The 115,343-nt window shown below is 38.1% G+C and carries 79 protein-coding genes (2 of these 79 cut by a window edge); 25 read left to right on the forward strand and 54 right to left on the reverse strand.

The features are described 5' to 3' along the window. Both NDQ75_RS08690 and NDQ75_RS08695 read right to left on the reverse strand, forming a co-directional pair. Positions 1–888, reverse strand: partial view of a sugar-binding protein gene (locus NDQ75_RS08690; RefSeq protein ID WP_202027084.1) — the beginning only. The gene continues 3,438 nt to the left of window position 1, outside the view; the window shows 888 of its 4,326 coding nt (coding positions 1–888); it begins with the start codon at positions 886–888; its stop codon lies beyond the left edge, outside the window. Positions 889–1,284: 396 nt separating this feature from the next. After that, positions 1,285–3,495 carry a metallophosphoesterase family protein gene (locus tag NDQ75_RS08695; protein ID WP_202027085.1) on the reverse strand — a complete coding sequence of 737 codons (2,211 nt, stop codon included), beginning with the start codon at positions 3,493–3,495 and terminating at the stop codon, positions 1,285–1,287. 508 nt (positions 3,496–4,003) lie between these two features. Between NDQ75_RS08695 and NDQ75_RS08700 the strand changes: the two genes are divergently transcribed. The 6 genes from NDQ75_RS08700 to NDQ75_RS08725 all read left to right on the forward strand — a co-directional run bounded on the left by NDQ75_RS08700 (position 4,004) and on the right by NDQ75_RS08725 (position 13,510). Then, entirely contained in the window at positions 4,004–4,504 is a 501-nt protein-coding gene (locus tag NDQ75_RS08700) for a hypothetical protein (RefSeq protein ID WP_202027086.1), read from the forward strand. A 728-nt stretch (positions 4,505–5,232) separates the two neighbouring features. Further along, positions 5,233–6,180: a FecR family protein gene (locus NDQ75_RS08705; RefSeq protein ID WP_202027087.1), complete on the forward strand. Its 948-nt coding sequence runs from the start codon at positions 5,233–5,235 to the stop codon at positions 6,178–6,180. Positions 6,181–6,311: 131 nt separating this feature from the next. Next, positions 6,312–9,794: a SusC/RagA family TonB-linked outer membrane protein gene (locus tag NDQ75_RS08710; protein WP_202027088.1), complete on the forward strand. Its 3,483-nt coding sequence runs from the start codon at positions 6,312–6,314 to the stop codon at positions 9,792–9,794. Between the two features lie 5 nt (positions 9,795–9,799). Further along, positions 9,800–11,233 carry a SusD/RagB family nutrient-binding outer membrane lipoprotein gene (locus NDQ75_RS08715; protein ID WP_202027089.1) on the forward strand — a complete coding sequence of 478 codons (1,434 nt, stop codon included), beginning with the start codon at positions 9,800–9,802 and terminating at the stop codon, positions 11,231–11,233. Between the two features lie 18 nt (positions 11,234–11,251). Then, entirely contained in the window at positions 11,252–12,829 is a 1,578-nt protein-coding gene (locus NDQ75_RS08720; RefSeq protein ID WP_202027090.1) for a calcineurin-like phosphoesterase C-terminal domain-containing protein, read from the forward strand. Positions 12,830–12,937: 108 nt separating this feature from the next. Beyond that, positions 12,938–13,510 carry an RNA polymerase sigma-70 factor gene (locus tag NDQ75_RS08725; RefSeq protein ID WP_202027091.1) on the forward strand — a complete coding sequence of 191 codons (573 nt, stop codon included), beginning with the start codon at positions 12,938–12,940 and terminating at the stop codon, positions 13,508–13,510. A 64-nt stretch (positions 13,511–13,574) separates the two neighbouring features. Here NDQ75_RS08725 and NDQ75_RS08730 read toward each other — a convergent pair whose 3' ends face one another. From NDQ75_RS08730 to NDQ75_RS08760, 7 genes are all read right to left on the reverse strand, one after another. Continuing rightward, complete coding sequence (locus NDQ75_RS08730; RefSeq protein WP_242513607.1) at positions 13,575–14,063, reverse strand: Kazal-type serine protease inhibitor family protein; 489 nt, start codon at positions 14,061–14,063, stop codon at positions 13,575–13,577. Positions 14,064–14,073: 10 nt separating this feature from the next. Next, positions 14,074–14,460, reverse strand: a complete 387-nt coding sequence (locus NDQ75_RS08735; protein ID WP_202027092.1) for a VOC family protein — start codon at positions 14,458–14,460, stop codon at positions 14,074–14,076. 140 nt (positions 14,461–14,600) lie between these two features. Continuing rightward, positions 14,601–15,014, reverse strand: a complete 414-nt coding sequence (locus NDQ75_RS08740) for an SRPBCC family protein (protein WP_202027093.1) — start codon at positions 15,012–15,014, stop codon at positions 14,601–14,603. 2 nt (positions 15,015–15,016) lie between these two features. Continuing rightward, a complete protein-coding gene (locus tag NDQ75_RS08745) occupies positions 15,017–15,442 on the reverse strand; it encodes a VOC family protein (RefSeq protein WP_202027094.1) in 426 nt (141 codons plus the stop codon). A gap of 130 nt (positions 15,443–15,572) precedes the next feature. Then, positions 15,573–15,947 carry a DoxX family protein gene (locus tag NDQ75_RS08750; protein WP_202027095.1) on the reverse strand — a complete coding sequence of 125 codons (375 nt, stop codon included), beginning with the start codon at positions 15,945–15,947 and terminating at the stop codon, positions 15,573–15,575. Positions 15,948–15,949: 2 nt separating this feature from the next. Further along, positions 15,950–16,456: an SRPBCC family protein gene (locus NDQ75_RS08755; protein WP_202027096.1), complete on the reverse strand. Its 507-nt coding sequence runs from the start codon at positions 16,454–16,456 to the stop codon at positions 15,950–15,952. 85 nt (positions 16,457–16,541) lie between these two features. After that, positions 16,542–16,868 (reverse strand): ArsR/SmtB family transcription factor, encoded by a 327-nt coding sequence (locus NDQ75_RS08760; RefSeq protein WP_202027097.1) that lies wholly within the window; start codon positions 16,866–16,868, stop codon positions 16,542–16,544. 341 nt (positions 16,869–17,209) lie between these two features. Between NDQ75_RS08760 and NDQ75_RS08765 the strand changes: the two genes are divergently transcribed. After that, on the forward strand, positions 17,210–18,832 hold the full coding sequence (locus NDQ75_RS08765; RefSeq protein WP_242513608.1) for a sulfatase: 1,623 nt from the start codon (positions 17,210–17,212) through the stop codon (positions 18,830–18,832). Positions 18,833–18,847: 15 nt separating this feature from the next. On the opposite strand, the gene NDQ75_RS08770 is transcribed toward NDQ75_RS08765, so the two are convergent. Beyond that, positions 18,848–19,750 carry a hypothetical protein gene (locus NDQ75_RS08770; RefSeq protein WP_202027098.1) on the reverse strand — a complete coding sequence of 301 codons (903 nt, stop codon included), beginning with the start codon at positions 19,748–19,750 and terminating at the stop codon, positions 18,848–18,850. 372 nt (positions 19,751–20,122) lie between these two features. Between NDQ75_RS08770 and NDQ75_RS08775 the strand changes: the two genes are divergently transcribed. The 5 genes from NDQ75_RS08775 to NDQ75_RS08795 all read left to right on the forward strand — a co-directional run bounded on the left by NDQ75_RS08775 (position 20,123) and on the right by NDQ75_RS08795 (position 24,954). Then, positions 20,123–21,514 carry a glycoside hydrolase family 140 protein gene (locus tag NDQ75_RS08775; RefSeq protein WP_202027099.1) on the forward strand — a complete coding sequence of 464 codons (1,392 nt, stop codon included), beginning with the start codon at positions 20,123–20,125 and terminating at the stop codon, positions 21,512–21,514. Then, positions 21,511–22,374 carry an AraC family transcriptional regulator gene (locus NDQ75_RS08780; protein WP_202027100.1) on the forward strand — a complete coding sequence of 288 codons (864 nt, stop codon included), beginning with the start codon at positions 21,511–21,513 and terminating at the stop codon, positions 22,372–22,374. The genes NDQ75_RS08775 and NDQ75_RS08780 overlap by 4 nt, the downstream gene beginning before the upstream one ends. 92 nt (positions 22,375–22,466) lie before the next feature. Continuing rightward, positions 22,467–23,363 (forward strand): phytanoyl-CoA dioxygenase family protein, encoded by an 897-nt coding sequence (locus NDQ75_RS08785; RefSeq protein ID WP_202027101.1) that lies wholly within the window; start codon positions 22,467–22,469, stop codon positions 23,361–23,363. A gap of 35 nt (positions 23,364–23,398) precedes the next feature. Then, entirely contained in the window at positions 23,399–24,211 is an 813-nt protein-coding gene (locus tag NDQ75_RS08790) for a sugar phosphate isomerase/epimerase family protein (RefSeq protein ID WP_202027102.1), read from the forward strand. A gap of 2 nt (positions 24,212–24,213) precedes the next feature. Continuing rightward, a complete protein-coding gene (locus NDQ75_RS08795) occupies positions 24,214–24,954 on the forward strand; it encodes a phytanoyl-CoA dioxygenase family protein (RefSeq protein WP_202027103.1) in 741 nt (246 codons plus the stop codon). 93 nt (positions 24,955–25,047) lie between these two features. Here NDQ75_RS08795 and NDQ75_RS08800 read toward each other — a convergent pair whose 3' ends face one another. The 8 genes from NDQ75_RS08800 to NDQ75_RS08835 form a co-directional block, all read right to left on the reverse strand. Continuing rightward, on the reverse strand, positions 25,048–28,377 hold the full coding sequence (locus tag NDQ75_RS08800; RefSeq protein ID WP_202027104.1) for a VCBS repeat-containing protein: 3,330 nt from the start codon (positions 28,375–28,377) through the stop codon (positions 25,048–25,050). 184 nt (positions 28,378–28,561) lie between these two features. After that, positions 28,562–29,506, reverse strand: a complete 945-nt coding sequence (locus NDQ75_RS08805) for an alpha/beta hydrolase (RefSeq protein WP_202027105.1) — start codon at positions 29,504–29,506, stop codon at positions 28,562–28,564. Between the two features lie 23 nt (positions 29,507–29,529). After that, entirely contained in the window at positions 29,530–31,887 is a 2,358-nt protein-coding gene (locus tag NDQ75_RS08810; protein WP_202027106.1) for a family 78 glycoside hydrolase catalytic domain, read from the reverse strand. Positions 31,888–31,933: 46 nt separating this feature from the next. Further along, positions 31,934–33,574 carry a sulfatase family protein gene (locus NDQ75_RS08815; RefSeq protein WP_202027107.1) on the reverse strand — a complete coding sequence of 547 codons (1,641 nt, stop codon included), beginning with the start codon at positions 33,572–33,574 and terminating at the stop codon, positions 31,934–31,936. Beyond that, positions 33,564–35,153 carry a sulfatase family protein gene (locus NDQ75_RS08820; protein WP_202027108.1) on the reverse strand — a complete coding sequence of 530 codons (1,590 nt, stop codon included), beginning with the start codon at positions 35,151–35,153 and terminating at the stop codon, positions 33,564–33,566. The genes NDQ75_RS08815 and NDQ75_RS08820 overlap by 11 nt, the downstream gene beginning before the upstream one ends. Before the next feature lie 348 nt (positions 35,154–35,501). After that, on the reverse strand, positions 35,502–36,362 hold the full coding sequence (locus NDQ75_RS08825; protein WP_202027109.1) for a sugar phosphate isomerase/epimerase family protein: 861 nt from the start codon (positions 36,360–36,362) through the stop codon (positions 35,502–35,504). A gap of 40 nt (positions 36,363–36,402) precedes the next feature. Then, on the reverse strand, positions 36,403–37,311 hold the full coding sequence (locus tag NDQ75_RS08830; RefSeq protein WP_202027110.1) for a TIM barrel protein: 909 nt from the start codon (positions 37,309–37,311) through the stop codon (positions 36,403–36,405). Positions 37,312–37,325: 14 nt separating this feature from the next. After that, on the reverse strand, positions 37,326–38,372 hold the full coding sequence (locus NDQ75_RS08835) for a galactitol-1-phosphate 5-dehydrogenase (RefSeq protein WP_202027111.1): 1,047 nt from the start codon (positions 38,370–38,372) through the stop codon (positions 37,326–37,328). A 174-nt stretch (positions 38,373–38,546) separates the two neighbouring features. Here NDQ75_RS08835 and rpe point away from each other — a divergent pair, with 174 nt between their 5' ends. The 5 genes from rpe to NDQ75_RS08860 all read left to right on the forward strand — a co-directional run bounded on the left by rpe (position 38,547) and on the right by NDQ75_RS08860 (position 64,486). Continuing rightward, positions 38,547–39,224 carry a ribulose-phosphate 3-epimerase gene (gene rpe, locus NDQ75_RS08840; RefSeq protein ID WP_202027112.1) on the forward strand — a complete coding sequence of 226 codons (678 nt, stop codon included), beginning with the start codon at positions 38,547–38,549 and terminating at the stop codon, positions 39,222–39,224. A gap of 1 nt (position 39,225) precedes the next feature. Next, positions 39,226–40,329, forward strand: a complete 1,104-nt coding sequence (locus NDQ75_RS08845) for an alcohol dehydrogenase catalytic domain-containing protein (RefSeq protein WP_202027113.1) — start codon at positions 39,226–39,228, stop codon at positions 40,327–40,329. A 268-nt stretch (positions 40,330–40,597) separates the two neighbouring features. Beyond that, positions 40,598–61,582 (forward strand): DUF7507 domain-containing protein, encoded by a 20,985-nt coding sequence (locus NDQ75_RS08850; protein ID WP_202027114.1) that lies wholly within the window; start codon positions 40,598–40,600, stop codon positions 61,580–61,582. A gap of 11 nt (positions 61,583–61,593) precedes the next feature. Then, positions 61,594–62,526, forward strand: a complete 933-nt coding sequence (locus NDQ75_RS08855; RefSeq protein ID WP_202027115.1) for a PorP/SprF family type IX secretion system membrane protein — start codon at positions 61,594–61,596, stop codon at positions 62,524–62,526. A gap of 13 nt (positions 62,527–62,539) precedes the next feature. Then, entirely contained in the window at positions 62,540–64,486 is a 1,947-nt protein-coding gene (locus NDQ75_RS08860; protein WP_202027116.1) for an OmpA family protein, read from the forward strand. Between the two features lie 102 nt (positions 64,487–64,588). On the opposite strand, the gene NDQ75_RS08865 is transcribed toward NDQ75_RS08860, so the two are convergent. After that, on the reverse strand, positions 64,589–67,000 hold the full coding sequence (locus tag NDQ75_RS08865; RefSeq protein ID WP_202027117.1) for an alpha-ketoacid dehydrogenase subunit alpha/beta: 2,412 nt from the start codon (positions 66,998–67,000) through the stop codon (positions 64,589–64,591). 475 nt (positions 67,001–67,475) lie between these two features. Here NDQ75_RS08865 and recG point away from each other — a divergent pair, with 475 nt between their 5' ends. Then, complete coding sequence (recG, locus tag NDQ75_RS08870) at positions 67,476–69,578, forward strand: ATP-dependent DNA helicase RecG (RefSeq protein ID WP_202027118.1); 2,103 nt, start codon at positions 67,476–67,478, stop codon at positions 69,576–69,578. Positions 69,579–69,812: 234 nt separating this feature from the next. After that, a complete protein-coding gene (gene pheT, locus NDQ75_RS08875; protein ID WP_202027119.1) occupies positions 69,813–72,239 on the forward strand; it encodes a phenylalanine--tRNA ligase subunit beta in 2,427 nt (808 codons plus the stop codon). A 46-nt stretch (positions 72,240–72,285) separates the two neighbouring features. Here the strand turns inward: pheT and NDQ75_RS08880 are convergent, their stop codons facing one another. Genes NDQ75_RS08880 through NDQ75_RS08890 form a run of 3 tightly spaced genes read right to left on the reverse strand, consistent with a single transcriptional unit; the run spans position 72,286 to position 74,793 of the window. Beyond that, a complete protein-coding gene (locus NDQ75_RS08880) occupies positions 72,286–72,744 on the reverse strand; it encodes a nuclear transport factor 2 family protein (protein WP_202027120.1) in 459 nt (152 codons plus the stop codon). A gap of 16 nt (positions 72,745–72,760) precedes the next feature. Further along, the gene (locus NDQ75_RS08885; RefSeq protein WP_202027121.1) at positions 72,761–73,534 is read right to left on the reverse strand and encodes a TIGR03915 family putative DNA repair protein; all 774 of its coding nucleotides are present in this window, start codon (positions 73,532–73,534) and stop codon (positions 72,761–72,763) included. Continuing rightward, on the reverse strand, positions 73,534–74,793 hold the full coding sequence (locus NDQ75_RS08890; protein ID WP_202027122.1) for a putative DNA modification/repair radical SAM protein: 1,260 nt from the start codon (positions 74,791–74,793) through the stop codon (positions 73,534–73,536). The genes NDQ75_RS08885 and NDQ75_RS08890 overlap by 1 nt, the downstream gene beginning before the upstream one ends. Positions 74,794–74,997: 204 nt before the next feature. Here NDQ75_RS08890 and NDQ75_RS08895 point away from each other — a divergent pair, with 204 nt between their 5' ends. Then, positions 74,998–75,804, forward strand: coding sequence for a DUF1853 family protein (locus NDQ75_RS08895; protein ID WP_207190413.1), 807 nt, complete (start codon positions 74,998–75,000; stop codon positions 75,802–75,804). A 100-nt stretch (positions 75,805–75,904) separates the two neighbouring features. After that, a complete protein-coding gene (locus NDQ75_RS08900) occupies positions 75,905–76,909 on the forward strand; it encodes an NADP-dependent oxidoreductase (protein WP_202027123.1) in 1,005 nt (334 codons plus the stop codon). A gap of 63 nt (positions 76,910–76,972) precedes the next feature. Here the strand turns inward: NDQ75_RS08900 and NDQ75_RS08905 are convergent, their stop codons facing one another. From NDQ75_RS08905 to NDQ75_RS08980, 16 genes are all read right to left on the reverse strand, one after another. Next, the gene (locus NDQ75_RS08905; protein ID WP_202027124.1) at positions 76,973–77,800 is read right to left on the reverse strand and encodes a sugar phosphate isomerase/epimerase family protein; all 828 of its coding nucleotides are present in this window, start codon (positions 77,798–77,800) and stop codon (positions 76,973–76,975) included. A 119-nt stretch (positions 77,801–77,919) separates the two neighbouring features. After that, a complete protein-coding gene (locus NDQ75_RS08910) occupies positions 77,920–79,215 on the reverse strand; it encodes a TRAP transporter large permease (RefSeq protein ID WP_202027125.1) in 1,296 nt (431 codons plus the stop codon). 2 nt (positions 79,216–79,217) lie between these two features. Beyond that, positions 79,218–79,682 carry a TRAP transporter small permease gene (locus tag NDQ75_RS08915; protein ID WP_202027126.1) on the reverse strand — a complete coding sequence of 155 codons (465 nt, stop codon included), beginning with the start codon at positions 79,680–79,682 and terminating at the stop codon, positions 79,218–79,220. Between the two features lies 1 nt (position 79,683). Next, positions 79,684–80,664 carry a TRAP transporter substrate-binding protein gene (locus NDQ75_RS08920; RefSeq protein WP_202027127.1) on the reverse strand — a complete coding sequence of 327 codons (981 nt, stop codon included), beginning with the start codon at positions 80,662–80,664 and terminating at the stop codon, positions 79,684–79,686. Further along, on the reverse strand, positions 80,661–81,329 hold the full coding sequence (locus NDQ75_RS08925) for a bifunctional 4-hydroxy-2-oxoglutarate aldolase/2-dehydro-3-deoxy-phosphogluconate aldolase (protein WP_202027128.1): 669 nt from the start codon (positions 81,327–81,329) through the stop codon (positions 80,661–80,663). The genes NDQ75_RS08920 and NDQ75_RS08925 overlap by 4 nt, the downstream gene beginning before the upstream one ends. 27 nt (positions 81,330–81,356) lie before the next feature. Continuing rightward, complete coding sequence (locus tag NDQ75_RS08930) at positions 81,357–82,370, reverse strand: sugar kinase (protein ID WP_202027129.1); 1,014 nt, start codon at positions 82,368–82,370, stop codon at positions 81,357–81,359. A 190-nt stretch (positions 82,371–82,560) separates the two neighbouring features. Beyond that, positions 82,561–83,964: a glucuronate isomerase gene (uxaC, locus tag NDQ75_RS08935; protein ID WP_202027130.1), complete on the reverse strand. Its 1,404-nt coding sequence runs from the start codon at positions 83,962–83,964 to the stop codon at positions 82,561–82,563. Positions 83,965–83,969: 5 nt separating this feature from the next. Further along, a complete protein-coding gene (uxuA, locus tag NDQ75_RS08940) occupies positions 83,970–85,163 on the reverse strand; it encodes a mannonate dehydratase (protein ID WP_202027131.1) in 1,194 nt (397 codons plus the stop codon). 59 nt (positions 85,164–85,222) lie between these two features. Further along, the gene (locus NDQ75_RS08945) at positions 85,223–86,566 is read right to left on the reverse strand and encodes a Gfo/Idh/MocA family protein (protein WP_202027132.1); all 1,344 of its coding nucleotides are present in this window, start codon (positions 86,564–86,566) and stop codon (positions 85,223–85,225) included. A 13-nt stretch (positions 86,567–86,579) separates the two neighbouring features. Beyond that, positions 86,580–87,962: a 3-keto-disaccharide hydrolase gene (locus NDQ75_RS08950; RefSeq protein ID WP_202027133.1), complete on the reverse strand. Its 1,383-nt coding sequence runs from the start codon at positions 87,960–87,962 to the stop codon at positions 86,580–86,582. A gap of 319 nt (positions 87,963–88,281) precedes the next feature. Beyond that, a complete protein-coding gene (locus NDQ75_RS08955; protein ID WP_202027134.1) occupies positions 88,282–89,355 on the reverse strand; it encodes a LacI family DNA-binding transcriptional regulator in 1,074 nt (357 codons plus the stop codon). A gap of 80 nt (positions 89,356–89,435) precedes the next feature. Continuing rightward, the gene (locus NDQ75_RS08960) at positions 89,436–90,617 is read right to left on the reverse strand and encodes a THUMP-like domain-containing protein (protein ID WP_202027135.1); all 1,182 of its coding nucleotides are present in this window, start codon (positions 90,615–90,617) and stop codon (positions 89,436–89,438) included. A gap of 7 nt (positions 90,618–90,624) precedes the next feature. Continuing rightward, positions 90,625–91,725, reverse strand: coding sequence for an AI-2E family transporter (locus NDQ75_RS08965; protein WP_202027136.1), 1,101 nt, complete (start codon positions 91,723–91,725; stop codon positions 90,625–90,627). 49 nt (positions 91,726–91,774) lie between these two features. Further along, positions 91,775–92,272: a TrmH family RNA methyltransferase gene (locus NDQ75_RS08970; protein WP_202027137.1), complete on the reverse strand. Its 498-nt coding sequence runs from the start codon at positions 92,270–92,272 to the stop codon at positions 91,775–91,777. Between the two features lie 5 nt (positions 92,273–92,277). Next, positions 92,278–92,922 (reverse strand): DUF4159 domain-containing protein, encoded by a 645-nt coding sequence (locus tag NDQ75_RS08975; protein WP_202027138.1) that lies wholly within the window; start codon positions 92,920–92,922, stop codon positions 92,278–92,280. Between the two features lie 28 nt (positions 92,923–92,950). Continuing rightward, positions 92,951–93,655: an NUDIX hydrolase gene (locus tag NDQ75_RS08980; protein ID WP_202027139.1), complete on the reverse strand. Its 705-nt coding sequence runs from the start codon at positions 93,653–93,655 to the stop codon at positions 92,951–92,953. Positions 93,656–93,737: 82 nt separating this feature from the next. Between NDQ75_RS08980 and galK the strand changes: the two genes are divergently transcribed. Together galK and NDQ75_RS08990 are read left to right on the forward strand one after the other, a co-directional pair. Then, positions 93,738–94,910, forward strand: a complete 1,173-nt coding sequence (galK, locus tag NDQ75_RS08985; RefSeq protein ID WP_202027140.1) for a galactokinase — start codon at positions 93,738–93,740, stop codon at positions 94,908–94,910. After that, positions 94,907–95,947, forward strand: coding sequence for a UDP-glucose--hexose-1-phosphate uridylyltransferase (locus NDQ75_RS08990; protein ID WP_202027141.1), 1,041 nt, complete (start codon positions 94,907–94,909; stop codon positions 95,945–95,947). The genes galK and NDQ75_RS08990 overlap by 4 nt, the downstream gene beginning before the upstream one ends. Before the next feature lie 229 nt (positions 95,948–96,176). Here NDQ75_RS08990 and NDQ75_RS08995 read toward each other — a convergent pair whose 3' ends face one another. Next, positions 96,177–96,620, reverse strand: a complete 444-nt coding sequence (locus tag NDQ75_RS08995; protein WP_202027142.1) for a hypothetical protein — start codon at positions 96,618–96,620, stop codon at positions 96,177–96,179. A gap of 334 nt (positions 96,621–96,954) precedes the next feature. On the opposite strand from NDQ75_RS08995, the gene trxB reads away from it, so the two are divergent. Beyond that, a complete protein-coding gene (gene trxB / locus NDQ75_RS09000; RefSeq protein WP_202027143.1) occupies positions 96,955–97,923 on the forward strand; it encodes a thioredoxin-disulfide reductase in 969 nt (322 codons plus the stop codon). 84 nt (positions 97,924–98,007) lie between these two features. Here trxB and NDQ75_RS09005 read toward each other — a convergent pair whose 3' ends face one another. The 9 genes from NDQ75_RS09005 to aroB all read right to left on the reverse strand — a co-directional run bounded on the left by NDQ75_RS09005 (position 98,008) and on the right by aroB (position 106,835). Beyond that, positions 98,008–98,736: a head GIN domain-containing protein gene (locus NDQ75_RS09005; RefSeq protein WP_202027144.1), complete on the reverse strand. Its 729-nt coding sequence runs from the start codon at positions 98,734–98,736 to the stop codon at positions 98,008–98,010. Between the two features lie 330 nt (positions 98,737–99,066). Continuing rightward, entirely contained in the window at positions 99,067–100,137 is a 1,071-nt protein-coding gene (locus NDQ75_RS09010; RefSeq protein WP_202027145.1) for a DUF4097 family beta strand repeat-containing protein, read from the reverse strand. Beyond that, the gene (locus tag NDQ75_RS09015) at positions 100,118–100,684 is read right to left on the reverse strand and encodes a hypothetical protein (protein ID WP_202027146.1); all 567 of its coding nucleotides are present in this window, start codon (positions 100,682–100,684) and stop codon (positions 100,118–100,120) included. The genes NDQ75_RS09010 and NDQ75_RS09015 overlap by 20 nt, the downstream gene beginning before the upstream one ends. A 68-nt stretch (positions 100,685–100,752) precedes the next feature. Further along, positions 100,753–101,316 carry an RNA polymerase sigma factor gene (locus NDQ75_RS09020; protein ID WP_202027147.1) on the reverse strand — a complete coding sequence of 188 codons (564 nt, stop codon included), beginning with the start codon at positions 101,314–101,316 and terminating at the stop codon, positions 100,753–100,755. A 511-nt stretch (positions 101,317–101,827) separates the two neighbouring features. Next, positions 101,828–102,130 (reverse strand): hypothetical protein, encoded by a 303-nt coding sequence (locus NDQ75_RS09025; protein WP_202027148.1) that lies wholly within the window; start codon positions 102,128–102,130, stop codon positions 101,828–101,830. Between the two features lie 98 nt (positions 102,131–102,228). Beyond that, entirely contained in the window at positions 102,229–103,206 is a 978-nt protein-coding gene (locus NDQ75_RS09030) for a deoxyhypusine synthase family protein (protein ID WP_202027149.1), read from the reverse strand. Next, positions 103,193–104,080: an agmatinase gene (speB, locus tag NDQ75_RS09035; RefSeq protein ID WP_202027150.1), complete on the reverse strand. Its 888-nt coding sequence runs from the start codon at positions 104,078–104,080 to the stop codon at positions 103,193–103,195. Before speB ends, NDQ75_RS09030 begins: the two co-directional genes overlap by 14 nt. Beyond that, positions 104,073–105,467, reverse strand: a complete 1,395-nt coding sequence (locus tag NDQ75_RS09040) for an arginine decarboxylase (RefSeq protein ID WP_202027151.1) — start codon at positions 105,465–105,467, stop codon at positions 104,073–104,075. The genes speB and NDQ75_RS09040 overlap by 8 nt, the downstream gene beginning before the upstream one ends. Positions 105,468–105,764: 297 nt before the next feature. Next, entirely contained in the window at positions 105,765–106,835 is a 1,071-nt protein-coding gene (gene aroB / locus NDQ75_RS09045) for a 3-dehydroquinate synthase (RefSeq protein ID WP_202027152.1), read from the reverse strand. A gap of 370 nt (positions 106,836–107,205) precedes the next feature. Between aroB and NDQ75_RS09050 the strand changes: the two genes are divergently transcribed. Beyond that, entirely contained in the window at positions 107,206–108,372 is a 1,167-nt protein-coding gene (locus NDQ75_RS09050; protein ID WP_202027153.1) for a proline dehydrogenase family protein, read from the forward strand. Positions 108,373–108,487: 115 nt separating this feature from the next. Here NDQ75_RS09050 and NDQ75_RS09055 read toward each other — a convergent pair whose 3' ends face one another. From NDQ75_RS09055 to NDQ75_RS09080, 6 genes are all read right to left on the reverse strand, one after another. Further along, entirely contained in the window at positions 108,488–110,692 is a 2,205-nt protein-coding gene (locus tag NDQ75_RS09055) for a RelA/SpoT family protein (protein ID WP_202027154.1), read from the reverse strand. Between the two features lie 126 nt (positions 110,693–110,818). Continuing rightward, on the reverse strand, positions 110,819–112,054 hold the full coding sequence (locus tag NDQ75_RS09060; RefSeq protein WP_202027155.1) for a M48 family metallopeptidase: 1,236 nt from the start codon (positions 112,052–112,054) through the stop codon (positions 110,819–110,821). 91 nt (positions 112,055–112,145) lie between these two features. After that, positions 112,146–113,621, reverse strand: a complete 1,476-nt coding sequence (locus tag NDQ75_RS09065; RefSeq protein ID WP_202027156.1) for a nicotinate phosphoribosyltransferase — start codon at positions 113,619–113,621, stop codon at positions 112,146–112,148. Between the two features lie 6 nt (positions 113,622–113,627). Continuing rightward, positions 113,628–114,470 (reverse strand): ribose-phosphate diphosphokinase, encoded by an 843-nt coding sequence (gene prs / locus NDQ75_RS09070; protein ID WP_202027157.1) that lies wholly within the window; start codon positions 114,468–114,470, stop codon positions 113,628–113,630. A 64-nt stretch (positions 114,471–114,534) separates the two neighbouring features. Further along, the gene (locus NDQ75_RS09075) at positions 114,535–115,224 is read right to left on the reverse strand and encodes an NUDIX hydrolase (RefSeq protein ID WP_202027158.1); all 690 of its coding nucleotides are present in this window, start codon (positions 115,222–115,224) and stop codon (positions 114,535–114,537) included. Between the two features lie 75 nt (positions 115,225–115,299). Continuing rightward, on the reverse strand, positions 115,300–115,343 hold the 3' portion of the coding sequence (locus tag NDQ75_RS09080) for a TrmH family RNA methyltransferase (protein ID WP_202027159.1). It continues 754 nt past the right edge of the window; only the last 44 of its 798 coding nucleotides appear in the window; its start codon lies beyond the right edge, outside the window; its stop codon occupies positions 115,300–115,302.

Genomic DNA, 115,343 nt, shown 5'->3' on the forward strand with positions numbered 1-115,343 from the left:
GCTTTTGTCGCCCATGAGCCATCGGATTTCCTTGATTTGCTGATTCGCTCCAGTAGCAGTTTCGTCTAACCAAAACCTCACGTAGGTGTAACCCTGTGCCACCGCAGGCTCGCTTGTGGTAACAGAGATTGCTGTTTTTGGAGAGGCATTGTATTCAGCATCGTAGGCAATCACTTCTATATCATAGCTTGTTGAGGGCTCCAATAGTGTCTTGGTAAATGATGTGGAAGAAGTAAAGCCAGCATTTACGCCATCAAAGAAAACTTGATAACCACTTATTTGTCCAGAATTATCGTTCACCGCAGGCCATGAAACCTCAATGCTATTATGAGTAATCTCAGAAGCGGTTGGATTTGGTGATGAAGGTGGGGTGTTATCAACCGTTACAGGTGCAAATCCAAAATCAAATGCAGTTTCAAAATCTGCTGAAGTTAAATTGGGTTGGGAATTAAACAAGGTGGTCCAACCTGTTGCGGGATTATTGGTTCCTTCCACGCTAAACTCATACAGTTCGCTCCAACTGGGCTTTTTAATTCGAATTCCGGTTGGATAAATAACGTGATCTTTAAAATTAAGGGCAATAGTGTCTAAGCCAGCTGTTGATCCACCCAAGTATTGAGTTTCATCAACTTTTTTGTCAAAAAATTCAGGATGTTTATGGCCGCCTTCAAAGGTCGCTTCTATGGAACCCGAGGATGAATTAATTGGCAGTTTTGGGTAGATAATATCTCCATTTAACCATTCAATTTCATGAATATGGACTCCGGCAGTGTTTTGTTTGATTATCAATCTTACATATTGATATCCTTGTGTTTGGGCATTCGCCATCATGAGAAAACCCATAGCGAACAACCAAAACAGATTTTTCTTATTAAAAATAGTTTTCATTGTTAGTAGTTTTAATGAAGTCATTCAAACTTTTTTCATTCGTTAAAAAATTATTCTTTAACGCCTATTTTTTGTCTTTTTTTCGGTCCGTAGCGCTGCTATGAAACTCAAAAAAGCCTTCAAATAGTCATAAAACATCTAATTTTCACTAGAAAGCGAAAAGTTTAAATCACTTCAATGTGTTGGTTTTATCGTAGCAACTAAAAATGTGCTTTAACTAATGGTTGTCCATTAGTTGGGTCATATGTAAGCTGGGGTGTTTTGTAAGCTTCACTTCATAGGCAAAATGTGTTTAATTAATATTTATTTAAGTATGACTTTAGCGGTTTCTGTCATGGTGCTTAAATCCTTAAAAGCTCTTTTTTCAAAATTGTAATCTCTTTAGGCGGATAAGAACTACTTTCCATTTAACCCTGGAGGGTATATCATTTCCTGTTCTATATAATGGTGTTCTCCCGCGATATGACCCATTTTAGGGTACCAAATGCCACCTTCAGGTTTTCGGGGAGTGGTAGGGGTAGATTTCGCGGTTTTGGTTAAGGAAACCTCATCAATATACATTCCTACCTGTTGGTCTATTCCTTCGTTCACCGTCCAAACACCCAACCATACCAAAATACTGTCTACTTTCAATTCAGAAAAAGACTCCTTTTTTTCATTAATCGATTGGTAATCTTTTGCAAAGGGTAGGGTAAGGTCATGCAGCTTACCAGGTTCAGCAGGGAGGTCAAAATGATGCGTTTTTACATTTTCGTACATACCAAAGCCTTTGGTAACACCGTAAAATATTTTGCCCGTACTGTATACTAGATTAACGCAATTATAATCTTCGGAATAACATTCTAAAATGAGGAAAAAGCCGTTGTAGGAGTTCACATCAAACTTGCCCGATTCAGGTCTGTAGCGTATGTTGAGCGCTGGATTTGGCGAATTCCCCAAAGAAACCCTTTGGGCTACCCTGTTGATATGCTGTGGAAGCCTATCTTGCCCTGGTACATCGTACCCTCTTTTTCTGCTGAGAAGATAGAGTTGTTTTTTCCCTTCGGAAGTTTCCCTGATTTCGCAAATATTGGATGGATCTTTATCTTCATGATAGACGAATCTTTGATGCCAATGTTGAAGCCCATTAGAAAAATCGTGATTTCTTATCTTTTCTTCACTTGGTAGTTCCCAAGGTTGGTTAAACCAAAGTGCATGCTTTTTATCATCAAACGCTGGAAAAGAATCGGGGTACGTAAACCATTCTTTAGTAACATGTTGGTAATGAACCTTAATGTCTTCTTGATCTATATCCACCACGCAGACACCTTGTTCTGGTCCACCAAAAAAGTCGGGTTCTCCAAACGCTCTAGGGCGGTATCCGGCAGCAGGTAAATTAATCATTTTAATACCTTTATAAGTAACAGCCGTTTTAAGCGATGCTTTTAGCGGGATATGCACATGACCACTAAAAACGTATTTCACATTACCGAATTTGGTTAATAGCTCCAACAACTGTTTTCGAACGCTCACGGATTCCACATAACTGGTAAGCGGATCGATACCTATAGGATGAATGGGGACATGCTGAAAGAAAACAACAGGTTTTTCTTTATGCTTTTCTAAATCGTTTTCCAGCCAATCGAAATAATGAGGATAGTTCATCCAGAAATTCTTCCGAAGTGGGTCTGGCCACACTACGAAATGCCATTTTCCGACGTCAAAACTGTACAATAACTTGTTACTACCGTTTATTCTTTTCTGACTATCAAAGTAGTTTTTCAGGTAGTCCTTTTTTTCCGAAGGAGAGAAATCGGCGTTGTATGGGGTTTCGTGGTTTCCAATTTCTAAAAACAAAGGCATTTTTAAAGGAGAAACCAACCTTTCCATATAGACGAAATTTTCTTCCTGTCCGATACTATCCACAAAATCACCTAAAATGATGGAAAAAGAAGGCTCGGGGGAAAGATTGTTGGTTAGAGCGACGGTGTCTTCTATAAAAGCATTGTGGATTTTCATTCGGGTTCGCTCATTTTTCGGGATTGATGGGTCGCCCCCTTGTAAATCGGCCAGAATGGAAAAACGGAATTTGTCTTGGTCTGCTATCCCAAACGCTGTACTGTCTAGTTTCCCAGTTTCTTGATAGCTCAAAATATTTGCGGTAAGCGCTTTTTCTTTGCCGAATGTAAGTTCGCTGTTGTTTAGAAGGTCGCCAACCGTAAAGGTGAACTTATCCCTGTTATAGGAAATGGTACAAGAAGTATTACTGTTTGGAGATTTCACCCAAAATACCACAATATCATAGTCCGAAGGATGCAACGAAATATTGGTTTGCTGTGATTGACTAACGTTACCATCAGAAGGCTCCAAGAAATAACCTTTTTGTCGGGTAATTGTTCCCGTGCCCTCTACTTGTATTGAAATTTTTGTTGAGCGTTTTCTGTTTTCATGGTTGGTACAGACCAATCTAATGGCAATTTCATCTGCTTCATTGGAAATTCGACTAAGGATACTTTTATGATAAACCGCTTCTGATATAGAAGGAAAACCATTTGGAAAGGCAAAAGTAGGAAGTAAGCCAGAGCCTACGCCGATACCCATGTTTTTAAAAAATTTTCTTCGTTTCATTATATTCTATAGGAGTATTTTATGCGTTTACTGGTATTGATGTTAAACTACCAAGTCCATGATTTTGGGAAAGAAATTATACGTAAAGCAATATTTTCTTTGTCAACTTTGGTAGTGTATTTTATTAAGTTGTTAATATAGAGGTATTTATTTATTAATATTGCCAATAAATAATCATTTTCTTATCAAATTATAAAATTTAATCAATTATTGATTTTTTGTTGTTTCAGAAGCAGGATTTAAACCCTGTAAACCATTGGAGCATTACAGCATTACGAAAAAAATATGTTTTTCAGTTTAAGAGTGATTAGAGAAACAGCAGTCTCACAGAATGTCATAAAACCTATCGTTTAGTTTGGCTTCCAATTTTTAAAGTACATCACGTATAGAGTAATTTGTATTTAAAATTGAATATTTAATCATTTTAATTATGTTTTAATGAATTAAATAACTATTTATTGAGAATATATTTTATAAATTGGAGTTTTAACCTTAAAAACATAAAACAATGGCTTTAGACAATCTCATTAGTTTGGAATTTACACAAGAAGAACTCGAAGCATTACAGCAACATTTAAATGGAATTAAATCTATTTTAAAAGGTAAAACAGTTAACCTAACCGCCGAAGAGCGTGGTCAATATGGGAGTATTGCCAATCAAAACAAACTTTTGGTAGACAAAGCCAGGGAATATATGCATAAGCACCCCAATTGGATACCACGTTTTTTAGATTTAGTGGAATTTGACCGTGATTATAAAACGCGTAAGGAAGTAGAGGGATTAGTGAAAGATGTACAGAATCTGGCGCAACAATTGGTGGATACCAAAACCTTGCTAGACCACGATAATTATTCCAATGCGCTAACTTTCTACCGTATGGTTCGTTACTTGGCTGGAGAGAATGAGCCGGGTGCTGGTACGGTTTATAACGATATGAAGGTGCTTTTTAAAAAAAGTAAAGCACAGCCAGAAGAAGGTGAGGACACCACCACTGATATTCCAATGTAAAAGAAGGGCTTTTAGGGTCTTTATAGTGGCGCCAAGGGGTTTAGAGAGCATTAAAAGCGATTCCAATACCTTGGTAAGCGATAAGAACACACTTCTAATTCATAATTTATCATAAAAGAAGGTCAGGATGAGGCTTCTTACTCATACAAAAGGGGGTAGGAAGCCTTATTTTATCAACTAAAAAGGTCATTTCTTCACATAAAAGCGATAATGAATCACTTTTAAAGGATAAAATCATTGAACGAAGCATGTTTTTATCACTTCGGAAGATGTTTTAGGTACTTAAAAGGGGACTTTAATGGCTTTTTACCCTCAAAAGCACGATGCAAAGCGATATATTTTCAGAAAAAAGGGTTGTTTTATGGCTTAAAAGTGAAAAAAATATCATCTATAAGTGATAATAACAAGCTAAGAACGATGTCTATATCACTTCAGAAGGTGATAAAAACATTTGAAAGCGTCTATCAATGGTTTTTAATTATTCCGAAAAGAGATATAAAGCGTTGTTTTTCGGAAAAAGGGGGGGGGAAAGAGCGATAATATCATTTTTAAGAGGCGTAATCCGCTATTTTAAAATCAAAAAAAACAGCTATCAGCTTTACGTTAACTTAACAAATAGAAGGGTTGTTTTAAACAAATCGTTAAATGCCTTTATTTCCGTATTTCTTTACTACGTGTACTTCCACTTTATGGGTATTTGTAATTGAACACCCAATAATTTGGACGGTATGGATGAAAAAACATTCAAAGAAATTTTAGAAAGATATCAAAAGGGAACGGCAACTAAAAAGGAGCTAAAACTGCTTGAAGATTTTGAAAGCCATTTTTCGGATAGAATGGAAAAGGAGCAGCCATTTACTTCTCAATTACATAAAAGGCAAGTGCGCAATGAGGTCTTCAGAAAAATAAAGAAAGAAATTCAACCTACTTCCCCAACAATTAGTTGGTACAAAATAGTGGCCGGTTTGGCTTTGTTAATTGGTTTGGGTGCTTCCTATTATTTCATCACTAAAAACACTTACAAAGTTAATTATATAGCGGTTTCCACTTCAGCAAACCAAACCAAAATACTAACCTTAAGTGATAGCAGTGTGGTTACCCTAAACGAGAATAGTGCATTGGAATTTCCTAATGTTTTTTCCGAAGAAGAAAGGAAGGTTAAGCTTACCGGGGAAGCTTACTTTAAAATAAAGAAGGATAAAAATAGCCCCTTTATTGTAGAAGCCAATGGAATAAAAACTACGGTACTGGGTACGCAATTCAACATCGATGCAAGTACCCATAAAGTAAATGTTGCTTTGGTAGAGGGTTCTGTAAAAGTAGAGGGGCTGGATGTAGATAAGAAATTGTTGCCAAACCAAAAAATAGAATTCGATTTAAAAAAGAAAAAAGTGCACTTACAAAACTTCAGTCCGAAAGAAGAACTATGGTGGCTTACCGGTGAATTTGTGTTTTCCAATACGCCACTGGAGGAGGTCGTGCAGATTTTAGGGAAAAAATTCAATAAAACAATAATACTAGACTCCAATAATACGGGGAAACTCTCCATTTCTGGAACCTTTAAGAGTAAAAACCTATCTGCAATTTTAAAAGCGGTTGCAGAAACACTGGAACTCGATTTTAAAAGAGTAGACAACGAAATACTAATCTATAAACCTAAACCAAACAGCCAATGATAGAATACTAATAAAAATAAAAAAAGGAAGTGCGCCAACACCTCCTTATAAGGAAATAATCTAAGCAAATTTTAAAAAGGATCCGTTAATCACAAATCAAAAAAAGCAATTGATTAAACCGACATAAATATATGAAAAAAAATACAGCAAACTGTTATAAACTGCTCATGCGCTTATCCACTTTTTACATTGTTATTACGCTGGGGTTGCATAGTCTTTTTGCCACAGAAATGAAAGGCCAAGCCTTGAGGGAAACCGAAATTGTTCTGGATAAAACAAGCTACGAATTAGAAGAACTATTTCGGGTAATTGAGAAGGAAACAGCCTATAGGTTTATAGTTTCTAAGGATAAGCTCAACTTAGGAGCATCCGTAACCGTTTTGGATACCAAAACAAACCTCCTCAACCTACTGGAACAACTTTCTAAAGAAGAAAAGTTGCGCTTTTACAGAGTAAATGACCTTATTAGCGTTTCTAGAATAAAGAAATATCCTATAAAAAAGCAAATACAGGTCTTCGAACAAATAACCATAAAGGGACAAGTAGTAGATAGCGAAGGAGTGCCATTGCCAGGAGCTACCGTACAGGTAAACGATGGCGCTGGTGTAGTAACCGATTTCAACGGTGATTTTAGTGTGCAAGGTAAAAAAGGAGATTTGCTAACCATTACTTACATAGGATTTTTGCAACAAACCGTTACTGTTGATGATAGAAATTTCTACGAAATAACCTTGACACAAGATGTATCTGAGTTGGATGAAGTAGTGGTAACCGCCCTTGGTATAAAACGGGAAGAAAAGAAATTAGGGTTCTCCCAAGAAACCGTAAAATCCGAACAGCTATCGCAAGCCATTCCCGTTAATTGGTCTTCCGGATTAAAGGGAAAAGTGGCAGGTTTGAACATTGTTTCATCTGGCTCAGGGCCTATCAATTCGCAGCAAATCATTCTTCGTGGAAATAGTTCTTTTGATTTGAATGGAAATTATGCTCTGGTTGTTGTGGATGGTGTACCGGTAAATACCGAAATGACAACATCCGGTTCCAGTTCTTCCTATTTAGGAGAAGGCTCCCCGATTGATTATGGAAATGCTATATCTGACCTTAATTTAGATGATATAGAAAGTGTATCCGTTTTAAAAGGACCTGGTGCAGCGGCACTTTATGGAAGCAGGGCGGCCAACGGGGTGTTAATGATTACCACCAAGTCTGGTAAAAACAGCACCGGTTTGGGTATTACCCTAAACACCAGTACTGCTTTTGATGTAATACAGCGCTGGCCTGATTGGCAGCATAAATACGGACAGGGAACTGGGAAATATTTTGATGACGAAGGAAATCCTTATTATTCCTACGGGAGATCGGAGGATGGCGGGAATACAGGATCTACCAGTAGCGCTTGGGGACCAGAATTTAACGGCCAGAATTATTACCAATATGATCCAACCCTTGAAGGTCAAGGAACTGAACGTACTTTATGGAGACCATATGAGGATAACCGAAAAGATTTTTGGAGAACTGGTATTACTACAATAAATGATATTTCCATACAAGGTGGAGGTGAAAAAGGTTCCATGAGAGCTTCTATTGGGCATACCAAAAACGAATGGGTAATGCCGAATACAGGGTTTGAACGACTGGCAGCATCTGTTAATTCCAACTATAAAATCTCAGATAAAATTGATTTGGGAGCGGTAATTAACTATACCAATAGAACGAGTGATAATTTACCCAGTACGGGGTACAACAATGGGTCAATCGCTTATTTTATGATTTTCCAAAACCCGAATGTAGATTTGGATTGGCTGCGTCCCATCTGGCAACAAGGGCAAGAAGATATTGCACAAATTCAACCCTTTAGTTCGTACATCGATAATCCGTACTTAATCGCTTACGAGTCGTTAAACACTTTGGAAAGCAACCAAATAGTGGGGAATATAAATACCAACATTCATTTTAGTAAGTCCCTTAATTTATTACTGCGTACTTCTTTAAATACCTATCATCAAGATCGAGAGCAAAAACGACCTTACAGTGTAAATAGATATGGAGAGGGGTATTACGGTACACAGGACATTTTTAAGCAAGAAATAAATAATGATTTCCTTTTAACGTATACCAAGAAATTTTCGAAGAATTTTGATGTAAAAGCATCTGTAGGTGGAAACAATCGGGTTGTAAAACGCCGCAGTACAAATGCTTCAGTAACAGGTTTGGTAGTGCCTGGAGTATACAAATTGGCAAACGGTAAAAACACCCCATCCATATCTACTTCCGATAGTAATAAGGAAGTGAACAGTTTGTATGGCTTGGCTACGTTTTCCTTTAAAGATCAAATTTTTGTGGATGTTACGGGTCGTAACGACTGGTCTAGCACCTTGCCAAAAGACAATTGGTCTTTTTTCTACCCTTCAGTAAATACCAGTATCATACTTTCTGACATGTTTAACTGGGAAAGTAAAACGTTGAATTTTTTAAAGTACCGTTTTTCTTATGCTGAAGTGGGGAACGATACAGATCCTTACCAAACAAGTAAATATTACAATAACAGCGATTTTTCGGCTTCGGCCACAGTGCCTTCAACCTTATACAATGCCAATTTAAAGCCAGAGATTTCAAAAAGTTTTGAAACAGGTATAGAAGCCCGTATGTTTGACGGAAGGGTAAACCTAGATGCTACTGTATATGAAATTACAACAGATAACCAGGTAATTCAGCTTGCCCTCGACAGAAACACAGGGTACAGTTCTGTATTTGTGAACTCTGGCGCTGTAAGAAACAGGGGTATAGAATTAACGTTGGATACCAAGATTTTCAATTCTAAAAAGTTTCAGTGGAATTCAACACTTACTTGGTCTAAAAACGAAGGACGGGTTTTCGATCTTCCCGATGAAGTAGATAACGAATTCAGAATAGATGAAGGAGGGAATGCATATATGATTGCAAAAGTAGGTGGTTCGCCAACAGCTATTTATGGATACGGTTTTGTACGTTCTCCCGATGGAGAAATTGTGTATGATGATGCCGGTTTGCCTGCTTATCCAGAATCTGGGGATTTTCAATACATTGGTGATGCTTTACCCGACTGGAGAGCTGGTTGGTACAACCAGTTTAAGTTTGGGAATTTTACAGCAGGTTTCACCTTCGATGGTCAATACGGAGGGATAATTTACTCCCAAACACACCATAAATTAACTCAACAAGGAAAATTAACATCCACTTACTACGGAAGGGATACCGGATTTATAGTGGGTGACGGGGTTGTGGATAATGGCGACGGAACTTATTCGCCAAATACCACCGAGGTAGTTACTCCCGATTGGTACAACCGCTATTACAGACGTGCCAATGTAGAATCTAATTCCTTTGATGCTTCTTACATAAAATTAAGAGAAGTAAGGCTCCAGTATTCATTGCCGAGAGTATGGCTTCAGGATATGTTCCTGCAAGGGGTAGACCTTTCTATCTACGGAAGTAACCTTTTAACCATATCCGATTTTCCTATTTATGATCCAGAAACAGCAGCCTTAAATGGCAACAGAATTATGCCGGGTGTAGAAATGGGTCAAATGCCATCACCGGCTACTTATGGATTTAATGTAAAACTTAAATTGTAACAACTATGAAAAAGATAATTTCATTATTTGGTATGGCAGCAATTATATTGATTACTGGCTGTACCAATAATTTCGATGAAGTAAATGAAGATCCAAACAGGATTGCAGAAATTAGTCCAGCTACCCTTTTAAATCCTATTATTTATGGGTTGGCTTCACACAATGCAGGGCGTAGCGATGCCATTACCTTTAATTTAATGCAGGTGTCCCTTCCGTTTCCAAGTATTTCCGGCGGGCTACATCGGTATGATGTAAGTCTCGGTATTGGGAATTCTTCATGGGACAATTATTACCGATGGTTGCAAAATGTAAAGGAAATGCGTTTGGCAGCAGAAGCAAGGGAAGATAAAAATTATACAGCCATTGCGCTAACACTAAATGCTTGGGTCTATTCAAATTTAACAGATTTATACGGCCCAATACCTATGGAAGAGGCCGTTAGTGCTGAAGAGGGTATATTAAATCCAAAATTTGACAGCCAAGAAATGGTTTACCAAACCATTTTGGAAGATCTTAAAAAGGCAAATGAGCTGTACAATTTGGATGAAGCCATGGTGTATGAGCCGGATATTCTATTTGGAAATGATGTAGCTAGATGGCAAAAGTTCACCAATTCCTTACGCATGCGTTTGCTTTTGAGAATATCCAACAGAGCAGAAACGGACGCCTATAACCGATTAAAAAATATTGTTGATAATCCATCACTAAACCCTGTGTTTGAAAGTACAGAAGAAAGTGCCATTTTACAAGTTACCGGTGAAACCCCTAACGTCTCCCCATGGAGTAGACCACAAGACTTTAGGTTAAGTACAAAATTGGCCTCATTTTTTATAGACAATTTGAATGCTTGGGAAGATCCTAGAAGACCTTACATTGCTACAGAGGCAGATATTGAAGGAGAAGATATTGGTTACAAAGGTATTCCCAGCGCTTACGCAGGCAACGATTCCCAATTTGAATACAATGCTTCGACCTTCAATATAGAACAGGTAGAAAACCCAATGAAAATCTACTTGCTAACCTATTCTGAAGTAGCTTTCATTAAGGCAGAGCTCGCTCAAAAGGGATATTTACAAAATGCAGAGATGCACTATCAAAATGGTATTAAGGCTGCTATGGACCAATGGGAAATAGAACTGCCGGCTACTTATTTTGATAATCCTTTGGTAGCTTACAACGGTTCTTTGGAGCAAATTATGTTACAAAAGTATTATGCACTGTATTTTGTAGATTACCAACAGTGGTTTGAGTATAGGCGAACTGGATTACCAGAATTACCTACTACGGAAGCGATGTTTAACAATGCAAAAATGCCTTCCAGATTATACTATCCAAGTGATTTGGCCATAGGAAATCCTTCAGGGTATGAACAAGGAGTAGAAATGCTCGGCGGACAAGATGATATTAATACCAAAGTTTGGTGGGATACAGTAGATTGATATTGAAAAAATTAGAAAATGAATAAAGTTATTACAGCTGTAGCATTGATAGTATCTATCAATGCTATGGCTCAAAATGAAGTGAAAGGAATCGTTTTTAACGATCTTAATAACAACGGTAAAAAGGACCGAAAAGAAAATGGAATAGCGGGCGTATCCGTTACCAATGGAGTGGAAGTAGTGCTTACTGATAAAGAGGGCAAGTATGAACTCCCGCTTGATTCGGATGCCATTATTTCTGTGATAAAACCATCTGGCTACAAGATTATCACCAACGATGATAATTTAGCGCAGTTCTTTTACATTCATAAACCCAAAGGCTCTCCTGCATCTGAGTTCAAAGGGGTGAGCCCAACTGGAAAGTTACCAAAATCATTGAACTTTGGTTTGATTAAAACAGCCGAAACAGATGATTTTACAGCACTTGTGTTCGGAGATCCGCAACCTTACACCATAGAAGAAGTAGACTTTTTCGCTAAAGGAATTGTAGATGAACTAATAGGCGTTAAAGATATTGCTTTCGGATTGAGTATGGGGGATCTCGTTGGTAACGACTTATCACTTTTTAATCCGTATATAAAGGCGGTGCAAAAAATTGGTGTTCCGTGGTATAATCTATTGGGAAACCACGATTTAAATTTCGACGCCACCTCTGATAAGTTAGCCGATGAAACCTATGAAGCTCATTTCGGACCGTCCAATTATGCTTTTAACCATGGAAAAGTACATTTTATAGTTTTAGATGATGTTCTTTATCCCGATCCAAGGGATAGCAAAGGGTATTGGGGAGGCTTTACGGAAGATCAGCTAACATTTGTAAAAAACGATTTGAAGTTTGTGCCCAAAGACCATTTAATAGTATTGGCATTTCATATTCCAATAAGTGAACCAGATGGCGATTCTTTTGAAGATGAAAGCAGAAACAAGCTTTTCAATCTGTTAAGGGAATATCCAAATACGCTTTCCTTATCAGCCCATACACATATCCAAAGGCAAGATTTCTTATCAAAGGAAGATGGTTGGCAGCAAGAAAAGCCACATCACCATTATAATGTGGGAACTACTTCCGGCGATTGGTATTCTGGAAAATTGGATGATAAAGGAATACCAACTTCCACCATGCGCGATGGTACTCCCAAAGGGTATGCATTTATTCATTTTAAAGGAAATACCTACAATGTAAAATATAAAGTGGCGGGGAAAAGTGAAGATTACCAAATGGAAGTATTTGCACCAAAAGTGGTAGAAAAAGACAAGCGTACCAAGGCAGGAATTTATGTTAATTTCTTCATAGGTAGCGAGAAGGATACTTTGGAATACCGCATTGATGGCGGGGAATGGAAAAAAATGCATTATGTGGAAGATTACGACCCCTCTTATGCATCCATGGTATACCAATGGGACTTATCGGAAGAACTTATTTCTGGAAGACGTTCTTCCAACCCAATAGATTGCAAACATTTGTGGCGAGGAAGAGTAGATACAAGTTTGGGAATTGGCACCCATGAGGTGGAAATTAAAGCAACAGATATGTATGATAATGTATATACTGAAAAGACAAGTTACACCATCGCGGTTCCTTCAGTAAAAAAATAATTGATTTTTGTTTTCAAAATAGTTTGATTGATGCAGTGGCCCGGTAATTTGTATCGGGACATTGCTTTTTTAATAAAATTATGTTAGCATTGATTTTACTTTTATTTAATGCGCATGGATTACTTTGGTGGTATGGGGCAAGAAGAAAAAAGTATAGTTTTTTCATTAACGAAACGTATCAAAGAAAACGACGAGAAAGCGTTTCAAGATTTATTTAATTTATTCTGGGAACCCATGTTTAAAATAGCCATGGGTATCCTGCAAGATGAAGATATAGCAAAAGATACACTTCAAGAAGTTTGGGTAGATTTTTGGCAACGAAGGATGAAGATTTCCAATTCTAATATAAAAGCGTATTTGAAGCAAGCGATAAGATATAAGGCTTTCAATGAGTTAAGAAACCGCCCCCTCAATGATGTTCAGGCAGCGTTTATAGAGAATTTGGAAAACAATTACCAAACCGATGATTTGTTGATTTTGGAGGAAACTCAAAATAATATTTCCGCTGCAATGGAAAACCTACCTAAACGCTCACGTGAGATTTTTTTAATGAGCAGGGAAGAAAATTTAAGCAACACCGAAATTGCCAATCAACTGCACATTTCCAAAAGAACGGTTGAAACCCATATTTCTATAGCCCTTAAAAGCTTTCGAATGAAGCTTTCCTCTTTTTTGTGGTGAAAAGTATTTACAAAAAAAGTTTTCATTCACATTAAAAGTTTATCAATAAAGAAAAAGTCTTAAATCAATTACCATTACAAGCGCCTTTGCTCCATGAAACAACTCCACTACGCCTGGCTTGGCAAGGGTTGCTGTAGTTTGTACCGTTGCAACCGCAAACAGGATTGTATTCCATGGTACAAGGACCCTCACTCACTTTGGCGGGATCCACACAACCATTTAGTTTACCGGCAGAGCAGGAAAGAAATGCCAATAGCAATATTGGCATTCCTAAAAAGCAACAGGCCTTTAGCCATATTTTTCTATGAGATATTTTGGTGTTTCGGCTAGGTGTAGCATCTGGTAGTACTTCTATGGTAAGGTTATGTTGTTTGAGTATCTCTATTACTTGGGCAGGATCAAAAACCTTGTTGGGACTTTCCACTCGTAAAATTCGGTCGCAATCTTCTAAATCAAAATCAATAATGCACCCAGGAAACGCTTTTTTTAGTTGTTGCTCTATAAAAAGGGCATCTTTCTCTAAGTTGATGTTGGTTTTAAATACTTCAATCATAACCAGGTAGTTAGCTGTTTTCTAAGACTGAAAGTATATTGCCTGCCGGGTCTTTAAACCAAGCAATGTTGGGGCCGGCATTAAACGAAATCCCTCTGTAGATACCTTTACTATCGGTTTTAGGTTCTTTGTAATGTTCAAAAACAACTCCTTTTTCCAAAAGATCGTTCACGGTATTGTCTATGTTTATCACAGGAAAATTTAGTACCGTAAAAGTAGCGGGTTGGTGGTTGGACTTTGGATATATGGTTACAGTATTGCCTCCCTGTAAATGAAGAGTTAAAGTTCCCATTTCCCCGTTATCTACTGGCAACCCTAAAATATCCTTATAGAACTTTTTAGCCTTTGGTATGTCATCTGTAGAAAAACTACTGAATGCATTTGATTTGTGTAACATAATGACGTTTTAAGTGGTTTGTTTATTTAGTATTTAGTTGTGAGTAATGAGTAGTGAGTAAAAATACTTCCCGTACTTTTTCTCATTTCCTCTTTCACTTCTTACCTTCTTCCTTAGAAAGTTCGTACAAAAAAGGAGGCTTACCCTTCTGTATAAAGCTTAAAGTTATTGATAATCGCCTGCCAACCGTCCCGTTGCATTTCGATAGGGTTTTGACTATCGGCCTCAAAAGTTGTTGTAATCTTGGTTTTATCATCTATTTCTTCAAAAATGGTAATTACTTGACGCCCATCAAGGAGGGTGTAGGAAATCTTTTCGTAAGGGGTGATTTCATTGTAGATTCCTTCAAAATCAAAACCAAAGCTACCATCTTTTGCTTCCATTCTCGATGTAAGTTTGCCGCCAACTTTCAAATCGTTTTCTGCTTTAGGGCAGTGCCAATCTGGGGAAGCAAAATTCCATTGCATAATGTGTTCTGGGGTGTTCCAATGATCCCATACCTTTACAGGGGAAGCATTTACGGTAGTAGTGATAGAAATATTTTTTGTTTCCATAGTTACTTAAAGTTTTCATTATAATTAACCATCCAACCGATACCGAATTTGTCGATAAAACTTCCAAAATAATCACCCCAAAATTGATCTTCCATAGGCATTTCAACAGAACCTCCTTTGGAAAGACCCTTAAATAATCTATCGGCTTCTTCACGACTTTCGGGATGAAGTGAGATATAATTGGTATTGCCCTTTACCAATGTATGCCCCATGGAGGGGATAATATCGGAAGCCATTAAAACAGTGTCTTTGCCTATGTTGAGGGATATGTGCATGGTTCTATTTCGCTCTTCCTCTGGAATATCGTTGCTCCCAGGCATGTCGTTCATTTTCATATTGGCGGTAAATTCTCCACCAAAAACCGATTGGTAAAAGCGGAATGCTTCTTCGGCATCGCCATCAAAATTTAAATACGGATTTACTTTCATCTGTTTAATTTTATTGGTTAAATAATTCTTTAATAAGGGTGTTTTTTTTTCTTTTTCGCCTGTAAATGAGTTTGTAGATTATTTGTAGGAAACTCTCAATAGGCTCAATTTATTGTATAACAAACTGTTTTTATGCATGTTGGCTTATTTTCAGGTTGTAGATGTAGGAAATGGCAAGGATGATACCCACTACAACGGGCATAACCATATACCCAACATTTTGGTCTACCGCCGCATGGCTAATAAAAGCAAAAAGCAAGTTGAAAGTTAATCCTGCATAGGCCCATTCTTTAATTTTAGGATGCAGCTTGGGAATCATAATCGCCGTTGCTCCCAGTATTTTGCAAAGTATTAATGTGTACGCAAAATAATCTGGGTATCCTAAAGGTTTTGTGCCGGCGGTAGCATACTCTGGCGCAAACAGTAAAGTACCTAAGGGCATTATGCCTTCAAATATTAATATAACAGTGGTTGCAATCCAAAAAATGATTCTGTGTTTTTTCATGATTAGTTGTTTTGTAATAAGGATAAAAGTTCTTCTAGCTTTTCCAAAGTAGATTCCAAACCTTCTTTCATCCCCATATTTATTACTACCTCCAAATCTTCCAAAGATTTATAGGTTACCAGTGTTTCTACCATAGAGTTTTCATTAAGGTCAAAAAAATCAACCTCCCAAGTAGCACTTGGCAGTTCGGTGTTAAGTACTCCATTATCGTCGCAGAATCCATCGAGAGCCGTATAATGATCAATAGGATTTATTTTTATATAATCCATTCTGCCCCAATATTCAGGCCCTTCAGGATCTATCATGGCATACACCCAATGACCTCCCTCTTTAAAATCCATAGATTTGGTTTTGGTGGCAAAGGGTTTAGGCGCAAACCATTGGTCCAGTAATTCACTTTTGGTGTAGCAGTCCCACACCAATTGGCGGGTTGCATTAAACTCACGTTTTACAGTAATGGTGTTTTTCTCTTTGTCGACAATAAAGTCAAATTTCACATTGGGTTTCATATGTTATTATTTATTTTGGTTTTATTGGTAATACACAATGGCCTATTTACCGTATCTTCGAATTTGAAAAAGGTTACTAAGCATTTTATGGGTTGTTTTTATTAAATTTTGACAACAAATCATCCAATTGGTTAAAACGACTTTCCCACATTTCCCTAAATTGATTCAGCCATTTATCTATTTCTTTCATCTTTTCAACCTTAATCTCATAATGAACTTCCCTTCCTTGTTGGTTGGAGGTTATTAGCTCACATTCGCTCAACACTTGTAGATGTTTGGAAATGGTGGGTCTTGCCGTATCAAAATTCTTAGCTATTGCACCAGCCGTCATAGATTGGGAGGCAAGCAGTACCAAAATAGCCCTTCTTGTTGGGTCTGCAATTGCTTGAAATGGATCTCTTCTTAGTTTCATAAATCTAAAATTTGTAAAATGAAGTCATTTGACTACAAATATATATGTAGTTAAATAACTACACAAATATTTTTTTACTTTTTTTTAAGCAATTGTTTGATAGTGAATCTATTCAGGTAACTTTAGAATCCATTTTATTCTTTGTTTCGATACCCTTGCATAAAAAAGGTTTGTACGGAATAACTAAGAAAAGCAGTTTGAAAACGATGAATTAGGGCGTGGAACAACAAAATGAAATGTTTTCCCAGTTTTGTAATTTATCGCAAGATGTGATGAATTCAATTAAATGTTTATTTTACTTTTAATTTATTTTTATGATATTGCATGCAAATATGAGAGCGATGACAAAATCTAAAAACAGCCTATTTTATTTACTAAAAAAAGTAAATTTCTTTTGCATAGTAAGCATGCTTATAATTGGATGCAAAAGTGAAGTTTCAAAAGAAATAAAAGAGGAAAAGGTAAAACCAAATATCGTTTTTATTCTAGCAGATGATTTGGGAGCCCATGATTTGAGCATTTCCGGAAGCAATTATTACGAAACACCCAATATCGATAAAATAGCGAAGGAAGGAACTATTTTCACGCAGGGTTATGCAGGGAGTAGAGTTTGTAGTCCATCCAGGGCTACCATTATGTTGGGGAAATCGCCTGCGCGACACGGAATTACAGATTGGATTGGAGCGGCTTCCGGCGAGAATTGGAGAAAACATAAACGCAATGATAAACTGCTACCGCCCGAATATGTTCACGCCCTTCCGGCAGCGGATACCACTTTGGCGGAAGCTTTAAAGGCTGGAGGTTATTCAACTTTTTTTGCTGGAAAATGGCATTTAGGCGAAGAACCTAGTAATCCAGAAAACAGCGGCTTCGATATAAACAAAGGCGGATGGGATGTAGGTAGTCCCAAAGGAGGTTATTTTTCACCTTGGAAGAACCCCAAACTACCCAATGAAGAACCCGGCGAGAACTTGTCCATGCGTTTGGCGAAAGAAACAAATAAGTTTATAGAGAGTAACAAAAGCAAACCATTCTTTGCCATGCTTTCTTTTTATGCAGTGCACAGTCCTATTCAAACATCGGAAGAAAAGTGGAAAAAATATAGAGAAAAAGCAGTAGCACAGGGAATTAAGGAATCTGGATTTGAAATGGAGCGTGTATTGCCCATTAGAACACAGCAGGACAATCCTGTGTATGCCGGACTTGTAGAACAAATGGATGATGCCGTAGGCGCTGTTCTAGATAAGTTGAAAGAATTGGGAATAGAAGACAACACTATTATTGTGTTTACATCTGATAATGGGGGAGTGGCTTCGGGAGATGCCTTTTCTACGTCCAACCTTCCACTTCGTGGTGGTAAAGGTTACCAGTGGGAAGGCGGTATCCGTGAACCGTATTTTATAAAAGTACCATTCATAGAAAATGCCCCGAAGGAAATTGGCACCCCAGTAACCGCAGCAGATTTTTTCCCAACCCTAATCGATTTTGCAGGATTGAATCCTATGCCGAACCAAACAAAAGACGGAGTGAGCTTAAAACCGCTTTTTGAAAATGGCAAAATCTCAGAGAGACCTTTGTTTTGGCACTATCCCCACTATGGTAACCAGGGAGGGGAACCTTCCTCAATCATTCGAAAAGGGAATTTTAAGTTGATTCATTATTACGAAGATGGTAGGAATGAACTCTACGATCTCTCGGAAGATCCTAACGAACAGAATGATATTTCAGCAGAAGAAAAAGAGCGTGTTTCCTTACTGGAAAATGAATTAATGATGTATTTGAAGAGCACAAATGCCAAAATACCGACTAAAGACCCAAAATACGATCCGGAATTGGCAAAAGAAATCCATAAGAATAGGGTAGAGGTTCTTATGCCAAGGTTAGAAAAAGAGCGAAAAGAGATGTTGTCCAAAGACTATCAACCCAATGAAACATGGTGGGATAGCAAAATAACGAAGGATTAAATCTCAATAAACGGTCTAAATCCCCTTCTGTGTTGCACTTTCAATGAGGTGCTCCAACAAGTACTGTAATGGTTTTTGCCAGTTTGCATCCATATTGCCAGAAGTATCAAGGTTATGAGGAGACATGGCACTAAACTCTATTCCATGGTTTTCGCTGTCCTTTCTTTCAACATCGTAAAGTTGAATGAATATCTCCGTTTCCTTGGCATTGGAAGTTTTGTTAGGTGCTTTTTCTTCCGTACCGTAAAAATGATCTACTGAAGATTTTTGTTCTTTGTTAGATGCTACATTTTCATTCAATTCAGCAAATAGAATGTATTGTGTGCCGACTACTTTTTGTAAATCTTCAAAACTGGTTTCCTTTATTTGATAATGTTTTATATCTGCTGCAATAAGCGCATCAATAGTTCTAGGCAAAGGCAACACTTTAATCCCTAATTGAGATTGTTTATTGGTGATAAAATCGGTTGCATAAGCGGTAGATTTTGTTGATAGACTTTTAGAATATTCACCGGCTTGTTCGTAATAAAACGGAATAATAGCCACCGCATTTTGAATATAGTCCTTCTTTGGTGCAGCTTTGGGTTTTACGTTGGGCTTGGCTTTGACCGTCTCCCCAACAGCTTCTTCAGGGGAAAGTCCTATTTCTTCTCTTGGGTAGGGAGACTGTGTAGCAGTTTTGCTGGCATTTTTAAACTGTTGCGTTCTTCCACTGGCAAATACAATTTTTTCCAACTTATTTGTTTCCATATCGTATAAAGCAGTTTCGCCAGGATAGCTGTACGTAATTTTAGTGTCGGATACTTTAGTAACTTTTACCTGTAAAAGTTCTCCAGCAGTGGTAACCAAGACATCATTTTTCTGACTGAAGGCGGAAAGGCCCACAAACAAAAGGATAGTAATTAATAAATTTTTCATGATAGCAATTTTTAAAAATTAAGAATATGATATTGATTTTAATAGCCTTTTCGACTTATAAAACGGTTGAAAATATACTAGAATGTGGAGTGGGTTAGCTTCTATTAAAATTAAGAAAAAATTATATCATTTCATAGGTGTAAATAACTGATTATTAAATTTTTAACATTTTAAAATTTAAGTATGAAAGTTTTCGGAAACCTGACACTCTAAATTGTGTTTAAAGAGCATGCTTAAAAGTGGAGAAACACCTATTCATATAGTCAATATGACTTTTTATTGAATAGATTCTTTTGTTCACACTAAATGGAATAGTATATTTAACCAATGAATAACTCGAAAATGCGTCTAACTCAACCTAAAATATTACATATGAGGCTTAATACTTTACTATTACTTCTTCTATTTTCAATTTCCTTGAACTCACAAGAAAAACAATTACCCTTATTGCAGGTAAGCGAGAACAAGATGTATTTGGAAACCACGAATGGTGATCCATTTTTTTGGCTGGGTGACACGGCATGGGAACTTTTTCACAGACTGTCTAAGGAAGAAGCTATTCATTACTTAAACGATCGGCAGCAGAAAGGGTTTACTGTGGTTCAAGCTGTAATTTTAGCTGAACTTAATGGCCTCACCGAGCCCAATGCCAATGGCGACAAGCCATTAATCGGGCTTGATCCCACGAAAATCAATGAGCCTTATTTTGCTTATGTGGATGAAATTATAAAAGAAGCTGAAAAACGTGGTATCTACATCGCCTTACTACCAACCTGGGGAGATAAATTTAATTTAGCATGGGGAGAAGGACCTGAAATATTTACACCTGAAAATGCCGAAGTTTTTGGTGAGATCTTGGCAAAGCGCTACAAAGATCAAAACAATTTAATTTGGGTTTTAGGAGGCGATAGATGGCCTGAAGATGATGAGGATAGGGAAATTATTCAAGGTATGGCGGAAGGATTACTTCGTTTTGATAAAAACCATTTGATTACTTATCATCCAAATGGTGGTAAAAAAGCTCGAGATCTTTTCGAGAAGGATTGGATGGATTTTGACTTTTTTCAATCGGGACACGACCGAACCGCAAAGGATTATAAATTCGTAACAGAAAGCCTTCAGTTAGAACCCAAGAAGCCAGTAATCAATGGAGAACCTCGTTATGAGAACCATCCCGATAGATTTAAACCTGAAGTTTATGGTTGGATGGACGACTCTGATGTACGTACATCTGCCTATTGGACATTCTTGGCGGGGGGTGCTGGCTATACGTATGGTACACATGATATTTGGCAGATGTTTGCTCCCAACCGAGCGCCTATCAACAAGGTGAGATCGTATTGGAAGACAGCTTTACAACTTCCTGGTGCTACTCACTTAGGATATGTGAAAAAAGTCTTCAATTTCTTTCCGTGGCACGCATTGGAGCCTGATCAATCAATTATTTTGGATGAGAATCCAGAAGATGAAACGCATATACGCGCAGCAAAAAGTCTTAGTGAAAAGTTTGCATTGGTTTTTACTCCATTTGGAAAGGAGATCGCCATTGATGTTGAAAAGATAAATCCCATCTTTAAAGCCGAAAAGGTTGAAACCGCTTGGTTTAATACAAGGGATGGAAAGCTTTACGCTGCCAAAGAGTTTAAAGCTACTGAGGGAAAAATGACTTTTTCACCTTGGTCGGTGGGCCGTGGAAGTGATTTCCTGCTAATTATAACCACAAAATCCAAAATGGATGCGTTTAAGAAGTATTTAGAAAAATGAAACCCATACTGGAAAAAGTAAGGAATACTCCGGTAACTTCTTTTACCGTTTTTGAGTTTAAAGATTCTGTATTTGATGCTCCATGGCATTTTCATCCAGAATTTGAACTTACTTATATTGTTTCCAGTAACGGGATGCGTTTTGTGGGGGATAATGTTTCAGAGTATGCTCCGAAGGATTTGGTGCTTATCGGAAGGAATGTGCCGCACTGTTGGAAAAACAGCAAGGATACCGATCAAATCGCGCATTCTATTGTAATTCAATGGAACGCCGATTTTTTTGGGGATGATTGGCTGGAGAAGAAGGAATTTTCAGCTATAAAAAAGATGTTATCCAAAGCCGAAAGAGGGTTTTCTTTTTCAGAAAAAGGCAAAGAAAAAACGATTCCTTTGATTACGGAAATGTTAACGCAAAACGATTTTGATCGGTTGCTAACGTTTTTAAAAGTCCTTCAGTATTTATCAAAAGATAGCCATGCGAAGGTATTAACCGGTGTCAATTATGTGCCAACCTTCAACGAAATGCAAAATGAAAGAATACAAACTATTCAAAATTTTATAGAGAAAAATTACAGGAGAACCATCAATTTACAGGAAGTTTCAGATAGTATTCATATGTCTAAGGAATCATTTTGTAGGTTTTTTAAAAATACTTTTCAAAAAACATTCATTTCTTATTTGAATGAATTTAGAATAAAAAAGGCTTGTAAGTTACTTATTGAAAGTGATGACCAAATTAAAGAGGTTGCCTATAAAACGGGTTTTGAAAGTCTATCATTTTTTTACCGAGAGTTTAAAAAGCACACGCAAACATCACCAGTTTCTTACAAAAAAAGATTTTTTAACAGTTATAAATTGTAATTGACAAAATTGTAGACTCTTGTGTTAATATAAAAGAATACAAAGGAAAGATTCTTACTTACTTTTGAAGGACTAGTCAAAATTTTTATAAAATGAATACTTCAAAAGACTTATCGAAAGTACACCATTTGCTCAGTAATTTATTTGAATGGCCGAACTTAGCCGAGGAGTGGGAACAATATAAATTGACGGATGATCAGGTGAATTTTTTCCATGAAAATGGATATTTATCTAACGTTAAATTACTGGATGAAGAGCAAATAAAGGTGTTGAATAAGGAATTGGAGGAATTAATGGATCCCAAACACCCATTACATCATTTGTTTTATGAATTTTCTTCCAATGAATCAACAGATCCCAAAAAGGTCATTTTCCACTCGTTGGGACATTGGCGAATTTCGGAAGGTTTTCATGATGTAAACTGGAATCCTGCTTTCGTGATGGCGGCTAGTCAATTACTAGGTGATAGATCGGTACGTTTTTGGCATGACCAGTTATTTTGTAAACCTGCGAAACATGGTGGGGTGGTAGCTTGGCATCAAGATTATTCTTATTGGACGCGAACCGTTAAAATGCAGCATTTAACCTGTTGGGTAGGTTTAGATGATGCCACGGTGGAGAACGGCTGTTTGCATTATATCCCGAAAAGTCATCAATGGGGTTTGCTGGATAAACCTGTTTTAACGGGAGAAATGGAAGGGCTGTTTTCAGTTCTGAATAAAGAACAGGTAAAAGCTTTCGAAAATGCGGTGCCTATAGAAATGAAAAAAGGGCATGCAACTTTTCACCACCCATTGATGGTACATGGTTCTTACGAAAATAAGTCGGATCAGCCTCGAAGGGCATTTGTACTAAATGTTTTTGCGGATGGTACAAAATCCGCAACCAATGAACCTTTGCTTAATGGGGTACCGGCCTTTAAAGAAGGTGAGAAACTGGACGGACAGTTTTTTCCATTGTTGTTGAATCGAAAGGAATTGAATATATAATTGTTCGTTCCAATAAATAAATAGAAATTTTTAAAATGAAAATATCATATTATTATCCTATTTGGTCAATGCCAGCTATGTCGCTGGAGGAAGCGCTTGTGAAAATTAAGGAAAAGGGATACGATGGAGCCGAATATGCCATGGGATTATCTTCGGATTTAACCGAAATAAAACCTTTATTTGAAAAAATAAGACTGAAACTATTGGCGCAGCATCCTTTGGCGCAAGGAGATACCTTTGAAGCCTATCGCAAAGATTATTTGGAACAGCTGGAGCAAATTGTGGCTTTAAATCCTACTCATATAAATTGCCATACTGGAAAAGATTATTTTTCTTTTGAAGAGAATCTGTCATTACTAAAAGATGCCGAAAAGTTGGTTTCTGGGACTGATATCTTGCTAACCCATGAAATTCATCGTGGACGATTCTCTTACAGTCCGATGGCCCTTACTCCTTATCTTGAAAGTTTTGATGAAACAAAACTAACGGCAGATTTTTCCCATTGGTGTGTGGTAAGTGAGTCTCTTTTGGAAAATCATGCTCAGTATTTATCAAGGGCAATAAAAAATACGTATCATATTCACGCACGCGTTGGGAATCAGGAATCCCCGCAAGTAAATCATCCATTTGCTCCAGAACACAAAGAAGCTTTAGATGTCCATTTACAATGGTGGCAGAAAATTGTAGATTCTTGCAAGAGCAGGGGAGTGGAGGAATTACCAATTACTTGTGAATTTGGACCCGTTCCTTACTTGCAAGCCTTACCCTTTACCAATCAACCAGTGGCATCTATCTGGGATATTAATTTTGAAATGATGAAGTTCTTACAAAATAATTTAAAAGTTTAGTTATGGATATAATTTCAACAGAAGAACAGGAATTTTATAGGAAAAACGGGTATCTATTGCCGGAAAAGCAGCTATTTAGCCCACAGAAGTTTAATGATTTAAGGAATATTTTTGAGGAAACACTTCGAGAGAAAGGAAATAAAAATGCAGCTGACTTAGATGTACCTCATTTTTCAGATGAACTCCTATTTTCCTTTTTAATGGCAGATGAAGTATTAGACGTGGTCGAAAAAATTATCGGTCCGAATATTGGCTTGTGGAGCAGCCATTTTATTTCCAAAGAACCCTTAACGGGCAAACGAACGCCTTGGCATGAAGACAGCGCTTATTGGGAGGGGCGTTTTGACAGTTTTGATAAAGTGGTTACAGTTTGGCTTGCCATCGACGAATCTAGCGTAGAGAACGGATGTATGGGTGTTGTTCCTGGAACGCACAAAAATGGCTTTTCCAATTATAAGGAAGTGGGCACGGAAACCTCAACGTTCGATAGTGAAATAAGTACAGAGGTAGATGACAAAGATGTAGTTTGGTTTGAACTCCAGCCTGGCCAATATTCACTGCATGATTCAAGGATTATTCATGGTGCAAAAGCAAATACCAGTACCAAGCGTCGTACCGGATATACCATGCGCTATTTCAGTACCGATTTAATTCTGAACAAAGAGCACCCTGGTAATAAAGGTCATAAAATCTATCATTGTCGCGGACTTAATCGCGGAGAGAATCCTTTAATTTATTTGTAGTATTCAACTAATGAAGATAACCTCTTTTTAAACGAGCTATTTTTTTAAAGCCCTAGAATACTCTAGATGTAGCGGATTCTAGGGCTTTTTAAATTATTCTTTTATAGTTTCAAAGTTTTGTTTTTGGAAGACCTGTAAACTATCATTTTGTAATCCTATAAAAATCTTTTCATCTTTACCTTTCTTTAAGGATACAATACTTCTGGCCTCGGCGGGAACATCAAAGCCACTTTCTGAAATTGGTGTGGTTATAAAGTTATCAGAAGAAAATAACAAGCAATCGCCATTACCTGCATCAATACTTCCGGTAATAACCTCGTTTCCATAAAAATTCCCTACGGATAAAATGTCCATTTTTCCATCGGCATTAACGTCTGTTATATGCATGTCCATTATAGGAGCCCACTGCGCTTTATTGGGAAGTTCTTTTACTGAAAAAGAATTGTTTCCTAAATTTTCAATATAAACCGATGCCAATTGATAGGCCCTAAAAACGGAAGCTCCTTCAAGGAGATTATTATTGAAAACCTCATGTACTTGCATTTCCCCGTATTCCCTATAAGTATTTAAATAGCGTTTTAATCCTGGAAGTTGCCCTGTTAACGTTCCTCTTGGGTGCGCAATGTATTCTTTACCATCTATAAAATAGGTGAAAATAGGGTCTAAGGAGCCGTTATTGTCGTAATCTTTGGCATAGATGGAAATAGGTTCTTCTACGGAAGCTTCAAAAGGATTATTCAATCCCCAGTTTCCTACTACAAAATCTATATCGCCATCATTATCAAAATCAGCTGATTTTAGGGATGTCCACCATCCTTCTGTTTTTTCAAGTCCTTTAACGGATTTTTCCAGTGCTACTTTTCCCTTATTAAAGCTAAATACCTGAATTGGCATCCACTCGCCAACAAGAATTAGCTCTTTTTTTCCATCGTTATTAATATCTTCAGCACTTGCACCGGTAACCATGCCCGGCGTAAGAAGTTGTGGAGCTACTTCTTTAGTTACATCCGTAAAATTTCCACCATCATTTTTTAGTAAATAAGAACGGGGGGATTTTGGATATTCATTGGCAAGAACTCTCCCGCCTACAAACAAATCTAAATCATCATCTTGGTCATAATCCCAAGGAACAACAATCTTACCAGCGCTTTCAATGGTCGGTAGAACATTTTTAGTAAGCGTGAAATTACCATTTCCATCGTTCTTATAAATTCGGTCTTGATAAAGCTTGGTATCATAATAATTCTCAGAACTACCACTTACGCAATACAAGTCCAAATCGCCATCGTTATCAAAATCAATAAAAAGCGCGCCGGTATCTTCTGCTTGAACATAGGTGCTGTCGGTTATGAATCGTTCTTGAAATTCTTGCTGACTATTTTGAAGGTAAAATCGACCCTGAACTCCTTTTGTGCCGCCCACAAATAGATCTTCGTTTCCATCGTTATTTACATCACCAACAGCAAGAACAGGTCCATTTTTACTATAGGATCTGTAATGTAGTGGCCAATTTTTAAAATCGTCAAATCCGTTTTCTTTATGCTTATACGTAAGGTCTTTTTCTTTGCTTGCAGTGAAATAGGTTTTCGTGGCTTTTTTATCAGAAATACTATTCGCTGGAACTATCCCTTTGCCTTTTTTCGGTTCCAATGGCAATCGTTGGTTAACCTTAAGGTTGGTTAAAAGCTCTTGCTCATTATTTGGCCAAACGATTTTTAGGGAATCAATAATCTCTATATCTCCCAAACCAAAATGTAAGGTGGGTTCCATGGAGGACATATAACCTCTTTGTGGATTGAATTCGGCGTACTGATTTCCTTCCGAAGTAAATATCCACACTTTGGCACCGAGAGAAAAAACATTGGGCGGTAATTCTACTCTAAAATAATTGCCTTTTTCGCTGGCGTGATTTTCAAACAATAAAACAGGATCATCGATATTATTGGTTACCAAATCGAGGTCACCATCGTTGTCGAGATCTACATACACACCGCCATTGGAAAATGAGGGATAATTCAAGCCCGCTTCAGCTGTTTCAACAGTAAATTGACCGTTTTTGGCGTTTTTAAAAAAGAAATTACTTTTCTTAACGCCTTTCATTTGTTTAACTTGATCGAGCATTCTTTTTCGGCGTGCTTCCGGTGTTCCAAATGTGCTTCCTTGGTTTGTGAAATCCACAAAATCGAGATCGGTAATATCTTTTTTATATCCGTTCGTAATGTATATATCACGGAGGCCATCATTATCAAAATCAGCAATCAAGGGCGACCAGCTCCAATCGGTTTCTGCCACTCCAGAGAAATAACCTACTTCACTATATTGCTGGTTTTTATTGCTCAATTGCAGTACATTACGCACGTATTGCGGACTGTAACCCATTTCTAACGATCTGTTAAACCTACTGAAAGGAACACTTTCAAACATGGTTTTTTTCCGTAAGTTATCTTCTGGTAGCATATCCACTACTAAAAAGTCTGGAGCGGCATCGTTATTCAAGTCGGAAACATCAATTCCCATACTGTTATGACTCACATGCTTGAAATAGTCTTTTATTTTATTGGTAAATGTTCCATCTTGATTATTTACATACAGGACGTCGCTAGAGATGAAATCATTGGCCACATAAAGGTCCGGATAGGAATCGTCGTTAATATCAGTAACTACAACTCCCAAACTCCATCCTTCCGTTAAAATTCCAGCTTCTTGGGAAACATCCTTAAACTTGGGCAATCCATTCTCTTGAATGCCCAGATTTTGATAAAGTTTATCGGTACTTTTACCCTTTCCATCTGTTTTTTGACCAAGTGGATTATTTTTAGGGTATTCCTCCATAGAATTATTTATAATGAACAGATCTAAATCCTGATCTTTATCGTAATCCAGCCAAATGGATTGTATACTATACGATGTATCTGCAAGACCTACTTCAGAAGATATTTCTTCAAAAGTTACTTTTCCGTTCTCTTTGGTGGTATTTACGTAAAGACGGTTTGGAGAGTCGTTAAACTCCTGATCGTGAACAGTGGAAACATAGATATCCGGCAGACCATCATTGTTGATATCTACAATAGAAACACCCGTGCACCAAAATTTAGAACTCACGCCAGCGGATTCCGTTTCATCTTTAAATTTTAAATCCCCTTGATTAATGTACAGTTTATTATCAACCATATTTCCGGCAAAAAAGAGATCTTGCAATCCGTCCCCGTTGAAATCACCAACGCCAACACCAGCTCCGTTGTACATGTATTCATAATCTAAGATGTTCAGGGAATCGGTTTCGGTAATGGTATTTTCAAAAGTAAGTCTAGAATGACTTGTTTCAATTTTTGTAAAAAGGGTATTTTCCTTTTTATTGGAGTCACAAGAATTTAATAAAGCGCAAGATGATATAGATAATAGGAGGAATTTTTTAAAAGACATTTGTTTAAACAATTAGTTATATGGTTAGTTTGTTAGTGTTGTTTTACAGAATTATCTTCCGTTTTTAAATATATATAATTCTAGCCTCTTTTTAGTAAAACATTTTATCATTTACTTAGCTTTAATTTAATAATCTGCATATTATTAGTTCTTTTAAAATGAATATTTGAAGAGATATCAAAATTTAATCTTCTTGCATCCAATTGATAAATAGGGAAGTCCAAGTGCTAACGTTTTTATTTTGCAGGCCTAAACCAAAACCATGACTGCCTTCTGGATAAATATGCATTTCGGTAGGAACGTTATTCTTTTTTAAGGCATTAAAGTAAGTGAGGCTATTTTCTACTGGAACTCCTTTATCATCTGCAGCGTGTACCAGAAAAGTTCTTGGTGTATTCCCATCTACTTGAAGTTGATTGGAATAATGGTTAACCAGTTTTTCATCAGGAGACTCTCCTAACAAAGCATTTTTACTACCCTGATGTACAAAATCGTCTTTGAAAGATATAACCGGATAAATTAATGCTGAAAAACTGGGTTTAGCACTCAAAGAATCTGCTTCGTCTGTAGGTGTATACACCGATTCGTTGTAATGTGTAGAAAGTGTAGAGGCCAAATGACCGCCGGCAGAAAAACCTATTATGCCAATTTTATCTTTATTAATATTCCATTTTTCTGCGTTGTGTTTTACCAGTCGCATTGCACGTTGCGCGTCCTGCAATGGAGCTTTGTGTGGAGTAATAATAGATTTGGAAACGGGCAGTCGATATTTAACGATAATCCCAGCAATGCCTTTTGAATTTAGCCATTTAGCGATATCTTGACCTTCCCAATCATATGCCAATACATGATAGCCTCCGCCAGGGAATATTAAAACCGCTTCTCCCGTAGCATGCCTTGGTGAAGGTAAATACACATCTATTTGTGGCTTTTGAACATTTTTCAATAAAACGATATCTATATTTTCAGTAATTTCTTTTTCTTCTGAAGCGCGTTGATTGGGAACTTTCTTCCAGAGCGGTAATACTTCATTTTGAGCAAAGCAATTCTGTAAAAAAAAGAGGGTTATTAAAATGAAAATCGGTTTTAGTATTTTGTATTGCGAAAAAGGTTTTATAAAAGTCTTCATACATTTTTGTTTTATAATTTGGTTTACGGTTGGTGTTTTATTTTCAGGTTATTTTTTCCAGGTTTTAAATTGTATTCTTCGTCATTAAAAGTAAATGTCCCTTCTAATCCCATAGGAAGTGTGATGGAGGCATGCAACCATTTTCCTTTGACATTATAACTGGTTTCAATCTTTCCTTTTGGATGTGGCATAGCTGCCGAAACTGTTTTTAGATTACCTAAATGCGGTTCAATGGAAACCGATTTAAATCCGATAGAAGCTGGTTTAATCCCTGCCACTAAACTTAAAAGATAATAGCTAGGGTGTGCGCTCCAGGCATGGCAATCGCTGCGGTCGTGGGATGCAAAACCTGTTTCCCCACAGGTAGTGAAGCCTCGGTCTATATACTCTTTCCAAAAGTCTAAATGGTCTAAAAATAAATGTTGCAAACCAGTTTTCTCCAAACTTTTAAAAAGAAAGAACGAAAAATACGAACTGGCATATTCAGTCAAATTTTTATGATTCAACACTCTTTGTAGTAAAGCTTTTTGCTCTTCTTCGGGGATTACATCGCAAAGAATAGCTAAAATGTTGGTATGCTGTGAATATATTTCCTTACCGAGTTCGTCCCTAAAAAGTTGCTTTTCCTCGTTCCATGCTGTTTTGTAAACGTTTTTCTTAATGGTGTTGGCTTGCTTTTGGTACTCTTTGGCTTTTTCATTTAAAGAAAGTTCTTTAAATAAATGTGCGGTACACTCCAAAGTATGCACATAATATAAGGTGAGCATTACCGAGTTGTTTATTTCGCCTGCTTCATTTTTACGTGGGATACTACCTTTACCAATGCTCCAGTCGATAAAATTCTGACTAACTACAGAGCCCAGAATGCCTGTTTCTTCATTTAAATGTCTTTCATAATACCCTAAAACACCTTCAATATCGGCAGTAAACTGTTTTACGAAATCCTTATCGCCTCTCATTTTGTAATAATCATCGAGCGTTTGTATCCATGCCAGCGACCAAGATCCCATATCGAAATCGAAACGGGAAGGATACGCACTTTTAAACAAGCGGGTTTCTTTGTTTTTACTTTGAGGGTAAAGTCTTAAAACCTCTCGAAGTAACCGGTCATCTGTAGTGTTGTAAGTTGAAATTGCTGAAATAGGCCTGTTGTCACCGCCATAGCTGAGCTGTTCGTAGAATGGAGTGTCGTAATACGTTTCGGCAGAGCACATTTGTAGCGTGCGGTTGCTCATCTCAAAAATTTCGTTCAACGTTTGGTCGTTGCTTTCAAAAGTTGCCATCTCTTTGTAAGGGTACCCAGAATACTCATTTATGAACGAATCAATTTCCAGCGGTTGTTCTTTGGTTTCTATTTCCAACTGAACATATCTAAAAGTTCGTTTCCATAAAGGTCTAAAAGTTCTTTTCGCAGCCCCGTCCGCTTTATAAATGTCCCATACGCCAAACATGGTTTTGCCGTTTACGGAATCCCGATGTGCCTTCAGATTTACCTCTTCATACAGAGCCTCTGCATACTTAATTTTCACAGTAGCATTTTCCCCTTTACTGAATGTAATTTCAGGATATCCCATAGTAAGCCTTTCAAAATCGAATAAAATAGTGGCTTTGGTTTGAGCCGGGATTTTCAGAGGTTGTTTTTCAGAAATAAAACTTTGCGATAATGGAATGCCAGTCGTTTTTCTAATTTTCTTCGGAAGCTGATTTTCACCCTTCATAAAAGGAATATTCCTAGGAACCAAATTCCATGGAGAGTTTCCGTAGAAAGCTAAAACTTGTGCATTATGCCAATTTTGGTCGTTAAAGTTGTTCTTTTCCCAATCCCAGGGGTATTTGCTGGCTGTCACATTATCTCCAGGACCGCAGGCATAAAATCCATAAAACCATTTGTCTTTATGAATCATCTCGTAGTAGGAAATGGGCTCATAGGCTTCATTTTTGAAAGTCTTCCAACTATTATCGGTTATGATATTTTGAAAATTTTGATCTTCAGTATAAACATAAAAGGCAGTTTGCGATGATAAAAATGCCAGGGGTTTGTCAGCACCGCCGTTGTAAACCAAAGCAGCTAATAAATTTTCCCCGTTTTTAAGGTAGGGAGCAATGTCAACAACATCATATTTATAAGTTTTTAAATCCCCTTTTGCGGGTCCGTAGGCAACTCTTTCCCCATTTACAAAGAGATTATAACGGTTGTCTGCCGACACTTGAATTTCCAATTTACTAGGGACTTTCTCAATGTTGAAATTTTTTCTGAAATGATAAACTCCGTAGGTGTTAACATTAGCGGTTGGATATGAAATCCATTTTCCTTTCTCTTGAGAATAAACGGTTGTAAAAGCAAGAACTATTAACAGTTTTACAAGTATTCTAATTTTCATGGCGGTGATTGGTTTTTTATCTTTTTATTTGGTTGTATTTTTAAATCTACTTTATGGAAATGGGTTCTTTTTTATTCTGAAAAACACGAAGGGGCTCCCCACCGTATTCTGCTCCTACATCACGCGGTTCACAAAACCAAACCAGTTTGCCGACAGTGGTTAAGGTTTCTGGAACTTCTTTGGCATAAGGATGGGTTTTTATAAAGTGTTGCAACATTTTTTGCTGCATGTTCGCCACTAAAGGAGCATTCTCCTTTTTGTGTGCTAAATTGGAGGTCTCTGTTGGGTCATTTTGTAAATCGTAAAGTTTATGATAAATACCAAAAGCGCCATTCCCAGTTTGGTAGCCCTGACCTAAATCCCTCTTGCCTGTTGAAAAAATGTACTTCCACTTCTTGGTAGCTACCATAGCTTTGTTGTCCTCTAAAAATTCAGCGAAAACATAATCATCCTCACCCTGTATCTCATCAGAAGTATTCCCTTCCAAATTCTGAAGAAAGCTTGTCCCTTGTGCTGTTTCTAGTTCAGGCAAACCTGTGGCTTCAGCAATTAAAGGAGCAATGTCCACAAATTCGACTAACTCATCTCTTGACGACCCTTTTTTTGACATTTTTTTTCCTGCAATAATTAAAGGGGCTTTTATCGCTTCTTCCCACATGGTGTGTTTTTCAAACCGTTTGTGGTCATTCAATAAATACCCTTGGTCACCGAGATAAATGATTAAAGTCTTATCGTAAATTCCTTCTGCTTTCAATGCATTTATCACCATTCCTACATTCTTGTCCATATATTCAGTGGAAGTATAATAAGATGCTATGATCCCTCTTTTTTCTTCATCCGTAAGGTCTTTGTAACGGGCAGGGATCCACGCATCGTCTTCGTTGCTGCCTTTTGGCAAGGGCATGTCGATTGGGTTGTATTTGTTACTATATTCAATAGGAAAAGCAAAAGGCGCATGAGGTTCGTGAAAAGCTACCCACAGAAACATTCTACCATTCTTATTCTTTTTAATGAAATCGGTTGCGGAATTGGCCAGGAAAGTACCTTCCGCGTACTTATCAAAATAAGGTTGTGAAAGGGTTTTCGGGTTTAATTGGGCTTTGTGTTTTGGCAGTTCTTTGTCATCTTTTCCGTAGAGGGGAATGGAGTCTGGGATTTTAGGCATATTTACCGAGGAAAGCCATCGCTTGTATTCCCGGTGATCTACAAGTGTATCGAAACCAAACTTAGGCATACCATTTTTATAGAGTTCGCCCCATATCCAAGTATTAAAGTGTTGCTTTCCGAACATAGCCGTTTTAAAACCGCCTTGTTTGAGATGTTCGGCAATGGTGGTGTTGGTACGATCGTTGAAAGGAGTAAAAAGAAGATTTACACCCGTTGCATGCGGATATTTTCCAGTTAACAGGGATTGGCGGGAAGCGCTGCAAAGAGGCGAATTGGCGTATGCGTTTTTAAATAGGAGACCATCATCCGCCAAAGCATCAATATTTGGTGTTCTGATAATTTCATTTCCGTACGCTCCAACCACTCCCTGGGCGTGGTCATCACCAACGATCACCACCACGTGTTCATAGAAATGTTGTGTAGTTTTTTCTTTTTTATCAGTGCAGGAGGAAAGGATAAAAGCAAACAGTAGAATTTTTAAATAACAACTCCCACGATTATAAAAAGGACTAGTTTTCATTTTGGAACACTTTTTTTAGGTTTTCTCCTTCGTCATTAACATAGAATTCCTCGAAGTCGCTGTCGTTTACCCAGCCGGCTTTAGGTTTTTTACCTTTGATGTAGTCGATATAAAAGTTTCTTCCGGAAAAAAGAGGGTAACGCTCGTAAATGTAACCGTAGTTTTTCATTCTTAAATCGTTTTGTTCCACAAGCTTTTCCTCCATAAAAGATCGAAGATTGATTTTGGTACTTTGGAATGTCTTCTCATTTGCCAAGTTAACCATACAAAAAGGATCCTTTTTAATATTGTATAGTTCTTCCTCAGGGCGTTTGCCAAAGTTAATTTGCCAAAACTCACTATTTTCAGAAGTGCGTCTCAATTGTAGGATTTCTGTTTTGGTCGGGCTTCCGTCTGTGTTTAGATAACCGGTTTCAGGATTGCCAGAGGGCCAGCGGTTTATTTCATAGTTTTTAAGGTACAGCATGCTATCTTTTACAATCCCTCGGATGGGATATCCTACGTCGTTCGGCCTTCCCGTATCATGACGTTCCTTTCCGATCAATACCCAATCCTTTTTTGATTCTAAGGAGCTATCAGACGATTTTAGGAGAGGCAACATGCTTTTTCCTGTTATGGGCTGCATCCCTGATTCTTTTTCATTTATCTGCGCCATCTCCAAAAAGGTAGGTGCCAAATCGATAAAACTAATCATGGAATTCACCTTTCTATTTTTGTCTGTGATACCCGCCTCCCAAGAGATTGCCAAAGGAACATGGATGGCTTTTTCATAAAGGTTACCCTTCACTCTCGGAAATGGCATTCCGTGATCTGAGGTTACCACAATTACGGTGTTTTCGTATTCACCATTCTTCTTCAAGAGTTCAATTATTTCTGCCAATTGCTTATCTGCATATTCAATTTCAAAAGCGTAATCCAAGAGGTCGTTTTGTGTAACTTCATTTTTACGCCAGTACGGAGGGAAATCAGTAATCATCTCAACAGATTTACTGCCCAGTTTTTTTCCGCTTTCATATTCGTAATAGCGGTGTGGCTCGTACATGCCTACCCAAAAACTCCATGGTTTTTCAGCATCAACATCGTTTAAAAGCAAAGAGAAATTTCCGGCGTAATCAATTTTTGAAATTGCAGGAGTAGGAGGGGTTGTTTTTTTATCATTATAAGGTTTTCCAGTGAGCTCCCTTTGGTTGCCTTCGGCGTCCAGTGCTATGCCGGGAGCATAGCCTTTTCCTGTATATCCCGTGGAATATCCATTTTCTTGAAGAATATCCTGATAGGTTTTAAATTTTGATGGAAAATAGATGTTGTGGTTGGCAGCTGCATCCAATTGCCAAGGATTTCTCCCTGTTAAAATACACGCACGGGATGGGGCGCATTTAGCGTTTGGGGTGTATGCATTTGTAAAGAGAATACCATTTTTTGCAACCCTATCAAAAGCGGGCGTGTTTACGTAAGTACTATTATACGCACCCATGTCCAATCCGGCATCATCCAAAATTACAAATAGGAAATTGGGTTTTTCTTGGCTGAATACGAATTGTAAAAAGAGTATATAAAAAAATAATACAATCTTTTTCATGGAGTGCTTAAATAAATGGATTAAATAATTTTTTTGTTATAAAAGAACTCATCTTGACTTTTTCTATTTCCTAAAAAATGATTGAAATTCGCCTATATTTTGTTACTTTTCTTATCCGTAGCGATGCTATGCTTTTCAAAAAGTGCCTCATCTAGACTAATTTCACTTCATTTTCGGTCAAACACAAAAAGTCAAGATGAGTTCAAATTGAAAAAGTAAAATCTTTGAAAAATACGACAATTACCGTAATATGTACAAAGCGTATATAATCAATTAATGATTAAATTTAATCAGAGGTAATTGGAAAAACGGTAAATAGGGGTGCTTTTAAGTGTTTATAGAATAGCTTTACCAACGTAATCCGAATAAATAATCTGCACTATCTGTTAAACATTGCATTCCATTTACGGCACGATCGCGTTCGACTAAATAGTGAACGTTTTTGTACTTAGATAATTCATTAAAGATACTTTTGAAATCTATAATCCCGTCGCCCGGACAGGTAATATTTCTCTCGGCAGAGTTGTCCATATCTTTAACATGTATCAATGAAAATCGGTCGCCATAGTTTTGGACGTATTTCAAAGGGTCTTGTCCGCCTTTTTTAATCCAATACAAATCCAGTTCCATGGCTACTAAATCTTTATCGGTATTTTTCAATAAAATATCGTAGGGTACGGTGTCATTTATTTTATAAAATTCTTTGTCATGCGCATGAAAAGCCAACTTCAATCCTTCTTTTTTACATTTTCTACCGAGCGTATTAAAGGTGTCGGCTAGTTTTTTAAAATCATCCAAAGTTTTGTTCGAGCCATCATCCATCCAAGGCCAATAGCAAACTAGATATTCTTTTTCAAAAAAAACGGCATCATTTATTTTATCATCAAAATTATCTTGTAAATCATACATGCTACCTCCTCCAGCAACAGATTGAAAACCATGGGTTTGAATTAATTTCTTGAATTCTGCTTTGGAATATCCATAGTATTCTGAAAATTCTAATTTGGTATACCCAAGTTTACTAATTTGAGATAGGGTGCTTTCAGCATCATTAAGCATTTCTTTTTTTACAATGTCTAAAATCAACCCGAGGCTACTTATAGATTTCCCTGCCATGTCGATTTCGAGGGGAGCAGCCCAATGTGGTAGTGTGGAAAGTGCAGCGGTGGTGAGTGCTACGTTTCCTAAAAACTTTCTTCTAGATTTCATGTTTTGGTTTGTTTGAATATAAAAGTACCTTATTAAATATTTAAACAAAAACTTTTTTAATGGCTTGAAGTGAAACGCTTAATGCATCTTCGAGCAAATTATCAGAATAATCCCTTCCTGTTTTGGGTCCCCCAATTTCTAAATAACCTATCATATCATCAACTGGAATTGATTCTGAATATGATTCCAAAATGGACTTTATTTCAGTTAAATCGATAATACCCGATTTTATTTCTTCCGAAGAAAAACCAAAAGTAGAATTGAAATAGGAATCGGTATTTTTAAAATGAAACTCAGCCATTTTAGGTAATCCATGTTTGAACAATTCTATATTGGAGTGCACCAATTCTTTCTTGCTATTACAAAGTCCGTGGCTAATATCGCCACACAGATAGGTTGGAACGGTTGTGTTTGGGTTTTGGGAGTGGTGGGTTTGAAGTTCATTTATAAAAAAGTCCATCTCGTTTGGAGTGGTGGGCGGTTCTGCCAAAGACGACATAGGTTCCATGGTTAGGGCTTTCAATCCTTTTTGTTTGGCGTAACTGCTCAACTCCTTCATGTGGGAAAGGTAACATTGAATTCCCTTATCCTTCTCTTCAAATTTATCTCGGTAAACCGCACCTGGATTAGAGCCGCAATAATCGGCACCCAAAAGGGAAGCTACGTGTATGAGCCGCTCAAAATTACTGCGGGCCACCTTTTCTAAATGTTGATTGTTGGTAAAAAATCCACCAAGTTCCCGATGTGCTGTAAAAACACTTTTTATTATAATTCCTTTCTGATTGGCCAAGGATTTTAGTTCAAGAAAGTAATCATCGTTTACTGAATAGAGCTCAAAAAAGCTTCCTAGCTGAAGGTATTTAATACCATTTTTATTCATTAAATTAAAAAGCCATTCAAAACTGTAACGATATTGAATAGGGTCTGATTTTATACCGATTTCAATCATTGATTTTAAAAAAATTAAAGAGTAGGATTAATGATTACTTTGTTATAATAAATATTTTTGGCCACCATGTCGTTGAACATTTTTGGAGCTTCTTCTATGCTAATTATGTGGGAAATTAGTGGAGCTACTTGTAACTCTTTATCCATGTATTTTAAAACTGTGCTCCAATCATCTTCTCCTGTTGGAATGGTTTTCGAGTTCCAGGTACCGTAAATGGTAAGTTCTTTTCTTAAAATATTGGAAAAGTCCTTTTCCTCCATCGTAAAAGTACCATGAATATTTCCCATAAATACCACTTCACCAGACCGAGAAGCGATTTCCAGCGCTTGAAGGAAAGTCTTTGGTAATCCACAAGCTTCAACTACTTTTTTAACTCCTTCTCCCTGCGTTTTTTCTGATATGACTTCAGCAACATTTTCTTTGGCAGCATTAATGGTATGAAAACCCATTTCTGAGGCTAAATTTAATTTTTTTTCATCCACATCTATAACAAAAACTTGATTACAACCATGGATGCGAAGCCATTGGGCGGTCATATTCCCAATGGGGCCGCCACCAATTACCGCGGCATTATCACCGACATTTATATGCATTTTCCTAACTCCGTGTAATGCCACCGCAGCAGGTTCGGTCATGCTGGCATGAATACTATCGACATGCTCTGGAACAGGAAATAAGTTTTCTACAGGTGCGTAAACATATTCTGAAAAAGCACCATCTGACCGACTTCCAAGATAATTGTATTCTTTCAATTGGGCATAATCGCCAGTTTGGTAAGCTTTTTCGTTTTTATTTATGGGGATTAGGGGAAACACCGCTACGCGGTCTCCTTTTTTATAGTTGCTATCGGGCTTGTCTTCAGCTACGATACCACTGAACTCATGTCCCATAATAAGTGGATAGAAGTAGGCACCATTATGAAATCCCCGAACTAAATCAGATCCACAAATTCCACAGGCAACTACTTTTATTAAAATGTAGTCGCTGTTTAATTTAGTAGGATTTGGGTATTCTTTTTGAACCTTTAATTGTCCGTTTGATTCCAAGACAAGTGCTTTCATAGTATAAAAATTGAAAGTATGTTAAAATACAAAAGTATTCAAAATAATCACTTTTTTAAAATTTAAATCAAATTTAATCATTTTTTGATTAAATTTGATTTCTGAAAAACATTACTTGTGATAAAAAGTCATTGCGATATTAAGACGTTAATTGACTTTACTAAAGCAAAACTTATGAAACCTGTACAATTTTCACCATCCTTAATGTGTGTAGATTTTTTAAATCTATCCGAAGAGTTGGATTTAATGAAAAAGCATTCTATAGATTACCTGCATATGGATATTATGGATGGCAGTTATGTGCCCAATTTTACTTTAGGAACTGATTTTGCCTACGCAATGCATCAATATTCTAATATAACGTTGGATTTTCATTTAATGGTGGACAATGTAGATCGCTCTTTTGGTTTATTTGCGAAACACAAAGGAAGTATTATAACGATTCATCCTGAAACCTCCAAGCATCCAGTTAGAACGATCAACGGAATTAGAGAAATGGGTTGCAAACCTGGGATAGCGATAGATCCTGGCATGTCCTTAAGTACGGTAGAACATTTATTACCGTTGGTAGATCTCGTATGTATTATGACGGTTAATCCCGGTTTTGCTGGACAAAAATTACTTCCGTTTTGTTTAGAGAAAATTAAGGACTTGGTAAAAATAAGAGATTCGAAAGGCTATTCGTTTAAGATAGAAGTGGATGGAAATGTAAGTTGGGAAAACATTCCAACCATGATCAATTACGGGGCTGATGTTTTGGTGCTGGGAACTTCTTCAGTATTTAATAAAGAAATCTCTCGAGAAGAGGGTTACACCCAATTAAAAGAACTAATTAAAAATAAAGATAAATAGGATGAAGGCCACTACCTACTTTTTGGACCAACCGGGAGGTGAATTTTCAGCAAAGGAAAATGAAATACCTACTTTAAACGCAGGTGAAATATTAGTAAAAACAAAGCGTACATCCATTTGTAAATCAGATGTTATCATTTATAAAAAGGGATTGCAGCGAATTAAGCAGTGGCCCGCTGTGATACTTCATGAAGTATGTTGTGAAGTGGTGGCCGTTGACGAAAATGTTTCAAAATTTCAACCAGGTGATTTATTAGGAATAGGTTGTGATTTACCGTGTGGGGATAAAGACTGCATTTATTGTGGCGAAAATGGAACGGGAGATTGGACCAGTTGCCCTAATACCCATGCTACTGGACATGAATTTCCAGGGTTTGCAAGGACTCATGCCGTGTTACCTGATTGGTTTGTGCAATTAGGACCTATAAAAAAATTTCCAGAAAGGATACCCAAAAACTACATTTCTCAATTGGAGCCTTTAGCTTGTTGTTTAGAGGGAATGACTCGTGTAAATAATTGTATAACCGATAGGGTAGTAGTGCTAATTGGCGCCGGCTCCCAAAGTACTTATGCGCTTCAAGTGGCACAGGCAATGAAGGCCAGAAAAATAATTCTGGTTAATAGGGGAGAAGAACGGTTACAAAGAGTACTCGATGATTTTGGGGACGAAACTACGGTAGGACTTTTGTGGGATAATGATATTGAAGAAAAAATTTTTAAAGAGTGTAGACCTTTCAATGAACCCCACTTTATAATGATGAACGTGCCGCATGAAGCGGGTTACGAGCTCGCAACCAAGTTAATGGGGTACAATACCGTGTTGGATGCACACGCTGGGGTTAAAGGTCCGGAAGGAAAACCTGCTATTATGAGGAACGTGGATTTAAACAACGATATCCATTATAAATTACAATGTTACCAAGCCACACACGGCTCTTCCATGCATGGTATCAACTTAGCATATGAAATGTTGCTGAATGATCAGTTGCCCAATCTGCATAAAATGACACGTCCGGACGAAATTTTTAAACAGAATCAAATAAAGGAAGCTATTTTAAGGGGAGATGATAAGGACAGCTTAAAAGTGATTATAGATTGGGATTAAAAATCCATAAATGAATGCGTTAAATTTAATTTACGATGTGGATTACTTTTAGTTTATAGATTTACTGCAACGAATTTTTTTTCATATAAAATTCTTATTGAGAACAGGTTGGGACAGGAAAATATAAAAATATTTACTATATTTAGAATAATATTTCTTGATTTAACTTATTGATAGCACTAAACTTATAGATATTTCTTCAGAATTTTGAAAAGCTGTGGGAATGATTTTTAAGAGGCTCAGGGTGTACCCTTAGAAAAAAAATTGTATGAGAGGAGTTTTACTTTTAAGTATCCTCCCAAGCCTTCTCGTATGCTTTTTCTTCCCCCAAAAAAGTGATGCAAAAACTATTGAAAGTGATTTGTCTACTTCGGTCAATATTTATATTGATTCTGCTGTAGAGGATGCTCACGTCTTTGATGTTCCCGTAAAATATGATTCAGTATTTCAATTTTTCTCCCACGGAAAACCTGGGTATCTATATATAAACGGTAATTGGTTAAATAAATATGAAATTGCGGAATTCCTAAGAAATAATATACTCTTAGAGCCTGAAGAAATTAAGCACATTAACTTCTACGGATGTGAATTTGCCGAAGGAACGATAGGAAAGGAAGCCGTGGAGTATTTGGAAAATCAACTAAATGTTTCCATAGCTGCTTCTAATGATATTACTGGGAAAAGAGGAGATTGGGATTTAGAAGTTGGAGAAAGTAGAGGTTTTTTGAGCTTTCCAGATTATCCGTTTTCTTTACAAACCGGCCCCAATGACGATTTCGATGGCGATGGTATTGCTAATATAAATGATATAGATGACGATAATGATGGAGTGCCAGATTTAGATGAGCAGTCTTGCGCGCAGCCTTTGTTTGACTTTACAGTACAAAATAATCTTAATGGGGTTACAACTCCTTTATTAACGGAATCGGGAGCCACAGTAACAACCTCGGCATCTGGTAATGTCTTTCCTTTAAATGGTGCGCAAATGGGACCGCAAACCCAATATGGACTTTCCTCTAACGGGGATGTAGTTACACTTAGGTCAAATACGCAAGCTAGTGCTGCGGCTCCCGCAATTGCTACAATGAACTTTTCTCAACCAGTCAGCAATTTTGAATTTACCATTTGGAATATTACCAGAGCTGGAATTATCCCTACGGATGAAAATGTAAGAGTTACCGCATTTTATCAAGGTGTGCAAGTGCCTTTAACATCGCAAACCACTGGAAGTCAAGTTTCATACAATGCAACCACACGGTTTTTCTCCAGTAGTTCAGCAAATACAAATTTGGCCAATTCAACTGCAAGTCTATTTTATCGTTCGCAAATCGATCAATTAGTTTTCGAGTATCATGCTCAAGGAAGAAATACAATAACAGATGCCAATGGAATTAATATTTTCTTTGGTGATGAATCTGGATGTACAGACTTGGACACCGACAACGATGGTAATCCCAACCGCTTAGACCTCGACAGCGACAACGATGGCTGTAGCGATGCTTTTGAAGCAGGAGCTACAACGGACTTAACTACGGATTTTCAGTTTCCCACAACGGGAGTTGGCGTAAACGGACTTCCAAATGTGGTTGAAACTGCACCGGATTCAGGTACAATTAACTATGTATCAACTTACCAAAGTTATGCAGTAAATCCATTTTTTGAAATTTGCAATGACTTTGATAACGATGGTATTGCAGATTTTATAGATATAGATGATGACAACGATGGTGTGCCAGACGTGAAAGAGTGTACCGAATATATTACGGTAGATGCAGATCTACTTAATTTAATGAACAATATTAATTTCACGCCAGGAGAGTCTACTTTATTTACTAATGTTGGGGGCGTAAATGGCTTTGATGTCTTGGTAGAGCCGGAGGGAAATTTCTTTTTCCCACCAGAATTTCAAACGGATGGACAATTCACAAATTTCTTAACCACTTTCAATGGAGCAACCAATTCGTACACTATTTCCTTCGTAGGTTCTGTACTGCCAGGTACTATTTCTATTGTTTCTGAAAGTAATTTATTCAGCAGAAATACTGCAGGTAATAGTATAAACGAGCAGATGGTTATCGAAGTTACAGGGGATGGTCCTATTTTTAGTGAGGCTTTACCTTTTGCAAATGTATGCGGTATAGGGAGCTTTAGGCAACCAAATGTAAATGTGAATGCAACACAAGATGTTCATACTTATATTATGCCAAGACCAGGTTCTGGCGGGTTCAATTCATGCGGATTTCGAAGTGAGTTTGAAGTAGCTTCGGGAGCAACAAGCATTAAAATCACCTATACTTTGCCTTTCGGCCAAGGGGGGGATGCCAATACCGTTAACCCATTTAGAATTGCCTTGGCCATGTGTTATAGCGATACGGATGGGGATGGAATTCAGGATAAATTCGACCTCGATAGCGATGGTGATGGCTGTAGTGATGCTTTAGAGTCTGGAGCAACTACAAATACAACCACCGATTATCAATTTCCAAATATCGATAGTAACGGAGATGGCCTTGTGGATGCCGTTGATACAAATAGTGACGGGCAAGTAGATTATCCTTCAACTTATTTTCAATATGCCTTAGACAATAAAACAGGATACTGCATTGATTCTGATAGTGATGGGATACTTGATATAACGGATTTAGATGATGATAATGACGGTGTTTTGGATGTTCAGGAAAGCTGTTCGGATGGACTTTCTTTAGGCACGCCTTTTACCGATATTTCCCAAGCAAGTGGAATAACTTCCCCAGGAATTTATTTTTTCCGTCTTAATGGAAATGAATTTTCCACATTTGTCGATGAAAATGGATATGTTAAAATAGCAGTTGACTACGGATATGGTGTAGGTACTCTTCCACAAGGAAATTCTATAAATAATCTTGAAAGGGGAATTTTAAACCCTCAAATTTTAGCATCCCTAACAGGGATAGAAGAAGTACGAATTAACGATAGTGGAGGTTTTTTGGATGCTATTACTACTGAAGCAGCCATAATTGATAGATTGGTGAACAACCAAACATTACATATCGGACAGGCCACCAATGGAATTAATAATAATTGGACAGGTTCGAATGCTCAAGTAATTACGGTAAATGCATCCAGTAATACCCCTGTTAATCAAAGAGAATTACACCAAACCATTATTCATACTTCAGGCAATGCTAATGGAATGTTGTGGAAACCAATTACAAATAGTCAAGCCGTTGAAAACTCAAATACGGAGATAGCCTATAATGATTATATGAGCTTATGGGTGAAAGGAGGAAGCCCCGTCTTTGGTGTAGGAAACGGAAATTGTGATATTGATAACGATGGTTTATTAAATCATTTGGATCCCGATGCAGATGGAGACGGCTGCAGTGATGCTATTGAAGCTGGTGCTACCACGAATCTCACACCAGAATTTATTTTTGATATCGCTGGTGGAGCCAGTACTGATGTTAATGGGAATGGTCTTGCTGATGAAGTGGAAGAGGGAACAAGTGGCAATCTAAACTATATTAGTACGTTTACCCAGTTTGGACTTGACGCAAATATTGGCATTTGCTTGGATTTTGATGGGGATGGAATACTGGACTTTATAGATATTGATGATGACAATGACGGAGTTTTAGATAAAGAAGAAGCTTGCCCAGATGGATTAACAAAAGACACCCCTTTTATTAACATAAGCCAGGCGAGGAGTGTTACTGCAGAAGGGATTTATTATTTTGAAATCAATGGAAATGCTTTTTCAACGTTTGTAGATTCTAATGGTTTTATTCAGATAGCTAGAGATTTCGGTAATGGTGTAGGGTCTTTGCCACAAGGTACTTCTTTAAATAGAATTGATAGAGGTATTTTAAATCCGATAACCTTAGCTAGTTTAGAGAATATAGAAGAAGTAAGAATCTCTGATAATGTCGGATTTCTAGACGCTACAACCAATAATCAAGTAATTATAGATCGAGTAAATTCCAATACCACATTTCAAGTAGGAAATAACAATGCAGCAAATGATGATTGGGTTGGAGATAATGCTCAGTGGTTAACTGCAAATGGAACATCCGCTCAGAACCCAACAAATCTAGACGCCCGTGTTTTTCATACCGTTGGTAACGTTAATGGGTTCCATTGGATTCCATCAACAAACTTTCAAAGATATACCTTTAATTCTGGAGAAATACCAGACGATCGCTCATTAATTATATGGGTTAGAGGCCTTGAGTTGAGTACTGCAACCATTGCATGCGATTTGGATGGAGATGGGGTTTTAAACCAGTTCGACCTTGATAGTGATGGTGATGGCTGTTCTGATGCTTTTGAATCTGGGGCAACTACGAACGACAGTCCAGATTTCCAGTTTCCAAGTACAGCTGTTGGCACTAACGGACTTGCGAATACTTTGGAAACAGTAAGTGATTCCGGAGAAATTAATTACACCTCTACCTATTTAGAGTATGGTGTAAATACTTCGATCGATGCTTGTTTAGATACAGATGCCGATGGAATAAGGGATGTGGCCGATTTAGATGATGATAATGACGGTATTTTGGATACCGAAGAATGTACTCCCGTAACTATATCTAGAGCCATAGAAAACATTACCTCTAGTGATAGTCCCAATCAAATAATAGTCACCAATGTTAGAGGTTATGGGTTTGATATCGTGGCGACCTCAACGGGAACATCTGGTTTTCTTAATAATGCTGATGATAATCAGTTTGGTATAGGTGATGCTTCTAACATTAATAGTCCAAGTATTATTTCATCGTCCCTACCAAATGCCCTGCGAAGATCTAATGTTACTTTCGAGTTCTTTGAAACAGGAACGAATAACCCGGTGGTCGTGGATTTTTTCGAACTAACCTTATACGATCTGGACGTTACGGAAACTACGGGTAACTTTTCCGTAGCACCTAACGAAATAATAGAACCACCTGTTGAAAGTAATTATACCATTTCCACAGACCCAATCAATGGAATTTACATAACAACTGGTAATGGAAACGATTTTGACACCAATGGTCCAAATTCATTCTCTAGATTTGGGTTGGTATTCGAGAATATTTCATCCATTTCCTTCACTGCTGAAAGATACATATCAGGTGGTAATTTAGGGGTAGGAATTCAAGATCTTACTGTACTTTCTAGACCTTTAATGTGCGATGAAGACCAAGATGGAATTTTTAATCAAGTAGATTTAGATAGCGATGGGGATGGTTGTAGCGATGCTTTTGAAGGTGATGGAGGTTTTGTAGGAAATGATTTAACCACATCAAACATCGACGGAGGTAATTCTGGGGACGAGTTTAATGGCTACGGAGCACCGGTAGAATTAAATTTGGGAAATGATGTGGATACAAATCCAACGAGTCCAAGTTATGGAGTTCCAATCATTGCTGGTGCTGGTCAAAATATAGGTAATGCCCAAACGTTGGATCCAGACGCTGATAGCGACGGAATAGGGGATACTTGCGATTGTTTTGATAATACGTTAACAGATACCGATGGGGATGGTGTTCCAGATGAAGATGATGTAGATAGCGATAATGATGGTATTTTTGATGCCGTTGAAGGCGATGAAACCGTAGATACCGATAGCGATGGAATTCCTGATTATTTAGATCTAGATAGCGACAATGATGGAATTCCTGATACGATTGAAGCGCTAGGGGATAATTCAATTATTGATTGTAGTTATAGCGATGGTGATGTAATCGATCCCACTACTTTATGTGAAACAGGAGAATCAAGCGCTGGCGAAATAACACCTATTGATACTGATGGCGATACAATACCAGATTATTTAGATTTAGATAGTGATGGCGATACCTGTCCGGATGGTTTAGAGGCCGAATATGCGGAAGTGAATGTAAATACCGTGGATTTTTCTACGGTAACCACCGCAGATGTGGATCCAGATGGACTAGTTACTGCAATTGGTTGTAATCCACCAAGTACCAATGAATGGATTGATAATAGTATTTCGGATGCTTGTTGCGAAATCGATGAAACTACTTTGATAGCAACGCCGTTCGCCCCATCAACTTGTTCACCCGCTAATGATGGATTTATAACTGTTAACGGTGGAAATTTATTACCAAGTACTAATTATTTGGTTTCCTATTTACAAAATGGTGCCGCAGTTACCAATGTTAGTATTCCCACTCAGATTGATGGAAGTTTAACTATAAATGGGTTAATCCCCGCGCAATATGCAGATATCACTATCACTTCGGTTCAGTATCCTACAATTTGTAGCGGAACCGTACCTGTCGTTCTAACAGTAGTTCCCGAATACATTTCCGATTTAAATGCAGTGGTGACATCCACTACGGACGTTACTTGTTTTGGTGAAGCCAATGGCGCTATTAATATTTCTGCAACGGGTGAAAATGGAAATTTTCAATACTCCTGGATTGCTAGTAATGGTGGTGTTGTTCCGGCAGGACAAGAAACTAATGAAGATTTAACAGGACTTGTCGCTGGAAACTATTTTGTAACTATAACCGATCTTGATACCCAATGTGTTGAAACGCTCACAAATATTACCATAAATGAACCGACTGCCGCCGTTTCAGGAACTTTTACACAAACCAATGTTCTTTGTAATGGTGATAATTCCGGAGCTATTAACTTAACGCCTGCTGGAGGGACATCTCCTTATACCTATGCTTGGACAACAACAGATGGCATCATTCCAGTTGGTCAAGAAGATAATCAGGATATTTCCAACCTTACTGCAGGAACGTATTCCGTAGTAATAACCGATGCGAATGGCTGTACCAATCCTACACCTATTTCGGTAACAATAACTGAACCTGCGGCAGTAGTTTCAGGATCAACAACTTCGACTGATGTTTTGTGTAATGGCGATTCCACTGGATCCATAGACCTTACTCCTGCTGGTGGAGTAGCTCCTTACACGTTTGCGTGGAATACTACAAATGGAACTATTCCCGCAGGACAAAATACAAATGAAGATTTAACGGGATTGGTAGCCGGAACCTACACCGTGGTAATAACAGATTCTAATGGATGTACTAATCCAAACGCTATTAGTGTTCAGGTTTCTGAACCTAGCAACCCGATTACATCAACGATTAGCCAAACAAATGTTGCTTGTTTTGGGGATTCAACGGGAGCAATAAATATTACGCCTTCGGGTGGAACTGCTCCTTATACTTTTGCTTGGTCGTCACCTTCCGGAGCAGATATTACAGGTCAGGAAACCAATGAAGACTTAACAGGACTTGCGGCTGGAACCTATTCTGTAACTATTATCGATGCCAATGGTTGTACTTTTACGCCGAATGATATTATAATTACACAACCCGCTGCTCCTGTTTCTGCAACGGTTACCGCAACAGATGTTTTATGTAATGGAGACGCTAGCGGATCTATTGATTTATCACCCACGGGAGGCACGGCGCCTTACACATATCTGTGGACAACTACCAATGGTAACATTCCTAATGGATTGGAAGTAACGGAAGATCCTACTAACCTAACGGCAGGAAGCTATTCGGTAACAATTACGGATGCAAACGGTTGTACAAATCTAAATCCAATTGGTGTTACGATTGCTGAACCAACATCGGTGGTTTCTGGGACTTTAACACCTGTTAATCTTACCTGTAATGGAGATTTCAGTGGATCGATTGATGCTACACCATCAGGAGGAACTGGCGGCTATACTTTTTTATGGACGGCTTCAAATGGAGGTATAATTCCGACCGGACAGGAAACTAATGAAGATTTAAGCGGACTTTCAGCCGGGACTTATTCCGTAGTAATTACCGACGCCAATGGCTGTACCAATCCAATTGCATTAAGCACCACCCTTACCGAACCTGATGTAATTATGCTGACTGAAACGATTTCAGCAAAACAAAATGTTACTTGTATCGATCAAAATATCGGCGCATTTACTGTCGTAGCTGAAGGAGGATCCGAAAGTGGATTTGTTTACGAACTAAACACTGGGGCAAGTAATACCACGGGCGTGTTTACTGGCTTAGCGGCAGGAGATTATACTGTTACGGTTACAGATGATCAAGGTTGTACAGCGCCCAATCCACTTGTTATAACCGTACAAAATTTCTGTATTGAGGCCACCAAAACACAAACTATAGCAGACACCGACGGTAGTGGAACAACCAATCCTAGCGATGTAGTTATATATTCCATTTTGGTCACTAACAATGGTGAAGAAACACTTACAGGTGTTGCCGTGACCGACGTTCTTACAGACGCTTTAGGGAATACATTAAGCTTGGATAGTGGTCCGACTTACGTTGCTGGAAGTGCCACGCTCGGTAGTCCGCAGGGAACGCTACAAGTAAACGAATCTGCAACTTACACAGCTAGCTATACGCTTAGCCAAAGTGATATAGATGCCGGCGGAATTAGTAACTCTGCTACGGCAACTGGAAATGGAATTGATGTTCCCCAAGTTTCGGATGTGTCCGATAACGGAAATGATGCGGATGGAAACACCACAGACGACCCAACGGATTTTGATATTACGGAAGCTCCGGAAATTGAACTAGTAAAACTAGCGGCAGTAAGCGATGAAGACAATAGCAATACCAATAATGCAGGAGATATTGTTACATTCACTTTTACGCTTGAAAATACTGGAAATGTAACCGTTTCTAACCTATTAATTTCTGACGATTTAACAGATGCTGAAGGAAATACGTTAAGTCTGTCAACCCCGATTTCCTTTGTAAGTGCTACCGGAAATGGCACGGCAACGAGTTTGGCTCCGTTGGAAATTGCAACTTATACAGCAACTTATACCCTTACGCAAGCGGATGTAGATGCTGGAGGAATAAGTAATACGGCAACAGCAAGCGGTATTACCGAACAAGGAACCAATGTTTCCGATGTTTCTGATGATGGTGTGGCTGGAAATGGCGACGACAATCCGACCGAAATTTTAATTACCGAAGATCCATCTTTAACGTTGATAAAAACAGCGGGCAATGTAGTGGATTTAGATAGCAGTGGAGACGATACTGCCGGCGACCGAATTACATATACTTTCAGCATAGAAAACACGGGGAATGTAACAATCGATGGATTGGTTTTAACGGATAATTTTCTTCCAGCCTCCACAAATCTAACTTTACCGGATACTTCCATAGCGCCAGGTGAAATCATCAATTTTTCAGCAAATTATATTTTAGTCCAAACAGATATAAATACGGGGAATGTAACCAATTCAGCCACTATTTCAGGGAATGATCCAGATGGTAATGTGGTTACAGATGTTTCTGATAATGGTGATGAAGTCGCTGATGATGACAACGACGGTAATCCTGAAAACGATCCTACTATTGTTGACTTAACAACGATTGCTGAAATTGAATTGGTGAAAATAGGGGTGTTTAATGATGAAAATGGGGATGGTTTTGCCCAACAGGGGGAAACAATTACGTATTCTTTTACGGTTACCAATACTGGAAATATTGCGGTTGAAAATGTAACTGTCGATGATCCCGCGTTAGGAGTTACTGCATTGGCAACAACGCCAACGAATTTACCGATAGGCGTTTCGGGAACCATTCCAGATCAAACGTATACCATTCAACAGGCTGATATCGATGCAGGTTTGTTTTCGAATACGGCAACTGCAACAGGGGAACGCAGTGATGACGGAACGGATGTTAGCGATACATCCGATGATGGGAATCCAACCAACGGTCCAGATAATCCTACGGTTGTTGAATTTGATCAAAATGCCGAATTATCCCTTATTAAACAAGGCGTTTATAGCGACGATAATGGCGACGGACTTGTAAATGTGGGAGATATAATTACATACACATTCACGGTGGAAAATACAGGAAATGTAACCGTTGATAATACTTCTATTGATGATGCCAGAATTGGAATTACCGACGAACCAATTTATACAGATGCCACCGAAACTACAGTAGTTACATCTTTGGCTCCTTCGGAAACAGCTGTTTCTGTAGTGGTTTATACTATCACCTTAGCTGATGTAAACGATGGAAATGTTACCAATACGGCCTTGGCAACAGGTCAAGATCCGGAAGGGGATGATGTTACCGCAACTTCCGATAACGGTACAGGAACGGGAGCAACTATTGTTGATTTACCTAAGAATCCAATTCTCGAGCTTACAAAAACGGCGGTGTTGGCAGACACCAATGGAAGCGGATCAAATGATGCAGGCGATGTTATAACCTATACATTTTCCGTAGAAAATACAGGAAATGTAACTGTTAACACACTCCGCATTAACGACCCAACTTTAGGAATCACGAATCTGGGTGTAATTCCAGCAGCCTTAGCGCCCGGAGCAACAGGAAGTGTTACAAGTGATTACACCATAACCCAAGCAGATGTGAACGCTGGCGGGATTACAAATACAGCCACCGTTGGTGGTTTAGATCCCGACGGAGTAGGCGTAAGCGATGTTTCGGATAACGGTACAGGCGCTGGAGATGATCCTACGGTCACCCCGCTAACAAAAGACCCGAGTATTGAAGTATCAAAGATTCAAAATGTGGTCGATTCCAATGGGGATGGAATTACAGGAGGGCTTTCAGACGTAGTTACCTATACAATTACGGTTACCAATACGGGAAATGTCACACTTACCAATGTTTCCGTAGTCGATATGTTTACAGCTGCAGATGGTACGATTTTAAATTTAGATAGTGGTCCGTCTTTTGTAAGTGCCTCATCCGATAATGTGGAAGGCATTTTGCAACCTTCAGAAATAGCAATCTATACCGCAGCTTATACCATTCAGCAAATTGCAATTGATGGTGGCGGACTAAACAATGAGGTGACAGCCACGGGAGAAGATCCGGAGAATGTTGAGGTAAGCGACACCTTAGATACGCCAACAGTTTTTACCATAACGGAAACACCTTCAGTAGTGGCAATAAAAACAGCTTCCATTAATGACGTAGATAACAGTGGAACAAACAATGCTGGTGATATAATAACGTACACGATAACCGTTGAAAATACAGGGAATGTGACCTTGAATTCAGTGAGTCTAACTGAAACTTTTACGGATGCTGACGGTAATGCATTAACCTTGGATGGCGGCCCAACTTTTGTGAGTGCTTCCGAAGGAAGTTCTGCAGGGAGCTTGCAAGTAGGTGAAATTGCTACATACACGGCTAATTATACGTTAACGCAAGATGATATCAATGTTGGGGGTGTCCTAAATTCTGTTTTAGCAGAAGGAACGAGTCCGGCGGGAACGGTTGTGGATGATATTTCTGATGATGGTGATACCGGAACTGGTGATACCGGAGAAGACCCAACGACAACTGAAATTCCGAAAGATGCAGGGCTAACATTGATAAAAAGAATAACCAACATTGCAGATACAGATGGCAGCGGCGATAATAATATTGGTGATGTTGTAACGTATAATTTTACGATTGAAAATACAGGAAATGTTACGGTGAACGGAATTACCTTAACAGATAACTTCCTGCCAGGAACGACCGATTTAACCGTTACTCCAAATTCTTTAGAGCCTGGAGAAACGGCAACGGTTGTTGCTCAATACGCGCTAACACAAGGCGATGTGGATGCCGGACAAATTACGAATTCGGCTTCTGTGGAGGGAACTGATCCCGATGGAGATATTGTTTCTGATGTTTCCGATGATGGAAATCCAGCAGATTCAGACCTTGATCCAGATACCGACGGAACAAATGATCCAACTTTTTCAAATTTAACTACGGAAGCTACTGTAGAACTTATAAAAACAGCTGTATTTAATGATGAAAACGGAAATAACCGAGCAGATGTAAACGAAACGATTACCTATAGTTTTGAAATAATCAATACAGGAAATATAACGTTAGAGAATATTACTTTAGATGATGTTCCGCTAGGATTAACCGATGTAGCCGTTTCTCCAGCTTCCTTAGGGCCTAATCAGTCGGGTGCAGCACCCAACGCGGATTATGTTATTACCCAAGCAGATATAAATAATGGTTCGGTAAGTAATACGGCTACGGCATTTGGTGATCGTGTGGATGACGGACAAGAGGTTTCTGATATTTCTTCGGATGATAATCCAGCCTCCGGTCCCGATGAACCCACTGTAACTGAATTTAATCAGGAAGGTGAAATTTCATTATTGAAAGAAGGTACTTATGAAGACACAAACAATGATGGAGTTGTAAATGTTGGTGATCAAATAAATTATGAATTTACAGTTACCAATACGGGAAATGTTACTATTACCGGACTTGTAATTCAAGATACAAGAATAGGTATTGCCGCTCCAGGTATAATTCTATTGCCAGCAACATTAAATCCAGGAGCTGTAGGAAGCCAAACGGTTGCTTATAACATTACGCAAGCCGATCTGGATTCAGGAAGTATTTCAAATACAGCTACAGCCATAGGTCAAGAACCCAACGGTGATGATGTAACTGCCATTTCTAACAATAATAATGGAACTGGAGCCACCGTGGTAGGATTGGAGAAAGACTCGGAAATTCAATTGGTGAAAACTTCCGAGATTATCGACTTAAATGGAAGCGGTGTAGATGATATTGGAGATGTCATAGAATACACTTTTACGGTAACCAATGTGGGGAATGTTACCGTAGAAATTATAAGTATTGCTGATGCAACGCTCGGCATTTCCAATTTAGGGATTACGCCATCAACGCTAGCTCCTGGGGAAATTGGTGTGGCAACTGCCAATTATACCATCACCCAAAGTGATTTAGATGCTGGTGAAGTCGTTAACACAGCCACAGCCACGGGAAGCGACCCCGATGGAGATCCTGTTACCGATGAATCTGATGATGATCCTAATGATCCAGGTGATAATCCAACAGTTACTCCGTTAACTGCAGAACCATCGATTGAAGTGTTAAAAACGCAATCGGTAGCCGATACTAATTCCGATGGAACTTCTGGCAACGTTGATGACTTAATTACGTATACCATTTCCGTAGAAAACACAGGGAATGTAAGTCTGAGTAATGTTATATTAACCGATACTTTTACAGATGCTCTAGGCAATACACTTTCGCTGAATAGCGGACCAACTTTTGTAAATAGTTCTAATGGAAGTTTAGCAGGAAATTTACAGCCTACGGAAATTGCTACGTATACAGCAAACTACACGATTACACAGGCAGCGGTAAATGCGGGAGGAGTAAGCAATACCGTTTTAGTTATCGCTTCTCCGCCAACCGGTGCTGATATTTCAGATGTATCTGACGATGGAATAGCAGCCAATGGAAATGACAATCCAACGGAATTCAATATTACCGAAAATCCTTCGATTGAAGTGGTTAAAACGGGAATTATTTCAGATGAAGATAATAGCAATACCGATAATGCTGGAGATATAATTAATTATGAAATTACGATAGAAAATACTGGGAATGTTACTATTACTGGAATTGTTCTAACAGATGTTTTAACGGATTTGGACGCTGCTGTGCTTGCTCTCTCAACAGGTCCAACTTTTGATGATTCATCTTTAAATAGCAGTGAGGGAACATTGCTTCCGGGAGAAACTGCCACATATCTTGCCACTTTTCTATTAACACAAAGTGAAATAGATGCAGGTGGCGTAATTAACAGCGCAACTGCTGAAGGAACAACCGCGCAGGGAACAACGGTTAATGATGATTCGGATGATGGCAATCCAACCAATGGAACGGATACACCAACGACAACGCAAATAACGAAGTCTGCGGAACTAACGCTTATAAAAACATCGGATGCTTTTGAGGTTATAGCGCCAACTAATGATGGAAATTATCAGGCTGGAGATCAAATTAACTATTCCTTTAGTATCGAAAATACTGGGAATTTAACGGTAAGCGGATTAACACTGGTGGATGTCGGACTTGGAGCAACTGCAGGGGATTTGGTGGTTACTCCAGCAGCGATTTCTCCAGGCGATTTTGCATTAGTAACGTATACCTATACCTTAACTCAAGATGATATCGATTTAGGTCAGGTGGAAAATACCGCTACTGTTTCGGGAACTGATCCTGATGGGGTTTCAGTAAGTGACGTTTCCGATAATGGCGATGCCAATGCTGATACAAATTTTGATGGAAACCCAGAAAATGACCCTACGATTACGCTAATTCCTTCCGAAGCGGAAATAGAATTGGTGAAAATAGCTACGGTTAATGATGGAGGAGATGGAAGAGTAGATGCTGGCGACGGAATAAGTTATGAGTTTACCGTAACGAATACGGGAGCACTTACGCTGGATAATATTTTACTGAATGATGCAATGCTGGGGATTATTGATTTTACGGTGCCTTTGACCATCCCAACTGGATTGGCTCCAGGAGACAGCGAGACTTTTACCGATGCTTCTTTCAATTATACTATTACGCAAGATGATATTGATAGCGGCTCTTTTGAAAACCAAGCAACAGTCACAGCAGATGATCCTTCAGATAATGAGGTCAGTGATTTATCAGATAACGGAAACAATTTAGATGGACCCAACAATCCAACAATTGTCAACTTTACTCAAGAACCAGATTTATCCCTTGATAAAACAGGAGTGTATTCTGATGATAATTTGGATGGGGTTGTAAATTCTGGAGACATAATTACTTATACCTTCACAGTTGAAAACACTGGAAACGTAACGCTGGATAATCTTCAATTAACAGATGATTTCTTACCCGTTGGAATCGATTTAACCCTTTTAGATACGGAATTAGCCCCGATGCAGCAAACCATTTTATCAGTAGACTATACCATAACACAAGCAGATATGGATGCTGGGGGCGTAACCAATGAAGCTGAGGTAGCGGGAACAGACCCGAATGATGATGCTGTAACAGCCTCTGATGATCACTTTGAAGAATTATTAAAAGCACCTTCGCTTGAGCTTTTAAAAACTTCAGTGGTAGTAGACACTAACGGAAACGGAATTGATGATGTTGGGGATACGGTAGAATACTCATTTACAGTTACTAATACAGGAAATGTTTCTGTAGAAGTTCTAACCATTGGTGATGCAACACTCGGTATTTCCAATCTAGGTGTTAATCCATCCAACTTGTCGCCGGGAGGTGTGGGGACAGCTACAGCAAGCTACACTATTACCCAAGCTGATATCGACGCTGGCCAAGTTATTAATACAGCAGTGGTTAGTGGCTCTGATCCAGATGGTGATAGCGTAACCGATAATTCTGATGGCGACCCTGGCTCACCAGGAGATCAACCAACAACGACGCCATTTACTCAGGCTCCAGAAATCGAGGTTACGAAAACACAGCAAATTGCAGATACCAATAGTGATGGTGTTACGGGTGGGATAGACGATGTAATTACCTACACCATTACGGTAGTCAATACTGGAAACGTTACGTTGAATAGCCTAAGTTTGGTAGATACTTTTGTAGACGGTAATAACCAGCTGCTTACTTTAACTACTGCGCCTACATTTGTTGCTGCTGCATCCGACATTGCTTCGGAAACAGATCCGCTGCCACCGGGGAATATTGCGGTTTATACTGCCAATTACACCATTGCCCAAGAAGCGATTGATGCCGCAGGAGTAAGTAATAGTGTAGAAGCTTCAGGAACAGCTCCAGATACCAGTATAGTTTCTGATATCTCCGACAATGGTATCGATACCGATGGAAATACTGAAGACGATTCAACTGATTTTGAAATTCCTGAAAATCCGGATATCGAGGTTGTTAAGATAGCTTCTGTTGCCGATTCGGATGGAAGCGGAACTACTAATGCAGGCGATATAATTACGTACACAATTTCAGTAGAAAACACTGGGAATGTGACTCTTAATTCTGTTTCTTTAACGGATACTTTCTTAAATGCAGTGGACGCTGTTTTGGTCTTGGATAATGGTCCGACATTTGTTAGCGCCTCCAATGGCAGTTCTGAAGGTGATTTACTGCCGAATGAAATCGCTACGTATACAGCTGATTACACCTTAACGCAAGACGATATTGATGTTGGAGGGGTTAAAAATAGTGTTTTGGGAGAAGGGTTAAGTCCGATTAACACTGCAGTTAGCGATGTTTCCGACAACGGAAATGATGCCGATGGCAATACTGAAGACGATGCTACGGAAACGTCTATTGATGAAGATCCTTCCATTGAAGTGGAAAAATTACTTACACCTATTGTAAACCCTGTTGCTGGTGATGTAATCACATTTACCATTAACGCAACCAATACAGGAAATGTGACTCTGAATTCAATTACTTTGGAAGATACATTTACGGATGCTAGGGGAGAAGATTTAACACTCGATGCCCTAACTTTCAGCAGCTCGACTTCAGGAAGTTTAGAGGGCATTTTACAAATAAATGAAATTGCTACCTATATTGCTACTTATACCCTTACACAAACAGATATTGATGCAGGCGGAGTAACCAACAGTGTTTTAGCAACAGGAACCAGCATTCAAAATACCGAAGTGTCAGACGTTTCTGATGATGGTGACGACGCCGATGGAAACACGACGAACGACAAAACAAACTTAGTTATTCCAGAAAGTCCTAACATTGTGGCTTTGAAACAAGCGGTGGTTAACCAAAATGACGGAAATGGAACCGTGGATGTAGGCGATGAGGTGGCATATACCATTACTATTACGAACACTGGAAATGTCACGTTACGAAATTTAGTGCTGGAAGATGTGTTATCAGATTTTAACGGAAATTTGTTAACATTGAATACTCCTCCAATTTTTAATGCAACAGCTTCCACAAATACTACGGAAGGCATTATTGCCCCTTCGGAAAGTTCGGTTTATAATGCTAGTTACATCATTCAGCAAAGCGATGTAGATGCTGGCGGTATTTCAAATAGTGCAACAGTTACGACCTTGAGTCCGAATAATATTGTTACTGAAGATGTTTCTGATGACGGAAATCCAGCCGATACCGATCCAGATGGAGACCCTGAAAATGATCCAACGGAGACAGAAATTATTGCAGACCCATCCATTAAATTGGTTAAAGCAGGTGTTGAAAATGATGAAGATGGTGATAACTGTACCGATGTTGGCGAAACCATTACATATACTTTTACGGTAACCAATGATGGAAATGTATCCTTGTCTACCATTAATTTAACAGATAATTTATCTGGACTGGGACCTATAAATTTTGTTTCAGGAGATACAGATTCCGATTCGGTGCTGGATGTTACCGAGACTTGGGTGTACAATGCCAACTATACCATTCAACAAGCAGATTTGGATTTAGGATCCATAGCGAACAATGCGCTGGTTTCTGGAATTTCCCCTGCTGGAAATACTGTTGACGATATTTCAGGAACAGCTACCACCAACGATACCGCAACAACTATCGATTTCTGTTTGAATCCGGAAATTACTTTTGTGAAGACTTCAGTTACCAATGATGGTGGCGATGGAAGAATGGATGCAGGAGATACAATTGAATATACTTTTACGGTAACTAATACCGGAAATGTTACTGTTGACAATATTTTAATTGACGATCCGCAAATAGGCATTACAAACCTTAGTCTTGTGCCTTCGAGTTTAGCTTCTGGAGAAACAGGAACTGTAACCGCCGTTTATACGATTACACAAAACAACTTAAATACTGGAAGCGTTACTAATGAAGCCATCGCCACGGGTCAAGATCCAGATGGAGATGATGTTACAGATACTTCTGATGATGGAAATGGTGTTGATGATAATGGAGATGGTGACCCAGAAGACCCTACAGTTACACCATTGCCAAGTGATCCAGAACTTACTTTTGTAAAATCTTCAGTAACGAATGATGGCGGGGATGGAAGGATGGATGTTGGAGATACTATTGAATATACCTTTACGGTAACAAATACTGGAAATGTTACGGTTAGCGGAATTACTATTGAAGATGTACAATTAGGAGTAAGCAATTTGTCGATTTTACCTTCCAACTTAGCTCCTGGAAGTACGGGAATTGCGACGCGTGTATATCAAATTACGCAGGCGGATATTGATGCAGGAAGTGTTAGCAACAGTGCAATTGCTACAGGAACAGCCCCAGATGGCGATCCTGTTGAAGATACTTCGGATACAGACGACCCAACTGATCCTGATCCCGACGGACCAACAGTTACGCCATTGCCAAGCGATCCAGAACTTACTTTTGTGAAGTCAGCGGTAACAAATGACGGCGGAGATGGAAGATTGGACGCTGGCGACACCATTGAATATACGTTTACGGTAACCAATTCTGGAAATGTTTCAGTGAACGGAATTACAATTGATGATTCAATTATTGGAGTTAGCGGACAACCAATAATTCCCAATGATTTAAGTGCTGGTGAAACCGGAACAGCGACCGCTGTTTACACTATTACACAAGCAGACATCGATGCAGGAAGTATTAGCAACAGTGCGATTGCTACAGGAACAGCCCCAGATGGTGATCCCGTTGAAGATACTTCAGACACCAACGACCCAACCGATCCCGACCCCAACGGACCGACAATTACGCCATTGCCAAGCGACCCCGAGCTTACTTTTGTGAAGTCAGCGGTAACAAATGACGGCGGAGATGGAAGAATGGACATTGGCGACACCATTGAATATACGTTTGCGGTTACAAACACTGGAAATGTTTCAGTGAACGGAATTACAATTGATGATTCAATTATTGGAGTTAGCGGACAGCCAATAATCCCCAATGATTTAAGTGCTGATGAAACCGGAACAGCGACCGCTGTTTACACCGTTACACAAGCGGATATTGATGTGGGAAGTGTTAGTAACAGTGCGATTGCTACAGGAACAGCTCCCGATGGCGATTCCGTTGAAGATACTTCGGATACCGACGACCCAACCGATCCCGATCCCGACGGGCCAACAGTTACGCCATTGCCAAGTGACCCAGAACTTACGTTTGTGAAATCTTCGGTAACAAATGACGGTGGTGACGGAAGAATGGACGCTGGCGATACCATTGAATATACGTTTACGGTCACCAATACTGGAAATGTTACAGTTAGCGGAATTACAATTGATGATTCAATTATTGGGCTTAGCGGACAACCAATAGTCCCCAGCAATTTAAGCGCTGGTGAAACCGGAACAGCGACCGCTGTTTACACTATTACGCAAGCAGACATCGATGCGGGAAGTATAAGTAACAGTGCAGTTGCTATAGGTATATCCCCAGATGGCGATCCTGTTGAAGATACTTCGGATACCAACGACCCAACCGATCCCGATCCGGACGGACCGACAGTTACGCCATTAAGTCCACAAAGTAATTTGGCTTTGGAAAAAACGGGTATTTTTAATGATGAGAATGGAAACGGATTTACGGATATTGGAGAAACAATAACTTATAATTTTACCATTGAAAACACGGGAAATACAACCGTTGAAAATATAACCATTACAGACGTTTTAGTCCCTGTTCAGGGCGGACCAATAAGCTTGGCGCCAGGTGAACTTGATACCGCAAGTTTTACAGCTACCTATGTGGTTTCGGAGGCCGATATAAGCGCAGGTCTTGTTACTAATTCAGCTATTGCTGAAGGACAGGATCCTAACGGAAATTCCATAATTGATACTTCAGACGACCCTTCTAATCCTACAGATCAAGATGAGGATGGCGATGGTGACCCAGAAGATCCTACGGAAACCATTATTCCTCCACGTGGTGATGCTTCTTTGGAAGCCACAAAAGTAGCTACTGTTAATGACGTGGATGGAAACGGATTTACAACCGTTGGAGATATTATTAATTATTCAATTACTGTAGAAAATACTGGGGAAATCAGTCTGTCAGGTATTATTTTAGACGATGTCATTACCGATGGGGATGGCACACCGCTTCAGTTAACATTTGGGCCTTCATTTGTGGGCGCAACTATGAATTCTTCCGAAGGAAATCTTCAAGCCACAGAAATAGCCACTTATTCGGCAAGTTATATTATCACGGAAGAAGATGCGATTACGGGAACCATCCAAAATTCAGTTACCGTGTCTGCGCAGGATACCAACGGAAATACCATAAGTGACGTTTCCGATGATGGCGACGATACCGATGGAAATACCGAAGATGATGCTACGGAAGTTGAAGTAATTTCTATAGATCCAGCTCCGCCCGTAAGTGGTGTTGAGGTTACAAAAACAGCTATTTTCACGGATGACGGCGATGGTAGGCCGAGCCAAGGTGATATTATTGATTATACCGTGACAATTGAAAATATCGGTGAAACTTTATTGGATGGACTACAATTATTAGATGTAATAGAAAATGGAAATGGGGACGCTCTAAATTTAACGGTTCCATTGACTTTCAGTAATGCTAGTTTAGGGTCTTCCGAAGGAACTTTGCTGGCAGGAGAAACTGCCACCTACTTGGCAAGTTATACCGTTTCCCAGAATGATGTTAACTCTAATAGCATAAGTAATTATGTTGTAGCGGAAGCTGAAAATCCAGATGGCGATTCTGTTACAGATCGTTCTGATGATGGCGATGACACCGATGGAAATATCGATGATGATCCAACAGAAGTAATTTTTGGAGCTCAATCGTCCATAAGTCTTATGAAAGAAGTGGTATTCAATGATGAAAATGGTGATGGATTAGCAGAAGAAGGGGAAACGCTTAGTTATTCCTTTACGGTTAGAAATACAGGCGATGTAGATCTTTTTGACGTTACTTTAACAGATGATCTTCCAGGAGTAACGTTAAATGGAAATCCAATCGATATGTTGCCTGTGGGATCAGAGAACAGTGCTAATTATTCGGCAACCTATACGCTTACCGAAACAGATGTTGAAAACGCTTTTGTAGAAAACCAAGCCTTGGTAACTGCTATAGATACGGAAGGTAGAACGGTGAGCGATTTATCCGACGACCCAATAAATCCGACTGACAATGACCAAGATGGTGATGGAGAACCGGATGATGTGACCACAATCGATATTGAACCTAGAACAGATTGTCAAGTTATAGTTTATGACATTATAAGCCCAGACGGTGACGGTATTGCTGATGAGCTCACCATCGATGGATTGGATTGCTACCCAGAAAACACTTTGGAGATTTACAATCGTTGGGGGATTAGGGTTTTCCGCACAGAGGGTTACAATACCACAGGCGAGAAATTTAGAGGCTTCTCCGATGGACGTGTTACAATTCAGCGAAATAAAATGTTGCCAACAGGAACTTATTACTATGTACTAAACTATGTGAACGATAGCGGAGTAACCATTAGAAAAGCCGGACCGATATTCGTAATTACCGATTAAGATATGCATGTATGAAAAATGGATTTTATAAAATAGTGATTACTTTTTGGCTTCTAGCAGGTTGTATGATTAATTCATATGGCCAGCAAGACTCCCAATTTACGCAGTACATGTACAACACCATGACTTTTAATCCTGCATACGCTGGAACACGAGAGGTTTTTAGTTCCATTGCGTTGTACAGAAATCAATGGAACGGCTTGCAAGGGGCACCGGAAACTATGAATTTTGCAATGCACGGTCCCGTAGGAAACAAAGTAGGTTTGGGTTTTAGCATTACCAATGATCAAATTTTTATAGCTAACGAAACGGAAATTGATTTTGTTTTTAGCTACATTATGAACGTTTCCGATAGGGGTAAGTTATCTTTAGGAATTAAAGGTGGATTGAACTTCTTCGATATTGATTTCACTCGAGTTAATACAGGCTTGCCCAATGGTGGGAACGCAAGTGTTCAATATAATGTAGACAATGAGTTTTCTCCGCAAGTGGGAGCCGGTGCATTTTATTATACCGATCGATTTTATGTAGGTGCCAGTGTTCCCAATATTTTAGAGACATCACATTTTGATGAATCGGAAAACAGTACGGCTGGAGAGCGATTGCACCTTTACTTTATTTCCGGCTACGTTTTTAATCTTTCCAGCAATATTCAATTTAAACCTGCCGCACTGGTTAAGGCCGTTAGCGGAGCGCCTTTACAAGTAGATATTTCTGCAAATTTCTGGTTTTATGAAAAATTTGCGTTGGGAGCTGCATATAGGTGGGATGCCGCCACAAGCGTTTTAGCTGGTTTTCATTTAGACGATAGATGGATGATTGGCTATGCTTACGATTGGGAAACTACTCCTTTGGCACAATACAATGGGGGTTCTCATGAGATTTTTATAAGATTTGAATTATTTAAGAACAGGAAGAAAATTATATCTCCCCGCTTTTTTTAAAAATAATAATGATATGAATCGGTATTTAGTAATAATTGTTTCATTATCCTTTTTTCTGAATTTTCCATGTGTTTTTTCACAAGAAAGACTAGAAAAGAAAGGAGATAAGGCGTTTGATAAATATGCATTTATAAATGCACGTGAGTATTATTTAAAAGTTGCAAATGAAGAAGAAGAACCTTCTGATGAGTTACTAAAAAAGCTAGGTGATTCCTACTACTACACGGGGGATTACATAAATGCCGCAAATTGGTATAGAAAACTTTACAACAAGGATACCGCAATTCCAGCTGAATATTTATACCGTTACGCACTTTCCCTAAAAAGTACAGGAGATTATGCCTATTCAGATAAAATTATGGGAGAATTTTATGATGCTAAGGGAAACGACTACAGAGCGCGGCTTTTTGATGAAAACAGGGATTATCTAAATGAAATAGAATTACAATCAGGTAAGTTTTCCATGGAGAAGGTAGATTTTAACTCGCCTTTATCAGATTTCGCACCTACTTTTTACAATAACGGGATTCTCTTTGCTTCTAACCGTATACGTCCAAAAATGGAAAAAAGTGTTCATGCTTGGAATGATCAACCTTTTTTAGATCTTTATTTTGTTAGTTCAGATTCTACTTCAGAAAAGATTGAATTATTCAGCAAAAAAATAAATACAAAATTTCACGAATCTACCGCCGCTTATGTAGACAGCCTGAACACGCTTTATTTTACACGTAATAATTATTACAAAAATCAATATGGGGAAGATGAGGAGGGAGTAAATCGGTTAAAACTATTCAAAGCTGTTAAAACTGAAAATGAAGACTGGAAAGTAGAGGAACTGCCCTTTAATAGCGATAGTTTTTCGGTGGCACACCCTACCGTGAGTCCCCATGGAGAATATTTATATTTTTCTTCTGATATGCCCGGAGGGTATGGGCAATCGGACTTATACCGAGTTAAAATTAACGGTAACGGTTTTGGAACTCCTGAAAATTTAGGCAAGGAAATAAATACTGAGGGTCGTGAAACTTTTCCTTTTTTAAGCAGTGACAACCAATTATTTTTCTCGTCGGATGGACATGTAGGTTTGGGTGGTTTGGACGTTTTTGTGGCACAAATTGGAGAAGGTGATTATGTTGGGCCTGCTTACAATGTAGGCCGACCCATAAATGGAAAGCAAGATGACTTTACTTTTATTTTAAGTAACGATACCAAACGTGGTTATATGGCTTCCAACCGGGGGAATCATCCAAGTAACGACGATATTTATAAAATTGAGCAAATAGGGGATTTGATTGTTGCTTGTTTTCAGTTACTAAAAGGAAATGTGCTCGACTATTCAACCAAAAAAAGTATTGCTGGAGTCGAAGTTTCTTTATTGAATGCTAAAAATGAAGTAATTGAAACAGTTTATTCAGATGACTTAGGAAATTTCAGTTTTAAAGAGCAATTATCATGTATGCAAAGCTATACGATTCGTACTTCCATGCGGCATTACGAAAATGTTGAAAAAAATGTAGCAACAGGAAATTTGCCTTCAAAAGTTATTGAAGAAACGCTGTTGCTGAAAAAAGGCGATTTTGTAACGGGAACCGATTTAGGAAAAGTAATTAAATTGAATCCTATTTATTTTGATTTTGATAAATGGAATATCCGTCAGGATGCTGAAATAGAGTTGAAAAAAGTGATTGAAGCCATGCAAATTTTCCCAGAATTAAAAATAGATGTTCGTTCGCATACAGATAGCAGGGCACCAGCCGATTACAATTCATGGCTCTCTGAAAAAAGGAATCAAGCAACCATTCAATACATAATTGATGCAGGCGGAATTGCACCACAAAGACTTTCAGGCAGAGGATATGGCGAAGAGCAACCCGTTAACCACTGCACAGATGGTGTTGCATGCAATGAAAAAGAACATCAATTAAATAGACGCAGCGAGTTTGTTATCTTAAAAAGATGAGAGTGCCTTAAAATCAATAGCCAAGGTTAGAAGGCTAAATCTTATAAATTACTGGAATCGAGACTCTGCAAACTGATTACTGAACACTACCTACTGAAAAAACTATCTCAATTTTGGATACTTCGCTGGGTTAGCTTCATGCATAATATCATATACCTTTTCAAAAATATCTTCTGCATTAGGTTTCGAGAAATAATCACCATCACTCGCATAGGCCGGTCTGTGTGCTTTAGCGGTCAACGTTTGTGGCGCACTGTCTAAATATTGATAGCCTTTTTGATTTTCAACAATTTCTTGCAGCAAATAGGCAGAGCACGCTCCAGGAACGTCCTCATCAATTACCAACAATCTATTGGTTTTCTGAACGCTTTTAACTGTATCGTGATTAATATCAAAAGGTAGTAGCGTTTGCGCATCGATAATCTCCACATCGATATCCACTTCAAGTAGTTCCTTCGCAACCTGCTCAACAATACGAAGTGTAGATCCGTAGGAAACCAAGGTAATATCCGTTCCTTCTTTAACCGTTTCTACCACGCCGACAGGTGTTTTAAGTTCACCTAAATTATTTGGAAGTTTTTCCTTTAATCGGTAACCATTTAAGCTTTCAATAATTAATGCAGGCTCGTCACTTTCCATCAAAGTGTTGTAGAAACCGGCAGCTTTGGTCATATTTCGTGGTGCTAAAATATACATTCCTCGAAGTAAGTGGATAAGCCCGCCCATTTGCGAACCGGCATGCCAAATCCCTTCGAGACGATGCCCCCTAGTTCGAACAATTAAAGGAGCTTTTTGTTTCCCTACTGTTCGGTAAAGGGTTGATGCTAAATCATCACTTAACACATAAAGTGCATATAAAATATAGTCAAGGTATTGAATTTCAGCAATAGGACGTAAACCTCTCAAGGCCATTCCTATTCCTTGACCAATAATCGAAGCTTCACGAATACCGGCATCGGCAACGCGCAGTTCTCCATATTTTTTCTGAAGTCCTTCAAGTCCTTGGTTTACATCTCCGATATTTCCACTGTCTTCACCAAAGATGAGTGAATTTGGATAATTGCCGAAAAGCTTATCGAAATTATCACGTAATACAATTCGTCCATCCACCGTTTCTGCATCTTCATCATATTCAGGAACCACTTCCGCAATATTGGTTGCATTGCTTTTGGTTTCGCTGTGGAGGTGAGAACTGTATTCGGGTTCGGTTCTGGTATAAAAAGACTCAATCCAATCCTGCAATGCTATTTTCGCCTCGCTATTTTCATGGGTAACATAGCGAAGTGCTTTTCTAGCCGTGGAAATCACATTTCTTTTCACGGGTTCATCAATAGAAATGAGATCGTTTTTAAGTCGGTTTATAAAACTTTTGTTGGAACTGGAATTAGCAAGATCGCTCAAAAGTGAAACCACTTGTTTTTTATCAGCTTTTATGGGAGCTAAAAACTCGCTCCAAGCTTCTTTTTTTCCGTCCCTTACTTCTTTTTTTATTTTCTTCTCAAGTTGATTGAGTTCTTCATCCGTAGCAAAGTTATTGGCAATTATCCACTCACGTAATTTCAGGTTACAATCAAACTCTTTTTCCCATTTTAATCGATCTTCCGATTTATAGCGCTCATGGGAACCAGAAGTAGAATGCCCTTGAGGCTGGGTAAGTTCAGTAACATGAATCATTACGGGAACGTGTTCCGTTCTGGCAATTTCACCCGCTTTGGTAAATGTTTCAATAAGAGCTGGATAATCCCAGCCTTTTACTACTAAAATTTCAAAACCATTTTCGGTTTCGGTACGTTGAAATCCTTTTAAGATTTCAGATATATTTTCTTTAGTCGTTTGGTGTTTAGCATGTACGGAAATTCCATATTCATCATCCCAAATGCTAATCACCATAGGAACTTGCATAACACCTGCTGCATTGATGGTTTCAAAGAAAATGCCTTCACTGGTGCTCGCATTTCCAATAGTTCCCCAAGCAACTTCATTACCGTTAATAGAAAATCCTTCTTTTTCGGTTCCCTCTACGTGGCGGTATATTTTAGAAGCTTGTGCTAATCCCAACAAACGAGCCATTTGGCCTCCCGTTGGAGAAATATCAGAGCTACTGTTTTTTTGTTTAGTAAGATCCACCCAAGAACCGTCTGGATTATTACTTTGGGTTAAAAAGTGGCCACCCATTTGTCTTCCTGCGCTCATAGGCTCTTTTTCAATGTCGGTGTGTGCATACAGTCCGGCAAAGAAATTTTTAATGTTCAATTCGCCTATGGCCATCATAAAAGTTTGGTCTCGATAGTAACCACTTCTAAAATCGCCATTTTGAAAAGCTTTCGCCATGGCCAATTGAGGAAGTTCTTTACCATCACCGAAGATGCCAAATTTAGCTTTTCCAGTCAAAACTTCCCTTCGCCCTAAAAGACTACATTCGCGGCTAGTAACCGCTATCTTATAATCGTTAAGAATTTGATTTTTAAAATCATCAAAGGAAATATCTTGTTTTGTATCAGGTTTTGTTTGCATAAAATTTGTTATGAGACGCTCACAAAAATAGCCAAAAAGAATGGTTTGTGCAATTAAAAAAACATCGCATAAAATGATAATTTTTCAAAAAAAAATGTTAATAATGACTTTTTTTTAATAGAATCAGTAAAAACATTGCTTTTTGTGCGACATTTATAATCTAAAAAGTTTGTTTTTCTGAAAAAAGCAGTTCAAACTACAAGGTTTTCGATTATTGCTGATGAGTATGCGAATTGACAGTTATATGCAGAACTATAGGAAGATAAAATTCTTGTAAATGATAAAGACCCGAATTGAATTTTATTAACTAGAGCGACGTAAAGTTCAATAACGGCCTTCGACAAGCTCAGCCTGACAGAAGAATTTTAAAAAAACAATAAGAACTAATTAACCCAATTACTAATAACTCAATTCCGTACCGACAACCTGTTGTGTTTGCTTTCAACTTTTCAAGCTTTGTCCTATATTCGTAACCATGAATCCGAATATTCTTCAAACACCTATTGACTACTTAAAAGGAGTAGGTCCTAATCGAGCGGACTTACTAAGGAAGGAACTCGGTATTCATACCTATCAGGATTTGGTCAATCTTTTTCCTAACCGATATCTCGACAAAACACGGTATTACAAAATAAACGAGCTTCAGCGTAATGGCACCGAAGTTCAAATCATAGGAAAGATTACCCATTTAAAAACTGTTGAGCAGAAGCGGGGAAAGCGTTTGGTCGCCACTTTTGTAGATGAAACCGGACAAATGGAACTAGTTTGGTTTCGCGGTCACAAATGGATTCGAGAGAATTTAAAGCTAAATAAACCGTATGTGGTTTTTGGCAAAACCAATTGGTACAACGGATTTTCCATGGCCCATCCCGATATGGAATTGTTGGAAGTGCATGAAAAGAGTATCCGAACGGCAATGCAGCCTATTTATCCTTCTACGGAAAAACTTACCAACAAGGGAATTACCAATAAAGTAATCAATAAGATAATGCAGCAGCTTTTTGTGGAAACAAAAGCTCGTTTTTTTGATACTTTGTCAGAAGAACTGCGTAACGAACTTAAATTGATTTCCAAAAGTAAAGCGCTTTTCAATATACATTTCCCTCAAAACCAAGAGTTGCTTGCCAAGGCTCAATACCGACTTAAATTTGAGGAACTTTTTTATATTCAGCTACAGCTTATAGCCAAAAATTTAACCAGAAAAAATAAAATAAAAGGTTTCAATTTTGATAAAGTAGGTACCCTTTTTAATACATTTTATACCGAACATTTACCTTTTGAGCTTACCGATGCCCAAAAACGGGTGATTAAAGAAATTAGAAATGACCTTGGCACCAACGCACAAATGAACCGTTTACTGCAAGGTGATGTTGGCTCGGGGAAAACTATTGTCGCACTTATGACAATGCTTCTGGCGATTGATAACGGTTTTCAAGCTTGCTTGGTAGCTCCTACTGAAATTTTAGCACAACAACATTTCAACGGTATTTTGGAGTTGGTTAAACCTTTGAATCTTGAAGTGAAATTATTAACGGGTTCTTCCAAAACTTCAGAAAGAAAAGAAATACACGAGCAGTTGGAGGAGGGAAGCCTACATATTTTAATTGGTACCCATGCTGTGTTGGAGGATAAAGTTCAGTTTAAAAATCTCGGACTGGCAATTATCGATGAGCAACATCGATTTGGGGTGGCGCAGCGAGCAAAATTGTGGCATAAAAATGAAATCCCACCGCATATTTTGGTTATGACAGCCACTCCCATACCGCGAACGCTTGCCATGAGTTTGTACGGCGATTTGGATATTTCGGTAATCGATGAGCTTCCGCCAGGGCGTAAGGCTATAAAAACCGTACATCGCTACGATAGCAATCGGCTAAAAGTTTTTGGTTTCATTAAAGATGAAATTGCTAAAGGCAGGCAGATTTATGTAGTTTATCCGCTTATTCAAGAATCGGAAAAGCTGGATTATAAAGATTTAATGGATGGTTATGAAAGCATTGTACGGGAATTCCCTCAACCTAATTATCAAATTTCCATCGTGCACGGACAAATGAAGCCGGCCGATAAGGACTATGAGATGGAACGTTTTGTAAAAAGGGAAACACAAATTATGGTTGCTACAACCGTTATTGAGGTGGGTGTGAATGTGCCCAATGCTTCTGTTATGATTATAGAAAGTGCCGAACGTTTTGGACTATCACAACTTCACCAATTGCGCGGTCGTGTCGGCCGTGGAGCCGAGCAGAGTTTTTGTATTTTAATGACGAGCCATAAACTGTCCAACGACTCCAAAACACGTCTCGAAACCATGGTTCGCACTAATGACGGATTCGAAATTGCGGAAGTTGATCTTAAACTGCGTGGTCCAGGAGACATTATGGGAACCCAACAAAGTGGTGTCCTAAACCTTAAAATAGCAGATATTGTAAAAGATAATGACATTCTTAAAACTGCAAGATATTATGCAATGCGCGTTCTTAAAGAAGACCCAAGATTAGGTTTGGAGAAAAATAAAATTTTCCGTTATACATATCAACAACTAGCCAAACATAAAAACATCTGGAATTATATTAGTTAATCGTTATGGCACGTTGGACAACCGTAGACATTGTAGAAAATTTGCTGTTTCTGTTTCTCTTCAATAAATTACTTTGTTTCGATAGGCGAGGCGATATATTATTCGGTTTTGTTCTAAATGATGCTTCATTTCAATAAAAGCGGAATGATTTTCCTTCAAAAGAAAACTTCATGAGAGGTTCCAATTATAAAGCGGATTATTATCTTTGCACCTCTAAATAAATAATCGTAGCAAGTGAAAATTTCATATAACTGGTTAAAGCAATTTATACAACTTGATTGGGAATCTGATAAAACAGCAGAGCTTTTAACCGATTTAGGATTGGAAGTAGAGGGCGAAGAGACTTTTGAATCGGTGAAAGGTGGTTTAAAGGGAATCGTGGTTGGGCACGTTTTGGAATGTGAGCAACACCCCAATGCAGACCGATTAAAGCTTACCAAAGTGGATGTTGGAGCGAGTGAACCCCTGCAAATTGTATGTGGTGCACCAAATGTAGCTGCGGGACAAAAAGTACCTGTGGCAACCATCGGTACAACATTGTATGATGAAAAAGGAACGCCTTGGGAAATTAAGAAAGGTAAAATCCGTGGAGAGGCTTCATTTGGGATGATTTGTGCGGAAGATGAACTCGGATTGGGAGAAAGTCATGACGGAATCATGGTTTTAGACGAAAGCCTTACTCCAGGTACGCCATGCGCCGAAATTTTTCAGGTTACTACCGATACTGTTTTTGAAATTGGTTTAACACCCAACCGTGCCGATGCGATGAGTCATCACGGCGTAGCTCGAGACCTTAAAGCTGGATTGCTACAAAAAGATATTAATTTAGAACTTATCACTCCTTCGGTTAGTAGTTTTCATGTAGATAACCGCACCCTTCGAATGGATGTGGATGTAAAAAATAAAGAACTTTGTCCTCGCTATTGTGGTGTTACCATTTCAGGATTGAAAGTAGAGGAGTCTCCAGATTGGATTAAAAATCGATTGAAAGCCATCGGGATTGCCCCAAAAAATAACGTGGTAGATATTACTAACTACGTACTACATGAGCTTGGGCAACCTTTGCATGCTTTTGATGCTGCTAAAATTAGCGGAAACAAAATTTTGGTTCAAACTTTGGAAAAAGGAAGCAAGTTTACAACTCTTGACGGATTGGAGCGAGAACTTCACGAAGAGGATTTAATTATTTGTGATGCCGAGAAACCACTTTGTATTGCGGGTGTTTTTGGAGGTGAAAATTCAGGGGTTACCGAAAGTACGACAAGTATTTTCTTGGAAAGCGCCTATTTTAATCCGGTTTCGGTAAGAAAAACGGCTAAAAGACACGGTTTAAACACCGATGCTTCTTTTAGGTTTGAACGTGGAATTGATATCAATAACACCAAATATGCGTTGCTTAGGGCGGCCTTGTTAATTAAAGAAATCGCTGGAGGAACTATTTCCAGTGACGCTGAAGATTTTTATCCGAAGAAGTTTGAGGATTTTCAGGTATTCTTAACTTTTGAGAAAGTAAACTCTTTAATCGGCCAGAATATTTCTACGGATACTATTAAGTCAATTTTGAGTTCGTTAGAGATAAAAATTAATAATGTAACCGAAACGGGAATCGGACTCACAATTCCTTCTTATCGTGTGGATGTTCAGCGCGAAGTGGATGTTATTGAAGAAATTTTAAGGGTGTATGGATATAACAATATCGAGTTTACTACCAAATTAAATGCTTCTATTGCCAGTACTTCCAAATTTGAAGATTACAAACTTCAAAATATCGTAGGAAATCAACTGGCTGCATTAGGATTTTACGAAATCTTGGCAAATTCGCTTACGAGTCCGAAATACATGGAATTGAGCGAAGACAACAAATCAGAATTCAATGTAACCATGTTGAATCCGCTTAGCAATGACCTATCGGTAATGCGACAGTCTATGCTTTTTAGCGGATTGGAAGCTTTGAGTTTCAATATAAATAGACGTAGTGCCAATTTAAAATTCTTTGAGTTTGGTAAAACCTACCATAATTATGAAAGTGGCCGCATTGAAAACAAGCATTTAAGTTTGTTAATCACGGGCGACCAACATGAAGAAAGCTGGAGAATTAAAAATGGGAAAAGTGATTTCTTTTATTTAAAAGGAATTATCAATGGCGTTTTGGAACGTTTAGGATTGCCAACACCAAAATCGGAACCTGTTTCTTCGGATGTTTTTTCTGAAGGATTGAATTATAAATTGAAAAAGAAAAAGTTGGTTTCCTTCGGGATTGTAAATCAGCGAATTTTAAAACATTTTGATATTAAACAAGAAGTGCTTTATGCCGATTTTGAATGGGATACCATTATTAAATTGGTTAAGCAACAAAAAATTTCATTCACCGAGATTGCCAAATATCCTGAAGTAAAAAGGGATTTAGCTTTATTGTTGGATAAAGATATCAAGTTTGAAGAAGTTTACAACATCGCACAAAACAGCGAGAAAAAACTGTTGAAAGACATCAATTTGTTTGATGTTTATGAAGGAGACAAACTTCCGGAAGGTAAAAAATCCTACGCAGTGAGTTTTACTCTTCAAGATGAAAACAAAACCTTAACCGACAAGCAAATTGATAAGGTTATGAAAAAGCTACAAGGTAGTTTTGAACATCAATTAGGTGCTTCGCTACGATAGATAGGATAGAAATTTAAAAAGTCCCGAAAAAACTTTCGGGACTTTTTTATTTACAGTCAGTTTTCCTTCGTGTATCAATTACGTAAACAATTTTCCAAGCGCCTTTTTGCTTTACAAGCTGAAAAGAATTGGCGCCACAGTGTGAGAATTTTTCATTATACCAAAATTTGTAGGATGTCCAGGCATGTGCCAATGAACCATCTATTTTAATTTCATAACCTAATAATTCTTCTTTAAAGGAGTTTTCTTTCGGTATTGAAGCGATGGATTTCAAAAAACCATTAAATGTTTGAGTTTTCACAATACTTTCACCTTCTTCGCTAGTAGCGATAGTTTGCATAATAATTTCTGAGGAAGCTAGTTTGCGTAATGCAACAGTGTCCTGTTTATGAAAAGCGTCAAAAAAGTTTTCAATGGTGTTTTCAACCTCTTTTTCAGCTGAGTTTTGACTTATCCCAAAGTGAAAAGAGATAAGGAATAGGAAAAGTATTTTATAGTTTTTCATGATATTGAAGTTTGCATTAATCAGGTTGTTTTTCACTTAAATATTTCCAGTATCGTTTGGGAACATGCTGTATGTGTAATTTCATATTTTTCCGTTCCTCTATATTGGAGCTTCTAAAATACGATTTCCATAACTTCTGGAAGTCAAATTCAGCTTCAGAAAAATAAGTTTCATCCGTTTTAGTGAAATCGAAGGTGTCTGGAAAATCTATGTTGATCATTTCTACGGAATGTAAATCGTAATAAATGCCATACTTTCTTTTGATGTCATAAATCAGCCATTTTTGGTCGGCATATCGCTTTTTAAAATGGCTAAGTATTAAAGGAAGCACATTAAAATCCGGTTCAATACCCGCAAAATAAATCTCATCTTTTGTCAGCCGAAATCGTACGAATGCCTCCATTCTGTGCTTTTCCCTGCCCACTTGTTTTGCAATTTGAGCTATTTTTAAAACTGAAGGATGTGAAAAATCTTCACCAGCACCTTTTTCGTTTTTGAAAATGTATTGTATATAATCCAGCAGAATATTTTCCACGTTGGGCTGCTCGCTTAAAAAAGCATAAAAAACAACGGAAGCTTCACGAAAGGTAAGATGTTTTATAAGCCCCTTCCAAACCCTTTTGGCTTGAGTTTCATTAGTCGGAATGAATTCTGTTTCGGCGAACAGTAGACTTTGGGAATGTGTTTCATTTTGAATGGTAACATTACTTAGTTTTTGTTCATACACAGTAAAAACTGTACTAAGAAAGCCATCAAAAGTTCCATCGTAAATTAAGTTGGCGCCATGCATTAAAACAAACTCAATTGATTGTTAAGCGTATTATTGTATTTAGTTTTCGAATTTTGAAGTATAATTCCTTTTAACGATTCAGAAGAAATATCTGCACGTTCAAAATCGCTGCTATCACAAATAATAAAATAACGGGCGCGACTTAAGGCGACTCCAATTCTTTTTAAATGATCCCAATTGAGTCTTCTAAATCTTCTAGCATTTAAAATTTTATAGACAGATTTCATTCCTAATCCGGGAACACGCGCGAGCATTCGTTTGTCGGCAGTATTTATATCCACAGGAAATTCATGACGATTCCTAAGCGCCCAACTTAATTTAGGGTCAATATCCAAATCTAAATGTGGATGTGTTTCATTTAAAATTTCATTTACCTCAAAACCATAAAAACGTAGAAGCCAATCGGTTTGATACAATCGATTCTCCCGAAGAATGGGGACTTCACTGCCAATTTTAGGTAAACGGTCATCATAACTGATGGGCACATATCCTGAGTAATACACACGTTTTAAGTTGTAGTTTTTATAAAAGAAATTAGAAGTGTACATAATTTGAAAATCGCTTTCACCGCTAGCGCCTACAATCATTTGGGTACTCTGTCCCGCAGGAGCATATTTTGGAGTACTTTTTATAAGTTTTTTCTCATTTTTGTACTGAATAATTTCGTTTTTTACCTTCAGCATAGGTTTCACAAAATCTTCCCTTTTCTTTTCAGGAGCCAATTTTTTGAGTCCGATTTCTGTGGGAATTTCAATATTTACGCTTAATCTGTCTGCGTAAAGTCCGGCTTCGCGCATAAGTTCATCTGAAGCTCCGGGAATTGACTTTAAATGAATGTAACCATTGAAATTTTCTTCCAAACGTAGTTTTTTGGCAACGGAAACCAAACGTTCCATGGTGTAATCGGGACTTTTAAAAATCCCAGAACTTAAAAACAAGCCCTCTATATAGTTCCTTCGATAGAAATTAATAGTAAGATCTACTACTTCCTGTACTTTAAAAGCAGCCCGTTGAATATCGTTACTTTTTCGGGTTACACAATACGCGCAATCGAAAATGCAATAGTTGGTAAGTAATATCTTTAAAAGTGAAACACACCTTCCGTCTTCGGTATAGGAGTGGCATATTCCCATACCGGTAGCATTCCCCAAACCTTTATTCGTGTTTGCGCGCTTACTTCCGCTTGAGGAGCATGAAACATCGTATTTGGCGGCGTCTGCTAAAATTTTTAGTTTTTCCCGAGTTCTTTCAAAAGACATAAAACAACAATTAGTGAGGCAATATCTCAAAATCTTTTAAAGGACAGTAACTCAAATGATAGATAAATTATCAATATATCCACAAATACAGATGTCCTATATTTCTAGAATATTTATTGGGAAGGTTATACGAAGATAAAAGAATAAAAGTGAACGACAACAATTAATTTTTTTATCTTAGGAAAACGCGAAAATAGTTAAATTTTGAATGATATTCAGTTACAGTTTCGAGGATACCTAAATACACCTTTACTTTGGGAAGAAGGAGAAATAGAAGGAATCAAACAATTTGAGCTTACAGAAAAAGAAAACTTAGTTTTAAATAGGAATGTGGCTACCAACGTTCGTTTGGGGAGGCGAATAGAAGAGTTTGTGAGCGAAGAGCTTCATCAAAATAAAAACATTGAGGTTTTACTTGAAAATCATCAAATTCAGCAAAAAAAACAGACGATTGGTGAGATTGATTGTATTTTAAAACAAAATGGGCAACCTGTCCACTTGGAAATTATGTACAAGTTTTATTTGTATGATGAATCGGTTGGAGATTCTCCTATAGAACATTGGATAGGTACGAATAGAACGGACAGTTTCTTCAAAAAAATAAATAAACTTAAGAATAAACAGTTTCCCATCCTTTTTAATGAGAATATGTTGCCAACCTTGGAGAGATTACAAATATCTCCAAAAGATATTTCACAGAGGGTGTTGTTCAAGGCACAACTTTTTATTCCGTTCCAAAAGAAAAATGTACAGTTTGGTCCTTTCAATGAAGCCTGTTTGCAGGGATTTTACATACGTTTACACGAACTAAAACAATTAAAAGATTGTAAATTTTACAAACCCACCAAAATGAATAATCTGGTGGCTATTCAAACACAGGTAGAGTGGATGAATTATCCTAATTTTCTTGAGAAAATCATACCGATCATAGAGAGTAGGGGAGCTCCGTTGTGCTGGATAAAATACCCGAATGGTGTTCTTGAAAAGTTTTTTGTGGTTTGGTGGGATTAAATGTATCGCTTCTATTTTAACAAAGAAATAAGTATTTAAATTTTCAGTCGCTTCATAGATGTTTTATCTTCTTCTGAAAAAATTTTAAAAAAAGAAAGAGATGAGCAATACTATTTTATTAAATAACAGACCAAAAGGAAAACCTTCTGAAAACGATTTTAAGTTCGTAGACGAATCTATTGAAGATTTAAAGGATGGAGGTGTAAAAGTATCTTTAAAATATGTTTCGGTAGACCCTTATTTACGTGGAAGGATGCGAGATGAAAAATCTTATATTCCGCCATTTGAGCTTGGAAAACCAATTACTTCTACTGTGGTAGCAGAAATTTTGGAGAGTAAAAACGATAATTTTTCTAAAGGGGATTTTATTACAGGGATGCTTCCATGGAAAAAAGAGCAAATTGTATCGAGTGAGCAATTAAAGCAACTCCGTAAAGTAGAAAGCAATCAAGTAGCGTTATCTGCATATTTGGGTCTTCTTGGAATGACGGGTTTAACAGCCTATTTCGGACTTACGGATATTGGGAAACCTCAAAAGGGAGAAATAATTGTTGTTTCCGGTGCTGCTGGAGCGGTTGGAAGTGTCGTGGGTCAGATTGCAAAAATTCACGGTTTAAAAGTAATAGGAATTGCCGGTACGGATGAAAAAATAGAAATGCTAAAGAACGATTTCGGCTTTGATGATGGAATAAATTATAATACCACCGAAAACATGAAATCTGCGTTAAAAGAGCTTTGTCCGGACGGAATAGATATTTATTTTGATAATGTCGGCGGTGATATTTCTGATGCCGTTTTATTTCACATTAAAAAGTTTGCGCGCATTATAAATTGTGGCGCTATATCGGTTTACAATGAAACTTCCCTTCCGAAGAGTATAAGCGTTCAACCTTTTTTAATTAAAAACAGCGCTTTAATGCAAGGTTTTATTGTAGGTAATTATCAAGAACGGTTTTCAGAAGGGATTAAAAAGCTTTCCCAGTGGTTGTCTGAAGGAAAATTAAAACACGAAGAAACCATCGTAGAAGGATTTGAAAACATACCACAAGCTTTTATCGATTTGTTTGATGGAAAAAATAAAGGTAAGATGGTCGTAAAAGTATAAATATAAAAACCCGCCGATTTAAACTCGGCGGGTTTTCTTTTCAAATTCTAAGAAAAAATTAAACTAAAGACTTTTTAAATATTCCAAACTCAATGGAATTTGCTTTTCAGATTTTGAAGATTCATCTTCAATAAAAATATATTCAATTCCTATTTTTTCTGCTTCTTCAACAATCCCAGCGATATCGATTTGTCCAGTACCTAAAACAACATTGGTTTCAACATCCGATTGACCGTTTTGGTTACCTTCTATGCCCTTTTCGCAATCTTTAATGTGCATTAATTTAAAACGGTTCGGGTATCTTCGCAGCCATTCAATAGGGTCTTCCCCAGGGTGCGCAAACCAATAGACATCCATTTCAAATTCGAAATGCTTCGCGTTTTTAATCATATAATCCAGCAGGGTTTCTCCTTTATAAGGTCTAAATTCATATCCATGCGGATGATACGCTAATGTAATCCCTTCCTTTTTAAGTTTCTTACCTGCTTCGTTAAATACTTTTAAAGCTTTTTCAGTCTCCGTGATGGTAAAAATAGTGTCTTGATGAGGAATCCAAAAACACACCACATATTTGGCGTCATATCCATTTGTTCGCTCGATAACGGTTTCAGGGGAATCTTGTAACTCTTCAAAGGAAGCACTGGCGCTTACAATGTTAATATTATGCTTTTTAAGCAGCGCCTTATATTCTTCCATGGAATATCCTTGCGTACCATCATTTCCATCTTCTACTTTTGTAATGCCCCATTTTTCAATTTTTGCAAAAGTGCCAGGAACATCTTTTTTAAATTCGTTACGTAAACTATAAAGTTGAAGTCCGATTTCCTGGGAAGCCATAGAATAACTAATAAAAAAGGTGATTATAACAGCTAATGAAGTAACGTATTTCATACCAAGGAGTTTTTGTCAAAAATAAGAATATGAAAGATAGCGAACTTCTCAAATACTTGCAAAAACGCCTCATATTATTACATGAGGCGTTTTTAAATTGTATATTTTTTTCAGTTATTCTATAAGTCAAATAAACTTGGTAACCAAAGCGTCAACTGTGGGAAATAGGTCACCAGGAACAGCGCAAAAATCATTGCTATGAACAATGGAAGCAACGGTTTTACCACTTTTTGAATGCTGGTTTTCGCTACCCCAACGCCTACGAACAGTACAGAGCCCACTGGCGGAGTACATAGTCCGATACAAAGGTTGAGCACCATGATGATACCAAATTGTACCGGATCCATGCCGAGTTTGGTAACGATCGGTAAAAATATGGGCGTAAATATTAACACCGCGGGCGTCATGTCCATAAAGATCCCAACAAACAACAACAGGAGGTTGATAATAAGCAATATCACAATAGGGTTGTCGCTTATTCCTAAAAGGGAACTACTGATGTCCTGCGGGATGTTCTCAAAAGACATCACCCAAGACATGCTCATGGATGCACCGATAAGCAGCATTACAATAGCTGTGGTTACGGATGCGTCCAAAAGAACCTGCGGTAAGTTCTTTGTAGAGATCTCTTTGTAATAAAAGCCCAGTATAAGCGTGTACAGAACGGCAATGGCGGAAGCTTCCGTAGCGGTGAAAATTCCGGCCACGATCCCACCAATAACAACTACCAACAACAAAAGGCTGGGCAAAGCGGTAACAAAGGTTCTAAAAACTTCTTTCATCGAACTTCTTTTGCCCGTTTTATATCCTTTTTTCTTGGCCCAAACTGCGGCGACTATCATAAGGAACAGTCCCGTTAAAATACCAGGGATATATCCCGCAAGGAATAGGGCCGCAATGGATACCCCACCGCTCGCCAAAGAATATACGATAAGTACATTACTGGGCGGGATTACCAGACCAGTGGTGGCAGAGGTTATGTTTACGGCTACCCCAAACTCCTTGGAATACCCTTCTTTTTCCATTTCCGGACCGAGGATACTTCCCATGGCAGATGCCGAAGCCATAGCGGAACCCGCAATGGCACCCATGAGCATGGCCGCAATAACATTGATAAGTGCCAGACCACCGGGAAAAGCACCCACCAAGGTCTTGGCAAATGCGATGAGCCTATGGGCAATACCGCCTTTGTTCATAAGTTGTCCCGAAAGTATAAAAAACGGAATGGCCAATAGCGCAAAACTATCCAGTCCTGTGGCCATACGTTGTGCCACGGTAGTGAACGCGGGTAAGGCTGGGATGCTTACCAGCATGGTCAACAGGGAGGACACAGTGATGCTCCAGGCAACCGGTGTACCGATAGCCAAAAGTCCGATAAAGCTTATAACCAATACGATTACAGGTATATATTCCATAATTATTTTTTTATCGCGATAATATCTGAGGTTTTATAAAAAATGATGAGCAGGCCACTGATCGGCAGGACCAAATAGACCAAAGCCAATGGGACGTTGAGGGCAGGGGAGTGCTGGCCCAGAATATAACTTATATAAACCAAGCGGGCACCGCCTATAACAAAGGCCACCAGTGCAAAAAGGATGATGAACATGTTCACCAGAAGTCGTAATTTCTGTTGGGTTTTTTCACTCGCTTTTTGTGGCAGGACATCAATGGCAACGTGCATGTTTTTTCCGGAAACGTACGCAGCGCCCAAAACACCGATCCAAATCATTAGGTAACGCGCCAGTTCATCGGTAAAGGAGCTGGGCGAACCTGTAATGTAGCGTGTAAAAACCTGCCAAAGAACATTGATCACCATTATCGCCATTATAAACACGAGTACCTTGCCAAGAATGTCATCTATTTTTTTTCTGAACTGCATACTACTTCGTTTTTTTTATTTCCTGGATGAGTTCGTACATCTCAGGTTGGTTTTTGTATTCATCATAAATTCCCTGAACTTCTTCCGCAAAAGGATCTTTGTCCGGATAAATGATTTCCACACCTTCTTTTTTTACGGCTTCCAGCGCTTCTTTTTCGGAGGCATCCCAAAGTTCCCTTTGGTAGGGAACAGATTGGTCGGCAGCTTCCTGAAGCCATTTCTGCTCCTGTTCCGTTAGACTGTCCCAAAAATGTGTTCCCACGACCAGAACATCGGGCAGTACCGTATGTTCGTCCAGGGAGTAAAATTTGCAGACTTCATAATGTCGGGAAAGGTAAAAACTGGGCGGGTTGTTCTCGGCACCGTCCACGACCCCCTGTTGGAGGGCGGTGTAAAGTTCTCCCCAGGAAATAGGGGTAGGGGAGCCACCGAGGTTCCTCACCATATTCATGGCAGTGGCACTTTCCATAACCCTTATTTTCAATCCTTTCAAATCCTCTGGTGAATTTACGGGGCGCTCCTTGGTGTAAAAGCTTCGGCTTCCGGCATCGTAATAGCACAGTCCCTTTAGCCAATACTTTTCGCCCTCATCAAGAAGTCCTTTTCCAATGGGGCCATCCAGAACATCGAAAGAATGTTGTTTGTTCCTGAACAAAAACGGAAGCCCCAACACTTTCATTTTAGGGGCAAAATTCTCCATGGTACCCACAGAAACCTTTGTCATATCCAAGCTTCCGATCTGAAGGAGCTCCAAACATTCCCTTTCCGAGCCCAATTGCTGGTTTGGGTATATCTTTACTTTCATCTTCCCGCCCGATATTTTTTCAAGGTTTTCACCCATTTTCATCATGGCCTTATGTACGGAGTGGCTAACGTCCAATCCGTGGGCAAGTTTTATGGTTTTGTGGGATTGGGTTTCGGTACAGGAAAAACAGAATATCAGTAGAAATAGAAGCAATGAATTAGTAATCAGTTTCTTCATGCCCTAACTTTTTTTATCGTTTCAAGGGCCTTTCTAACTTTTTCCTCCAGCCCTTTATAATCGGCCTTTTGAATAATTTCTTTGGAAATAAGCTGGGATCCCATACCTACGCAGGTCACACCGGCCCTGAACCAAGCGGTAAGGTTTTCTTCATCCGGACTCACGCCACCGGTGGGCATAATGCTGGTCCACGGGCAGGGCCCTTTAACCGCCTTAACGAATTCGGGTCCGTAGGTAGCGCCAGGAAACAGTTTTACGATTTCACAGCCCATTTCCTCCGCCCTGGCAATCTCGGTTAAGCTTCCGCAACCGGGCGACCAAAGCACCTTCCTACGGTTACAAACGATTGCAATGTCTTCCCTGAAAACGGGGGTCACCACAAACTGGGCTCCCGATTGTATGTAAAGCGACGCAGCGGCTGCATCCGTTACCGATCCTACGCCCAAAATCATTCCTGGGCATTCTTTCTGGCAGAACTTGCTCAATTCGTTAAAGACCTCATGCGCAAAGGCTCCACGTGCCGTAAACTCAAACAATCGAGCACCGCCGTCGTAGCATGCTTTTACCACGTTCGAAATTATTTCTTTATCGTGATGGTAGAACAAGGGCACCATTCCGGTTTCGGCCATGGTATTTGCCACTTCCATTCTTGAATATGTCTTCATATTAAGTGTTTTAGCTAGTTATGCTTTTTATCTTTTTACCCTTCCGGAAGTATCGCCGTCCATTAAATTTACCACATCTTCCTTTGAAACCAAATTGGCATCTCCGTAAATGGTATGTTTCAAACAGGAGGCCGCCACCGCAAAATTCAGGGCTTTTTCATCTTCAAAATGGTTGAGCCCGTAAATTAGGGCGCCCATAAAACTGTCCCCGGCACCAATACGGTCCACGATATCGGTAATATCATAGGAAGTGGATTCAATCAGTTCCTTCCCGTCATAGAGAACAGCGGACCAAACGTTGTGCATGGCACTGATGTTTTTTCTATGGGTGATCACTATTTTTTGACAGTTGGGGAAACGGATTTTTAGTTTTTCAGAAAGTGATTTTTGAAGTTCCTTTTCCGAAGTTCCCTGCGGTACGATATTGAAATACTGTTCGGAAGCATAGTCCCCGGCCAGTATCACATGGCATTTACTTACCATTTTTTCCATGATTTCACCTGGGGTTTTGCCATAGTTCCAAAGATTGGCGCGGTAATTGAAATCGGTCGAAATGGTCAGTCCCAATTCGGTGGCCACTTCAATAGCCTCCATGCAAGCATCCGCAGCACCTTGGGAAACTCCAGGAGTGATGCCCGACCAATGGAACCATGTGGCGTCCTTAAAGACTTCCTTCCAATCTATCATACCTTTTTCGATATTGGCGAAAGAGGAATGTGCCCGGTCGTAAATTATTTTACTGCCTCTTACCGAAGCTCCTTTTTCAAGGAAATACAGTCCGAGCCTATCGCCGCCCCTTGCAATGTAACTTATTGAAACGTTGTGTTTTCGCATTTCCATGATAGCGGTCTGCGCGATATCGTTCTCCGGCAATCGGGTAACCATTTCAGTTTGCATCCCAAAATGGGCGATGGTGGTAAGGACATTCAGTTCACTCCCGCCGTAATCGGCGTTGAAAGCTTCTGCCTGTGAAAATTTTAGGTACCCCTGTGTGGAGAACCTAAGTAAAACTTCCCCGAAAGCGACTACTTTTTTGGTCATGGTTTGATGTTGGTTAATGAACTCATCTTGACTTTTTCTATTTCCTAAAAAATGATTGAAATTCGCCTATATTTCGTTACTTTTCTTATCCGTAGCGATGCTATGCCTTTCAAAAAGTGCCTCCTCTAGACAAATTTCAATTCATTTTCGGTTAAACGCAAAAAGTCAAGATGAGTTCGATTAATGCAATTTAAAAATTAAAATACTCTTTTGCGTTGTGGTAACAGATATCCTGCACGATTTTCCCTATCCATTCCATGTCGTTGGGCAGTTCTCCGTTTTCTATATCCTCTCCAAAGAGGCTGCAAACGAGCCTTCTAAAATATTCATGCCTTGGGAAGGACAGGAAGCTTCTGGAATCGGTAAGCATACCGATAAAACAGCTGATGAGTCCCATGTTGGAAAGCGCGTTCATTTGTTTTGTCATGCCGTCCTTTTGGTCCAAAAACCACCAACCGGAACCGAACTGCACCTTTCCTTTTACCGAACCATCGTTGAAGTTCCCGATCATGGTGGCCATCACCTCGTTATGTGCCGGGTTAAGGTTGTAAATAATGGTTTTTGAAAGCTGGTCCTGACTGTCGAGCTTATTCAGGAAGTTGGAAAGTTTCTCCGCCTGCGGATAATCGGCGATGGAATCCCAACCGGTATCGGGGCCCAATTTGGCCAGCATCCTTTTGTTGTTGTTGCGCAGTGCGCCCAAATGGAACTGCTGTACCCAGCCCAATTTATGGTATTCTTCCGAAAGGAACTGTAAAACGGCACTTTCGTACTTTTCAATTTCTTCGGAAGTAAGTATTTGTTTTTTTAGTTTTTTCTTGAGGATGGCATCCACTTCCGCATCGGTGTAATTGATAAATGGAATACTGTTGAGTCCGTGGTCGGAGACTTTACAACCATTGGAATCAAAATAGTCCAATCTCTTTTTAAGGGCATCCTTTAGGTCCTGGAGCGAATTTATGGAAACATCCGACGCTTTTTCCAGCTTCGATAGGTACTCCAAGAAGCCTTCGTTCCCGATCATGATGGATTTATCCGGCCTGAAAGAAGTACTAATTAAAGTTTCAAAAGGATTCTTTGCTATTTTTTGATGGTGCTCCAAAGTGTCGATCGGGTCTTCCGTAGTACAGACCACTTCCACATTCATTTTGGTAAGCAAGCTCCTACAACTTAAATCTGGCGACTGTAACTTTTCGGTGGTCTCGTTGTAGATCCTTTCCGCATTGTTTCCGTTAAGAAGTTCATGCTCGTCAAAATATCGGGCCAACTCCATTTGGGTCCAATGGTAAAGTGGATTACGCATGGTGTATGGAACGGTTTCTGCCCATTTCTGGAATTTTTCCTTATCGGAAGCACCTCCCGTAATATATTTCTCATCGATTCCCAAGGTTCGCATGGCGCGCCATTTGTAATGGTCGCCGTCCAGCCATACTTTGGTTGTGTTCTCAAAAACACGGTCCCTGGCAATATCGGCCGGGGCGAGGTGGCAATGGTAATCTATTATGGGCATTTCCTTCGCATAGCTGTGGTAAAGTTCCTCGGCATATTTGTTGGAAAGTATAAAATTATCGTGGATAAACTTTTGGTTTTTCATGCAATCTATTTTTCTTGCGATTTTCTAATTCCCAATTCAAGGCCTCTTAACTCTGCGAGACCGCGAAGTCTCCCGATAGCAGAATATCCTGGATTGGTTTGCTTTCGTAAATCGTCTAACATTTTGTGTCCGTGATCAGGGCGGAATGGCATTCTTAAATCCTTTCTTCCGTTTGCTTTTCTCTTTTGTTGTTCATTAACTAAAGCCTTCATTACACCGTACATATCTACATCGCCATCCAAATGGTCGGCCTCATAAAAGTTGCCTTGAGCATCCCTTTTAGTGCTTCTTAAATGGATGAAATGAATACGATCTCCAAGAGTTTTCACCATTTCTTCCAAATTGTTGTCGGCTCTTACTCCAAAAGACCCAGTACAAAATGTAAGTCCGTTATTCGGACTATCAACGGCTTTGTATAAATCTAATATATCTTCTTCAGTGCTAACCACACGAGGAAGTCCCAAAATAGGGTAGGGAGGATCATCTGGGTGAATACACATGTTAACGCCTGCTTTTTCTGCGGAAGGAATAATCTCCTTCAGAAAGAAAAACAGATTTTCTTTTAGTTTTTTAGCGTCAATATTGTTGTAAGTGGCTAAAATTTCGTTGAATTCACCCAATGAATATCCTTCTTCCGCTCCAGGTAAACCCGCAATAATGTTATTGATGAGTTGTTGTTTGTTTTCAGAAGTAAGGTTATCAGCAAATTTTTCAGCAGAAGCAATTTCCTCTTCTGAATAATTTTCCTTGGCACCAGGACGTTTCAGCAGAAATATTTCAAAAGCGGCAAAAGCAATTTTATCAAATCGTAAAGCGGTGGAACCGTCTTGCATTTCATAGTCCAAATCCGTTCGCGTCCAATCCAGCACAGGCATAAAATTGTAACAAATAGTATCGATACCGCAAGCACCAAGATTTTCTATGGTTTGCTTGTAGTTTTCGATAAATTTTGTGAAATCGCCTCTTTGCGTTTTTATTTGCTCATGAATAGGAACACTTTCCACTACAGACCATGTAAGGCCTGCATCTTCGATGGTTTTCTTTCTTTTTTGAATTTCTTCCTTGCTCCAGACTTCTCCGTTTGGAATATGATGTAAAGCAGAAACAATTCCGGTGGCACCTGCCTGTCTAATATCCGCTAAGGAAACAGGGTCTTTCGGACCGTACCAACGCCAAGTCTGTTCTAATTTCAAACTCATTTTAGTATATTTTAAATGCCCATGGTTAGGCTTCAACTCATTATTTTAATGAAGTAAAATTATAGTGTTACTTCCCAGCCTTCTTGGTAATCTCTTCCCCAAAGTCTCATGGCTTGATCGTCTAACATTTTACCGTTGTTTTGGTCAATATTGAATCCTTTTCCAATTCGGTAAGCAACATTGGCATAATGCACCATGGCCATACTTATGTTAGCATCATCTATTGGTGCATTCAATTTTTCTTTTCCTCGAATGGTTTCAAAGAAGTTTATAACGTGTTGAGTGGTAATATCACCACCGCCACCAAGAGCAGTTCCTGCTTCGCCGGCTCCTCCCGCGTTCACTTCTTTTACTACTTTTCCGCCGCGGTCCATTAAAATGTACTTTCCGCGATCCACAAAAACAGTTCCTTCGGTACCGTAAATAAGCGTACCTCTTCCAGCGCCATAGGTCTGGTAACCATTTCTACTTTTCCCGTCCCATTCAATAACCTTTTCATCTTCAAAAGAGAAAGTAGCTTGCATGGAATCGTACATTTCCCAGCCGTCGTCTTTAAAATGTCTTTTTTGAGCCTGTACACGAGCGTGTTTAGGATAATTTACTTGCAATGCCCATCTGGCGATGTCCATTTCGTGCGTACCGTTGTTACCGGCTTCGGCAGTACCGTAATTCCAACCGTACCAATGCCAGTTATAATTCCATGTATTGTCTGTATATTCACGATGTATAGCGGGTCCTTGCCATAATTCCCAATCCAGTCCTTGTGGTACAGGTGCCTTAGTTTGCTTAACTACTTCGCCACGGGAATTGCTATAAAAAGCAACGGCTTTGTAAGCTTTCCCTATCACTCCGTTGTGAATTTCCCTAATAATTTCAATGGTATGTGGCGCAGAACGCTGTTGATTACCCATTTGTACCACTTTATTGAATTTTTTGGAAGCCTCTACCAGCAATTCATTTTCATTCATATTATGACTACTTGGCTTTTCAACATACACATGTTTCCCGCCTTTCATGGCCATAATGGAGCCTGGCGTATGCCAGTGATCTGGAGTAGCATTAAATAGAACGTCAACTTTCTTGTCGTCAATAACTTTTCTAATATCGTTTTCCAGTTTCGGTTTGTAATCGATGTGCTTGGAAACATTTGCCAGCGCTTTTGTACGTTGACTTTCCATTACATCGCATAAATACATTAGGTTTACATTGCTTTGCTTTAATGCAATTGGCTCGTAAAATGCGCCTACTCTTCTTCCTAAACCAGCAATGGCAACGTTGAGTCGCTCGTTGGAACCAATGATATTTCTGTAGCTACTCGCCGACATCCCCATAACGGAACTACCAACTGCAATAGCTGTACCGCTTAACACTGTATCTTTTATAAATTTTCTTCTTGTTGTCATAATTAAAAGTTGGTTAGTAGGTTTTTATTTTGATGTTTTTAAATGAAACCCTGTTTCCATGGTCTTGTAGAAGGATACTTCCTTTTTCAAGCTCCCCAAAGTTTGGCCACTTTTCATATTTGCTTTCAGAAACCAGTTTACGGAATTCCTCACTACCGCGTTCGTACTCTAAAACTTTAACGCCATTTAACCAATGCTCTACATGATTGTTTTTAGAAACGATTCTAGCCGTATTCCATTCTCCAATTGGATTAATAGGTTTATTTGTGTCCGCTTGAATTAAATCGTAAAGTGAAGCAACTGTTCTGCTGCCTTCGTGGTTGCCAAGTTTAGCATCAGGGTGTTTGGCGTCGTCCAAAATTTGGTATTCTAGACCAATTGAAGAACCTGGTCCCTTGTTTATTTCCGTATCAACATAATATTTTATTCCGCTGTTAGCACCTTCGGTAAGTTTAAAATCTACCAAAAGTTCAAAGTCCTTATAAAGTTTTTTGGTAACAATGTCCCCACCGGCAGCCGATTCTTTTCCTCCGTTTTCCTTAACGGTTAAAATACCATCTTCAATAACCCAACCATTTTCTGGGAATTTATCCAATTTAGCTCCGCGCCATCCATCTGTGGTTTTACCGTCCCAAAGCATTTCCCAACCATTCTTTTTCTCATCGATAGTAAGGCTGTTTTTTGTGACTACTGGTTCAACAGTCGTTTTTTTGCTATACTTCTGAAGGTCTTCCGTTAGAATGTTAATGTTTTTCCACATAATTTCTGTGCCTTCTTTGGCATCTTTGTGGATGGAATGCACCTGAAGTCCGATAAATCCTTTAGCTGTTTTACCATCTATTAAATGCGCTGCGGGAACTCCGTTTATCCAAGTTTTAATAGTATCTCCAATAGCCTCGATTCGGTAGTGGTTCCATTCGTTCTGCTTAAAAGCTTTTTGGGCTTCTGGATTATTTTCCAACGGAAACAACCAACCTCTTCTTTTTTCATCATAAATCCCAGCGCTCCAAGCCCTATCGGAAGGGTCAATTTCGATTTGATAACCGTGTACAATTCCGTTTCGGTATTGAGGAATACTATTACTACGTATTTGAATACCGGAATTCATAGAGGGGTCTACTTTATATTCCAATTCTAATATAAAATCACCGTACATTTCGTCTGTAGTCATAAAAGAATTGGGTGTATTAGCTACCGTAGAACCAATAATTTTCCCGTCTTCCACTCTATATTTTGCTTCTCCACCTTTTTGGTTCCAGCCAGTAAGGTTTTCACCATTAAAAAGAGGTTTCCAGGGGGTAGTATCTTTAGATTCATTGCTTTGACAGCTGGTGGTTAAGGTAAATGCCGCTACCGTAAGTGCCGAAAACAGGCATTTTTTTAAGGTTGTTTTCATGAACATTGTAAGTTAGTTTTTGTTAATTTCCAATAATTGTACTGAAAATGTGTACGTACACATTTTTAAACTTTAAAAAAACCCAACTCTTTTCTGAAACAAAAAAAGTGAGATTTTTATATGAAGTGACTAAAGTATAAATAATTAATCAAACAATAAAAATTATAACAATTTAATTTTTCCACAGTAAATGGGATGAAATTCTGTGTATTTGTCATTAAAATGCTCATTTTTCAATTGTTATCCTTTGAAGGGAAAGTGCTATTTTCCATATAGACTTAAAGAGAATTCCATCTTTTTGGCAACAGGCAAATTTGGTTTACGCCAAGTTAAAAATATTACTAAACTCGATGTCGTAGTAAATTAGGTTTTCCTGAGTAATGATGTCTAGGGGTAAAAACCGCTTTTCTTCAGGAGTTTGTTTTAAGATCAAATGATTATAAAAGTTCTGCATGGCAAGGTAGCCTTGCGTTTGTGGTCGTTGCCCGATTAAATAACTTATCACTCCAGACCTTAAATACTTTATGTTGTTAGGGATTAAATCGTTTCCGACCAGTTTAATCTTACTAAAATATTGCGGATCTTCAGTGAAATGGAGTGCTACGTAATGTACTAGCGAGCTTGGAACGAATACTCCAATCGTGTCATTGTTTGGGTTGCACGCCTCTTTTAATCGCTTTTTCCAGTCATTTTTGCTTAAGTGGATGTTACTTTCCACAATGGTGATGTCGTTAATTAGCTTGCTGGTATATAGATAATCTTTAAAACCTTCAATCCTTCGTTGTAAAGTTTTATTGTGGTTTTCATTTTTTTTAACTGAAATAATGGCAATGGTCCCTTTTTTCTGGGTTTCAGAACAGAGGAGTTTTGCTGCAAGTTTACCACTTTGAAAAGCATCCTGCCCAATAAAACTTAAGGCGCCGCTGTCAGGTAAGTTTGAATCAATTAAATTGAAAGGAATATTAGCTGCTTTTAGTTTTTCAGTCAATTTAACAGCTTCAAAATTGATAACCGGTGCTAAAATGACACCGTCCGGTTTCAGTTCTAATAGCTCTTTTGCTTTTTCCTCAAATGAAGTGGCCGAATTTTGGTCAAATTTTAAAAGAGTGAGCTTGATTCCAAACTGACTCAAATTCTTTTCTGCGGCTAAAATACCTTGTGTAGGCATTTCCCAATATTCACCTGCTTTGAAGGATGGGATAATAGCTACGATATGGTAGGTTTTGTTTAGAACAAGACCTCTGGCATACATGTTTGGCTTGTAATTAGCTTTCTTAATTATAGCTAATATTCTTTCTTCGGTTTCTTTAGAGACTTTTCCTCTCTTGTGCAATACTCTGTCTACCGTTCCCAAAGAAACGTTTGCCAGCTTTGCTATCTCTTTTATTGTCAAAATCGGTTAGTTTAGAAAACTAAATTAGGAAAAATAAATCAAATAAGGTACGTTAACACTTTTGTGCTCCTTGTAAAAAGCTAAGCCTTTTTGCAGAAAACAACCAATTTCTCATTATTTAAGTTGGTGCAGAAAAAAACGTACAAATCACCACCATCTTTTACTTTAAATCTTTCCCTTATTTTATTCGCAGAATCGGGAAAGTTTCTCGTGGTGATATTTGCTTTCTTGTTAGATAGTTCTTTCTTAATCGTTTTTTTATTGAAGGCAACTGTTTTTAAAACTTCAAACCGTCGTCCAGGAAAGTCTATGAGCATATTGCTTGTGTACAGATGCGTGTGCGGATGCAGTTTTAGCAAATCCAGTTTTTTTCCAATAGTCGTAAATGCGCCACTTTTTAGAATAGATGCATTGGGTTCGTATAAGTATTTTTCAGGAAGACCTAATTTAGGTGAATTGTGTTGTTCATCATCAAAATTGAAATTGAATATTACGTCATTTTCTTTTTTTAAATTGATGGTTTTTATAACGGGGTTTTGGTTCTCTTCTGAAGTTAACTTCCATAACAATTCTTTCACTTCATTATTCACAGATACCACATGGATTTCTTGGACGTATTTCAAATCTTCAATACCTTTTTTAATGTCCAAAAGGGGAGAGGTTTTTACTAAAAGATAAAGAGTTCTTTGGAGTAAAGTCGGTAAAATGTTAAGAATATCTGGAGTACAATCCTGTAGTAAAAAAACTCTACTTTTTGAATTGTCTCTACGTGCAGGGTCTATATAAATATAATCAAAATGAAAGTTGGATTCTTTTAAAAATTCAATGCCATTTTTTGCAATTGATTGTATATTTTTTATGCCTAATTTTTCGAAATTATGTGAGGCTATTTGAGATAGATTTTCATCAATTTCACAATGGTAAACTTCATCTACTTTTTTTGAAAAATAAAAGCTGTCCACTCCGAAGCCTCCGGTAAGGTCGAGTAGCTTTTTTCCATCTACCAAAGATGCTTTGTATTGTGCGGTACTTTCTGAAGACGTCTGCTCAATATTAAGTTTGTTCGGGTAATAAATATCTTCAGTATTAAACCAGGTAGGGAGTTTCTTCTGACTTCTTTTTTTGGATTCAATTTGTTCCGCTAGCTCTGGAGTAGAAACGTCTTTAAAATGTGCTCCTTTAAGTAGTAGTGACGAAATGTCAGCACTTAAATTTTTATTTATAAAATCCTGAACACCAGTATTTAATATATATTTATTCAAAGTATCACTAGAGGTTTTTTGTAAGCTTTCTTACTATTTTATTTTCCGATAAAAATTCCTTTAAAACCACTTTAATTGCGGTGTAGGCGGGAACTGCCAATACCATACCGAAGACACCAAAAACCATTCCCGATATAATGATGACTAAGAAAATTTCTAAAGGATGTGATTTTACACTATTGGAAAAAATAAGTGGCTGACTAAAGAAATTATCAATGAGCTGACCAAAGATAAAACCGATTAAAACATATATGGCTTTTGGTAAAATTACCGTACTAAAATCGGCTCCTAAATTACTGGACATGGTTAAGGAAATCATAAGTGCTCCACCGATTAGGGGGCCAATATATGGTACTAAGTTTAGTAATGCGCAAAGGAATGCAATTACAATAGCATCCTTTATTCCAAAAATTACTAATACGGCTGTATAAATTATAAACAAAATAGCTATTTGAAGTAATAATCCGATGAAGTATCTGGATAGTAAATTTTTTATTTTTTCTAGCGAATTGATTACGTTCTGTTCGTTTTGTGGAGGGATGAAAGTGAGCAATCCGTTTTGAAATAAACGGGCATCTTTCAAAAAGAAAAAAGAGATAAAGATGATGGTAAATAAAGCTACACTTAAGGAACCAATTCCGCCTACTATATACTTAAACATATTGGGTATTGCTGATAAATCCAGATTGGAAATAAACTCAGATTTTTTCAAAGATTCTTCAATGGATTGTTCCACTTTATACCGACTCACTGAAAAATAATCGGAGATTTCCCTGTACACATCTTGCAGACTCATTTTAAGATTATCGATATTCAGTAGCGATAAATTTTTGCCTTGTTCAATGATTAAAGGGATAAACAGGCTTAAAAGACCAGCTATAAAGACAATCATAACAATCATGGTGATAACGACGGCCAAATTATCGTTGAAGCGACATTTCTTTCTTAAAAAGCGCACAAGTGGTCTTCCCACTAATGAGATTACTACCGCAATTACTATGTAGGCAATAACGGCGCGAATTTGATATAATAAATATAGCAAAAGCGTGATGCCAAGTATGGTGGCGATGGCTCTTAAAATTCCGTTTGATATAGTTTTTGCGTCCATGTTAGGTTGTTTTATATGCTATCCAAGTTTTTGTAGGGGGGAGGGAGGATTACTTGTTTTTAGTTAGCTCGTAAAGGCAAATGCCCGCTGATTGTGCCACATTCATACTACTATTTTTTCCAAACATTTCGATATGGCAAGTGTAATCGGCTATTTTTATGAGTCCGTCAGAAATTCCAGCATTTTCATTTCCTAAAATCAATGCCATATTTTGGTCTGGAATGGCTTCAATATTTTGAATTGGGATGCTGTCTTTGGTTATTTCCAGCGCTAATATAGTAAATCCCTTTTTCTTTAAGTCTAGAGCGTACTGCAATATGTCTTCGGTGAGTTTGTGCGGTACAGTTTTATGTGTATTTCGAGCTGTTTTTTCCATTCTTCTGGAGAACTTTGGTGTAATCCCCCCAAAAACAACTTTTGATACGCCAAAAGCATCCGCTAATCGAAAAATGGAGCCTATATTGGCTTCACTCGAAATGTGGTCGCAAAGAATGATTATGGGAAATATCTTTTCTTGAAAAGGACTGTTGTAATGTTCCAATTGCATAGTCCTTAATTTTTAAAGGCATATTGAATAATATTAGCACCCATTTGCAATGCTTTTTGTCGTATCTCCGGTGGGTCGTTATGCACGGTCTCATCTTCCCATCCATCCCCTAAATCACTCTCAAAAGTAAATAAAAGCACAAGTCTGTTTTTATCAAAAATTCCAAGTGCTTGCGGACGTTTGCCATCGTGCTCGTGTATTTTTGGAAGTCCGTTCGGGAAAGGAAATTGCTCTTTAAAAATAGGATGATCCTTCGGAATTTCTTGTAATTCTTTCTCCGGAAAAATTTTCGGAAGTTCTTTTTTTAAGTAAGGTGCCATTCCGTAGTTGTCATCAATATGAAGAAAACCACCAGAAAGTAAGTATTTTCGAAGATTTTTAGCATCCTCTTCGGAAAAAAAAACATTTCCATGTCCTGTCATATGCAAATAAGGATATTGAAAAATATCACTGCTTCCGGCTTCTACGGTTACAGGCTTGCTTTCCAAAGTGGTGTGTATGTTTTTATTGCAAAAAGCAATTAAATTAGGCAATGCCGTTGGATTGGAATACCAATCGCCACCGCCTTGATATTTAAGCAGGGCCAATTGTTGTGCACAAATATTACTTACGCTCCAGCAACAAATAAATAAAAACACCCATTTTTTCATATTCAGCTAAAATCTGTTATCGCTACGTTTAAAAGATTTCAAAATTGTAACCGGATTCCAGTAATTTTTTGTAATTCTCATGGTTGAAACGGTAATAATAAGCACCTCTTTTGGAAGAACTTTTATCTTTTTCGTTTAGTTTTTCCAATACCCCAAAGGAAAGGACTTTTTTCCTGAAATTACCTGGATCTAATTTTTTTTGAAAAATAGCTTCATAAAGGCTTTGTAATTGGGGAATAGTAAACTTTTCGGGTAAAAGTTCAAATCCGATAGGTTGATGTTTGGCTCTACGACGAAGTTTATCCAAAGCATCTTTCACCATTTGATCGTGATCAAGAACTAATTCTGGTAAGTCCTCTAATTTATACCAAAAAGCCCCGTGTTTTTCTGTAAGTTCTCGGTCGTATTCATTAATTCTAATTAAAGCAAATTGTGCTACCGAAATACAACGGGCACCTTGATCCCTATCTGCTTTTCCGTAGGTTTGGGATTGTTCAAAAAAGACATTATCCAGTCCGGTAATTTCCTTTAAAACCCGTTCTGCGGCGTGGGAGACATCTTCTTCCTCATTTACAAAACTACCGATAAGAGACCATTCACCAAGTTTGGGAGCGACGCGTCTTTTGAAAATTAGTAGTTTTAAATCACCTTGGTCAAAACCAAATACAATACAGTCTGTTGCCACAAACATTTTGGATTGCCCCTTATAAAATTCTTCGGAATGTAATGTCATTTACATTGTTTATTAAATTATTTTCATTTTATAATAAAAGTACATATCACTTTTATTATATTTGTTTTTAAAATAGTAAGATTTGAAAAATACGACGCAATCTGATAATAGGCAAAAAAACTTTTTTTATCTCGAAGGTTTTAAAAGCGAACTGACCATTGAGGCTCCCGGAAGAATTAATTTAATAGGGGAGCATATAGATTATAATGGAGGCCATGTATTACCGGCAGCCATCGATAAAAAGATAAAATTGTATTTCAGAAAGAATAATAGTGAGACTTGTACCATTTATTCAAAGAATTACGATACAAGTTTTAGTTTTAGCTTGCAAGAGGTAAAGCCAAGCGAAGAAGAATGGCAAAATTATATTTTGGGCGTTATTCATTTTATTGAAGAATTAAAACCCAATAGCGTTAACGGATTCGATTGTGTTATTGAAAGCATGCTGCCTATGGGTTCAGGACTGAGTTCGTCAGCGGCGCTGGAGTGCGGTATGGCAACTGGAATTAACGAATTATTCAATGTAAATCTTTCCGAAGAGGAGATTATTACCCTTTCACGTGACGCAGAACACACCTATGTAGGTACTAAATGCGGAATCATGGATCAGTTTTCAGTAGTTCGTGGCGTTCAAAACCATCTTATTTTGTTGAATTGTCAGAATTTGAATTACGAATTGGTAAAATCCGATTTTGAACCGTATCAATTGGTTTTATTAAACTCCAATGTATCGCATAATTTGGCAAGTAGTGAATACAACACGAGGCGACAGGAATGTGAAGATGCGTTGAAAGAGGTGAATAAAAAATATCCCCAATATAAATATTTGGTAGATGTACCGGAAGACATCATAACCGATTATCAGGAAATTCTTCCGAAGAAAACATTTAACAGGGCGCTCTACGTGATACAGGAAAACAAGCGTACACTAATGGCAGCAAATGCTTTGGAAGACGAGCTTTTTGATTTGTTCGGCGACTTACTTTATAAATCGCACGAAGGGCTTACCAATATGTATGAAGTAAGTTGCAAGGAATTGGATTTCATGGTGGATTACTCCAAAAAGTTTGATTATGTGCTGGGTTCGAGAATGATGGGCGGAGGCTTTGGCGGTTGTACAATCAATTTGGTACACCAAGATTATGTGTCTTCTTACATTGAGGAAATTTCGGAAGCATACAAAAATGAGTTCAACATCGAGTTAAGTCCGATTGAAGTAAACATTAGCAACGGCGTATCAAAAATTAAAGGATGAAACAGACAATCAACGATAAACCGCACAGAAGATATAATATTTTAACAGGGGAGTGGGTGCTGGTTTCACCGCATCGCACGAAACGTCCGTGGCAAGGTAAAAAGGACAAAAAGACCGAGCTTTCCAAAGAAACCTATGATCCAAACTGTTATTTGTGTCCAACAAACGAAAGAGCCAGTGGTGAAACAAATCCCGATTACCAAGGAACGTATTCTTTTGTAAACGATTTTGCAGCGCTTTTGCCCGATGTGGAGGAGGAAACCTATGAAAACGGACTCCTAAGAGCGCAAACAGAAAGGGGAATTTGTAAAGTAGTGTGTTTTTCGCCAAACCATGCGCTCACGCTGCCATTAATGGAAGTTGAAGATATTACTGAAGTTGTTAAACTTTGGAAAAAAGAATACAAAGAATTGGGCGGCAAGGATGGCATTAACCATGTACAGATTTTTGAAAACAAAGGTGCAGTGATGGGCTGTAGTAATCCGCATCCACATGGCCAAATCTGGTCTCAGTCTTCCATCCCGGAAGAAGTTCAGAAAAAGCAAAGCCAACAAAAAAAACATTGGGAAAAGGAGAAACGAAGTCTGTTACAGGATTACCTAGCGCAAGAATTGGAATTAAAAGAACGAATCCTTTTGGAGAACGACCACTTCGTTGCTTTAATACCTTACTGGGCGGTATGGCCTTATGAGGCTATGATTATACCAAGGAAACATTACCAAAATATTGCCCAACTTAATGAGGAGGAAGAAAAAGCATTTGCTGCTATTTTGAAGAAGCTGACTATTATGTTTGATAATCTTTTTGAAACATCTTTTCCTTATTCTTCCGGAATCCATCAGGAGCCAACGGATGGGGAGCATCACCCAGAATGGCATTTTCACATGTCTTTTTATCCACCTTTATTACGTTCCGCAGAAGTGAAAAAATTTATGGTTGGGTATGAAATGTTTGCAAATCCGCAACGGGATATTACTGCCGAATCTGCTGCCGAAAACTTAAGAAAACTACCAACGGTGCATTATTCCTTGCAATAAGTATCTTAACCGTTTAGAATTCAAATTAAAACCCGTCTTCCTTTATTGGAAGACGGGTTTGTTATTTTGATTTTTACGTTTTTAATGAGGAAAGCCCAAGCATTTTCTAATGTTTATTAATAAGAGCAACATAAAGTTTCATAACGGGGGCTTCGACTCCCGAAGCTTCGGGACAGCCTGACAAAAGGATTTTTTTAAAACCAGTAAAAAGTCATTAACCCAACTATTGTTATTGCTTAATCCGCTTATAGTTTTCAGAAAAAAGAGCATTTCCATCACTGTCTACCGTAATTTGACTGAAATAATTATTGCTTTTTTCAAGCTTAAAAGAAAACACACGCATCGTATCAATAATACGCATCATGGAAGCCGAACCGTATTCAAGGCGTTCCACCAGTTTATCTTTTGTAGTAGAATAGGAACCATAACCAAACCATTCCACAGAATCTTTTGGTACAAAGCGCGTCCACATAACTTTGTTATTTTGGTACATTTTTATTTGCCGGTAACCATCGGTGTTCTGTAAGGTGTCTGTAACCTTATTGTCATCATAAGTGTAGCGATTAACGAGTTCCCAAACACCTTCCAAAGAATTATCTGATAAATCTTTGGGACTCCCAGAGAGAAGGATAAGTGCAGAAAAAAAAACGAGTGGATAGAATAATGTTTTCATTTGTTTAATTTTTAAAGTTGTAAAAGGGGTCATCCCTGCCAATTGGTAGGTGTAAATCACCAAAAGAAATCGGTGAAGGCTCATAGGGTTGTTGCGCCGCTTTTTTGTGATATGTATAATTATATCGAATAAAAAGCAGTATTAATTTACGAATAATCAATTAATAACGGAAGAAATTTGATGATTTTTTACATGTTGAATAGAATATTGTTCCTAATTCTTAAGTGCCATAAATGTTGTTGATGGGTTGATAATAACTTTTCATAGTTTCACGGTAAGGTTTTTAGCAAAAATCCTACTTTTGTTATGTACAAATTATAAGAAAGGATATATCATGTCTGAAAAAGTTGAAAGAATAAAATGCTTAATAATTGGGTCTGGTCCTGCGGGATATACGGCAGCCATTTATGCTGCTCGAGCAGATATGAAACCGGTTATTTATACAGGATTGGAGCCCGGAGGGCAATTAACCACTACTACGGAAGTTGATAACTTTCCTGGCTATCCAGAAGGAATAGATGGTCCATCCATGATGATACAACTACAACAACAAGCGGAGCGGTTTGGCACTGAAGTGCGCATGGGAATGATTACTTCTATCGAATTGAGTGATGAAGTAGGAGGAATCCACAAGGCAGTAGTTGATAATACCACCAATATTGAAGCCGAAACGGTTATAATTTCCACGGGAGCTACAGCCAAGTATCTTGGTTTGCCAAGTGAGCAACGTTTACGAGGTGGTGGAGTGTCTGCCTGTGCAGTTTGTGATGGTTTTTTCTTTAAAGGTCAAGATGTAGCTATTGTTGGTGGTGGTGATACAGCCGCTGAGGAAAGCACCTATTTAGCAAATATTTGTAATAAAGTAACTCTTTTGGTAAGAAAAGGGGAGATGAGAGCTTCTAAAGCAATGCAACACCGAGTTAATAATACACCAAACTTGGAAGTTCGTTATTACACTGAAGTGGATGAAGTTTTAGGAGACCAAGTTGTTGAAGGTTTACGCTTGGTAAACAATCAAACGGGAGAAAAAGAAGAGATAAAAATTACCGGATTATTTATCGCTATTGGACACAAACCTAATACCGATATTTTTAAAGGTCAGCTGGAAATGGATGAAACTGGGTACATCATTACCAAAGGAAAGTCTACAAAAACCAATAAACCAGGTGTTTTTGCCAGTGGAGATGTTCAAGATAAAGAATACAGACAAGCGATTACTGCTGCTGGAACTGGCTGTATGGCCGCTCTAGACGCAGAGCGTTACTTAGCTGCTGTAGAAAGCAAAGAAGAGGTGGAGGCATAATTGTCCGCATAAATTAAATAAAAAAACCTGCAAGATTTTACTCTAGCAGGTTTTTTTTATGCTTTAAATAGATTAAGCTGGAAACTATCCTTTGGAAATATCCCCAGAGCCTGAAACTTTACTATCCTCTTTTGTTGGATTTCCGTAGTAATCAATATCTCCAGAGCCTGAAACACGGGCTCTAAGCATACCGTCGCAATGTACCTCAATATCTCCAGAGCCAGAGATGCTAGCATCTACGTTTACGGCTTTTAATCCTTTGGAATCGATGTCCCCAGAACCTGAAATACTGCATTCGTAATCGGTTGTTTTTCCGCTTAGTTCAATATCTCCAGAACCTACCAAGCTACTTTTTACAGAAGTCGCCTCTACGCTAAGCGTAACATCACCAGAACCTGTAAGACTGGTTTTAAAATTGTTTGTCTTTATTGTGCTTTTAGAAACCACATCCCCAGAACCCGACAAGGAAACGGCATCTAAACTTTCAAAGGGCACTACTACCAATATTCCCTTGTTATAGCTCGGCTTTAATTCGTATCCTTCCTCGGTTTTGATTATAAGTTCTCCGTTTTTTACCTCGGTGATAATATGTTTAATCAAATTTTCTTCCGCAGAAATGCTTATGTTTCCTTCTTTGCCGCCAATTAAATCTACATCAAAAGAGCCAGCTACGCTTACTTCGCTATAATTTCCTACACTTCTTTCAACCGTAGTTTTGTTCCCGTTTCCTTTCACTTTCTTTCCGCCCCACCATTGTGCATTTAAGGCAGAAAAACTGAGTATGGCCAAGCCGATTGTTATTAGTTTTTTCATTTTTTATAATTTGTTGGTTATACTTATAATTTCACTTTAGATGCTAACAGTTTCATGGTATAAACTATCAACTTGGTTTATATATCTTCCAACTGAAGTTTACATTCTCTTAACTGAAAGTTACTTTTTAACAACTTTGTTTATTAATCGGGCAACTTCATTTATATTTCTTCCTACTGAAGTTTACTTTCTCTCAACTTAACGTTACTTTTTAACAACTTGACTCAAAAAACAGCTAACTTGATTTATAATTCTTCTTACCGGATTTTACTTTCTCTTAACTGAGATTTACTTTTTAACAACTTTACTTGTGGTTTTTCCTTCTGAAATTTACTTTCTATAAAAACTCACCCCGCCGTAATCGGTGGAAATACTAACTTGATTTTTACCTTTACTTCCGTAATAGCCTTCGTAATAATTATCTGTTGATTTTTGTCGCTTAATGGTGTAGTTAAAGTCGGTATCACCACTAAGGCCTGCATATTCCAAATCTATTTTGAAATCGAAATGGTAATTGCTATTGTAACCGACTTTAATACCGGTGTAATCACTTTTTATCTGAAGGTCTCCTGCGTCTGCTGCCATTTCTTCAATTCGTATGGAACCATAATCGGAAGTTACATTTACATTGCCATGGACCGTACCGAAGCGTGTGGTTAGATAATCACCTGAACCACTAATATTGTTCGCTTTTTCAATTTTAATACTTCCGTAGTCACAGGTATATTCCACATTTTTAGCTCTTTTTACTTCAGAATTGGTGTAGTCGGCATTAAGTGTAAGATTGCCCACTTCATTGATTTCAAAAGAGGAATAATCAGCATTAATTTTACCGCTCTTCATAAATTCTATGGTAGATTTAGAGGTGTAATCAAACTTTAAAGAATTGTTTTCAGCATGAAGACTTCCAATTTCTAGTTTTCCATAGTCGCATCGAATGTTCGCCACGCCTTTGCTTTCATCCAAATAAATCCCGCCATAATCGTTATTGAGGTCTAATGTATTGCCTACAGGAACTTTTACGGTGTAATTTATTTCCATGCTTACATTGTTATTGCCCCAACTCCAGCCACTTTTTTCGAAAATGGTTTTAGCAGATACCAAATTGCTACTTCCTTGAAATTCAACATTTATCTCATCCAGCTTTTTCTGTGCTTTATCTTCGTTATTGCTGTTTGTTTTTATGTGAACTTCTATAACTGTTCTGTTTTCCGTCCACGAGGTGATGTAAAGATTCCCGTAACTGTTATTTAGTTTTAAAAGTGCATTCGGACTCACTTTAAACTCTTTTTTTATCTTTTTCTCCTTGGTGTATTTGCCATTCCAGCCAGGGCCAGATGCAACACTAAGTAAGGGAATACAGATGAAAAGTAATACGATTTTATATAATTTGATTTTCATTATTTGAGGTATTTAAATTTTTAACTTCTTCTATTTGGTCTAAAACGTCTTCTAATAAACTTATTCGGGTTTGAAAATTGATAATCATGGCATGCAGTATTTTCTTGCTATTACCATCATTTGCCAAGTCTTCTTCTAACTTTTTGTAGTCTTTTTCAAGTTTTTGAATTTGCAACATGGCATCTGAAACAATTTTTTTGGTTTCTGGAGTGGATTCTGCTTCAATCTTCTCCATTTCTTCACTAATAATAGAAGCGAAGTAAAATTGTGTTTTCTGTACCTCAGTAGGTTCTTCCGCGATAGCGTTCACTGCATCAGTTGGGCTTTTAAAGAATTGTATTCCAACAATCATTAAAACTACGACGGAAGCTGCTATGGAAAGCCATACCCATTTGTTGCTGCCATTTTTCTTAATTGTATGTTTGTTATTTTTGTTTGCTTCTAACTTTTCCAAGAATCTATTTTCGTGTCCGGTATTGGGAACTTCGTTGTCCCATTGGCCTTCGAGCTTTTCAAATAGTTCTTCTATATTGTCTTTTTTCTTCATCTCATCAAAAAATTATAAATCATTGATTCGTTTTTTTGTTTATCAAACTGCACGGATTTTACTTTTGTTCAAGGCTTTTCAAAAGCCTCGGCTTGTAATTTTTGCCGCAAACTTTCTTTTGCCCTCGAAATTGTGGTCCTACAATTTGCATAGCTTACTTGCATAATATCTCCTATTTCTTCATAATCGTATCCCTCGATTAAGTAGAGGGTTAAAGCAATTCTGTAATTGTCCTTCAGCATATTCATGGTCTGCAACACTTTTTGAGCCTTTATGTTGGTCAACTCATAATCAGGTTCAACTTCATCTTTGTCTTCAACCCTATACATTACATCATCCAGCGGAATATTGTTTTGGTTTTGTTTTCTATAATGATGAATGCTGTTGTTAATTACAATACGTTTCAACCAAGCACCAAATGTAACTTCAGCTTTAAAGCTATCGAGCTTTGTAAATGCGTTTAAAAATGATTCTTGCATTACATCTTCAGCTTCAAAAGAATCTTTTACAATTCGTAGGGCAGTGTTGTACATTGCTCTGTAATAACGATTGTAAATCTCCATTTGGGCAGCTTGTTTTCCTTGCCTGCACAAAACCAATAGTTGATCAGTATGTAATTCTTGTTGGCTCAAAAAGGTATTCTTTATACTAAAGATAACGTTTGCTAAAGATTGTTACAGTTTTTTATTTTTTTAATAAAAATTTTGCTGAAATAGAATACATGGAAACCAATCATGCTCTAAATAATATTTGTTCATTTTTTCCATTGATGAAAAAACGAACCAAATCCCGAAGCTTCGGGACTAGGCTTGCTATAAAAACATAAGAAAATACTACAGAACCCTCCGCCACTGATAAAAATAACTCGCCCTTCCTACGGTCGGTCTCAAACAGATTTTTATCATTTGTCCATACTGCTTCCTTGATTTTCAATATTTTTATAGACAGGCCAAAACAAACCTCAACAGTAAAAAAAACTATAACACATATCTCCTTTGTACCCAAATGATACTTTGTCAAAAATATTTAGGATACTATTTCTTTGAAACGTAAACTGTTTGAAACTGTTGATGATAGAGCAAAAAAAATCCCATAAGCTTCTGCCTATGGGATTCTGTAAATTGTATTTGTATTGAATTTCCGTTAATCTTCGTCTTCTTCGTCTTGATTTTCGGGAATTTCCATTTCGTCGGAATTGATGTCTTCGCTATTGTCAAAATCATCGTCCTCTTCATCGAAGTTTTCCATGGTATTTGCCAATCGGGTACTAACTTTCACTAAGTAAATCGTATCTTCTGTACGAACTTCCACAGCTTCTACCGTTTCATTGTTGGCGTTTTTAAACTTAATGATGTCATCATCGCCATATCCGTCGGGATACTTTTCCACAAGCATCGTAAGGATTTCATTGGTTAATTTTTTGTAATCTACTATTACACGTCTCATATAGTTGATAATTATATTCGGTTATCTAGTAATTTATGGAACTTATTAAATGACCTATTTTGATGGAATAAATATATATGAATATTTTTTTTCGGCAATTACATATCTAATAAATATGCAAAAATTAATGGCGCTACAATGGTGGCATCCGATTCTATGATAAACTTAGGCGTATCGATGTCTAATTTACCCCATGTAATTTTCTCATTTGGTACGGCCCCAGAATACGAACCATAACTCGTTGTAGAATCTGAAATCTGACAAAAATAGCTCCAGAAAGGAGTGTCTTCCATTTCCATATCTTGATACAGCATTGGTACCACACAAATAGGAAAATCTCCAGCAATTCCTCCACCAATTTGGAAGAAACCAACTCCATTTTCAGAATTTTTTGTGTACCAATCAGCTAAATAGCCCATATATTCAATACCGCTTTTTACGGTGGAGGCTTTTAACTCGCCTTTCATCACATAAGAAGCAAAAATGTTACCCATAGTACTGTCTTCCCAACCAGGAACAACAATTGGTAAATTCTTTTCGGCCGCAGCGTACATCCAAGAATCTTTAAGATCGATTTCGTAGTATTCTTCTAAAACTCCTGAAAGCAACATTTTATACATGAATTCATGTGGAAAATAGCGTTTACCATTCGCCTCAGCGTCTTTCCATATCTTATAAATATGTTTTTGCAGTCTTCTAAAAGCTTCCTCTTCAGGAATACACGTATCTGTAACCCTGTTTAATCCTTTTTCGAGTAAATCCCATTCTTCTTTAGGCGTAAGGTCACGATAGTTTGGTACTCTTTTGTAATGTGAGTGTGCCACTAGATTCATGATGTCTTCCTCTAAATTGGCGCCAGTACACGAGATTATCTGTACTTTGTCCTGACGAATCATTTCAGCAAAAATCTTTCCCAGTTCTCCAGTACTCATCGCCCCGGCAAGGGTGACCATCATTTTAGCGCCGTTTTCCAATTGGTCTTCGTAGCCTTTGGCAGCATCTACCAAAGCAGCCGCATTAAAATGCAAGTAATATTTTTCTATAAAGTTGGAGATAGCTCCTTTATTCTTCGTCATCGTCGTCTATGTTTTTAGAGTTTGCGTACTTAAATTTATAAGCTAACATTTTATAATACAACTTTGCAGCTAGAAAATCAGAAGATTTTTCATTTTCATTTGGACAAAGCTCTACAATATCAAAGCCAACTACATTTTTCTTTTTGAAAACTTTTTTCAGGTATTCCAACGTTTCATACCAAAGCATTCCGCCCGGTTCTGGAGTTCCTGTTGAAGGAAGAATAGACGGATCGAACGCATCCAAATCGATTGTTATGAAAACATTTTCTGTCATTTGATGAATGGAATCATCTACCCAATCGTCGCTTCGATTAATATCTTCAGCAAAGTAGGTTTGATCTTCTATCATGTTATCCAATTCCGAAACATCCATACTACGGATTCCCACTTGGATAAGCTTTGTTTTCTGACTGGCTTCATACACGGCACAAGCGTGGTTACATTTAGAGCCTTCGTATTCCTCTCGCAAATCGGCGTGTGCATCGATTTGTAAAACGGTAAGATCGTCAAAACTTTCAGCGAAAGCACGTATGGAACCTATGGAAATAGAGTGTTCGCCACCAAAAAGGGTAACAAACTTATCTTGTTTTATATAATTTTTAGTGATTTTATGTACCGCTTCTACCATTTTTTCAGGAGAGCTGTTTTCGGTAACAGGGGGAGCTAAGTACACGCCTTTTTTATAAGGTTCACTTTTGGTTTCAATATCGAAAAGCTCCATATTTTCAGATGCTTCCAAAAAAGCCTTTGGGCCTTTATCGGCACCTTTTTGCCATGTGCTCGTACCATCATAGGGCACGGGAATAAGCACTACACGGGCATCGTCTATACGAGCGTATTTCTCAGGAATTCCGGCATAATTTTTTTTACTCATAGCCTAAAATTTTTAAAAAGTCGTTTGCAGTTTGTTGTTCAGAAAAAAGTTTAGTGGTAATATTCCCTTCATCATCTTTATCTATTAAGACATGTTTTGGAGAAGGAATTAAACAGTGTTGTAGTCCGCCAAAGCCACCAATGGTTTCTTGATATGCTCCAGTGTTGAAAAACCCAATATAAAGCGGTTTAGTTCTGCTGTATTTTGGTAAATAAATAGCGTTCATGTTTTGCTCAGAATTGTAATAATCGTCGCTGTCGCAGGTAAGACCGCCCAACAAAACCCTCTCGTACTCATCGTTCCAACGGTTTATGGCCAACATGATAAAGCGTTTGCTTATCGCCCAACTATCTGGTAGGGTAGTGATGAAAGAAGAATTAATCATATTCCATTTCTCCCTGTCGTTCTGCTGCTTTTGGTATAACACTTCATAAATGGCACCACCACTTTCTCCAACGGTAAAACTACCGAACTCAGTAAAAATATTTGGTACAGGCACATCTGCTTCCTCACAGGCAGTTTTAATCTGAAAAATGATTTCGTTGATCATGTATTCATAGTCATATTCAAATGCCAACGAATTTTTAATAGGAAAACCACCACCTATGTTTAAGGAATCTACCGTCGGACAAATTTTACGTAATTGGATATACACTTTTAAACATTTTAAAAGCTCATTCCAATAGTAAGAAGTGTCCCTAATTCCCGTATTTATGAAAAAATGAAGCATTTTTAGGTTCACTTTTTCGTTGTCTTTGATTTCCTTGTTGTAAAACGGAACTATATTTCTATAACCAATTCCCAATCGACTTGTATAAAACTCGAATTTTGGCTCTTCTTCCGAAGCAATTCTAATCCCCACGTTAAAAGGTTCATGAATGGCTTCATCCAAAAGGTTTAACTCTTCGTAATTATCAATTATAGGAATACATTTTTTATGGGAACCGTTAATCAATTCTGCAATATTTTCAATGTATTTATCCCTTTTAAAACCGTTGCAAATTACGTAGTTGTCTTTAGTAAGCTTTCCTTTTGCAATTAAACTTTTAACAATATCGATATCAAAAGCAGAAGAGGTTTCAATATGGATATCATTTTTTAAGGCCTCGTTTAGAACATGACTAAAATGAGAGCTTTTCGTGCAATAGCAATAGTGATAATCTCCTTTGTAATCATGCTTTTCAATAGCATTTTTAAACCAATATTGTGCCTTCTTTATATTGTCGGAAATTTTTGGCAAGTACGTGAATTTCAAGGGAGCCCCATATTTTTCAACCAGATCCATAAGATCTATATCATGGAACTTTAATTGATCTTCTTCTAGTGTAAACTCCTCTTGTGGGAAATAGTAGGTTTGATCTATAAGATCGAAGTACTTCGTCTTCATAGTTGCTTTTTTGTAATTATAAAAAAATGATATTTATTTTAAATTAAATTTTTGTTATAAATAACATTTTTTAATCAAATACGTAGATAGGCGGGGAGGAATGCTATAGTTTGTACAGCACTTTTTTTAATAATTTCTTCGGAAGTTAAATTTAAGAACCGAGATCTCGTTCTGCGAGATACGTACAAATACGACTTCCTGATATCTGTAAACACGGCGTTTAAAAAACAGCTCATTAAATTCTTTAAAATACAGTAACAAAAGTCACTATTTTTTTTAAATACACAAGAAAAAAAATTATTTTTTGTAGTGTTCTAAAGATTTGAAAAGTAGTTCTTTACCAACAGTAACATCCAGCTTGGGCCTTCCAATGTCTTCCAAAAGCACAAAATTTACATTTCCGTGGGCATTTTTCTTATCAAATTTCATCAATTGAATAATGCTCTCCATGTCTGCTTGACTAATATCCACCTTGTCAAAATAATTAAGAAAAGTAGTTTTAATAGTTGCTAGTTTTTCCTTCGGAAAGTTTAAGAGTTCAGCAGAAAGAAAGGTTTCCATAATCATTCCAATGGCAATAGCCTCTCCATGTAAAAGTTTGTTTTTATCTGAAGATTGTAAGAAATAAGATTCTATAGCATGCCCAAGAGTATGGCCGTAATTTAAAATTTTTCGCAATCCATGTTCTCTTGGATCTTCTGTAACCACTTCATTTTTTATAACTACAGAGCGATGAATTAGGCTGTCTAAATCTTCAGGGGTCAGCGCATCTAATTTTTGTAGCTTTTCCCAATATACTTCATCATATATGAGTCCGTGTTTAAGCATTTCTGCCAATCCGCTTCGAAGTTCGTTGGGAGGCAAAGTTTCCAAATATGCGGTATCAATCAATACCATCATCGGATTGATAATAACCCCAACTTGGTTTTTTAACGGACCTAAATCTACGCCTGTTTTTCCACCAACCGAGGCATCTACCATAGCAAGTAGGGTAGTGGGAATGTTTAAAAAGTCGATTCCGCGCATGTACGTGGCTCCTACGAAACCGCCAAGATCCGTAACAACACCGCCACCAAGATTTATCAATAGTGATTTACGATCACCTCCTAGTTCAGAAATAATACTCCAAACCTCACTGCATGTTTCAATTTGTTTTTGCTCTTCCCCAGCTTCAATTTCAATAATCTCAATATCATAGGTATTTTCTAGCTTCCCCAAAAAGTTAGGCAAACAATGTTTGTGAGTGTTTTCATCAACTAGGATAAATACTTTGGAATAGTTTTTTATTTCAAGGTGATTGTTGAGTTCCTGATAGGATTTTTCATTGAAATGTAATTGACAACCGTGGCTGGAAATGGATGTAAGCATGCTGTTTTATTGAAGTTTTTATTTGAACCTGAGTTCGATTTTTATAATAAAGTCAAAATTAATAAAAGTATTTGGTTAGAAGGTAGGTTTTCTAAGGGATAGCGAGCTATTTATTGAAAACTTAAAGCTGGCGACAAGTATTTTTGTTAAAAAAATCAAATCTTATCGATTTTATTTAACGATATATTGAAGTTTTTTAACACCTGACTCTCGGATATTTCAATGAAATAAGTCTCATAACTCACTACCCAAAAGCGTTTTAACAAAGTTGAAATAAGCAATCTCAGGTTTAAGACAAAATAAAGAGAATTTGTTGTAAAAATATATATTTTCGAAAAGTATATTTGCAAAAATTTTAGGAGCATATTGAATGAAGAACTTTTTTGATAACACAGAGATCGCTTTTAGACTGAAAAGCGATGCTGAGCTTGATAGAGCCTACTTTTTGTTTAAGATGATAGCACACCAACCTTTGGTTAAAATTGGAACAGCTATGACCAATTTCGCGATAAAAGCGCATTTGCCAGTAGATGGTTTGATTAGAGCAACGGTTTTTGATCATTTTTGCGGAGGAGTAAGCGAATTGGATTGTATGAAAACAGTTGATGCCCTTTACACGGCAGGAGTATGCTCCGTTTTGGATTATTCCGTGGAAGGAAAAGAAACTGAAGAACAGTTTGATGCCGTAGTGGCACGAACTCTCAAGCTTATCGATTTTGTGAATGAAAAGGAAGCTATCCCATTTGCGGTATTTAAACCCACGGCCATGGGACGTTTCGATTTATACGTAAAAGTAGGAGACGGTTCGAAGCTTACAAGTGAGGAAGAAGCGGAATGGGAGCGTGTTGTGAACCGTTTTAATACCGTTTGTAAAAAAGCGCATGAACTCGGAGTTTCCCTTCTCATTGATGCGGAGGAAAGTTGGATGCAAAAAGCTGCCGATAGTATTGTTGATGAGATGATGATGAAGTACAATAAGGAAAAGGCAGTGGTTTTCAATACGCTTCAAATGTACCGATGGGACCGCATGGAATATTTGGAGAGACTTCATAAAAAAGCGAAAGAAGAAGGCTTTATTATTGGTATGAAGCTCGTTCGCGGTGCGTATATGGAAAAAGAAAACGACCGCGCTGAAGAAATGGGGTATCAAACGCCTATCTGTGAATCTAAAAAGGCTACAGATGATAACTTCAATAAAGGAGTTCGCTACATGATGGATAATTTAGATATTATGGAGCTCTTCTTGGGAACTCATAATGAAGAAAGTACCTTATTGGTGTTGGAGTTGATGGAAGAAAAAGGAATTTCTAAGGATGATAACCGTATATGGTTCGGACAGTTATATGGAATGAGTGATCACATAAGTTACAATCTCGCACATAAAAAGTATCACGTTGCCAAGTATTTACCATTCGGACCTGTACGCGATGTAATGCCTTATCTAATACGCCGTGCAGAGGAAAATACTTCTGTGGCTGGGCAAACTACAAGGGAGCTAACCTTATTGGCCGCTGAGCGCAAGCGTAGGAAAATGTAACTTTACCTTATCTCCGCTAAAAGGGATATTCATTATCTTAAATTATAAAAAAAGGGTTGACCGAATTTAAATCGATCAACCCTTTCTTCATTGCGTCTGTTGAGTTCGTAATTTTTTATAAACGTCGAACTTTATCAATTCCGTTTATCTTTTTCAAGTTCTCCAATAATTTTTTCAGAATCGTTTTATTCTTCACTTCCAACGTGATTTTTCCTGAAAAAACGCCTCCTTCTGTTTCAAAATTAATGTTTTTCATGTTTACGTGCATGTTGTTGGAAATTACTTTGGTAACATTACTTACCAGTCCGAGGTTATCAATACCGTCAAGTTTTATAACTGCCGTAAACTCCTGTTGGGTAGAATCTATCCATTTTGCCGAAATTATACGGTAGGCATAATTAGATTGCAGTGTAATAGCATTCGGGCAGTTTTTACTATGAACTTTAATACCTTCATTCACCGTGATAAAACCAAAGACTTCATCGCCAGGAATCGGACTACAGCAATTGGAAAATTTATAATCTAATTTTTCTTCCTCCTTACCAAACACCAATTGATCGTAATTGGTGGTAATCTCTTCCTTATTAATTTCTTCGGAAGATGCTTGCTTACGCATCTTATTTTTAAAGAAATTGATGAAGGTGTTGTTTCTCGAACCGGCAAAGTCCTTCAACATTTGGTTATCAATAGTACTGATGCCCACGCGATAGAAAAGGTCTAAACTCGTTTTCAGTTTAAAATAAACCACTAAATCGTTCACTATTTTTTCATTAAGTGTAATCTTTAGTTGTTTAAGTTTTCTGCGGAGAATTTCTTTTCCTTCTTCTGCAATTTTCTTTTTCTCTTCTTTGAGGGAAGATTTTATTTTTGCCCGTGCTCTGGCTGTCGTAGCGTAATCGAGCCAGTTATTGTTGGGCTTGGAGCTTTCTGAAGTAATAATTTCAACTTGGTCTCCACTTTTTAATTCTCTACTTAACGGCACTAATTTTCCGTTTACCTTGGCGCCTCGAGTTTTCAAACCAATTTCGGTGTGAATGCTGAAGGCAAAATCCAATGGTGTGGCTCCTTTGGGCAAGGATTTCAATTCTCCTTTTGGGGTAAATACAAATATTTCTTGCGAATAGAGGTTTAACTTGAATTCTTCCACAAAATCCACAGCGTTTCCATCAGCGTTTTCCAGTGCTTCCTGCAAGCGGTTGAGCCACATTTCAATTCCCTGTTCTTTCTGGTCGCCGTGTTTGTATTTAAAGTGGGCTGCGTAGCCTTTTTCTGCAATTTCGTGCATTCGCTCACTGCGTATTTGAACTTCCACCCAGCGGCCTTTCGGACCAATAACGGTGATGTGCAAAGCTTCGTACCCCGTAGTTTTTGGAGATGAAATCCAATCCCGTAATCGGGTGGGGTTGGGGCGGAAGTGATCCGTAACAATGGAATATATTTTCCAAGCTAGAAATTTTTCATTTTCCCGATCACTTTTATAAATAATACGGATGGCAAACTTATCGTAAACCTCATCGAAGCTAACGTTTTGCGATTTCATTTTTCTTCGGATGGAGAAAATCGATTTTGGACGACCCTTAATAACATAATTTAATCCTTCAACATCCAAACTTTCTTTTATAACGTTGCTGAATGATTCGATATAAGCCTCTTGATCTTCCTTGCTTTCCCTCATTTTTCCTAAGATGTCGTTGTAAACATCAGGTTCGGTATATTTAAGACCAAGATCTTCCAGTTCGGTTTTAATGTTATAAAGGCCGATTCTGTGGGCTAGGGGAGCGTAGATATAAAGTGTTTCCGAAGCTATTTTCACCTGCTTATGGTCGGCCATGGAATCCATGGTTTGCATATTGTGCAAGCGATCGGCTATTTTAATTAGGATAACCCGAACATCATCATTTAAAGTAAGAAGCATCTTCCTAAAATTCTCTGCCTGAAGGGAAATGTCCTGTTCCGAAGTCATTTGGGAAATTTTGGTAAGACCGTCCACAATACGGGCAACGGTTTCACCAAAAAGACGTTCCATATCTTCTAGCGTGTAAGAAGTATCTTCAACTACATCGTGCAACAGGGCTGCCGCAATAGCGGTTGCGTCCAAACCAATTTGTTGTGCCACAATCTTGGCAACCGCAATAGGGTGGAAAATGTAGGCCTCGCCACTTTTTCTTCGCTGGTCTTTATGTGCATCCACAGCGGTATCAAACGCTAAACGGATGAGTTTTTTATCCTCATCGGAAAGTGTTTGATAACTTATGCGAAGCAATTCTTTGTATTGCCTTGCTATCTGTTTATTTTCTTTTTCAATGTCGAGTACCTTCATATACTAAAAATAAGCTAATCTTTATAATTTGACAACAAAATCCGTGCCTTATATAAGGCTGATTGGTTGGATTGTTTAGCTATTTACCGATATGTAAGCTAAATTATAAATTCAGCTTTTAGCGCATCAAGATTTCTTTAAATTTCGATAGCGTTGCAATAGAGGAGGGTGCGAATAATGCACGAAAACATAGGAAGGATGGGGCGTAAGGTTGCTTAAACTATTTTTTGAAAGCTTTTTTAAAGCATTAACCAAGGGTTGAGCGGCATAGGTGTGTTTAGCAAAATCGTCTGCCTGATATTCAAATTTCCTTGAAAAATAGTTCATTATGAGTCCGGTGATCTGGGAAATCGGACTGTAAAGAATGCCAAAAGCAATCAAACCAGCATGAAAACTAGGCTGGGAAACACCAATGGCGAGTGATAGCGCTGGAATATTGATGAAAAGTGATAAGATGTATAACGTTAGACCCGTAAGCAATACGGAAGTAATAATGTTGAAAATGATATGCTTCTTTTTGTAATGCCCAACTTCGTGTGCCAAAACAGCCACAATTTCTTCGTCTTCCAAATCGTTTATCAATGTATCGAAAAGGGTGATGCGCTTTTGTATTCCGAAGCCAGAAAAATAGGCATTTGCTTTTGTGGAGCGTTTAGAACCATCAATAACAAAAATATTTTCCAATTGAAAACCTACCTTTGCGGCGTAATTTTCGATATTGGTTTTAAGACTTCCGTCTTCCAAGGGTGTTTGTTTATTAAACAATGGTACAATCAGCTTGCTGTAAAACATGTTCATGAAGATTGTAAATACAGCTACAAGCGCCCAAGCATAGATCCAAAACTTTTCGCCTGCTAACTGGTAAAAAAGGATAATGAGCGATAAAATACCGCCACCCAATACGGTCATCATCAACCATCCTTTAAGTTTGTCTAGAAAAAAAGTCTTTTTGGTTGTTTTATTAAAACCAAACTTTTCCTCGATTACAAAAGTGTGATAGTATGAAAATGGTGTGGTTAAAATATCGCTTGCAAAAGTTATTATTCCGAAGAAAACCAATGCAATTACAATTTCATTACTGCTGATGTTTCGTGCTATTTCATCCACATATTCAAAGCCATCTAAAAAGAAAAATCCAAGCGTTAGCGCTAAAGAAAACAATGAACTGATGTTCGAGAACTTATAATTGGTTTTTTTGTAGGCTCGTGATTTTTTGTATTCTGCTTCATCATACACATCCTCCAGTTCGCTGGGAATAGGTTTATCGAAATTTTTAGCGTTCAAACTATCCAGAACTTTATCTAAGATAAAATCAAGGACGAGAATTGCTATAATGATATAAAACAAGGTTTGTGGGGTCATGTTGCTATTATATAAGAAATCCGACTTCTAAACGCTGTTCAAAAGTCGGATTAAATTATGAATTAAAAAATTTTTTCAAAGACAATTAGCTCTATGCTACACTTACGGGCTTAGCGGTTTCTTTAAGCCTTTGTCGTATATCACTCAATTTTTGATCCACTAAAAGTTTTCCGTCTCTAAAAACTTCTTTAAGTTCACCTTTCTTTTCCTCATCCCAAGTAACTTGATCATATAATTGGTATGAGCCATTTTCCAGTTTGATATTTAATAATCCTTTAGCAGATTTTTTGGTACCGTCATCGGTAACAGGGTCTTTATAGATTTCCCGGCCTTCGCCATTTACCTCACCATAAGTGGCTTTCATGGCAAAACCGAAGGTATCTCTTGTATTGTATTGATAGGTGTAAGAGCCAATACCGAGCACGACATTGGTAGATGCAAACCCTTTTTTCTTTAGGTTTTCGCAAATATTTTTAGCTCTTTCTATAGTAATACTGTCACCATAAATAGCACCGATATGACTGTCTAACTCCATATATCCCTTATCGTTCACATTTCCGCCAAATAGGTCCCAAAGCAATTCGATGACTCCTTTTTGCTCTTCCACTGATTTACCGTTGGGGTTCCCGCAAATTATTTTCACAGGATCACCACTATCGGGTCTTATAACAACCTTACCATCCCTCGCTAAAACTTCATTTTTAAGATTAGGTAGGTATTCGGTAAGAACCTTCCATAAATCCCAAGTGTCTGATACAATGGAAACTATTCCGTTAGGGTACACTTCCGTAATAAGTCTTTTAAAAGTTTCTTGCTCTCCCATATTCGTTCCCATGCACATCACAGAGTGTTCCGTAGCGGCTACGGAACCGCCAACAAGTTCTTTCTCTGCATTTGCATTGTAATAAGTTTCCAAAAAGTCGACAGCGGGAATTGTGTCAGTGCCAGTAAAACTAAGTAAATGTCCGGCCGCACTGGTTAAAGCTGCTTCCAATCCAGCCATTCCTCTCATAGAAAAATCGTGTCCCTGCCAATCTACAAATTCTGGAATGGAAGATGTTTCTTCAGCATATCTATCTAAAACGTTGCGATATTGTTTTGCGATAGTTGCAGAATTACATGGCAACCAAATAGTGGTAGATAATAATGTTTCAAAATAATTAGTCAGCCAGAAAAATTCTGGAAGGGTATTATACATGGTGAACATAGGAACACGCACGGGCACAGAGGATCCTTCTGGAAGAGCTTTAAACACCATGGGTATAAAGCCCAAATCGTGCAGTGCCTCAATATGTGCAATGCCTACTGCATTTTCTCCAAGATAATTATTGATTCTTTTACTGTATTTTCCACAGATTACTTCTTTGGGCTGATTAAAAAAGTTATCTCGAAAATCTTCAATGATATATTTTTTGATGAAATATTGCAATCCGAAGAATACAACTTCTTCAATACCCTCAATTCTACTTTTTCTAGGAGTCCAATTGGAGTAAACTAAGGTTGTATTTTCTGGGTATTGTCTTCTGTGGTCAATTTTATAACCGTCGGTGTATAATAATGGATTCATAATTTATTATTTTAGGATAGTTTCTAATTGTATTTGTTGTAAAAAGCTTTGCTCATCAAGTGTTTTGAAAGAGTCTGTTGTGAAAATTTTTGTAAAGTGTTTTTCAAGTTCAGAAAAACCCTTGCTGAAAATACCGTGACTTACTGCTAAATACAATTCCCCAGCATTTTTATTTTTGAGTTCATTGGCAAGTCCGATAAAAGTACCGCCGCCGTCACAAATATCATCAACTATGAGGCAATCCTTTCCATGCAGGTTTTCTTCATACACTTTAAAACCGGATAATTGACCTGTTTTAACATCTCGGGATTTTGAACATTCCACAACCTCATAATGCTTAAGAAAAGATGCCACTTTATGAATTTTTTTCAAAGCTCCGCCATCAGGGGAAATCAGCAGAGTATTGGGAGATAAATTTTCCATCACCTTTTGTATGAAATGGTGATTATCTATAACAGCACATTGGTTCAAAAGCGCTGGGGTTACTTCTGAATGCGGGTCAAAAACAGCCACACTTAATAAGTTTAAACTATTTATTAAATCAGCATAAACTTTTACTGTCAAAGGTTCGCCGTTAACCATAAGTCGGTCTTGGCGTGCACCAGGAAAATAGGGGATAAAGGCTTTTATTCGACTTACACCCATATTTTTAAGAGCGTTTACTGCTACTAGTAAAATCCCCATATCATTAAAACTACCAATTCGGTGTGTGATTAAAACGGTTTCCTCATTTGGAATCTGGCTGCTAATTTTAATGTGAGGTTCACCTCCATGGAAGGTAAAAGAATCATAAACTACGGTATTCTGAGTTCCGTACGGTGCAAATTTTGGATCTAGGTTGAGTATCATAATGCGTAATATTTACACAAATATAAGTTTTAAATTTAATGCAACAAATAAATTTGTGTTTTTTTTACGCAAACTTAATTTCGAAATGAAATCCCTTCTCTTCTAATTCGTTGTATTTTCGCTTATTAAATTTAAAAAGCTTTGCTGGACGTCCGCTGGAAGGTTTGTAAGATTTATCGGTTTCTTCTAAAACGCCAAAACTCAACATTTTTTTTCTGAAATTTCGCCGATCGATTGATTTATCCAGTATGGTTTGATAAAGTTTTTCAAGATCTGAAAAAGGAAATTCTTTATTCAACAATTCGAAACCGATTGGTTGATAGTGTATCTTGCTCTTCAATCTTTCCAGTCCTTTTTTAACAATTTCTGGGTGATCATAAGCAAGTGGAGGTAGTTCTTTAATAGAGAACCACTTGGCATCACTTGCGTCTGTAGCTGCTTTCAAGACATAATTCTTTGGATTTATAAGCGCCATATACGAAACAGAAATCACTCTCCCTCTCGGATCACGGTTAATGCTTCCAAAGGTGAAAAGCTGCTCTAAGTAATTAGGGTTAACGCCGGTTTCTTCATTCAATTCGCGAGCAACACCAGTTTGTAAATCTTCTTCATCTTTAAGAAATCCACCTGGAAGTGCCCATTTGTTTTTTTCAGATCCATATTTTTGTTGGATAAGAAGAAGTTCGAGTTCATTTCCGGTATATCCAAAAACAACTGCATCCACTGCAACCTTTATATGTTGATTCACTTTCATACAATGTGTGTGTTTTACACAAAAGTAAAAAACGAATTGGTTTAAAAGTTTTTTCGGAAGATAATTGTAGGAAAATTACAAGCTTCGCTGTCTTTTCGCCTCAAAAATAATGATTGCTG

Origin of the sequence: Galbibacter mesophilus, assembly GCF_023721415.1 — a bacterium.
Taxonomy (GTDB): Bacteria; Bacteroidota; Bacteroidia; order Flavobacteriales; family Flavobacteriaceae; genus Galbibacter; species Galbibacter mesophilus.

Excerpts from the sequence above, each read along its gene's own strand:
- NDQ75_RS08695 (WP_202027085.1), bottom strand. The coding sequence starts at position 3,495 with ATGAAACGAAGAAAATTTTTTAAAAACATGGGTATCGGCGTAGGCTCT.
- NDQ75_RS08700 (WP_202027086.1), top strand. The coding sequence starts at position 4,004 with ATGGCTTTAGACAATCTCATTAGTTTGGAATTTACACAAGAAGAACTC.
- NDQ75_RS08705 (WP_202027087.1), top strand. The coding sequence starts at position 5,233 with ATGGATGAAAAAACATTCAAAGAAATTTTAGAAAGATATCAAAAGGGA.
- NDQ75_RS08710 (WP_202027088.1), top strand. The coding sequence starts at position 6,312 with ATGAAAAAAAATACAGCAAACTGTTATAAACTGCTCATGCGCTTATCC.
- NDQ75_RS08715 (WP_202027089.1), top strand. The coding sequence starts at position 9,800 with ATGAAAAAGATAATTTCATTATTTGGTATGGCAGCAATTATATTGATT.
- NDQ75_RS08720 (WP_202027090.1), top strand. The coding sequence starts at position 11,252 with ATGAATAAAGTTATTACAGCTGTAGCATTGATAGTATCTATCAATGCT.
- NDQ75_RS08725 (WP_202027091.1), top strand. The coding sequence starts at position 12,938 with ATGCGCATGGATTACTTTGGTGGTATGGGGCAAGAAGAAAAAAGTATA.
- NDQ75_RS08730 (WP_242513607.1), bottom strand. The coding sequence starts at position 14,063 with ATGATTGAAGTATTTAAAACCAACATCAACTTAGAGAAAGATGCCCTT.
- NDQ75_RS08735 (WP_202027092.1), bottom strand. The coding sequence starts at position 14,460 with ATGTTACACAAATCAAATGCATTCAGTAGTTTTTCTACAGATGACATA.
- NDQ75_RS08740 (WP_202027093.1), bottom strand. The coding sequence starts at position 15,014 with ATGGAAACAAAAAATATTTCTATCACTACTACCGTAAATGCTTCCCCT.
- NDQ75_RS08745 (WP_202027094.1), bottom strand. The coding sequence starts at position 15,442 with ATGAAAGTAAATCCGTATTTAAATTTTGATGGCGATGCCGAAGAAGCA.
- NDQ75_RS08750 (WP_202027095.1), bottom strand. The coding sequence starts at position 15,947 with ATGAAAAAACACAGAATCATTTTTTGGATTGCAACCACTGTTATATTA.
- NDQ75_RS08755 (WP_202027096.1), bottom strand. The coding sequence starts at position 16,456 with ATGAAACCCAATGTGAAATTTGACTTTATTGTCGACAAAGAGAAAAAC.
- NDQ75_RS08760 (WP_202027097.1), bottom strand. The coding sequence starts at position 16,868 with ATGAAACTAAGAAGAGATCCATTTCAAGCAATTGCAGACCCAACAAGA.
- NDQ75_RS08765 (WP_242513608.1), top strand. The coding sequence starts at position 17,210 with ATGACAAAATCTAAAAACAGCCTATTTTATTTACTAAAAAAAGTAAAT.
- NDQ75_RS08770 (WP_202027098.1), bottom strand. The coding sequence starts at position 19,750 with ATGAAAAATTTATTAATTACTATCCTTTTGTTTGTGGGCCTTTCCGCC.
- NDQ75_RS08775 (WP_202027099.1), top strand. The coding sequence starts at position 20,123 with ATGAGGCTTAATACTTTACTATTACTTCTTCTATTTTCAATTTCCTTG.
- NDQ75_RS08780 (WP_202027100.1), top strand. The coding sequence starts at position 21,511 with ATGAAACCCATACTGGAAAAAGTAAGGAATACTCCGGTAACTTCTTTT.
- NDQ75_RS08785 (WP_202027101.1), top strand. The coding sequence starts at position 22,467 with ATGAATACTTCAAAAGACTTATCGAAAGTACACCATTTGCTCAGTAAT.
- NDQ75_RS08790 (WP_202027102.1), top strand. The coding sequence starts at position 23,399 with ATGAAAATATCATATTATTATCCTATTTGGTCAATGCCAGCTATGTCG.
- NDQ75_RS08795 (WP_202027103.1), top strand. The coding sequence starts at position 24,214 with ATGGATATAATTTCAACAGAAGAACAGGAATTTTATAGGAAAAACGGG.
- NDQ75_RS08800 (WP_202027104.1), bottom strand. The coding sequence starts at position 28,377 with ATGTCTTTTAAAAAATTCCTCCTATTATCTATATCATCTTGCGCTTTA.
- NDQ75_RS08805 (WP_202027105.1), bottom strand. The coding sequence starts at position 29,506 with ATGAAGACTTTTATAAAACCTTTTTCGCAATACAAAATACTAAAACCG.
- NDQ75_RS08810 (WP_202027106.1), bottom strand. The coding sequence starts at position 31,887 with ATGAAAATTAGAATACTTGTAAAACTGTTAATAGTTCTTGCTTTTACA.
- NDQ75_RS08815 (WP_202027107.1), bottom strand. The coding sequence starts at position 33,574 with ATGAAAACTAGTCCTTTTTATAATCGTGGGAGTTGTTATTTAAAAATT.
- NDQ75_RS08820 (WP_202027108.1), bottom strand. The coding sequence starts at position 35,153 with ATGAAAAAGATTGTATTATTTTTTTATATACTCTTTTTACAATTCGTA.
- NDQ75_RS08825 (WP_202027109.1), bottom strand. The coding sequence starts at position 36,362 with ATGAAATCTAGAAGAAAGTTTTTAGGAAACGTAGCACTCACCACCGCT.
- NDQ75_RS08830 (WP_202027110.1), bottom strand. The coding sequence starts at position 37,311 with ATGATTGAAATCGGTATAAAATCAGACCCTATTCAATATCGTTACAGT.
- NDQ75_RS08835 (WP_202027111.1), bottom strand. The coding sequence starts at position 38,372 with ATGAAAGCACTTGTCTTGGAATCAAACGGACAATTAAAGGTTCAAAAA.
- rpe (WP_202027112.1), top strand. The coding sequence starts at position 38,547 with ATGAAACCTGTACAATTTTCACCATCCTTAATGTGTGTAGATTTTTTA.
- NDQ75_RS08845 (WP_202027113.1), top strand. The coding sequence starts at position 39,226 with ATGAAGGCCACTACCTACTTTTTGGACCAACCGGGAGGTGAATTTTCA.
- NDQ75_RS08850 (WP_202027114.1), top strand. The coding sequence starts at position 40,598 with ATGAGAGGAGTTTTACTTTTAAGTATCCTCCCAAGCCTTCTCGTATGC.
- NDQ75_RS08855 (WP_202027115.1), top strand. The coding sequence starts at position 61,594 with ATGAAAAATGGATTTTATAAAATAGTGATTACTTTTTGGCTTCTAGCA.
- NDQ75_RS08860 (WP_202027116.1), top strand. The coding sequence starts at position 62,540 with ATGAATCGGTATTTAGTAATAATTGTTTCATTATCCTTTTTTCTGAAT.
- NDQ75_RS08865 (WP_202027117.1), bottom strand. The coding sequence starts at position 67,000 with ATGCAAACAAAACCTGATACAAAACAAGATATTTCCTTTGATGATTTT.
- recG (WP_202027118.1), top strand. The coding sequence starts at position 67,476 with ATGAATCCGAATATTCTTCAAACACCTATTGACTACTTAAAAGGAGTA.
- NDQ75_RS08880 (WP_202027120.1), bottom strand. The coding sequence starts at position 72,744 with ATGAAAAACTATAAAATACTTTTCCTATTCCTTATCTCTTTTCACTTT.
- NDQ75_RS08885 (WP_202027121.1), bottom strand. The coding sequence starts at position 73,534 with ATGCATGGCGCCAACTTAATTTACGATGGAACTTTTGATGGCTTTCTT.
- NDQ75_RS08890 (WP_202027122.1), bottom strand. The coding sequence starts at position 74,793 with ATGTCTTTTGAAAGAACTCGGGAAAAACTAAAAATTTTAGCAGACGCC.
- NDQ75_RS08900 (WP_202027123.1), top strand. The coding sequence starts at position 75,905 with ATGAGCAATACTATTTTATTAAATAACAGACCAAAAGGAAAACCTTCT.
- NDQ75_RS08905 (WP_202027124.1), bottom strand. The coding sequence starts at position 77,800 with ATGAAATACGTTACTTCATTAGCTGTTATAATCACCTTTTTTATTAGT.
- NDQ75_RS08910 (WP_202027125.1), bottom strand. The coding sequence starts at position 79,215 with ATGGAATATATACCTGTAATCGTATTGGTTATAAGCTTTATCGGACTT.
- NDQ75_RS08915 (WP_202027126.1), bottom strand. The coding sequence starts at position 79,682 with ATGCAGTTCAGAAAAAAAATAGATGACATTCTTGGCAAGGTACTCGTG.
- NDQ75_RS08920 (WP_202027127.1), bottom strand. The coding sequence starts at position 80,664 with ATGAAGAAACTGATTACTAATTCATTGCTTCTATTTCTACTGATATTC.
- NDQ75_RS08925 (WP_202027128.1), bottom strand. The coding sequence starts at position 81,329 with ATGAAGACATATTCAAGAATGGAAGTGGCAAATACCATGGCCGAAACC.
- NDQ75_RS08930 (WP_202027129.1), bottom strand. The coding sequence starts at position 82,370 with ATGACCAAAAAAGTAGTCGCTTTCGGGGAAGTTTTACTTAGGTTCTCC.
- uxaC (WP_202027130.1), bottom strand. The coding sequence starts at position 83,964 with ATGAAAAACCAAAAGTTTATCCACGATAATTTTATACTTTCCAACAAA.
- uxuA (WP_202027131.1), bottom strand. The coding sequence starts at position 85,163 with ATGAGTTTGAAATTAGAACAGACTTGGCGTTGGTACGGTCCGAAAGAC.
- NDQ75_RS08945 (WP_202027132.1), bottom strand. The coding sequence starts at position 86,566 with ATGACAACAAGAAGAAAATTTATAAAAGATACAGTGTTAAGCGGTACA.
- NDQ75_RS08950 (WP_202027133.1), bottom strand. The coding sequence starts at position 87,962 with ATGAAAACAACCTTAAAAAAATGCCTGTTTTCGGCACTTACGGTAGCG.
- NDQ75_RS08965 (WP_202027136.1), bottom strand. The coding sequence starts at position 91,725 with ATGGACGCAAAAACTATATCAAACGGAATTTTAAGAGCCATCGCCACC.
- NDQ75_RS08970 (WP_202027137.1), bottom strand. The coding sequence starts at position 92,272 with ATGCAATTGGAACATTACAACAGTCCTTTTCAAGAAAAGATATTTCCC.
- NDQ75_RS08975 (WP_202027138.1), bottom strand. The coding sequence starts at position 92,922 with ATGAAAAAATGGGTGTTTTTATTTATTTGTTGCTGGAGCGTAAGTAAT.
- NDQ75_RS08980 (WP_202027139.1), bottom strand. The coding sequence starts at position 93,655 with ATGACATTACATTCCGAAGAATTTTATAAGGGGCAATCCAAAATGTTT.
- NDQ75_RS08990 (WP_202027141.1), top strand. The coding sequence starts at position 94,907 with ATGAAACAGACAATCAACGATAAACCGCACAGAAGATATAATATTTTA.
- NDQ75_RS08995 (WP_202027142.1), bottom strand. The coding sequence starts at position 96,620 with ATGAAAACATTATTCTATCCACTCGTTTTTTTTTCTGCACTTATCCTT.
- trxB (WP_202027143.1), top strand. The coding sequence starts at position 96,955 with ATGTCTGAAAAAGTTGAAAGAATAAAATGCTTAATAATTGGGTCTGGT.
- NDQ75_RS09005 (WP_202027144.1), bottom strand. The coding sequence starts at position 98,736 with ATGAAAAAACTAATAACAATCGGCTTGGCCATACTCAGTTTTTCTGCC.
- NDQ75_RS09010 (WP_202027145.1), bottom strand. The coding sequence starts at position 100,137 with ATGAAAATCAAATTATATAAAATCGTATTACTTTTCATCTGTATTCCC.
- NDQ75_RS09015 (WP_202027146.1), bottom strand. The coding sequence starts at position 100,684 with ATGAAGAAAAAAGACAATATAGAAGAACTATTTGAAAAGCTCGAAGGC.
- NDQ75_RS09025 (WP_202027148.1), bottom strand. The coding sequence starts at position 102,130 with ATGAGACGTGTAATAGTAGATTACAAAAAATTAACCAATGAAATCCTT.
- NDQ75_RS09030 (WP_202027149.1), bottom strand. The coding sequence starts at position 103,206 with ATGACGAAGAATAAAGGAGCTATCTCCAACTTTATAGAAAAATATTAC.
- speB (WP_202027150.1), bottom strand. The coding sequence starts at position 104,080 with ATGAGTAAAAAAAATTATGCCGGAATTCCTGAGAAATACGCTCGTATA.
- NDQ75_RS09040 (WP_202027151.1), bottom strand. The coding sequence starts at position 105,467 with ATGAAGACGAAGTACTTCGATCTTATAGATCAAACCTACTATTTCCCA.
- aroB (WP_202027152.1), bottom strand. The coding sequence starts at position 106,835 with ATGCTTACATCCATTTCCAGCCACGGTTGTCAATTACATTTCAATGAA.
- NDQ75_RS09050 (WP_202027153.1), top strand. The coding sequence starts at position 107,206 with ATGAAGAACTTTTTTGATAACACAGAGATCGCTTTTAGACTGAAAAGC.
- NDQ75_RS09055 (WP_202027154.1), bottom strand. The coding sequence starts at position 110,692 with ATGAAGGTACTCGACATTGAAAAAGAAAATAAACAGATAGCAAGGCAA.
- NDQ75_RS09060 (WP_202027155.1), bottom strand. The coding sequence starts at position 112,054 with ATGACCCCACAAACCTTGTTTTATATCATTATAGCAATTCTCGTCCTT.
- NDQ75_RS09065 (WP_202027156.1), bottom strand. The coding sequence starts at position 113,621 with ATGAATCCATTATTATACACCGACGGTTATAAAATTGACCACAGAAGA.
- prs (WP_202027157.1), bottom strand. The coding sequence starts at position 114,470 with ATGATACTCAACCTAGATCCAAAATTTGCACCGTACGGAACTCAGAAT.
- NDQ75_RS09075 (WP_202027158.1), bottom strand. The coding sequence starts at position 115,224 with ATGAAAGTGAATCAACATATAAAGGTTGCAGTGGATGCAGTTGTTTTT.